Annotated in this window: 108 protein-coding genes and 2 pseudogenes (2 of these 110 running past the window's edge); 54 read left to right on the forward strand and 56 right to left on the reverse strand. The window is 63.8% G+C overall.

Annotated elements, in window-relative coordinates:
• The 3 genes in view from ACK2SD_RS19545 to zwf are tightly spaced (at most 17 nt apart) and all read right to left on the reverse strand, a layout consistent with a single transcriptional unit that may run on beyond the window.
• Window positions 1-74, reverse strand: partial view of a bifunctional 4-hydroxy-2-oxoglutarate aldolase/2-dehydro-3-deoxy-phosphogluconate aldolase gene (locus ACK2SD_RS19545; protein ID WP_412460625.1) — the 5' portion only. 601 nt of this gene lie to the left of the window's left edge; the window shows 74 of its 675 coding nt (coding positions 1-74); it begins with the start codon at window positions 72-74; its stop codon lies beyond the left edge, outside the window.
• Between the two features lie 17 nt (window positions 75-91).
• Window positions 92-805 carry a 6-phosphogluconolactonase gene (pgl, locus tag ACK2SD_RS19550; protein WP_412460626.1) on the reverse strand — a complete coding sequence of 238 codons (714 nt, stop codon included), beginning with the start codon at window positions 803-805 and terminating at the stop codon, window positions 92-94.
• On the reverse strand, window positions 792-2,261 hold the full coding sequence (gene zwf, locus ACK2SD_RS19555; protein ID WP_412460627.1) for a glucose-6-phosphate dehydrogenase: 1,470 nt from the start codon (window positions 2,259-2,261) through the stop codon (window positions 792-794). Before zwf ends, pgl begins: the two co-directional genes overlap by 14 nt.
• Before the next feature lie 210 nt (window positions 2,262-2,471).
• Between zwf and hexR the strand changes: the two genes are divergently transcribed.
• Window positions 2,472-3,335 carry a DNA-binding transcriptional regulator HexR gene (hexR, locus tag ACK2SD_RS19560; protein ID WP_295484247.1) on the forward strand — a complete coding sequence of 288 codons (864 nt, stop codon included), beginning with the start codon at window positions 2,472-2,474 and terminating at the stop codon, window positions 3,333-3,335.
• Here hexR and ACK2SD_RS19565 read toward each other — a convergent pair.
• The 11 genes from ACK2SD_RS19565 to edd all read right to left on the reverse strand — a co-directional run bounded on the left by ACK2SD_RS19565 (window position 3,328) and on the right by edd (window position 16,529).
• The gene (locus tag ACK2SD_RS19565; protein WP_412460628.1) at window positions 3,328-4,182 is read right to left on the reverse strand and encodes a D-hexose-6-phosphate mutarotase; all 855 of its coding nucleotides are present in this window, start codon (window positions 4,180-4,182) and stop codon (window positions 3,328-3,330) included. The genes hexR and ACK2SD_RS19565 overlap by 8 nt on opposite strands.
• Window positions 4,183-4,297: 115 nt before the next feature.
• Complete coding sequence (locus tag ACK2SD_RS19570) at window positions 4,298-5,641, reverse strand: carbohydrate porin (RefSeq protein ID WP_039575705.1); 1,344 nt, start codon at window positions 5,639-5,641, stop codon at window positions 4,298-4,300.
• A 41-nt stretch (window positions 5,642-5,682) separates the two neighbouring features.
• Entirely contained in the window at window positions 5,683-6,837 is a 1,155-nt protein-coding gene (locus tag ACK2SD_RS19575) for an ABC transporter ATP-binding protein (RefSeq protein ID WP_412460629.1), read from the reverse strand.
• A gap of 3 nt (window positions 6,838-6,840) precedes the next feature.
• Window positions 6,841-7,686, reverse strand: coding sequence for a carbohydrate ABC transporter permease (locus ACK2SD_RS19580; protein ID WP_412460630.1), 846 nt, complete (start codon window positions 7,684-7,686; stop codon window positions 6,841-6,843).
• A complete protein-coding gene (locus tag ACK2SD_RS19585; protein ID WP_412460631.1) occupies window positions 7,679-8,587 on the reverse strand; it encodes a carbohydrate ABC transporter permease in 909 nt (302 codons plus the stop codon). The genes ACK2SD_RS19580 and ACK2SD_RS19585 overlap by 8 nt, the downstream gene beginning before the upstream one ends.
• A gap of 73 nt (window positions 8,588-8,660) precedes the next feature.
• Complete coding sequence (locus ACK2SD_RS19590) at window positions 8,661-9,947, reverse strand: ABC transporter substrate-binding protein (protein WP_412460632.1); 1,287 nt, start codon at window positions 9,945-9,947, stop codon at window positions 8,661-8,663.
• Between the two features lie 104 nt (window positions 9,948-10,051).
• Window positions 10,052-11,308, reverse strand: coding sequence for an AGE family epimerase/isomerase (locus ACK2SD_RS19595; RefSeq protein ID WP_412460633.1), 1,257 nt, complete (start codon window positions 11,306-11,308; stop codon window positions 10,052-10,054).
• Window positions 11,309-11,444: 136 nt separating this feature from the next.
• Window positions 11,445-12,863 (reverse strand): ATP-binding protein, encoded by a 1,419-nt coding sequence (locus tag ACK2SD_RS19600; protein ID WP_412462344.1) that lies wholly within the window; start codon window positions 12,861-12,863, stop codon window positions 11,445-11,447.
• A 28-nt stretch (window positions 12,864-12,891) separates the two neighbouring features.
• Window positions 12,892-13,665, reverse strand: a complete 774-nt coding sequence (locus ACK2SD_RS19605) for a response regulator (RefSeq protein ID WP_412460634.1) — start codon at window positions 13,663-13,665, stop codon at window positions 12,892-12,894.
• 84 nt (window positions 13,666-13,749) lie between these two features.
• Window positions 13,750-14,706, reverse strand: coding sequence for a glucokinase (locus ACK2SD_RS19610; RefSeq protein WP_412460635.1), 957 nt, complete (start codon window positions 14,704-14,706; stop codon window positions 13,750-13,752).
• Window positions 14,703-16,529: a phosphogluconate dehydratase gene (edd, locus tag ACK2SD_RS19615; RefSeq protein ID WP_039575691.1), complete on the reverse strand. Its 1,827-nt coding sequence runs from the start codon at window positions 16,527-16,529 to the stop codon at window positions 14,703-14,705. The genes ACK2SD_RS19610 and edd overlap by 4 nt, the downstream gene beginning before the upstream one ends.
• A 266-nt stretch (window positions 16,530-16,795) precedes the next feature.
• Between edd and gap the strand changes: the two genes are divergently transcribed.
• The gene (gene gap / locus ACK2SD_RS19620; RefSeq protein ID WP_412460636.1) at window positions 16,796-17,797 is read left to right on the forward strand and encodes a type I glyceraldehyde-3-phosphate dehydrogenase; all 1,002 of its coding nucleotides are present in this window, start codon (window positions 16,796-16,798) and stop codon (window positions 17,795-17,797) included.
• A gap of 6 nt (window positions 17,798-17,803) precedes the next feature.
• Here the strand turns inward: gap and ACK2SD_RS19625 are convergent.
• The 5 genes and pseudogenes from ACK2SD_RS19625 to ACK2SD_RS19645 all read right to left on the reverse strand — a co-directional run.
• A pseudogene (locus ACK2SD_RS19625) lies at window positions 17,804-18,280 on the reverse strand (type VI immunity family protein); the annotation flags it as partial.
• 328 nt (window positions 18,281-18,608) lie between these two features.
• Window positions 18,609-18,839 (reverse strand): annotated as a pseudogene (locus tag ACK2SD_RS19630) (VRR-NUC domain-containing protein); the annotation flags it as partial.
• Window positions 18,757-19,056: a hypothetical protein gene (locus ACK2SD_RS19635; protein WP_412462377.1), complete on the reverse strand. Its 300-nt coding sequence runs from the start codon at window positions 19,054-19,056 to the stop codon at window positions 18,757-18,759. The pseudogene ACK2SD_RS19630 and the gene ACK2SD_RS19635, both read right to left, overlap by 83 nt.
• The gene (locus ACK2SD_RS19640) at window positions 19,053-19,211 is read right to left on the reverse strand and encodes a hypothetical protein (RefSeq protein ID WP_412460637.1); all 159 of its coding nucleotides are present in this window, start codon (window positions 19,209-19,211) and stop codon (window positions 19,053-19,055) included. The genes ACK2SD_RS19635 and ACK2SD_RS19640 overlap by 4 nt, the downstream gene beginning before the upstream one ends.
• A gap of 8 nt (window positions 19,212-19,219) precedes the next feature.
• Window positions 19,220-19,552, reverse strand: a complete 333-nt coding sequence (locus ACK2SD_RS19645; RefSeq protein ID WP_412460638.1) for a PAAR domain-containing protein — start codon at window positions 19,550-19,552, stop codon at window positions 19,220-19,222.
• Between the two features lie 360 nt (window positions 19,553-19,912).
• Between ACK2SD_RS19645 and ACK2SD_RS19650 the strand changes: the two genes are divergently transcribed.
• From ACK2SD_RS19650 to ACK2SD_RS19675, 6 genes are all read left to right on the forward strand, one after another.
• Window positions 19,913-20,425 carry an RNA polymerase sigma factor gene (locus tag ACK2SD_RS19650; protein WP_029613376.1) on the forward strand — a complete coding sequence of 171 codons (513 nt, stop codon included), beginning with the start codon at window positions 19,913-19,915 and terminating at the stop codon, window positions 20,423-20,425.
• Window positions 20,426-20,487: 62 nt separating this feature from the next.
• A complete protein-coding gene (locus ACK2SD_RS19655) occupies window positions 20,488-21,447 on the forward strand; it encodes a FecR family protein (protein WP_412460639.1) in 960 nt (319 codons plus the stop codon).
• 146 nt (window positions 21,448-21,593) lie between these two features.
• Window positions 21,594-24,182, forward strand: coding sequence for a TonB-dependent receptor (locus tag ACK2SD_RS19660; protein ID WP_412460640.1), 2,589 nt, complete (start codon window positions 21,594-21,596; stop codon window positions 24,180-24,182).
• Between the two features lie 159 nt (window positions 24,183-24,341).
• On the forward strand, window positions 24,342-24,947 hold the full coding sequence (locus tag ACK2SD_RS19665) for a biliverdin-producing heme oxygenase (RefSeq protein ID WP_295484259.1): 606 nt from the start codon (window positions 24,342-24,344) through the stop codon (window positions 24,945-24,947).
• Between the two features lie 52 nt (window positions 24,948-24,999).
• The gene (locus tag ACK2SD_RS19670; protein ID WP_037027852.1) at window positions 25,000-25,416 is read left to right on the forward strand and encodes a YbaN family protein; all 417 of its coding nucleotides are present in this window, start codon (window positions 25,000-25,002) and stop codon (window positions 25,414-25,416) included.
• Between the two features lie 55 nt (window positions 25,417-25,471).
• On the forward strand, window positions 25,472-26,821 hold the full coding sequence (locus ACK2SD_RS19675; protein ID WP_412460641.1) for a CoA transferase: 1,350 nt from the start codon (window positions 25,472-25,474) through the stop codon (window positions 26,819-26,821).
• Window positions 26,822-26,839: 18 nt separating this feature from the next.
• Here ACK2SD_RS19675 and arcD (ACK2SD_RS19680) read toward each other — a convergent pair whose 3' ends face one another.
• Entirely contained in the window at window positions 26,840-28,267 is a 1,428-nt protein-coding gene (arcD, locus tag ACK2SD_RS19680; RefSeq protein WP_304483857.1) for an arginine-ornithine antiporter, read from the reverse strand.
• A gap of 446 nt (window positions 28,268-28,713) precedes the next feature.
• On the opposite strand from arcD (ACK2SD_RS19680), the gene arcD (ACK2SD_RS19685) reads away from it, so the two are divergent.
• From arcD (ACK2SD_RS19685) to ACK2SD_RS19735, 11 genes are all read left to right on the forward strand, one after another.
• Window positions 28,714-30,141, forward strand: a complete 1,428-nt coding sequence (arcD, locus tag ACK2SD_RS19685; RefSeq protein ID WP_412460642.1) for an arginine-ornithine antiporter — start codon at window positions 28,714-28,716, stop codon at window positions 30,139-30,141.
• Between the two features lie 26 nt (window positions 30,142-30,167).
• Window positions 30,168-31,421 carry an arginine deiminase gene (gene arcA / locus ACK2SD_RS19690; RefSeq protein WP_039575671.1) on the forward strand — a complete coding sequence of 418 codons (1,254 nt, stop codon included), beginning with the start codon at window positions 30,168-30,170 and terminating at the stop codon, window positions 31,419-31,421.
• Between the two features lie 51 nt (window positions 31,422-31,472).
• Window positions 31,473-32,483, forward strand: a complete 1,011-nt coding sequence (locus ACK2SD_RS19695; protein ID WP_039575669.1) for an ornithine carbamoyltransferase — start codon at window positions 31,473-31,475, stop codon at window positions 32,481-32,483.
• Window positions 32,484-32,571: 88 nt separating this feature from the next.
• On the forward strand, window positions 32,572-33,501 hold the full coding sequence (gene arcC / locus ACK2SD_RS19700) for a carbamate kinase (RefSeq protein ID WP_039575667.1): 930 nt from the start codon (window positions 32,572-32,574) through the stop codon (window positions 33,499-33,501).
• A gap of 55 nt (window positions 33,502-33,556) precedes the next feature.
• Window positions 33,557-33,925, forward strand: coding sequence for a DUF5064 family protein (locus ACK2SD_RS19705; RefSeq protein WP_029613575.1), 369 nt, complete (start codon window positions 33,557-33,559; stop codon window positions 33,923-33,925).
• An 88-nt stretch (window positions 33,926-34,013) separates the two neighbouring features.
• Window positions 34,014-35,522 carry a sigma-54-dependent transcriptional regulator gene (locus ACK2SD_RS19710; RefSeq protein WP_039575665.1) on the forward strand — a complete coding sequence of 503 codons (1,509 nt, stop codon included), beginning with the start codon at window positions 34,014-34,016 and terminating at the stop codon, window positions 35,520-35,522.
• 280 nt (window positions 35,523-35,802) lie between these two features.
• A complete protein-coding gene (gcvH, locus tag ACK2SD_RS19715; protein WP_412460643.1) occupies window positions 35,803-36,186 on the forward strand; it encodes a glycine cleavage system protein GcvH in 384 nt (127 codons plus the stop codon).
• 11 nt (window positions 36,187-36,197) lie between these two features.
• Window positions 36,198-39,053 carry an aminomethyl-transferring glycine dehydrogenase gene (gene gcvP / locus ACK2SD_RS19720; protein WP_412460644.1) on the forward strand — a complete coding sequence of 952 codons (2,856 nt, stop codon included), beginning with the start codon at window positions 36,198-36,200 and terminating at the stop codon, window positions 39,051-39,053.
• A gap of 91 nt (window positions 39,054-39,144) precedes the next feature.
• Window positions 39,145-40,266 (forward strand): glycine cleavage system aminomethyltransferase GcvT, encoded by a 1,122-nt coding sequence (gcvT, locus tag ACK2SD_RS19725; RefSeq protein WP_412460645.1) that lies wholly within the window; start codon window positions 39,145-39,147, stop codon window positions 40,264-40,266.
• A gap of 344 nt (window positions 40,267-40,610) precedes the next feature.
• The gene (locus tag ACK2SD_RS19730) at window positions 40,611-40,823 is read left to right on the forward strand and encodes a cold-shock protein (protein ID WP_029613578.1); all 213 of its coding nucleotides are present in this window, start codon (window positions 40,611-40,613) and stop codon (window positions 40,821-40,823) included.
• An 89-nt stretch (window positions 40,824-40,912) separates the two neighbouring features.
• Window positions 40,913-41,401, forward strand: a complete 489-nt coding sequence (locus tag ACK2SD_RS19735; protein ID WP_412460646.1) for an RDD family protein — start codon at window positions 40,913-40,915, stop codon at window positions 41,399-41,401.
• Between the two features lie 77 nt (window positions 41,402-41,478).
• Here the strand turns inward: ACK2SD_RS19735 and lptG are convergent, their stop codons facing one another.
• Both lptG and lptF read right to left on the reverse strand, forming a co-directional pair.
• The gene (lptG, locus tag ACK2SD_RS19740) at window positions 41,479-42,540 is read right to left on the reverse strand and encodes an LPS export ABC transporter permease LptG (RefSeq protein WP_029613580.1); all 1,062 of its coding nucleotides are present in this window, start codon (window positions 42,538-42,540) and stop codon (window positions 41,479-41,481) included.
• Window positions 42,533-43,648 carry an LPS export ABC transporter permease LptF gene (gene lptF / locus ACK2SD_RS19745; protein WP_342649599.1) on the reverse strand — a complete coding sequence of 372 codons (1,116 nt, stop codon included), beginning with the start codon at window positions 43,646-43,648 and terminating at the stop codon, window positions 42,533-42,535. Before lptF ends, lptG begins: the two co-directional genes overlap by 8 nt.
• Window positions 43,649-43,982: 334 nt before the next feature.
• On the opposite strand from lptF, the gene ACK2SD_RS19750 reads away from it, so the two are divergent.
• From ACK2SD_RS19750 to rlmF, 5 genes are all read left to right on the forward strand, one after another.
• The gene (locus tag ACK2SD_RS19750) at window positions 43,983-45,476 is read left to right on the forward strand and encodes a leucyl aminopeptidase (RefSeq protein ID WP_412460647.1); all 1,494 of its coding nucleotides are present in this window, start codon (window positions 43,983-43,985) and stop codon (window positions 45,474-45,476) included.
• A gap of 54 nt (window positions 45,477-45,530) precedes the next feature.
• A complete protein-coding gene (locus ACK2SD_RS19755) occupies window positions 45,531-45,959 on the forward strand; it encodes a DNA polymerase III subunit chi (protein WP_412460648.1) in 429 nt (142 codons plus the stop codon).
• A gap of 5 nt (window positions 45,960-45,964) precedes the next feature.
• Complete coding sequence (locus tag ACK2SD_RS19760; RefSeq protein ID WP_412460649.1) at window positions 45,965-46,327, forward strand: DNA polymerase III subunit chi; 363 nt, start codon at window positions 45,965-45,967, stop codon at window positions 46,325-46,327.
• 138 nt (window positions 46,328-46,465) lie between these two features.
• Window positions 46,466-49,312: a valine--tRNA ligase gene (locus ACK2SD_RS19765; RefSeq protein ID WP_412460650.1), complete on the forward strand. Its 2,847-nt coding sequence runs from the start codon at window positions 46,466-46,468 to the stop codon at window positions 49,310-49,312.
• A 129-nt stretch (window positions 49,313-49,441) separates the two neighbouring features.
• Complete coding sequence (gene rlmF, locus ACK2SD_RS19770) at window positions 49,442-50,395, forward strand: 23S rRNA (adenine(1618)-N(6))-methyltransferase RlmF (protein WP_412460651.1); 954 nt, start codon at window positions 49,442-49,444, stop codon at window positions 50,393-50,395.
• A gap of 50 nt (window positions 50,396-50,445) precedes the next feature.
• Here rlmF and ACK2SD_RS19775 read toward each other — a convergent pair whose 3' ends face one another.
• Window positions 50,446-50,727: an HU family DNA-binding protein gene (locus ACK2SD_RS19775; protein WP_029613585.1), complete on the reverse strand. Its 282-nt coding sequence runs from the start codon at window positions 50,725-50,727 to the stop codon at window positions 50,446-50,448.
• A gap of 390 nt (window positions 50,728-51,117) precedes the next feature.
• On the opposite strand from ACK2SD_RS19775, the gene yejK reads away from it, so the two are divergent.
• Window positions 51,118-52,125 (forward strand): nucleoid-associated protein YejK, encoded by a 1,008-nt coding sequence (gene yejK, locus ACK2SD_RS19780; RefSeq protein ID WP_412460652.1) that lies wholly within the window; start codon window positions 51,118-51,120, stop codon window positions 52,123-52,125.
• On the opposite strand, the gene ACK2SD_RS19785 is transcribed toward yejK, so the two are convergent.
• The 13 genes from ACK2SD_RS19785 to ACK2SD_RS19845 form a co-directional block, all read right to left on the reverse strand.
• Window positions 52,106-52,426: a GIY-YIG nuclease family protein gene (locus ACK2SD_RS19785; RefSeq protein WP_039575638.1), complete on the reverse strand. Its 321-nt coding sequence runs from the start codon at window positions 52,424-52,426 to the stop codon at window positions 52,106-52,108. The two genes, yejK and ACK2SD_RS19785, sit on opposite strands and share 20 nt — an antisense overlap.
• Window positions 52,427-52,437: 11 nt before the next feature.
• A complete protein-coding gene (locus ACK2SD_RS19790) occupies window positions 52,438-52,905 on the reverse strand; it encodes a nuclear transport factor 2 family protein (protein WP_412460653.1) in 468 nt (155 codons plus the stop codon).
• 99 nt (window positions 52,906-53,004) lie between these two features.
• Complete coding sequence (locus tag ACK2SD_RS19795; RefSeq protein ID WP_412460654.1) at window positions 53,005-54,285, reverse strand: CynX/NimT family MFS transporter; 1,281 nt, start codon at window positions 54,283-54,285, stop codon at window positions 53,005-53,007.
• Window positions 54,282-55,331 (reverse strand): histidinol-phosphate transaminase, encoded by a 1,050-nt coding sequence (gene hisC, locus ACK2SD_RS19800; protein ID WP_412460655.1) that lies wholly within the window; start codon window positions 55,329-55,331, stop codon window positions 54,282-54,284. The genes ACK2SD_RS19795 and hisC overlap by 4 nt, the downstream gene beginning before the upstream one ends.
• 2 nt (window positions 55,332-55,333) lie before the next feature.
• Entirely contained in the window at window positions 55,334-56,656 is a 1,323-nt protein-coding gene (hisD, locus tag ACK2SD_RS19805; RefSeq protein ID WP_412460656.1) for a histidinol dehydrogenase, read from the reverse strand.
• Window positions 56,657-56,783: 127 nt separating this feature from the next.
• Window positions 56,784-57,419, reverse strand: coding sequence for an ATP phosphoribosyltransferase (gene hisG / locus ACK2SD_RS19810; RefSeq protein WP_029613592.1), 636 nt, complete (start codon window positions 57,417-57,419; stop codon window positions 56,784-56,786).
• Window positions 57,420-57,521: 102 nt separating this feature from the next.
• Window positions 57,522-58,787: a UDP-N-acetylglucosamine 1-carboxyvinyltransferase gene (murA, locus tag ACK2SD_RS19815; protein WP_317870596.1), complete on the reverse strand. Its 1,266-nt coding sequence runs from the start codon at window positions 58,785-58,787 to the stop codon at window positions 57,522-57,524.
• Between the two features lie 25 nt (window positions 58,788-58,812).
• Window positions 58,813-59,052: a BolA family protein gene (locus tag ACK2SD_RS19820; protein ID WP_029613593.1), complete on the reverse strand. Its 240-nt coding sequence runs from the start codon at window positions 59,050-59,052 to the stop codon at window positions 58,813-58,815.
• Between the two features lie 119 nt (window positions 59,053-59,171).
• Entirely contained in the window at window positions 59,172-59,474 is a 303-nt protein-coding gene (locus tag ACK2SD_RS19825; RefSeq protein WP_039575626.1) for a lipid asymmetry maintenance protein MlaB, read from the reverse strand.
• On the reverse strand, window positions 59,471-60,124 hold the full coding sequence (locus ACK2SD_RS19830; protein WP_295484323.1) for a phospholipid-binding protein MlaC: 654 nt from the start codon (window positions 60,122-60,124) through the stop codon (window positions 59,471-59,473). Before ACK2SD_RS19830 ends, ACK2SD_RS19825 begins: the two co-directional genes overlap by 4 nt.
• Window positions 60,125-60,133: 9 nt before the next feature.
• Complete coding sequence (gene mlaD / locus ACK2SD_RS19835; RefSeq protein ID WP_039575620.1) at window positions 60,134-60,619, reverse strand: outer membrane lipid asymmetry maintenance protein MlaD; 486 nt, start codon at window positions 60,617-60,619, stop codon at window positions 60,134-60,136.
• Window positions 60,619-61,416, reverse strand: coding sequence for a lipid asymmetry maintenance ABC transporter permease subunit MlaE (mlaE, locus tag ACK2SD_RS19840; RefSeq protein WP_295484326.1), 798 nt, complete (start codon window positions 61,414-61,416; stop codon window positions 60,619-60,621). The genes mlaD and mlaE overlap by 1 nt, the downstream gene beginning before the upstream one ends.
• Window positions 61,416-62,225 carry an ATP-binding cassette domain-containing protein gene (locus ACK2SD_RS19845; RefSeq protein WP_295484328.1) on the reverse strand — a complete coding sequence of 270 codons (810 nt, stop codon included), beginning with the start codon at window positions 62,223-62,225 and terminating at the stop codon, window positions 61,416-61,418. Before ACK2SD_RS19845 ends, mlaE begins: the two co-directional genes overlap by 1 nt.
• A 245-nt stretch (window positions 62,226-62,470) precedes the next feature.
• Here ACK2SD_RS19845 and ACK2SD_RS19850 point away from each other — a divergent pair, with 245 nt between their 5' ends.
• The 10 genes from ACK2SD_RS19850 to ACK2SD_RS19895 all read left to right on the forward strand — a co-directional run bounded on the left by ACK2SD_RS19850 (window position 62,471) and on the right by ACK2SD_RS19895 (window position 69,473).
• Window positions 62,471-63,445, forward strand: coding sequence for a KpsF/GutQ family sugar-phosphate isomerase (locus tag ACK2SD_RS19850; RefSeq protein ID WP_029613598.1), 975 nt, complete (start codon window positions 62,471-62,473; stop codon window positions 63,443-63,445).
• A gap of 1 nt (window position 63,446) precedes the next feature.
• Window positions 63,447-63,971, forward strand: a complete 525-nt coding sequence (locus ACK2SD_RS19855; RefSeq protein ID WP_116887625.1) for a KdsC family phosphatase — start codon at window positions 63,447-63,449, stop codon at window positions 63,969-63,971.
• Window positions 63,972-63,979: 8 nt separating this feature from the next.
• Complete coding sequence (lptC, locus tag ACK2SD_RS19860; RefSeq protein WP_412460657.1) at window positions 63,980-64,552, forward strand: LPS export ABC transporter periplasmic protein LptC; 573 nt, start codon at window positions 63,980-63,982, stop codon at window positions 64,550-64,552.
• A complete protein-coding gene (gene lptA, locus ACK2SD_RS19865) occupies window positions 64,539-65,063 on the forward strand; it encodes a lipopolysaccharide transport periplasmic protein LptA (RefSeq protein WP_029613600.1) in 525 nt (174 codons plus the stop codon). Before lptC ends, lptA begins: the two co-directional genes overlap by 14 nt.
• A 3-nt stretch (window positions 65,064-65,066) precedes the next feature.
• Window positions 65,067-65,792 (forward strand): LPS export ABC transporter ATP-binding protein, encoded by a 726-nt coding sequence (gene lptB / locus ACK2SD_RS19870; RefSeq protein ID WP_029613601.1) that lies wholly within the window; start codon window positions 65,067-65,069, stop codon window positions 65,790-65,792.
• A gap of 174 nt (window positions 65,793-65,966) precedes the next feature.
• Window positions 65,967-67,460: an RNA polymerase factor sigma-54 gene (locus ACK2SD_RS19875; protein WP_412460658.1), complete on the forward strand. Its 1,494-nt coding sequence runs from the start codon at window positions 65,967-65,969 to the stop codon at window positions 67,458-67,460.
• A 79-nt stretch (window positions 67,461-67,539) separates the two neighbouring features.
• On the forward strand, window positions 67,540-67,848 hold the full coding sequence (gene hpf / locus ACK2SD_RS19880; protein ID WP_029613602.1) for a ribosome hibernation-promoting factor, HPF/YfiA family: 309 nt from the start codon (window positions 67,540-67,542) through the stop codon (window positions 67,846-67,848).
• A 12-nt stretch (window positions 67,849-67,860) separates the two neighbouring features.
• Entirely contained in the window at window positions 67,861-68,325 is a 465-nt protein-coding gene (ptsN, locus tag ACK2SD_RS19885) for a PTS IIA-like nitrogen regulatory protein PtsN (protein WP_039575609.1), read from the forward strand.
• Window positions 68,326-68,327: 2 nt separating this feature from the next.
• Complete coding sequence (rapZ, locus tag ACK2SD_RS19890) at window positions 68,328-69,182, forward strand: RNase adapter RapZ (protein ID WP_412460659.1); 855 nt, start codon at window positions 68,328-68,330, stop codon at window positions 69,180-69,182.
• 18 nt (window positions 69,183-69,200) lie between these two features.
• Window positions 69,201-69,473, forward strand: a complete 273-nt coding sequence (locus tag ACK2SD_RS19895) for an HPr family phosphocarrier protein (protein ID WP_029613605.1) — start codon at window positions 69,201-69,203, stop codon at window positions 69,471-69,473.
• A gap of 24 nt (window positions 69,474-69,497) precedes the next feature.
• Here ACK2SD_RS19895 and ACK2SD_RS19900 read toward each other — a convergent pair whose 3' ends face one another.
• The 6 genes from ACK2SD_RS19900 to pmbA all read right to left on the reverse strand — a co-directional run bounded on the left by ACK2SD_RS19900 (window position 69,498) and on the right by pmbA (window position 74,749).
• Window positions 69,498-70,391 (reverse strand): ZIP family metal transporter, encoded by an 894-nt coding sequence (locus ACK2SD_RS19900; protein WP_295484349.1) that lies wholly within the window; start codon window positions 70,389-70,391, stop codon window positions 69,498-69,500.
• Window positions 70,392-70,402: 11 nt separating this feature from the next.
• A complete protein-coding gene (locus tag ACK2SD_RS19905; RefSeq protein WP_412460660.1) occupies window positions 70,403-71,014 on the reverse strand; it encodes a superoxide dismutase in 612 nt (203 codons plus the stop codon).
• 1 nt (window position 71,015) lies between these two features.
• The gene (locus tag ACK2SD_RS19910) at window positions 71,016-71,477 is read right to left on the reverse strand and encodes a hypothetical protein (protein WP_029613607.1); all 462 of its coding nucleotides are present in this window, start codon (window positions 71,475-71,477) and stop codon (window positions 71,016-71,018) included.
• Between the two features lie 27 nt (window positions 71,478-71,504).
• Window positions 71,505-72,881, reverse strand: coding sequence for a class II fumarate hydratase (locus ACK2SD_RS19915; protein WP_412460661.1), 1,377 nt, complete (start codon window positions 72,879-72,881; stop codon window positions 71,505-71,507).
• Entirely contained in the window at window positions 72,874-73,275 is a 402-nt protein-coding gene (locus ACK2SD_RS19920; protein WP_295484359.1) for a FagA protein, read from the reverse strand. Before ACK2SD_RS19920 ends, ACK2SD_RS19915 begins: the two co-directional genes overlap by 8 nt.
• A 127-nt stretch (window positions 73,276-73,402) precedes the next feature.
• Complete coding sequence (pmbA, locus tag ACK2SD_RS19925; protein WP_412460662.1) at window positions 73,403-74,749, reverse strand: metalloprotease PmbA; 1,347 nt, start codon at window positions 74,747-74,749, stop codon at window positions 73,403-73,405.
• A gap of 109 nt (window positions 74,750-74,858) precedes the next feature.
• On the opposite strand from pmbA, the gene yjgA reads away from it, so the two are divergent.
• Entirely contained in the window at window positions 74,859-75,380 is a 522-nt protein-coding gene (gene yjgA, locus ACK2SD_RS19930) for a ribosome biogenesis factor YjgA (RefSeq protein WP_037027981.1), read from the forward strand.
• Between the two features lie 113 nt (window positions 75,381-75,493).
• On the opposite strand, the gene tldD is transcribed toward yjgA, so the two are convergent.
• The 8 genes from tldD to mreB form a co-directional block, all read right to left on the reverse strand.
• Window positions 75,494-76,933: a metalloprotease TldD gene (gene tldD, locus ACK2SD_RS19935; protein WP_029613611.1), complete on the reverse strand. Its 1,440-nt coding sequence runs from the start codon at window positions 76,931-76,933 to the stop codon at window positions 75,494-75,496.
• Between the two features lie 2 nt (window positions 76,934-76,935).
• Window positions 76,936-77,787: a carbon-nitrogen hydrolase family protein gene (locus tag ACK2SD_RS19940; protein ID WP_304483812.1), complete on the reverse strand. Its 852-nt coding sequence runs from the start codon at window positions 77,785-77,787 to the stop codon at window positions 76,936-76,938.
• 14 nt (window positions 77,788-77,801) lie between these two features.
• Window positions 77,802-81,611, reverse strand: a complete 3,810-nt coding sequence (locus ACK2SD_RS19945; RefSeq protein WP_412460663.1) for a YhdP family protein — start codon at window positions 81,609-81,611, stop codon at window positions 77,802-77,804.
• Window positions 81,612-81,690: 79 nt separating this feature from the next.
• The gene (gene rng, locus ACK2SD_RS19950; RefSeq protein WP_039575586.1) at window positions 81,691-83,148 is read right to left on the reverse strand and encodes a ribonuclease G; all 1,458 of its coding nucleotides are present in this window, start codon (window positions 83,146-83,148) and stop codon (window positions 81,691-81,693) included.
• A gap of 59 nt (window positions 83,149-83,207) precedes the next feature.
• Window positions 83,208-83,798 (reverse strand): Maf family protein, encoded by a 591-nt coding sequence (locus tag ACK2SD_RS19955; protein ID WP_342649622.1) that lies wholly within the window; start codon window positions 83,796-83,798, stop codon window positions 83,208-83,210.
• A 29-nt stretch (window positions 83,799-83,827) separates the two neighbouring features.
• Window positions 83,828-84,316 carry a rod shape-determining protein MreD gene (gene mreD / locus ACK2SD_RS19960; RefSeq protein ID WP_039575581.1) on the reverse strand — a complete coding sequence of 163 codons (489 nt, stop codon included), beginning with the start codon at window positions 84,314-84,316 and terminating at the stop codon, window positions 83,828-83,830.
• Entirely contained in the window at window positions 84,316-85,317 is a 1,002-nt protein-coding gene (mreC, locus tag ACK2SD_RS19965; RefSeq protein ID WP_412460664.1) for a rod shape-determining protein MreC, read from the reverse strand. The genes mreD and mreC overlap by 1 nt, the downstream gene beginning before the upstream one ends.
• A gap of 223 nt (window positions 85,318-85,540) precedes the next feature.
• Window positions 85,541-86,578: a rod shape-determining protein MreB gene (gene mreB / locus ACK2SD_RS19970; RefSeq protein ID WP_039575577.1), complete on the reverse strand. Its 1,038-nt coding sequence runs from the start codon at window positions 86,576-86,578 to the stop codon at window positions 85,541-85,543.
• Between the two features lie 202 nt (window positions 86,579-86,780).
• Here mreB and gatC point away from each other — a divergent pair, with 202 nt between their 5' ends.
• From gatC to ACK2SD_RS19995, 5 genes are all read left to right on the forward strand, one after another.
• Complete coding sequence (gatC, locus tag ACK2SD_RS19975; protein WP_029613616.1) at window positions 86,781-87,068, forward strand: Asp-tRNA(Asn)/Glu-tRNA(Gln) amidotransferase subunit GatC; 288 nt, start codon at window positions 86,781-86,783, stop codon at window positions 87,066-87,068.
• Between the two features lie 15 nt (window positions 87,069-87,083).
• Window positions 87,084-88,535, forward strand: coding sequence for an Asp-tRNA(Asn)/Glu-tRNA(Gln) amidotransferase subunit GatA (gene gatA / locus ACK2SD_RS19980; protein ID WP_039575575.1), 1,452 nt, complete (start codon window positions 87,084-87,086; stop codon window positions 88,533-88,535).
• Window positions 88,536-88,546: 11 nt separating this feature from the next.
• The gene (gatB, locus tag ACK2SD_RS19985) at window positions 88,547-89,992 is read left to right on the forward strand and encodes an Asp-tRNA(Asn)/Glu-tRNA(Gln) amidotransferase subunit GatB (protein WP_039575572.1); all 1,446 of its coding nucleotides are present in this window, start codon (window positions 88,547-88,549) and stop codon (window positions 89,990-89,992) included.
• A 77-nt stretch (window positions 89,993-90,069) separates the two neighbouring features.
• Complete coding sequence (locus tag ACK2SD_RS19990) at window positions 90,070-90,447, forward strand: septal ring lytic transglycosylase RlpA family protein (protein ID WP_039575570.1); 378 nt, start codon at window positions 90,070-90,072, stop codon at window positions 90,445-90,447.
• Window positions 90,448-90,507: 60 nt separating this feature from the next.
• Window positions 90,508-91,551, forward strand: coding sequence for a calcium/sodium antiporter (locus ACK2SD_RS19995; RefSeq protein WP_412460665.1), 1,044 nt, complete (start codon window positions 90,508-90,510; stop codon window positions 91,549-91,551).
• 18 nt (window positions 91,552-91,569) lie between these two features.
• On the opposite strand, the gene ACK2SD_RS20000 is transcribed toward ACK2SD_RS19995, so the two are convergent.
• The 4 genes from ACK2SD_RS20000 to ACK2SD_RS20015 form a co-directional block, all read right to left on the reverse strand.
• Window positions 91,570-92,931: an amino acid permease gene (locus tag ACK2SD_RS20000; RefSeq protein ID WP_412460666.1), complete on the reverse strand. Its 1,362-nt coding sequence runs from the start codon at window positions 92,929-92,931 to the stop codon at window positions 91,570-91,572.
• Between the two features lie 52 nt (window positions 92,932-92,983).
• Entirely contained in the window at window positions 92,984-93,925 is a 942-nt protein-coding gene (locus ACK2SD_RS20005; protein ID WP_039575563.1) for an AEC family transporter, read from the reverse strand.
• Between the two features lie 182 nt (window positions 93,926-94,107).
• Window positions 94,108-94,668, reverse strand: coding sequence for a response regulator transcription factor (locus ACK2SD_RS20010; RefSeq protein WP_029613619.1), 561 nt, complete (start codon window positions 94,666-94,668; stop codon window positions 94,108-94,110).
• Window positions 94,665-95,924, reverse strand: coding sequence for an ATP-binding protein (locus ACK2SD_RS20015; RefSeq protein WP_039575560.1), 1,260 nt, complete (start codon window positions 95,922-95,924; stop codon window positions 94,665-94,667). Before ACK2SD_RS20015 ends, ACK2SD_RS20010 begins: the two co-directional genes overlap by 4 nt.
• A 215-nt stretch (window positions 95,925-96,139) precedes the next feature.
• Here ACK2SD_RS20015 and ACK2SD_RS20020 point away from each other — a divergent pair, with 215 nt between their 5' ends.
• From ACK2SD_RS20020 to ACK2SD_RS20060, 9 genes are all read left to right on the forward strand, one after another.
• A complete protein-coding gene (locus ACK2SD_RS20020) occupies window positions 96,140-96,856 on the forward strand; it encodes an SIMPL domain-containing protein (RefSeq protein ID WP_412460667.1) in 717 nt (238 codons plus the stop codon).
• A 366-nt stretch (window positions 96,857-97,222) separates the two neighbouring features.
• Window positions 97,223-98,851 (forward strand): ABC transporter substrate-binding protein, encoded by a 1,629-nt coding sequence (locus ACK2SD_RS20025; RefSeq protein ID WP_029613620.1) that lies wholly within the window; start codon window positions 97,223-97,225, stop codon window positions 98,849-98,851.
• 200 nt (window positions 98,852-99,051) lie between these two features.
• Window positions 99,052-100,659, forward strand: a complete 1,608-nt coding sequence (locus ACK2SD_RS20030) for an ABC transporter substrate-binding protein (RefSeq protein ID WP_412460668.1) — start codon at window positions 99,052-99,054, stop codon at window positions 100,657-100,659.
• 147 nt (window positions 100,660-100,806) lie between these two features.
• On the forward strand, window positions 100,807-102,189 hold the full coding sequence (locus ACK2SD_RS20035; protein WP_412460669.1) for an OprD family porin: 1,383 nt from the start codon (window positions 100,807-100,809) through the stop codon (window positions 102,187-102,189).
• Between the two features lie 68 nt (window positions 102,190-102,257).
• Window positions 102,258-103,853, forward strand: a complete 1,596-nt coding sequence (locus ACK2SD_RS20040; RefSeq protein WP_412460670.1) for an ABC transporter substrate-binding protein — start codon at window positions 102,258-102,260, stop codon at window positions 103,851-103,853.
• A gap of 73 nt (window positions 103,854-103,926) precedes the next feature.
• Entirely contained in the window at window positions 103,927-104,937 is a 1,011-nt protein-coding gene (locus tag ACK2SD_RS20045) for an ABC transporter permease subunit (RefSeq protein WP_317870626.1), read from the forward strand.
• A 10-nt stretch (window positions 104,938-104,947) separates the two neighbouring features.
• A complete protein-coding gene (locus ACK2SD_RS20050) occupies window positions 104,948-105,874 on the forward strand; it encodes an ABC transporter permease subunit (RefSeq protein ID WP_029613623.1) in 927 nt (308 codons plus the stop codon).
• 10 nt (window positions 105,875-105,884) lie between these two features.
• Window positions 105,885-106,853, forward strand: coding sequence for an ABC transporter ATP-binding protein (locus ACK2SD_RS20055; RefSeq protein ID WP_116887616.1), 969 nt, complete (start codon window positions 105,885-105,887; stop codon window positions 106,851-106,853).
• A complete protein-coding gene (locus ACK2SD_RS20060; protein WP_029613625.1) occupies window positions 106,853-107,821 on the forward strand; it encodes a peptide ABC transporter ATP-binding protein in 969 nt (322 codons plus the stop codon). Before ACK2SD_RS20055 ends, ACK2SD_RS20060 begins: the two co-directional genes overlap by 1 nt.
• Before the next feature lie 246 nt (window positions 107,822-108,067).
• Here the strand turns inward: ACK2SD_RS20060 and ACK2SD_RS20065 are convergent, their stop codons facing one another.
• Window positions 108,068-109,003, reverse strand: coding sequence for a hypothetical protein (locus ACK2SD_RS20065; RefSeq protein ID WP_342649634.1), 936 nt, complete (start codon window positions 109,001-109,003; stop codon window positions 108,068-108,070).
• 228 nt (window positions 109,004-109,231) lie between these two features.
• Here ACK2SD_RS20065 and ACK2SD_RS20070 point away from each other — a divergent pair, with 228 nt between their 5' ends.
• The 4 genes from ACK2SD_RS20070 (at window position 109,232) to ACK2SD_RS20085 (ending at window position 113,040) form a co-directional block, all read left to right on the forward strand.
• Complete coding sequence (locus ACK2SD_RS20070) at window positions 109,232-110,056, forward strand: helix-turn-helix domain-containing protein (protein ID WP_205419304.1); 825 nt, start codon at window positions 109,232-109,234, stop codon at window positions 110,054-110,056.
• Window positions 110,057-110,122: 66 nt separating this feature from the next.
• Window positions 110,123-111,529, forward strand: a complete 1,407-nt coding sequence (locus tag ACK2SD_RS20075) for an NAD(P)/FAD-dependent oxidoreductase (RefSeq protein ID WP_412460671.1) — start codon at window positions 110,123-110,125, stop codon at window positions 111,527-111,529.
• A 33-nt stretch (window positions 111,530-111,562) separates the two neighbouring features.
• Window positions 111,563-111,904, forward strand: a complete 342-nt coding sequence (locus ACK2SD_RS20080; RefSeq protein ID WP_295484425.1) for a cupin domain-containing protein — start codon at window positions 111,563-111,565, stop codon at window positions 111,902-111,904.
• 56 nt (window positions 111,905-111,960) lie between these two features.
• The gene (locus tag ACK2SD_RS20085) at window positions 111,961-113,040 is read left to right on the forward strand and encodes a polyamine ABC transporter substrate-binding protein (RefSeq protein ID WP_304483790.1); all 1,080 of its coding nucleotides are present in this window, start codon (window positions 111,961-111,963) and stop codon (window positions 113,038-113,040) included.
• Window positions 113,041-113,277: 237 nt separating this feature from the next.
• Here ACK2SD_RS20085 and ACK2SD_RS20090 read toward each other — a convergent pair whose 3' ends face one another.
• Window positions 113,278-113,919: the 3' end of a peptide chain release factor 3 gene (locus tag ACK2SD_RS20090; protein WP_039575533.1), read on the reverse strand. The gene runs 942 nt beyond the window's last position; 642 of the gene's 1,584 nt are visible here — the last part of the coding sequence; its start codon lies beyond the right edge, outside the window; it ends in the stop codon at window positions 113,278-113,280.

Consider the following 113,919-nt stretch of genomic DNA (forward strand, 5'->3'; position numbering starts at 1 on the left):
GCGCAGATCTGGTCGATGCGGGCGGCTTTTTCGGCCATCGAGCGCAGCGGTTGGGGGCGTTCAAGGGTGGTCATGACAGTGGATCCTTGGCTCATGGGCACCAGTAGATGTCCAGGGGGTCGTGAAGAAAGGCGCGAATCGGCATCTGCGCGGCATCATTGGCGGCCAATGCAGCGCGTAGGGCGGCGAGCTTACCCGGGCCTTGCACCGACAAGGCAGTGAAGGCGGCGCTGGACAGCAGCGCGCGGGTCATCGACAGGCGCTGGTGCGGCACGCTTGGCGCCAGCATCGGCAGGCAGCGACGGCTGGCGCCAGGGTCCAGGCCCTCGGCCAGGTGCGGACTGTCCGGGAACAGCGAAGCGGTATGGCCATCATCGCCCATGCCCAGGATCAGCACGTCGATGGGCGGCAACTCGGCCAGTGCCTGGTCCGCCGCTTCTGCTGCGGCCTCAAGGTTGTCGCCGCGCTGGTAAAGACCGAGAAAACGAGCCTTGGCCGCCGCGCCCTTGAACAGGTGACGGGCCAGCAGCCCGGCGTTGCTGTCGGCATGCTCGACCGGCACCCAGCGCTCGTCGGCCAGCGATACCGTGACCTTCGACCAATCCAGCGAGGCGCTGGAAAGCTGCTCCAGGAACGCTACGGGGCTGCGCCCACCGGACACCACCAGGCACGCCTGGCCCTTGGCGGCCACGGCCGAAGACAGCCGCTCGGCCACATCGGCGGCCAACGCCGCAGCCAGCCGCTTGCTGTCGGCCAGTTCATGGACCTTCACGTTGCTCGGCAGTCGCAGTTCAGATATCGCCATACCAGGCTCTCCCATCGCGAGTGATCAGTGCAATCGAGCTCATCGGGCCCCAGGACCCTGCCGCATAAGGCTTGGGCGCATCGCCAGCGTTCTTCCAGCCGGCGATCAACTGGTCGCACCAGGTCCAGGCGTACTCGATCTCGTCCTTGCGCACGAACAGGTTCTGGTTGCCGCGCATCACTTCGAGCAACAAACGCTCGTAGGCATCCGGAATCCGCGCGCTGCGCCAGGTGTCGGAAAAATTCAGTTGAAGTGGGCCACTGCGCAGGTGCATGCCCTTGTCCAGCCCCTGCTCCTTGGTCATCACCCGCAGCGAGATGCCTTCGTCCGGTTGCAGGCGGATGATCAGCTTGTTGCCGATCTGCAGACGCTGCTCCGGAGCGAAGATGTAGTGCGGGGTTTCCTTGAAGTGGATGACGATCTGCGACAGTTTCTGCGGCATGCGCTTGCCGGTACGCAGATAGAACGGCACGCCGGACCAGCGCCAGTTGCGGATATCGGCACGCAGGGCGACGAAGGTTTCGGTGTCGCTCTGGGCATTGGCATTGTCTTCTTCCAGGTAACCAGGCACCGGCTTGCCGTCGCTGTAACCGGCAATGTACTGGCCGCGCACCACCCGGGTGCTCAGCCCGTCACCGGTGATCGGTGCCAGCGCCTTGAGCACCTTGACCTTCTCGTCGCGGATGCTGTCGGCCGACAGGTCGCTGGGCGGGTCCATGGCGATCAGGCACAGCAGTTGCAACAGGTGATTCTGAATCATGTCGCGCAACTGGCCAGCCTTGTCGAAGTAGCCCCAGCGACCTTCGATACCGACTTTCTCGGCCACGGTGATCTCCACGTGGGAGATGGAGTTCTGGTTCCACTGGGTTTCGAACAGACTGTTGGCAAAACGCAGGGCGATCAGGTTCTGGACCGTTTCCTTGCCCAGGTAATGGTCGATGCGATAGACCCGGCTCTCGGGGAAGAAGCGCGCCACGGCGTCGTTGACCCGACGCGAGGACTCCAGGTCATGGCCGATGGGTTTTTCCAGCACCACGCGGGTGCGCTCGGCCAAGCCGACCTTGTCGAGGTTTTCGCAGATGGCGCCATACACCGCTGCGGCCGTGGCGAAATAGGCGATCAGCGGCAGGCCCTCGCCGGCCTGCTCGGCCAGCGCGGTATAGCCCTCGGCCTGGACGAAATCCAGGTGCAGGTAACTCAGGCGCGCGATGAAGCGCTGCAAAGTCTGGGGGTCGATATCGGCATCCGGCACGAAGCGCCGCAACTGGGCTTCGATGGTCGCCAGGTGATCGTCGGCGCTGCCCGATTCACGGGCCAAGGCCAACAGGCGCGTGTCGGCGTGCAGCAGGCCGGCGCGGTCGAGCTGATAGAGGGCAGGAAACAGCTTGCGCAACGCCAGGTCGCCGAGGGCGCCGAATAGGGCGAAAGTGCAAGGTTCTACGCTAATGGCCGCCATGATGTTGGTTCTTTTATTAAAGTGGACGTAGGAATACCGTTTTCAGGCGTACTTTTCAAGAAGGATGTAGTAAAAACAACAACATTACCCCTAAGTGGTACAGACGTGTGGTATGACACACCCACCCTCAGTACGATAGACAACCCTGCAACATGCCGGCAGTTCCCGCAGCCGGCCGCGTTTCCGACCCAAGGACAACCCATGGACCGTGTGCGAAACCTCCTGGAGCAGATCCAGGGACGCCTCGACGAGCTGAACAAGGCCGAACGCAAAGTCGCCGAGGTCATCCTCCTCAACCCGCAGCAGGCCACGCGCTTCAGCATCGCCGCCCTGGCCCAAGCGGCCAAGGTCAGCGAACCGACCGTCAACCGCTTCTGCCGCTCCTTCGGCGTCAGCGGCTATCCCGAACTCAAGCTGCAACTGGCACAGAGCCTGGCCAGCGGCGCGGCTTACGTGAGCCGCGCAGTGGAAGCCGACGACGACCCGGCCGCCTACACCCAGAAGATCTTCGCCAGCGCCATCGCCTCGCTCGACAGCGCATGCCAGCAGATCGATCCACAGCAGGTCAGCCGCGCCGTGGACATGATGATCCAGGCGCGCCAGATCCACTTCTTCGGCCTCGGCGCCTCAGCCCCGGTGGCCATGGACGCGCAGCACAAATTCTTCCGCTTCAACCTGGCCGTGTCGGCCCACCCCGATGTGCTGATGCAGCGCATGCTGGCATCGGTCGCGCACACCGGTGACCTGTTCGTGATCATCTCCTACACCGGACGCACCCGCGAACTGGTGGAAGTAGCCCGCCAGGCTCGGGAAAACGGCGCCTCAGTGCTGGGCATCACCGCCGCCGGTTCGCCGCTGGCCAGCGCCTGCAGCCTGAGCCTGCACTTGCCGCTACCGGAAGACACCGACATCTACATGCCCATGACTTCACGCATCATCCAGCTGACCGTGCTCGACGTCCTGGCCACCGGCATGACCCTGCGCCGGGGCTCGGACTTCCAGCCGCACCTGCGCAAGATCAAGGAAAGCCTCAACGCCAGCCGCTACCCCGCCGAGGACAACGAGCTCAATTGAGCCGATGGGCCTGCAGCGTCAACTGTGCGCGCTGCCCGGGCGCCAGTCTCAGCCCCTCAGCGCTGCCGCTGGCGGTCTCGACGCAGACGAAACCCTGGCTCTCGCGACCGCTAACCCCCATCAGCGGCCGATTGCCGGGATGCCAGACCACGGTGTCGTCGCTGTCGCTGGTGTCGATGTACAACTCGCGCTCCCAGGCCGAGTCGTGCAACTGCACCTTCGGCGTGCCCGGATACACCTTCTGGCAGCCCCCGTTGAGGGTCAGCGCGCCTTCTTCGCGGCAGGCCTGGCGGTTGAGCCGGTCATAGCCGTCGATGTCCTCAAGACCCGACAAGGCGATCTGCGACACGTCGCTGATGCGCCAGAACGCCAGCAGGGCATGGCTCAACTGGCACGGCTCGCTGTCCTGGTGCTCGGTGCTCAAGCGCAGTTCCATGCTCGCACCCAGCCGCGCATGCAGGTCCACCTGCCAGTCGCACAAGTCCAGGCGCCAGGTGAGACTCACCCCCTGCTCGTCCTCGCAGCTGTCCAGCAGCTTCCAGTCCAGCAGCCGGCCCCAGCCGTGGGCCGGCCACAAGTCCTCGCTGGGATGACGGCCATACCACGGCCAGCACACCGGTACCCCACCCCGAATCGCACCCACCTGCGGCCACTGCTCGGCGCACCACAACCACGGCTTTTCACCGGTCGGCTGGAAGTGCAACAACTGCGCCCCCTGGCGACTGAACACCGCCTGGCAGCGAGGATGATCGATGATCAGGACATCGCGCTGCTGGTGACGCTCCCACTCGAAAACCGGTCTCGGCCGTTGCGAAGTGAAGAAGCGCTGGAGCGGATGTTCGGACATTTCATGGACACTCTTGTTGTTGAGACAGCGCTATCTCAGCCCTGGAAAAAACATCCACTGCCAGGCAGTGGATGTCGGGGTGAGAGGCGATGGCGTAAATTTACAACAATCGGTCTCAGAATGACGACTGAATCTTCAGGCCGGCGACCAGCGCGTTGTCGACTTCGTCCACGCCGCCCGGACGCTTGATGTACTGCAGGTTCGGGCGCACGGTCAGCCAGTTGGTGACGTGGAAGCCGTAGTACAACTCGGCGTTGTACTCGGTGCGCTGCAGCGGCAGGAAGGCCGGGTTGTCATAGTCGTCGATGCCGTTGAAGGCATTGATCTGCTCGGCGCGCTTCTTCACATCGTCGTTGACATGGATGCGGGCGATGCCGAAGCCGATGTCATCCTTGGGCCGTGCATCGAAGGCGCCTTTGTAGACCATGCCCACTTGCTGGTAGTTGTCGACCACGTTGGTGGCCTTGTCGTGCACGGTGAAGTTGGCGAACAGGTTCAGGCCGCGGCTGGCGTCGCCGTTGTGCGCGGTGACCTGCTGCTGAGCCACCACCCACCAGCCATGCTTGCTGGAATGCGACTTGAAGTCGGTGCCCGAGATGCCCTGCGGGTTGCCATTGATGTCCTTGTACACGTCGGTGGCGTCGGCGGTGCTGTAGTAGTAGCCCAGGCGGTACTCGCCCGGCAGGCCGTTGACCTTCGGCGACCAGACCATCTCCACCGGCAGGATCGCGCCCTTGGTGCCACTGCCGCTGAGCTTGAAGCCGTTGCCGGTCTCCAGGTTCGAAGGGTTCTGCTCGAAGGCGCCGACCTGAACGAAGAACTCCGGGGTGATGTTGTACTTCACGCGCAGCGCCCACTGGCTCACCGGCCAGTTGTACCAGATGCCGCCCACCCAGTTGCCCACCTGCGAGCCGCAGAACGCCAGGTTCTGGAAGTCGCAGGGGAAACTGTTGAAATCTTCGCCCGGACCGTAGCGGCCGAATTTGACGTCCAGCGCGCCATCGAAGTACTTCTGCTTGACCCACATCTGGGTCAGGCGCCAGGTCTGGCCACGGCCCCAGACTTCCTGCACCGAGCTGAACTGCCCGGCGCGTGGATCGCTGATGCGGTCGTTGGACAGGTTGCGCCCGCTGCGCTCGGTGATCGCCAGCTTGAACTCGGCGTCGTGCCAGCCCAGGATCTTCTGCAGGTCCAGGTGCGCGCCGAGGGCGAACTGGTCGCTGTAGCGCGCGGTCTTGTCGTGGTTGTAGCCACCGCGCAGATTGCCGGCCACCTCGCCGACATAGTCCACGCTGAAGTCATAGCCTTTTTCCAGCAACTCGGTGCGCGTGCCGCCCCAGTCGCCGGTCATCCATTTCGAGTCGCTGGAGAACGCCTCGGCGGCGTGCGCGCCGGTGCTGCCGAACAGGGCAAGCAGGGTCAGCGATCCCAGGGCCTTGATACGTTTGCGATGTTCCATCCGTTGGTTCCTCTTTTCTTGTTATCGATGGGGGGTGTACTTCAGCGGCCTTTGAAACGCGCGACGTTGTCCTTGATCGTCGCGTCGGCCGCCGGCAGATCCAGGCGCTCACCGGTGGCTGCGTCGAACAGCAGGACCCGCGCCGGGTCGAACTGCAGGTTGAGGCTGTCACCGACACGGCAGGCGACATCCGGCGCCAGTCGGCAGCAGACCTTGGTCTGGTTGAGGGTGACGAACACCAGCAGGTCCGGGCCGGTGGGCTCCAGTACCTGCACCTCGGCGCGCACGGCCGGCAGGCCATTGCCCTCGGCGGCGCCCAGGGCGATCTGTTCAGGTCGTACGCCGAGAATCACCTCGCGTCCTTCCAGCCCATCGCCGTTCACGCCCAACGGCAGTTCGCAGCGGGCCTGGCCGCTGTCGAGCTGGGCGAACAAGCGACCGTCCTGGCGACTCAGATGCACCGGAATGAAGTTCATCGGCGGCGAACCGATGAAACTGGCGACGAACAGGTTCGCCGGATCGTTGTAGATCTGCTGCGGGGTGCCGAATTGCTGGATGATGCCGTCCTTCATCACCGCCACCTTGTCGCCCAGGGTCATGGCCTCGATCTGGTCGTGGGTCACGTACACCGTGGTGGTCTTCAGGCGCTGGTGCATCAGTTTCATTTCGGTGCGCATCTCGACCCGCAGCTTGGCGTCGAGGTTGGAAAGCGGCTCGTCGAACAGGTAGATCTTCGGTCGCCGCGCCAGCGCCCGGCCCATGGCCACGCGTTGCTGCTGACCACCGGACAACTGGCTCGGCTTGCGCGTGAGCAGGTGCTCAATCTGCAGCAGCTTGGCCACTCGCGCCACCTCTTCGTCGATGGCGGCCTGGGGCATTTTGCGAATCTTCAGGCCGAACTCGATGTTCTCGCGCACGCTCATGGTCGGGTACAGCGCATAGGACTGAAACACCATGGCGATGTCCCGGTCCTTGGGGCTCATGCCACTGACGTCCTCGCCATCGATCAGGATCGCACCGCCGGTGATCTGCTCGAGCCCGGCGATGCAGTTCATCAGCGTCGACTTGCCGCAGCCGGAAGGTCCGACCAGGATCAGGAACTCTCCGTCGCCGATGGCCAACTGGATGTCCTTGAGGGTATCCGGCAGGCCGCTGCCGTAGGTCTTGTTTACATTGCGAAGTTCGAGCGTTGCCATGACTTACCCCTTGACTGCGCCGGCGGTCAGGCCGCGCACGAAATACTTGCCCGCCACCACGTAGACCAACAGCGTCGGCAGCGCGGCGATCATCGCGGCGGCCATGTCGACGTTGTATTCCTTGGCGCCGGTGCTGGTGTTGACCAGGTTGTTCAAGGCCACGGTGATCGGCTGCGAGTCGCCGCTGGAGAACACCACGCCGAACAGGAAATCGTTCCAGATCTGGGTGAACTGCCAGATCAGGCAGACCACGATGATCGGCGTCGACATCGGCAGGATGATGCGCCGGAAGATGGTGAAGAACCCGGCGCCATCCAGGCGCGCCGCCTTGACCAGCGCCTCGGGAATGCTCACGTAGTAGTTGCGGAAGAACAGTGTGGTGAAGGCCAGGCCATAGACCACATGCACCAGCACCAGACCTGACGTGGTGCTGGCCAGGCCCAGCTTGCCGAGGGTGAACGAGGCTGGCAGCAGCACGGTCTGGAACGGCAGGAAGCAGCCGAACAGCAGCAGACCGAAGAACAGCTGCGAGCCGCGAAAGCGCCACATCGACAGCACGTAGCCGTTCAGCGCGCCGATGGTGGTGGAAATCAGCACGGCCGGCACGGTGATCAGGATCGAGTTGAGAAAATAGCCGTTGACCGTGGCCCAGGCCTTGGTCCAGCCGATGGCCGTGAACATCTGCGGCCAGCTCAACAGGTTACCGGTGCTGATGTCTTCCGGGGTCTTGAAGCTGGTCAACAGCATGACCACCAGCGGCACCAGGTACAGCAGCACGGCCACCAGCAGCACCGCGTGGATGGCCACACGCCCCAGGCTCAGGCCGGGTTTGGCGACGACGTCAGTCATGGCGTTTGCTCCGCAGCTCGGAATACAGATAAGGCACGAGGATCGCGAGGATCGCCCCGAGCATCAGGATCGCGCTGGCCGAGCCCATGCCCATCTGCCCACGGCTGAAGGTGAATGAGTACATGAACATCGCCGGCAGGTCGGAGGAGTAGCCCGGACCGCCAGCGGTCATGGCCGCCACCAGGTCGAAACTCTTGATGGCGATGTGCGAGAGGATCATCAGCGAGCTGAAGAACACCGGGCGCAGACTCGGCAGCACCACGGACCAATAGATGCGCGGCAGGCTCGCGCCATCGATCTGCGCGGCGCGGATGATCGAGGGGTCGACGCCGCGCAGGCCGGCGAGAAACATCGCCATGATGAAGCCCGACGCTTGCCACACGGCAGCGATCACCAGGCAGTACACCACCCGGTCAGGGTCGATCAGCCAGTCGAAGCGAAAACCGTCCCAGCCCCAGTCGCGCAGCAGCTTGTCCAGGCCCATGCCTGGGTTGAGCAGCCATTTCCAGGCGGTGCCGGTGACGATCATCGACAGCGCCATGGGATACAGGTAGATGGTGCGGATCATGCCCTCGCGGCGGATGCGCTGGTCGAGAAATACCGCCAGCAGCACACCGATCACCAGGGTGACGCCGATGAACAGGCCACCGAACACCAGCAGGTTCTTGCTCGCCACCCACCAGCGGTCGTTATCGAATAGCCGCATGTACTGGGCCAGGCCCGCCCATTTGTAGGTGGGCAGGAAGGTCGAGGTGGTGAACGAAAGAACGAAGGTCCACAGGATGTAGCCGTAGAAACCCACCAGCACAATGAACATGCTCGGCGCCAGCACCAGCTTGGGTAGCCAGCGCTGCAACGCGTCCAGGGGTGAGGCCCGCAGGCGGGCGGAGGTCGTGGTCATGGAAGGGATACCCCGATGGGAGAAAGCACACACGCTGCAGGCGCGGCGGCTGGCCGCGCCTGCACAGCCTCAGCTATCTGGCAGACTTGATCGCTGCCGCCAGCTTCTTCGCCGCGTCGGCCGGCTCGGCTTTCGGGTCGTTCATGTAGTTGGTGATGACATCGAAGAAGGCGCCCTGCACGGCGAGCGTGGTCGCCATGTTGTGCGCCATGCTCGGCTGCAGTCCACCGGACTTGGCATCGGCCAGGAAGTCCTTGGCAGCGGTCTGCGCGCAGCTGTCGAAGCCGAACGTGTCCATGTGCTCGAGCATGTCGTTACGCACGGGGATCGAGCCCTTGTTGATGCTGAAGGTCTTCTGGAAGTCCTCGCCCAGCACCTTGCGCGCGATGTCTTTCTGGCCCTCGGCGGTGCCTTTGTCCTTCTGCTTGAACACCGCCAGCGAGTCGATGTTGTACAGGAAACCATTGCCAGTACCGGGGAAAGGCACGCACTGGTAGTCCTTGCCCGCGACCTTCTTGGCCAGGGTCCACTCGCTTTTGGCCCAATCGCCCATCATCTGCATGCCGGCCTTGCCGTTGATGACCTTGGCCGCTTCCAGGTTCCAGTCCTGGCCCTTGCCGTCCGGGTCCATGTAGCTGGCGACTTTCTTGAGTTCGGTGAGCGCCTTGATCATCTCAGGGCCGGTGAGGGTCTTCTCGTCGAGGTCGACCATCGCCTTCTTGTAGCCGTCCGCGCCCATCACGGCGAACACGACGGTCTCGAACACGGTGCTGTCCTGCCACGGCTGGCCACCGTGGGCCAGGGGAATGAAGCCTGCGGCCTTGAGCTTGTCGGCGGCGGCGTAGAACTCTTCGAGGGTCTTGGGCGGCTGTTCGATGCCGGCCTTCTTGAACACTTCAGGGTTGATCCACAGCCAGTTGATGCGGTGGATGTTGACCGGAACGGCCACGTAGTCACCGTCGTACTTGACGGTGTCGGCGACCTTCTTGTCGAGCAGGCTGTCCCACTTTTCTTCCTTGGCCACATCCTTGAGCACGTCGGTGTCGAGCAGGCCCGTAGACGCCCATTCCTGGATGTCGGGGCCTTTGATCTGGGCGACGCCGGGCGGATTACCGGCCACGGCGCGGCTCTTGAGCACGGTCATGGCCGTGGCGCCACCGCCACCGGCGACCGCGCCGTCCTTCCAGGTGAAACCGTCCTGCTCGACCTGGGCCTTGAGGACATCGACGGCGGCTTTTTCACCGCCCGACGTCCACCAGTGAACCACCTCCACACTCCCTTTGGAGTCGGCGGCCTGGGCACTGAGCGGCAGAAGCGAGGCGAGGGAAATAGCGGCGGCGAGACAGAGCTTGGAATTCATTGGAGTACCTTTCTTCTTGTTATGCAGTGCAAGACTGGCGCTTGCGTTGCATCGATTCTAGAGAGCGAGGCCGCCCCGTCAGGTAACGAAGCGATGCCTGAATGTCATCGTTTGGTGACATTCGCCTGGGCCAGGGCTGTGGCCAGGCTTGGCGCCAGGGCCAGGCGCGGCAGCAGCACGGCCTGATAGGCATGGTACAGGTCCGGTTTTCCGCCCCAGATGCTTGCGCCAGGGCGGTTCTGCGGATCCAGCTCATGGTGCCAGCTACCGTGGACCAGATCGATGAAATGCATCGCGATGAAATCCCAGAAGCGGCGATACCACTGCTCATAGTCGGTTTGTCCGGTACGGCGCAGCAGCGCGGCGGCGGTGGCGCAGGCTTCGGCGTGCACCCAGTGCAGACGCGCGCGCACCACCGGGCGATTGTGCCAGTCGAGGGTGTAGACCAGCCCTGGCGCACCATCGACGTCCCAGGCGTGGCGGCAGGCCCCGGCGAACAGTGACCGGGCAGCCTCGCACAGCCAGGCCGGCACTTGCAGCCCGGCGCGCTGGCGCGATGCCTCCAGGTGCAGCAGCAGGCGTGCCCATTCGAAGGCATGGCCCGGCGTGCTGCCGAAGGGACGGAAGCCGTCGGCGGGGTTTTCGCGGTTGTAGTCCGGCAGCGGCTGCCAGTGGGCATCGAAGTGCTCGACCACCACGAAGTCGTGGGCCGCGGCGTGATGCTGGATCAGCCGCTCGGCGATGCGCAGGGCGCGATCCAGCCAGCGGGTCTGGCCGGTGACATCGGCCAGGGCGAGAAACGCTTCGGTGGCGTGCATGTTGCTGTTGGCGCCCCGATACGCCTCGGCCTGCGACCAGTCCTCGGCGAAGGATTCGCACAGTGCGCCCTCCTCCTCGCGCCAGAAGTGCGCCTCGATCACCGCGATGGCATCGTCCAACAAGGGCCGGGCACCGGCAGCACCGGCCACCACCGCCGAACTGGCGGCCAAGGCGACGAAGGCGTGCAGGTAGGCGGTCTTGCTGCGCTCGCCCTGCTCCCGCGCATCGATGTACCAGCCGTCATGGCGCGCATCGCGCAGCGGGCCATCGAGCAACTCGGCCACGCCGTGGGCGACCAGCGGCAGGCAACCGGGAATGCCCTGCACGTGGGCCATGGCGAAGCAGTGGATCATGCGGGTGGTGTTCAGGGTATCGGCCATCGCTGCGCCGGGCAGCGCACCGCGGGCATCGAGGCCGGCGAAGCCACCGGGCAGGCGCGAGGCCTTGGCGAAGCTGACCAGACGCTGGCCTTCGCCCAGCAGCCAAGCCTGGTGGGCCGGCGAATCGAGCCAGCGGCCGGTGGGAAAATCGAGGCTGTCCATCAGCGGCGTGGTCCTTGCCAAGGACAGGCCGGGTGCCTGTCGTCAGCGGATTCTAGCCAGCCCTCTGCGCGAGCATGTCACGAAGGCCAGCGCGAATGTCACCAAGTCGTGACATCCGCGCCTGGCCCCTCTCAGCTCACTCCATCAGCCGCGGCAGGCACAGCGTCACCCGCAGCCCGCCTTCGCGCAGGTTCAGCAGGCTCACCTCGCCGCCGTGGCTGTGGGCGATATTGCGGGCGATGCCCAGGCCCAGGCCATAGCCCTGCTGCTGCGCCGCCAGGCGAAAGTGCGGCTCGAATACCTGTTCCAGGCGCTGTTCCGGCACGCCCGGGCCCTGGTCGTCGACCTGCAACACGAAAGCCTCCGGGCCGTCGATGATCCGCAGGTGCGCGCGCTCGCCGTACTTGATGGCGTTATCGATGAGGTTGCCGATGCAGCGGCGCAGCGCCAGTGGCTTGCCCTGATAGGGCGCCAGCACTTTTCCCTCGACGGTGACGCGTCCGTCGCGCAGGTAGGGTTCGGCAAGAATCTCCAGCACCTGGTTGAGGTCGACCGGCTCGATGTTCTCGTGAATGTCGGTGTCCTTGACGCACTGCAGCGCCCCCTTGACCAGCAGCTCCAGCTCGTCGAGGTCACGGCTGAACTTGGCCTGCAACGCCTCGTCCTCGAGCAGCTCGACACGCAGGCGCAGGCGGGTAATTGGCGTACGCAGGTCGTGGGAGATGGCGCTGAACAACTGCGAGCGTTCGGTCAGGTAACGGCTGATGCGCTCGCGCATGGCGTTGAACGCCCGCCCCACTTCCACCACTTCGCTGCCGCCCGCCTCGGCCACCGGCGGCACGTCGGCGCCCAGCGACATCTCCCGGGCGGTACGTGCCAGGCGCTTGAGCGGCAGGCTCTGCCAGTGCACCAGCAAGCCGATGAACAGCAGCAGCAAGGCGGTGGTCAGGACGATGAAACCGATCTGCTGACGCGGCAGGCCCTGGGGTTCGAGCCCCGTGTAGGGCTCGGGCAGCAACGAGGCGATGTACAGCCACTCGCCCTCGTCGAGGCGGATCTGGGTCACCAGCACCGGTGGATTCAGCGGTTCCAGGGTCAAGGCGTAGTGCGCCCAGGAGCGCGGCAGCTCATCGAGCTTCAGACCGCTGTTGAAGATGCGTAGGTCATCGGGGCTGACGAATTCGACGGAGATTTCCATGCCCTGGCCCAGGCGCTCATGCAGCACCTCACTCACCACTTCGATCACCGCCTGCTTGCGCGAGGTGACGGGCAGCACCGACATGTCCAGCGGTTTGTCGTTGAGCGAAACGAAGAAACGCGTGCCGCCCATGCTGCGCAGTTGATCGAGCACCATCGGCCGGTAGGCCACCGGCAAGGAGCGGAAATAGCTGACGCTGGCGCTCATGGAATGGGCCAGGCTGCTGGCGCTGGCGCGCAGCCCCTGTACCTGGCTGGCGCGCAGTTGGGCCAGCCAGATCAGGCTCGACAGGCCTTGGGCGATCAGCACCACCAGCAAGGTGAGCAGCAGCATACGCCCCAGCAACGAGCGCGGCAGCAGGCGCCAGCGGCGCTCGACGCCCTGTTCAGCCGGCACAGCAGACATTCGCCGCGAGCAGGTAGCCACTGCCGCGTACGGTGCGGATCAGCCGTGGCGGTTTGTCGGTGTCGCGCAGCCGTTGGCGCAGGCGGCTCACTGCCATGTCGACGATGCGGTCCAGCGGCATCGGTTCACGGCCACGGGTGGCATTGCCGATGGTGTCGCGGTCGAGGATCTGCTGGGGATGATCGAGAAACAGCTTGAGCAGGGCGAAGTCGGCACCGGAGAGAATCACCTCCTCGCCGTCTCGGTGGAACAGCCGGTGGCTGACTGTGTCCAGGCGCCAGTCGTCGAAGGCCAGCACTGCGCTGGCGGGGCTCGCCGCGGTGAAGTCGCAGCGGCGCAGCAGGGCTTTGATCCGCGCTTGCAGCTCGCGCGGGCTGAACGGCTTGCCCAGGTAGTCGTCGGCGCCGAGCTCCAGGCCGATGATGCGGTCGGCCTCATCGGAACTGGCGGTCAGCATGATAATCGGCACCCGCGACTGGCGTGGATGCTGACGCACCCAGCGGCACAGGCTGAAGCCGTCTTCGTCGGGCAGCATCACGTCGAGGATCAGCAGGTCGTAGTTCCCGGCCTCCAGGGCACGGCGAAAACCCTGTCCGTCGGGTTCGGCCTGCACCTGCAAGCCGCAGCGGCTGAGGTAGGTTTGCAACAGCTCGCGAATATCCTGGTCGTCGTCGACCATGAGGATGGTCTTACCGGCAGTGCTCACAATGGAATCCCTTTGGTGGGGGCAGGTCTTGGTGCCTGCTGGGGGCATTGTATAAGCGCTGAGGCGGGCGCGGGGCAAGTCCGTGCGGTGTTGCGCCGCCAAGGACCGCCCCGCGCGATGGGGTTCACGGCATCAGTGGGCGAGCACCTGCTGCAACGCGACGCCGGCGCCGAGAAGCCCCGAGAACTCGGCTGTCACCAGCCACACCGGTACGCCGGGGAAGTAGCCGCTCATGCAGCCTTTGTCGGCGAAACTGGTGGCGAAGCCGCTGCGCAGGAACAGTTCGACGAAGCGCGGGATCACGCCGCCGACGATGTACACGCCGCCCCGCGCGCCCAGGGTCAGCACATTATTGCCCGCCACCCGGCCGAGGAAGCGCGAAAACTGCTCGATCACCGCCAGCGCACGCGGCTCGCCGCCCAGCGCCGCCTCGGTGATCTGCGCCGGGGTCTTGTGCTGCGCCGCGGCGCCGTCCAGCGCGCAGATCGCCTGGTACAGGCGCACCAGTCCGCCACCGCTGAGCACGGTTTCGGCACTGACGTGACCGATCTGACCCTGGATGTGCTGGTGGATCGCAGCCTCACGGGCGTTGCCCACCGGCAGGTCGACGTGGCCGCCCTCGCCCGGCAACGCCATCCAGTGCTTGTTCAGGTTGAGCAAGGTGCCCACCCCCAGGCCAGTGCCCGGTCCGATGATGAGCGCCGGACGCGCCTGATCGGCCTGACCCGGACACACCTCGACGAACTCGCCCGGCTTGAGCCGGGTCATGCCCAGGGCCATGGCGGAAAAGTCGTTGAGCAGCAGCAGGCGCTGGACCTGCAGGGTGTTGCAGAACGCCGTGCGGTTCAGCCGCCAATGGTTGTTGGTGAAGCGAAAGTCGTCGCCGTCCACCGGCCCAGCCACCGACAGGCAGACATCCGACACGCCGCCACGGGCGACGCCCTGCTCGTGCAGATAGGCCTCGATGGCCTGCTCGGGGCTGGAATAATCCGCCGTGGCCAACACCTGCACGGCGTGCAGGTCGTTGTCGCGCCACAGGGCAAAGCGTGCGTTGGTCCCACCAATGTCGCCGACCAGCAAGGCCTTCATTTGAATCGCTCCAAAGCCGAGGTAAAGGCGCTGGCGCCCTGCTCTGCCGGGCTGAATGCCATGCGCATGAAGCCGAACAGCTCGCGGCCGCAGCCCAGGTCATTGCCCTGGGGTGCTTCAGGCTGATCGCGCCCGGCCAGTTCTTCGGCCGACACCATCAGTTGCAGCGTACCTTCGACACCGTCGACGCGCACGATATCACCGTCGCGCACCTTTGCCAGCGGGCCGCCATCGAAGGCTTCCGGGCACACGTGGATCGCTGCCGGGATCTTGCCAGAGGCGCCGGACATGCGCCCGTCGGTGACCAGCGCGACCTTGTAGCCACGGTCCTGCAACACCCCGAGGAACGGCGTGAGCTTGTGCAGCTCGGGCATGCCGTTGCAGCGCGGGCCCTGGAAGCGCACCACGGCGACGAAATCACGCTCCAGTTCGCCGGCCTTGAAGGCATCGGCCAGCGACTGCTGGTCGTGGAAAATGCGCGCGGGGGCTTCGACCACCTGGTGCTCCGGGGCAACGGCGGAGACTTTCATCACGCCACGGCCAAGGTTGCCCTCCATGACCCGCAACCCGCCCTCGGCCGAGAACGGCCGTGCCACCGGGCGCAGGATACTTTCGTCCAAACTCTGCAACGGACCCTCGCGCCAGACCAGCTTGCCGTCCTCCAGGAACGGCTCTTGGGTGTAGCGACGCAGACCATGTCCGGCCACGGTATTGACGTCCTCGTGCAGCAGCCCGGCATCGAGCAGCTCGCGGATCAGCAAGCTCATGCCGCCGGCCGCCTGGAAGTGGTTGATATCGGCCTTGCCGTTGGGATACACGTGCGACAGGGTCGGCACCACCTCGGACAGGTCGGCCATGTCCTGCCAGGTGAGCTGGATACCCGCGGCCTGGGCGATGGCTGGAATGTGCAGGGTGTGGTTGGTCGACCCCCCGGTGGCATGCAGCGCGACGATGGAGTTGACCAGCGCCTTCTCGTCGACGATTTCGCCCAAGGGCATGAAGTTGCCGCTGGCCTTGGTCATGCGCGTGACCTGCTGCGCCGCCTCGGCGGTGAGGGCATCGCGCAGCGGCGTGTAGGGGTTCACGAACGAGGCGCCCGGCAGGTGCAGGCCCATCACCTCCATGACCAGTTGGTTGGTGTTGGCGGTGCCGTAGAAGGTGCAGGTGCCGGGACTGTGGTAGGACTTCATCTCCGATTCCAGCAGTTCTTCGCGGCTGGCCTTGCCCTCGGCGTAGCGCTGGCGCACGTCGGCCTTTTCCTTGTTGGAAATGCCCGAGGGCATCGGCCCGCCTGGCACGAAGACGGTCGGCAGATGACCGAAGCGCAGCGCGCCCATCATCAGCCCAGGCACGATCTTGTCGCAGATGCCGAGCATCAGCGCGGCATCGAACATGTTGTGGGAAAGGGCGATGGCCGTGGACATGGCGATCACTTCGCGGCTGGCGATCGCCAGCTCCATGCCTGGCTCGCCCTGGGTGACGCCGTCGCACATGGCCGGCACGCCACCGGCGAACTGACCGACCGAGCCGATCTCGCGCAGGGCCTGTTTGATCTGTTCAGGGAAATGCTGGTAGGGCTGGTGCGCCGAGAGCATGTCGTTGTAGGCCGAGACGATGGCGACGTTGGCCGCGTTCATCATCTTCAGACTCTGCTTGTCCTGGCTGCCGCAGCCGGCCACGCCGTGGGCGAAGTTGGCGCATTGCAGGCTGGCGCGCATCGGTCCTTCGCTGGCCGCGCCGCGAATGAGCTGAAGGTAGCGTTCACGGGTGGCACGGCTGCGTTCGGTCAGCCGGGCGGTGACCTCGAGGATGCGCGGATGCATGTACTGAACTCCAGGCTAGGGTAAGGGCGATCTGAACCGATCTCGGCGCTGGCGGCCATTGCCACCTAGGCTCAAGGCAGGGGCGAAAGGCTCGCCGGGACGCCCGGCTCGATCACTCGTTGTAGATTTACAAAAATATTGCCACTAAAAATGCTTGTTTTCTATCAGGGAGTGAATAATCTTGTAATTCCTATAACAAAACCGTTTCAGTGAGGCTGTCGCGTCTTTGTGCCACAAGCTTCACCCGAACTGCCAGAGGTAATGCCATGACCCTTCGCATCGCGATCAACGGATTCGGCCGCATCGGACGCAACGTCCTTCGCGCACTCTATACCCAAGGCTACCGTCAGGACCTGCAGGTCGTCGCCATCAACGACCTGGGCGACAGCGCCATGAACGCCCACCTGCTCAAGTACGACAGCGTTCACGGCACCTTCGACGCCAGTGTCGAGGCCGACCACGAAAGCATTACGGTCAACGGCGACCGCATCAGCGTGAGCGCCATCCGCAACCCTGCCGAACTGCCCTGGAAAGCCGAAGCCATCGACGTCGTGTTCGAATGCACGGGGCTGTTCACCGAACGCGAAAAAGCCGCTGCGCACCTGAGCGCCGGCGCCGGCAAGGTCATCATCTCGGCACCGGCCAAGGGCGTGGATGCCACCGTGGTGTATGGCGTCAACCACGACGTGCTGCGCGCCTCGCACCAGATCATCTCCAACGCGTCGTGCACCACCAACTGCCTGGCGCCGATCGCCCAGGTGCTGCAACGCGAGTTCGGCATCGAACAGGGCTTGATGACCACTATCCACGCCTACACCAACGACCAGGTACTCACCGACGTCTACCACAGCGATCCGTACCGCGCGCGCTCGGCCACCCAATCGATGATTCCGAGCAAGACCGGCGCCGCCGAGGCCGTGGGCCTGGTGCTGCCGGAGCTGGCTGGCAAGCTCACCGGCATGGCCGTGCGGGTGCCGGTGATCAACGTGTCGCTGGTGGACCTGACCGTCAACCTCAGGCGCGAGGTCTCGGCCGACGACGTCAACGCGCTGTTCCTGGAAGCCAGTCGCCATTCGCGGGTGCTGGGTTACAACAACCTGCCGCTGGTGTCGTGCGACTTCAACCACAACCCGCTGTCGTCGATCTTCGACGCCAACCACACTCGCGCCAACGGGCGCATGCTCAAGGTGCTGGCCTGGTACGACAACGAATGGGGCTTCTCCAACCGCATGCTCGACAACTGCCTGGCACTGTTCAACGCGCGCTGAGCCGCATCACGGGCTGGCACTCAGGCTGTTAGACGCGTCCAAGGCTGGCTCGCGGTCGAGCAGCTTGCTGCGCCAAGCTGGAATAGCGGCGTCTTCTACATCCAGGCGTTTCAGCCACTGGTCCGCAGCCCAGCCCACCAGCCGCAATTCACCATCGTGGGAGCCGCCGTGCAGCGGGCCGACGGTTTCACAGCGGATGCTTTTCAACAGGTGGTTGAGCAAGACGTAAGGCGCCGGGCGCGGGTCTTCGGCGTCGCCGGCCAGGTAGGGATAGGCGCCGGATTGGATGATCGATCCGGCACCGTAGTCATAGAAGGCGAAATGACTCGGGGGCAATTGGGCACGAAGCGCCGAGACGCCTCCGGCGCGCTCCAGACGTGCATGGTCGAGCACGGTCAGCCAACTGACGGTTTTGATGCTGACCGGCTCGAACCCTGGGGTCGTCGTCAACAGAGCGGCCGTGCCGGCGTCCAGCCCCGACATACTCCTGACGACCACTCTTCATCAATAGGTTGCCAGGCAGTTGCAGCAAGTGAGCATGCACAGAAAGCGCTTCGGCGAGATTGAATTCCGCGTGCATAAATTTTTCTCTCAATTGATAAGCGCGAGCAAGAGACCGAGGAAAACGGCCACGCGTAAGAATGAACAGTAGGCTGCCAGCGACCGCCGCAGTCCAGCCCAATTCCTGGACAGGGACGTTTGAAAGTTGTTCTGGCCGACCACAATTACATTCATCCAAACTCATTTGAACCACACGCCTTGGACTGCCACTGATTTGCGCATAACTTTGTAGCTGACGCCTATCAACGGGATCAGGCGGAAACTTCATTTCCACCACCTGTTTGATATTGTCCTGCGTCGGTGGGTTTCTAGGGTCTCTGACAATCACCACATCAGGACGCCGAATCATCCCGCTCCCAGGTACAAAGGGCGGATGCTCGGGATCCTCATCCCAGTACTTACGAATCCATCCCGGAATCCAGCCATGGGGAAGTTGCCCCGTCTGGCTGTCGAGAATCGGCTGCGGTGGCTGCTTGGTCATGTCGTAACTGACCTCGGGCTTGTAGGGGCTGCGCCACGCACACTTGCTTGAGATTGCGCCCGTCACGGCTGATGGCGGGCGCCGCCGAGCAATGACAGACCGCCGAACACAGTACGGTTTTGTCGTTCTGATCGAGCTGAGGCGCGTGCAGGCGAACAGGATTGACGCGCTCGCCCACCGCCGTACCGCCCTGGTCGAGACTAGGCCTGTCGCTCATGCCTCGTCGTCTCGCAGCAGAGCGATGTAGAGCGTCTCGGGGCGGCTGTGAACGCGCGAAACCGTACGACCTTCTGCATCGGTGGTGTCGACCAGGTTCCACCCATCGTCCGACCACAGCCTGACCCTGCGCCCGGCAATGGGCTTACCCGTCATCTGGTCTATCAGTTGAAAGTGCCCGCGATAGCAGTCGGCGAGTCGTCAGAAGCCGCAGGTACGGCTTTTGCCGCTCCGCCGATATTGACGTTCCCGGATCCGCCAATCACTACGCCACCATGACCGCCGCCACTGCCCTGTAACGCAGCAGGTTTGCCATTGATGAACACGGAGGTGGAAAAGCCGGTGCTCAGGGTGTCGCCACAAGCGCACTCATCGTCTTGGCGAGCGGCGGGACGACCGTTGATCAAGACGTTGGGGGAACCGGAAAGAAGCGTGCTGTCGCCATGCACCGGGCACCGGATCGAGTCGCCCTCGCGGGCGGCTGGCTTGCCAGTCATGACAGTTCTCCTCGCTCAGCGCTCGGTCCCAAACGCTCGATGAGTACCGCAAATTCGGCGAAGTGAATGGGCGAAATGCTCCGAGCCGCCTGATAGGCCATGGTGTCTCCCGATCGTCATCGCGTGAGGTTGGAGCCACAAAACTAGGCAGCTCGTTCCTTCAAGACAACGCTTGATCGAGAAACCAGAAAATACCTACTTATAGAAACAATTAGAAACTCAATAGCTGATTATCAACGCAGATTTCTCATATTGAAATCATCCTAGGCTCCAAGGAGGATGGCGCCATGACATTTCCCAGCTTGACCTTTAGCGCGAATGATACGCATCATCAAAAATCCCACTTGGTCAGGTTTTCTCGTGAGTCAGTCCCGCTTCACTGCCCTGTTTCTCAACCAGCGCCTGAGCCTGCTGCGCACGCTCCAGCGCATGGTCGGCAACCCGAGCACGGCTGAAGACCTGGTGCAGGAAACCTACCTGCGGGTCACTCGCGCATTGGGCGAGCGTCCCGTGGAACACCTCGAACCTTTCGTCTTCCAGACCGCGCGCAACCTGGCGCTCGACCACCTGCGCGCACGTCGCGTCCAGGCGCGCACGCTGGTGGACGACGTCTGCGAGCAGGTCCTGCACAATGTCGCCGCGCCGCTGAGCAGCCGCGAAGATGCCCTGCACGCCGAACAACTGCTGGAGCGTCTGAGCCTGAGCCTCGGCCAGCTCAGCGAGCGGCAACAACGCATCTTCATCCTCAGCCGCTTGCAGGGCGCCAGCTACCAGGAAATCGCCGAGCAATTGCAGGTCTCGGCCAGCACGGTGCAGAAGGAACTGAAACTGATCATGGCGATCTGCGTAAGCGTGGCCGAGCGCCTCGCCTGAGCGCTTGCCAGCCCTGGCGCCAGCACCGATCATCTGCAGCAGCCATCGCCCAAGGACATGCCGTGACCGACTCCGCCTCTCGCCCATCGCTCGCCGCGCCAGACGCCCGCGCCCGTGCCCTGGACGAGGCCCAGGACTGGCTGATCCGTCTGCAATGCCCTTGCGCCGAAGACACCGAACACTTCCAGGCCTGGCTGAGCGCCAACGACCATAACGCCCACGCCTACGTGGAGGCCGAAGCGCTATGGAACGGCGCGCAGGTGCGCCGACTCGCCGGCGATCTGCACCAGCGCCGTCGCGCGTCCCTGCGCGGTCGCCTCCGTCGCCACTGGAAACCGCTGGCCACGGCTGCGTTGCTGTTGGTGGGGCTGTTCACCTTCGGCAATCTGCCGGTGCGCCTGCAAGCCGACCACCTGACCCAGGTCGGCGAACGCCAGCGCTTGCAACTGGACGGTGGCGCCCACGTGCTGCTGAACACCGATTCGGCATTCGCCAGTCACGCGCGCGACGGCCAGCAAGTCGCACGCCTGCTACAAGGCGAGGCCTACTTCGAAGTGCCCGGCGGCGACCAGCCGGCGCTGGAGGTCCAGGCTGGTCCGCTGCGTGCGCAGGCACGCGATACCCATTTCGCCGTGCGCTACCTCGACGGCCAGGCGCAGGTGCGGGTACAGCGCGGTGATGTCGACCTGCAGGCCGCCAGCGACCAGCGCATTCGTCTGCGTGCCGGCGACAGCATCGCGGTCGGCCCCGAAGGCTTCGGCCAGCGCCAGCGCGTCGATCCGCAGAAGGACCTGGCCTGGGTCGAGGGTCGTCTGATCTTCGAGAATTGCCCCATGAGCCAGGTGCTCGACGAGTTGCGCCGCTACTACCCCGGCTGGATCATCAATCGCAACCCGCGCCTGGAAACCGTAGCGGTGACTGGCAACTACCGCCTGGACCAGCCGCTGGAGGCGCTGCGGGCGCTGGCGCACATCACTTCAGCGCAGGTGCATGAGTACCCGAACGTGGTGATTCTCAACTGATCGCCACGCTCCCGCGCAGTCCATCCCACTATTTTTTACGCAATCGCGATCCTGGCACGTCTCGTTATAGCCAATGCAACTGATTCTTGTTCAAAAACAAGAACTGCACTCACTCATAACGGTTCGCGCGACAGGGAGCGCTTTCGATGTCCTCAGGTCCAACCCGTCTTCATTCCTCCCCCCAACGCCGGGGGCAGTTGTCCCTATTGACCTTGGCCTTGATCGCCAGTGGCGTCGGCTGCCTGCCTGCGCTGGCCGCCGCGCCCGCCCAGGTCAGCAGCCCACGTAGCGGCGAATACCGCTTCGCCATCGCCCAGCAGCCACTGGTCTCAGCCATCAATGCCTTCAGCCAGACCACCGGCTGGCAGGTCGGCTTTTCCGCCGAACTGGCCCAGGATGTGGCCTCCCCCGGTGCCCAAGGCGCGCTGTCGCCTGAGGCCGCGTTGCGCCAGTTGCTCGCCAATACCGGTCTGGACTTTCGCATCCTCGGCCCCGGCAACGTGGTGCTCGAACGTCAGCGCGCCGGCACGGTGATCGCCTTGCAGCAGATGACCGTCAGCGCCACCCGCAGCGCCCAGGATGCCAGCCAGGTGCCCAGCAGCGTCAGCGTACACACACGCGAACAACTGGACCGGCAGAACGTCGGCGACATCAAGCAACTGGTGCGCTACGAGCCCGGCGTATCGGTGGGCGGCACCGGCCAACGCAGCGGCCTGAACGGTTTCAACATCCGCGGCATCGACGGCGAGCGCATCCTCACCCAGATCGATGGTGTGTCGATCCCCGACAGCTTCTTCTACGGCCCCTACGCCCAGACCCAGCGCAACTACGTCGACCCTGAAATCGTCAAGCGCGTGGAAATCCTGCGTGGCCCGGCCTCGGTGCTCTACGGCAGCAATGCCATCGGCGGCGCGGTGAGCTACTACACCCTGGACGCGGACGACATCATCAAGCCCGGCAAGGACATCGGCGCGCGCCTGAAGACGGGCTACAGCTCCGCCGACGAGAGCTGGCTGACCTCCGCCACCGTCGCCGGCCGCCAGGGCGACGTCGACGGCTTGCTGCACCTGAGCCAGCGCAACGGCCACGAGACCGAGTCCTACGGCAGCCACGGCGGTACGGGCCTGGCCCGGACCGAGGCCAACCCCGAAGACGTGCGCACCACCAACGTGCTGGCCAAGCTGGGCTGGAACTACGCCGACGACGCGCGCCTGGGCCTGACCTACGAGCACTACAAGGACGACCGCGATCAGGACATCCGTAGCGCCGTGGGTGGGCCGTTCATCCCAGGCTTCGGCGCCATGAACAGCTACCGCCTGCGCCAAGGCAACGACACCGTCACCCGCGAACGCGTGGGCATCAACCATGAATTCGGCCTCGACAGCCTGCTGGCAGATCACGTCAAGTGGAGCCTGAACTACCAGATCGCCAAGACCGACCAGCGCACCGACGAGCTGTATTTCGCGTCAGGGCGCCAAGTGGCGCGCGATCGCCAGACCACCTACAAGGACCGCCAGTGGGTGCTCGACGCGCAATTGGACAAGGCCTTCAGCCTCGGCGAGACCGAGCACCTGCTGACCTACGGCACCACCTTCAAGCATGAGAAAGTCACCGGCTCACGCAGCGGTAGCGGCGTCTGCCTGAATATCGGCGGCACCTGCCGCGCCATCGGCCAGGTCAGCACGAACGACGGTCAGGCACGGGTCAGCGACTTCCCCGACCCCACCGTCGACACCTACAGCCTGTTCGCCCAGGATGAGATCCGCTGGAACGACTGGACCTTCCTGCCCGGCGCCCGCTACGACTACACCCGCCTGTCGCCGAAGATGACCGACGAATTCCTGCGCGGCATCCAGGGCAACGGCGCGGCGGCCGCCGGTATCGACGACAGCGACAAAAAGTGGCATCGGGTCTCGCCCAAGTTCGGCATCACCTATGCCTTCGACGATCACTACACCTGGTACGGCCAGTACGCCGAGGGCTTCCGCACACCGACCGCCAAGGCCATGTACGGCCGCTTCGACAACCCGACATTGGGCTATCGGGTCGAGCCCAACCCGAACCTGGAACCGGAAAAGAGCAAGAGCTACGAGACGGGCCTGCGCGGCCAGTTCGAGGCCGGCCAGTTCGATGTCGCGGTGTTCTACAACAAGTACCGCGACTTCATCAACGAAGACGCTGTGCAGTCGGCCAACCTCGGCTCGACCTTCCAGGCCAACAACATCCGTCACGCCACCATCAAGGGTGCCGAACTCAAGGGCCGTCTGAACCTGGACAGCTTCGGCGCCAGCCAGGGCCTCTACACCCAGGGTTCGCTGGCCTATGCCCATGGCCGCAATGACGACAATGGCCAGCCGCTGAACAGCGTCAACCCGCTCACCGCCGTACTGGGCCTGGGCTACGAGCAGCCGCAGTACGGTGGCCTGCTGAGCTGGACGCTGGTCAAGCGCAAGACCCGGGTCGACGACAGCACCTTCTTCGCCCCGGACGGTACCAGCTCGCAGTTCCGCACCCCAGGCTACGGCGTGCTCGACTTGACCGGCTTCTACAAGGTCACCGACGACGTGACCGTCAACGCAGGCCTGTACAACCTCACCGACAAGAAATACTGGCAGTGGGATGACGTGCGCGGCTACGACGGCCTGGGCGAAGCGGCCGTGACCCAGCCGGCCAACCTCGACCGCCTGACGATGCCCGGTCGCAACTTCGCCATCAATGTGGTGTGGGATATCTGATTCGGGGCTGTTCCTCGTGAGCCCTGCGCGCGCAGTGGCTCACCCGCCCATTTGACCCTCAATGCGAATACGTCCTGACCGCAGGTGAGGTTTTTTTACTGCCCTGCGTCTTCTCTTTCGTCTTTTACCTAGACAGCCTCATTTCCCAAGGATGCCTCCATGACCCAAGCCCCTTCCGAGCGCCCTGCCCTGCGCTCGCAGCGCCTGAACCAGGTGACCCACGCCCCGCATACCGAGCTCGATGCCTTGGTCAAGTCGCATGCGCCGTTCGACAGCCGCGACAGCTTCGCCCGCTTCGTCGTCGCCCAGTACCTGTTCCAGTCCGAACTGCAGGCGCTGTACAACGACCCGGCGCTGATCTCGCTCTTCCCGGACCTCGCCGCCCGCTGCCGGGCCGAACAGGCACGGCTGGATCTGGCAGACTTGAATACCGCTGTGCCGTCACCCGTTCCCGGCGCCGTGACCGCGCCGACGCTGGGCCAGGCGCTGGGCTGGATCTTCGTCTCCGAAGGCTCCAAACTGGGCGCCGCGTTCCTGATCAAGCGCGCGCAGGCGTTGGGCCTGTCCGACAGCTTCGGTGCCCGCCATCTGGGCGAACCTGAAGGTGGCCGGGCCGAGGGCTGGAAACAGTTCACCCGCACGCTGGACGGCTTGCAGTTGTCGCCAGAACAGGACGCCGCCGCCGAGCACGCCGCCGTGGCAGCCTTCGAGCGCTTTACCGAGCTGCTCAGGCACGCCTATGCCACCGATGCCGCGCTGGCTTGAAATGCCTTTGCCGGCCACCCTTCCGGTGGCCGTATCGCCTTGCAGTGAGACCATGACGACCCGACTTGCCCGCTCCCGAGTGTCACGCCTGCTGTATGCGCTTCTGGCCTATGTCAGCCTCGGGATAGGCCTGGTCGCCATCGTGATACCCGGCCTGCCCACCACCGAGTTCATCCTCCTCGCCGCCTGGGCCGCGACCCGCAGCTCGCCCCGCTTGGCAGCGTGGCTGGACAACCATCGGCTGTTCGGACCGATCCTGTGGAACTGGCGCAATGGCAAGGTCATCCAGCGCCGCGCCAAGATCAGCGCCACCCTCAGCATGCTGTTGTGCGCCAGCCTGATGCTGATCGTGCTCGAGCACCGCTGGCCGGTGTTCCTGGCCATCGCCGGCATGACCCTGGGCAACCTGTGGATCTGGTCGCGTCCAGAGCATCCCACTGCGCCACTTCCCGCCGAACTGCAACGCTGACATTGCATCGACGCGCCGGATGTACTGCAATGACTCCCAGCACGGAGGATCCTGCATGCATCAGATGCTCGACACCATCGCCCAAGCACTCGACCTGGACAGCAGCGCCCTGCGTTGGCACGGCATCGGCGCGCTGCCCTCGACCTTCGCCGTCACCGACCTGGCCGCCGCCAGTGTGGCAGCCGCTGGCTTGGCCCTGGCCAGGCTGCTGCAACAACAGACCGACCAATGCCCGTTGGTCAGCGTCGACCGGCGCCTGGCTTCGTTCTGGTTCGCCACCAGCCTGCGTCCCCACGGCTGGCAGACACCGCCGTTGTGGGACGCCATCGCGGGCGACTACCCCACCCGTGACGGCTGGATTCGCCTGCACACCAACGCCGCCCATCACCGTCAGGCGGCACTGGCTGTGCTGGGCACCCCCGCCGAACGCCAGGCCGTCGCCGCCGAGGTCGCGCGCTGGGATGCCGAAGCGCTGGAAAGCGCCGTGGTCCAGGCCGGCGGCTGCGCGGCGAAGATGCGCAGTTGGGCGCAGTGGTGCGCGCATCCCCAGGGCCTGGCCGTCAACCAGGAGCCGCTGGTGCTGCGCGAAGGCTTCGAAGCCGGCCCGATCCTGACCTGGCAGGGCACACCGACGCGTCCGTTGGCAGGGCTCAAGGTACTCGACCTGACCCGCATCATCGCCGGCCCCACGGCCAGCCGCCTGCTGGCCGGCTTCGGCGCCCAGGTCCTGCGTATCGACCCGCCAGCCTGGGAAGAGCCCTCGCTGGTCGCTGAGGTCACCCTCGGCAAGCGCTGCGCGCGTCTGGACTTGCACGCCCCCGCAGACCGCGAGACGTTCGCTGCCCTGCTTGCCGACGCCGACGTCCTGCTGCATGGCTATCGCGCCGATGCTCTGGAGCGTCTGGGCTTCGGCGCGCGGTATCGGCGCCGGCTCAACCCCGGCCTGATCGACGTCAGCCTCAATGCCTACGGCTGGAGCGGGCCGTGGCAGGATCGTCGGGGTTTCGACAGCCTGGTGCAGATGAGTAGCGGTATCGCCCGTGAAGGCATGCGCTGGCAGCAGGCGGAAAAACCCATACCGCTGCCAGTGCAGGCGCTCGACCACGCCACCGGTTACCTGATGGCCGCCGAAGCGATTCGGGGCCTGCAACAGCGCCTGCACAGCGGCGCCGGGTGCCGCGCGCGCCTGTCGTTGGCGCGCACCGCCGCCTTGCTGGTCGAGCACGGCACGGTCGGCGAAGACCTGCCGCTGGCCGAAGAAAGCGCCGACGATCTCGATCCCCACCTGGAGCAAACGCCCTGGGGCGTGGCGCAGCGGCTCAAGGGTCCGTTGAGAGTGGGCTGCGCGCAGTTGGAGTGGGCACTGGGCGCCAGCGAGCTGGGTTCGGCCCGCCCGGCCTGGTGACCGTCACAGGGCGGGACGCTAAAGACTCAGCAGCCCCACGGAAAGCGCCCAGGCCGCCACCCCGGCGCCCAGCAGCACCACGGCGAAGATCAGCGTCTCCCATCGGCTGAACAGCGCCCGGCCCTGCTCTCGGCGAGCCCGTGCGAACAGGATTGCCCCAGGGGCATACAGCAGCGCCGAGAGCAGCAGGTACTTGGCGCCACCGGCGTACAGCAACCACAGCGCATACACCAGGGCCAGCAGACTAATCATCAGGTCCTTGCGCCGCGCGGCCGACTGCCCGGCATAACCCTCGCCGCACCAGGCCAACTTCACGGCATAGGCGGCCGACCAGAAGTACGGCATCAGGATCATCGACGAGGCGAGGTAGATCAGGCTGGTGTAGGTGCCAGCAGAAAACAGCGTGATCAATAGGAAACCCTGGATCATGCCATTGGTCAGCCACAGCGCATTGGCCGGCACCTGGTTGGCGTTCTCCTTGGCGAGAAAACGCGGCATCGTGCCGTCACGGGCCGTGGCAAACAGGATCTCGGCACAGAGCAACGCCCACGACAGCAAGGCGCCGAGCAGCGACACCGCCAGGCCGACGCTGATCAGCAGCGCGCCCCAGGGGCCTACCAGGTGTTCCAGTACCGAAGCCAACGACGGGTTCGGCAATCCTGCCAACTGGCCACGACTCATCACCCCCAGCGACAGCACATTGACTAGCACCAACAGCGCCAACACGCCGAGAAAACCGATCAACGTCGCCCTGCCGACATCCGAGCGACGCCGCGCGCGCCCGGAATAGACGCTGGCGCCCTCGATGCCGATGAACACGAACACCGTCACCAGCATCATGCTGCGCACCTGCTCCAGCACGCTGCCCAACTGCGGCGTATCCAGGCCCCAGACATCGCGGGTGAAGACATCGGCGCGAAAAGCGCAAGCGGCGATGACGATGAAGATCAGCAGCGGCACGACCTTCGCCACGGTCGTGACCAGGTTGATGAACGCCGCCTCCTTGATGCCGCGCAGCACCAAGAGGTGCACGCTCCAGAGCAACAGTGAGGCACAGCCGATGGCCAGGGGCGTATTGCCTTCGCCGAACAACGGAACGTAGAACCCCAGCGTGCTGAACAGCAGGACGAAATAGCCGACATTGCCCATCCAGGCACTGATCCAATAGCCCCAAGCCGAGCAGAAACCCAGATAGTCGCCGAACCCGGCCTTGGCGTAGGCATACACGCCCGAGTCGAGTGTCGGCTTGCGATTGGCCAGGGTCTGGAACACGAACGCGAGCGCCAGCATGCCCACGGCGGTGATCGACCAACCGATCAGCACCGCGCCCACTTCGGCACGGGCGGCCATGTTCTGCGGCAGCGAAAAGATACCGCCGCCGATCATCGACCCCACGACCAAGGCGACGAGCGCGCCCAGGCCCAGTTTGTGTCCTTGCTCGCCCATCAAGGAGCACCCTCACCGTGCGCACGGCAGTTGAACGGTCGAATTGAAGCGTGAGATTTCATGACAGTCATATCAACTAAAACCATTAAATTTAAATGACTCATAACGGATCTGTCTATCGGTGAGCGCTTATCCAGAAGCCGAGTGCCAAACGTTTCACATCCTGAGCACTTATCGCCTTTGAAGACGAGAAAAATGGGCGAAGCCCCAGGAAACGACTAGGTTGAAAGTTCGCTTGGCAAACGCGGTGTTTTTCTGGCGGCCGACCTCAAAGCCTTGTGGCACATGGCCTTCATGCAGAGGGATGGATCGCTTTCGTCTTCAATTTCGAACTAGCGAGCGGGAAGTTTCTGACGACGAATCCTCAACGACTGATCCAAATCAGCGAATGTCGAACGCGTCGGATTTATTCTTTCAGCAACTTCCTCCTGACGTGGAGTCGTTAAATGTCTGATGCTCCCGGAAAACTCAAACTTGGTGCATTAGTTGCCCTCGTAGTGGGTTCGATGATCGGCGGCGGTATCTTCTCGCTGCCGCAGAACATGGCCGCCAGCGCCGGGGTCGGCGCGGTGCTGATCGGCTGGGCAATCACCGCCGTGGGCATGCTCACCCTCGCCTTCGTGTTCCAGACCCTGGCCAACCGCAAGCCCGACCTGGACGGCGGCGTCTACGCCTACGCCAAGGCCGGGTTCGGCAACTACATGGGCTTCTCTTCGGCCTGGGGCTACTGGATCAGCGCCTGGCTAGGCAATGTCGGCTATTTCGTCCTGCTGTTCAGCACCTTGGGCTATTTCTTCCCGATCTTCGGCCAGGGCAACACGCCAGCGGCCATCGTCGGCGCCTCGCTGTTGTTGTGGGGCGTGCACTTTCTGGTGCTGCGCGGCATCAGGGAGGCGGCGTTCATCAACTTGGTCACCACGGTGGCCAAGGTGGTGCCGTTGCTGCTGTTCGCCTTGATCTGTCTGTTCGCCTTCAAGCTCGACGTGTTCACCGCCGACATCTGGGGACTGGGCTCACCCGACCTGGGCGGGGTGATGAGCCAGGTGCGCAACATGATGCTGGTGACCGTATGGGTGTTCATCGGCATCGAAGGCGCGAGCATCTTTTCCTCACGGGCGCAAAAACGCGCCGACGTGGGCAAGGCCACGGTCATCGGCTTCGTCACCGTGCTGCTGTTCCTGGTGCTGGTGAACGTGCTGTCGATGGGCGTGATGACCCAACCGGAACTGGCCAGATTGCAAAACCCATCGATGGCCGCCGTGCTCGAACACGTCGTCGGTCACTGGGGGGCGCTGTTGATCAGTGTCGGCCTGATCATTTCGCTGCTGGGGGCGCTGCTGTCGTGGGTGCTGCTGTGTGCGGAAATCATGTTCGCGGCCGCCAAGGACCACACCATGCCGGCGTTCCTGCGCCGTGAGAACGCCAACCATGTGCCGGCCAATGCCCTGTGGCTGACCAACGCCATGGTGCAGATCTTCCTGGTCATCACCCTGTTTTCCAACAGCACCTACCTGTCGCTGATCTACCTCGCCACCTCGATGATCCTGGTGCCCTACCTGTGGTCGGCGGCCTATGCGGTACTGCTGGCGGTGCGCGGGGAAACCTACGCGCAGGCCCTCGCCGAACGACGCAAGGACCTGGCCATCGGCACCATCGCCCTGCTTTACGCCATCTGGCTGCTGTACGCCGGCGGCGTGAAGTACCTGCTGCTGTCGGCATTGCTCTACGCACCGGGCGCGATCCTGTTCGCCAAGGCCCGGCACGAAGTGGGCCAACCCATTTTCAGCCGCCTGGAAAAACTGATCTTCGCCGCCGTGGTCCTGGGCGCCCTGCTGGCAGCCTACGGCCTGTACGACGGCTTCCTGCCCCTGTGAATCACCTCTTGCTGGAGGAACACCTCATGTCCGCGGACAAAGCGAAATACGGCGTCCATTCAGAAGCCGGCAAACTGCGCAAAGTGATGGTCTGTGCACCGGGGCTGGCGCACAAGCGGCTGACCCCAAGCAACTGCGACGAACTGCTGTTCGACGATGTGATCTGGGTCGACCAGGCCAAGCGCGACCATTTCGACTTCGTCACCAAGATGCGCGAGCGCGGCGTCGAGGTGCTGGAGATGCACAACCTGCTGACCGACATCGTGCAGGACAAGGCGGCGCTGGCCTGGATCCTCGACCGCAAGATTTCGCCGGACACCGTCGGCGTCGGCCTCACCAACGAAGTGCGCAGTTGGCTGGAGGGCCTGGAGCCGCGCCACCTGGCCGAATTCCTGATCGGCGGCGTGGCCGGCCAGGACCTGCCGCAGAGCGAAGGCGCGGCAGTGGTGAAGATGTACAACGACTACCTGGGCCATTCCAGCTTCATCCTGCCGCCGCTGCCCAACACCCAGTTCACCCGCGACACCACCTGCTGGATCTACGGCGGCGTCACGCTCAACCCCATGTACTGGCCGGCGCGCCGCCAGGAGACCCTGCTGGCCACGGCCATCTACCGCTTCCACCCACAGTTCACCCAGGCCGACTTCCAGGTCTGGTACGGCGACCCTGACAAGGAGCATGGCCAGTCCACCCTCGAGGGCGGCGACGTGATGCCGATCGGCAACGGCGTCGTGCTGATCGGCATGGGCGAGCGCACTTCGCGCCAGGCCATCGGCCAGTTGGCGCAGAGCTTGTTCGCCAAGGGCGCGGTGGAAAAAGTCATCGTCGCCGGCCTGCCCAAGTCGCGCGCAGCGATGCACCTGGACACGGTGTTCAGCTTCTGCGACCGCGACCTGGTCACGGTCTTCCCGGAGGTGGTCAGCGAAATCGTGCCGTTCATCATTCGCCCCGACGAGAGCAAGCCCTACGGCATGGACGTACGCCGGGAACATAAATCGTTCATCGACGTGGTCGGCGAACACCTGGGGGTGAAACTGCGAGTCGTGGAAACCGGTGGCAACAGCTTCGCCGCCGAGCGCGAGCAGTGGGACGACGGCAACAACGTGGTGGCCCTGGAGCCCGGCGTGGTCATCGGCTACGACCGCAACACCTACACCAACACCTTGCTGCGCAAGGCCGGCGTGGAAGTGATCACCATCAGCGCCGGCGAACTGGGCCGGGGTCGCGGCGGCGGCCACTGCATGACCTGCCCGATCGTGCGCGACCCGATCGACTACTGAGAGCCGTCATTCCCGGCCACACGAGCCTACCGAACCCAAGGAGACACCGTCATGGCGTTCAACATGCGTAACCGCAACCTGCTCAGCCTCGAACACCACAGCACCCGCGAACTCAAGTACCTGCTGGACCTGTCGCGCGACCTCAAGCGTGCCAAGTACACCGGCACCGAGCAGCAGCACCTGAAGGGCCGCAACATCGCGCTGATCTTCGAGAAGACCTCCACCCGCACCCGCTGCGCCTTCGAGGTCGCCGCCTATGACCAAGGCGCCAACGTCACCTACATCGATCCCAACTCCTCGCAGATCGGCCACAAGGAAAGCATGAAGGACACCGCCCGCGTGCTCGGGCGCATGTACCACGCCATCGAGTACCGCGGCTTCAAGCAGGAGATCGTCGAGGAGCTGGCCACATTCGCCGGCGTTCCGGTGTTCAACGGCCTGACCGACGAATACCACCCCACGCAGATGATCGCCGACGTGCTGACCATGCGCGAGCACAGCGACAAGCCGCTGCACGACATCAGCTATGCCTACCTGGGCGATGCGCGCAACAACATGGGTAACTCGCTGCTGCTGATCGGCGCCAAGCTCGGCATGGATGTGCGCATCGCCGCGCCCAAGGACCTCTGGCCCCACGACGATCTGGTGCAACGCTGCAAGCAGTACGCCGAAGAAAGCGGCGCACGCCTCACCCTGACCGAAGATCCGCGCGCGGCCGTCAAGGGCGTGGACTTCATCCACACCGACGTGTGGGTGTCGATGGGCGAGCCGATCGAAGCCTGGGGCGAGCGCATCACGCTGCTCAAGCCTTATCAGGTCAACGCTGCGCTGATGCAGGCCAGCGGCAACCCGCGGACCAAATTCATGCACTGCCTGCCCGCCTTCCATAACTGCGAGACCAAGGTCGGCAAGCAGATCGCCGCGCAGTACCCGGAGTTGACCAACGGCATCGAGGTGACCGACGACGTGTTCGAGTCCCCGGCCTGCATCGCCTTCGAACAGGCCGAGAACCGCATGCACACGATCAAAGCGATCCTGGTCTCGACCCTCGCCGATCTTTGAGCGTCAAGCTGCGAGCCTCAGCCCGACCGCGCGTCTACTGGCCGCTCGACGCTCACCGCTCGCAGTGGTATCCCAAAGGAGATTCCCCATGCGTATCGTGGTTGCACTGGGCGGCAACGCCCTGCTTCGCCGCGGCGAACCGATGACCGCTGACAATCAGCGCGCCAACATTCGTACCGCTGCCGAGCGTATCGCCCGCATCCATCCGGGCAACGAGCTGGTCATCGCCCACGGCAACGGCCCGCAGGTTGGCCTGCTGTCGCTCCAGGGCCAGGCCTACAAGCCTGACGAGGCCTATCCGCTGGACGTGCTGGGCGCTGAGACCGAAGGCATGATCGGCTACATGATCGAGCAGGAATTGGGCAACCTGCTCGACTTCGAGGTGCCCTTCGCCACCCTGCTCACCCAGGTCGAAGTCGATGCCGACGACCCGGCCTTCAAGGACCCGACCAAGTTCATCGGACCGGTCTACGAGCGGCAGGAAGCCGAGCGCCTGGCGCAGGAAAAGGGCTGGGTGGTCAAGGCCGATGGCGACAAGTACCGCCGCGTGGTCGCCAGCCCCAAACCCAAGCGTATCTTCGAAATCCGCCCGATCAAATGGCTGCTGGAAAAGCGCACACTGGTGATCTGTGCCGGGGGTGGCGGCATTCCGACGATGTACGATGCCCATGGACGACTCAAGGGCATCGAGGCGGTGATCGACAAGGACCTGTGTTCCGCGCTGCTGGCCGAGCAGCTCGACGCCGACCTGTTGATCATCGCCACCGACGTCGATGCCGCTTATGTGGACTTCGGCAAGCCGACGCAAACCGCCATCGCCCAGGCGCACCCGGACGCGCTGGACACGCTCGGTTTCGCCGCCGGCTCCATGGGCCCCAAGGTCCAAGCCGCCTGCGAGTTCGCCCGCAATACCGGCAAGGTCGCAGTCATCAGCTCGCTGGAGAACATCGAGGACATCGTCAAAGGCACCGCCGGTACACGCATATCGACCGGCCTGCCCGGGATCAGCTACCGTTGAACGCAGTTGGCCGGTGCGCCCCACCGGCCGTTTTCGATTTACAGGAGGACGCCCCATGGCCCAGTTCCATCCTGGTCACGTGCACATCGAGCGCGTCGCGCTCAACAGCCACGACCACAGCTACGACCTCGCCATCGAGTACGAGGCCACCCAGGACCCCAAGGAAGGGCACGGCATCCAGTTCCACATGCATGGCAGCATCGAAGGCAAACCGGTGGACGAACGCTTCTTCCTGGCCAAGGACCAGGTCCTGCCGAGCTTTCTCATGCAACTCACGCGCAGGGCGCAGGCACACCTTCCGGCGCCGAAGAAGTTCGAGAGCCTGAACTCGCCGCACAAACTCTACGACCACATGTTCGAAGACATCCGCCAGACGCTGGCGGTGAAGTCCGGCGATCCGATCAAGCCTGAACATTTGCAGTGACCCCAGCGCCCACCATGCACCGTTCGTGTGGGCGCGCCAGGCATCTCGAGGCATACTGCTGCGTCTCGTCCCAAGACCGCTCGCCCCCATGCGCATCCACGTCAGCTTCATCGACCGCGTCGGTATCACCCAGGAAGTCCTGGCCCTGCTCGGTGCCCGTCACCTCAACCTCGATGCGGTGGAGATGGTTCCGCCCAACGTCTACATCGACGCACCGACCCTGAGCCCTGCCGTGCTCGAAGAGCTGCACGATGCGCTGTTCGAGGTGCACGGCGTGCAGGCGGTGGAGGTAGTGGACATCTTGCCCGGCCAGCGCCGTCACCTGCAGCTCGATGCCCTGCTGGCGGCCATGAGTGATCCGGTGCTGGCCGTGGACAGCGCCGGTAAGGTGCTGCTGGCCAACCCGGCACTGATCGCCCTGTGCGGGCGCGAATCGGCCGGCCGCTCGGTGGGCGAGCTGTTCGGCGACGACAACCTGCTCCAGGCCCTGCTGGACAACAACTTCCACCTGCCCATGCGCGAAATGCAGCTCAATGGCCAGAGCCTGCTGCTCGACGCCACACCGATCACCCAGGCCGGTGGCCTGCTCACGCTGTATCCGCCGAACCGCATGGGTGAGCGCCTGTCGGCGCTGCGGCACGACCGCGCCGAAGGCTTCGATGCACTGCTCGGCGAGTCGCCGGTCATCCGCACCCTCAAAGCCCGCGGCCTGCGCGTGGCGACCTTGGATGCGCCGCTGCTGGTGCATGGCGAAACCGGCACCGGCAAGGAACTGGTGGCCCGCGCCTGCCATGCGTTGAGCAGCCGCCAGGCCGCGCCATTCCTGGCACTCAACTGCGCCGCGCTGCCCGAGAGTCTGGCCGAGAGCGAGCTGTTCGGCTATGCCCCCGGCGCCTTCACCGGCGCCCAGCGCGGCGGCAAGCCCGGTCTGATGGAGCTGGCCAACAAAGGCACGGTGTTCCTCGACGAGATCGGCGAAATGTCGCCGTACCTGCAAGCCAAGCTGCTGCGTTTTCTCAGTGACGGCAGCTTCCGCCGGGTTGGCGGCGACCGTGAGGTCAAGGTCGACGTGCGCATCATCAGCGCCACCCACCGCGACCTGGAGCGCATGGTCGCTGAAGGCAGCTTCCGCGAAGACCTGTTCTATCGGCTGAACGTGCTCAACCTGCAAGTGCCGCCCTTGCGCGACCGCGGGCAGGACATCCTGATGCTGGCCCACTACTTCATGCAGCAGGCTTGCACCCAGATCCAGCGCCCGCCCTGCCGCCTGGCGCCCGCCACCCACCAGGCGCTGCTGGCCAACCCCTGGCCGGGCAACGTGCGCCAGTTGCAGAACGTGATTTTCCGCGCCGCCGCCATTTGCGAAAGCCACTTGGTGGACATTGGCGATCTGGACATTGCTGGCACGTCGGTCGCGCGCGGGCAGGATGGCGAAGTGGCTAGCCTGGAACAGGCCGTCGGCGATTTCGAGCGCAGTTTGCTGCAACGGCTCTATGCCAGCTACCCCTCGACGCGCCAACTCGCCGCGCGGCTGCATACCTCGCATACCGCCATTGCGCAGCGCTTGCGCAAGTACGGCATCTCTGGAAAGTCCTGAGGCCGACCACAGCCGTACTGATTTCAATACACCGTAATGAAATCAGTACAAACCCTGTTGCGCTTGTCTTTGCAAAGGTTTGATTGGTCGATCTTTTGTTCCCACTTTTGCGCCGTAGCGTTTTCATTCCATCTCCACGCTCCCCCGCACCCACAAAAAGCCCCCAACCCATTGAATTGAAGGGCTTCCATTCGAGTGGCCGCATTATTGCTAGGTGAAATCCCATCTCAAGAGCGCGGAACCACCGCGCCCATCGACCCCTGCGTTACGAGGATTTCCCATGAGCGAGTTGCGTTTCACCGAAGATCACGAATGGCTGCGCGTCGAAGCGGACGGCAGCGTCACCGTCGGCATTACCGCCTACGCCCAGAACGCCCTGGGCGATGTGGTCTTCGTGCAACTGCCGGAGCTGCAGCACTACGACAAAGGTGCCGAAGCCGCCACCGTCGAATCGGTCAAAGCCGCCAGCGGTGTGTACATGCCGCTCACTGGCGCAGTGGTCGCCGTCAACGAAGACCTCAACGACAGCCCGGAACAGGTCAACGAAGACCCACTGGGCCAAGGCTGGTTCTTCCGCTTCGTGCCCGCCGACATGGCTGAAGTGGCCACCCTGCTCGACCAGGACGCCTACGACCGCCTGCTCAACGCCAACGCCGACGCCTGAGGATCACCACCATGACCAGCAACCTCGGCACCGCCAACGAATTCATCGCCCGCCACATCGGCCCGAATAGCGCCGACGAACAGGGCATGCTGCACACCCTGGGCTTCGATTCGCTCGAAGCCATGACCGCTGCGGTCATTCCCGAAAGCATCAAGGGCACCAGCGTGCTCGGTCATGCCGATGGCCAAAGCGAAGCCGACGCGCTCGCGGCCCTCAAGACCATCGCTGCACGCAATGTGCTGTTCAAGAGCTTCATCGGCCAGGGCTACTACGGCACCCACACGCCGGCGCCGATCCTGCGCAACTTGCTGGAAAACCCGGCCTGGTACACCGCCTACACCCCCTATCAGCCGGAAATTTCCCAGGGTCGCCTGGAGGCGCTGCTGAACTTCCAGACGCTGATCAGCGACCTGACCGGTTTGCCGATCGCCAACGCCTCGCTGCTCGACGAAGCCACCGCTGCGGCCGAGGCCATGACCTTCTGCAAGCGGCTGTCGAAGAACAAGGCCAGCAATGCCTTCTTCGCCTCCGTGCATTGCCATCCGCAGACCCTCGATGTGCTGCGCACCCGCGCAGAGCCGCTGGGCATCGAAGTGGTGGTGGGCGATGAGTTCGCGCTGCAGGACACCAGCGCCTACTTCGGTGCGCTGCTGCAGTACCCGGCCAGCCATGGTGCAGTGTTCGACTACCGCGAAGTGGTCCAACGCCTGCACGACGGCAACGCGTTGGTGGCGGTAGCCGCCGACCTGCTGGCCCTGACCCTGCTCACCCCGCCGGGCGACTTCGGTGCCGACGTGGCCATCGGCAGCGCCCAGCGCTTCGGCGTGCCGCTGGGCTTTGGCGGTCCACACGCGGCGTACTTCGCCACTCGCGACGCGTTCAAGCGCGACATGCCGGGCCGCCTGGTCGGCGTGTCGATCGACCGCTTCGGCAAAACCGCCCTGCGCCTGGCCATGCAGACCCGCGAGCAGCACATCCGTCGCGAGAAGGCCACCAGCAACATCTGCACCGCCCAGGTGCTGTTGGCCAACATCGCCAGCATGTACGCCGTCTATCACGGCCCCGCCGGCCTCAAGCGCATCGCCGAACGCACGCATACGCTGACTGTCGTGCTCGCTGCCGGCCTCGACAGCCTCGGCGTCTCGGTGCTCAACAGCACCTGCTTCGACACCCTGACCCTGAACACCGGCGCGGCCACCGCCGCGCTACACGAAAAAGCCCGGGCACAGCGCTTCAACCTGCGCCAGATCGACGCCACGCACGTGGGCCTGTCGTTGGACGAAACCAGCACCCAAGCCGATGTCGAAGCGCTGTGGGGGCTGTTCGCCGAAGGCCGTCGCCTGCCCGACTTCAACGCCCTGGCCGCAGCCCCCGTCTCTCGCCTGCCGCAGGCCCTGCTGCGCCGCTCGGGCTACCTCGAACACCCGGTATTCAACCGCTACCACAGCGAAACCGAGTTGATGCGCTACCTGCGCCGCCTGGCCGACAAGGACCTGGCCCTGGACCGCAGCATGATCCCGCTGGGCTCGTGCACCATGAAACTCAACGCGGCCAGCGAAATGATGCCGGTGACCTGGGCCGAATTCGGCAACCTGCACCCGTTCGCCCCGGCCAGCCAGAGCCAGGGTTACCAGCAACTGACCGATGAATTGCAGGCCATGCTCTGCGCTGCCACCGGCTACGACGCGGTATCGCTACAGCCCAATGCCGGCTCGCAGGGCGAGTATGCCGGCCTGCTGGCAATTCGCGCCTATCACCGAAGCCGCGGCGACAGCCACCGCGACATCTGCCTGATCCCCTCCTCGGCCCACGGCACCAACCCGGCCACGGCCCACATGGCCGGCATGCGCGTGGTGGTGACTGCCTGTGACGCGCGCGGCAACGTCGATGTCGACGATCTGCGGGCCAAGGCCAGCCAGCACCGCGAGCACCTCGCCGCACTGATGATCACCTACCCGTCGACCCACGGCGTGTTCGAAGAAGCCATCGGTGAGATCTGCGCGCTGATCCACGACAACGGTGGCCAGGTGTACATCGATGGCGCCAACATGAATGCCATGGTCGGGCTGTGCGCCCCAGGCAAGTTCGGCGGCGATGTCTCGCACCTGAACCTGCACAAGACCTTCTGCATCCCCCACGGCGGTGGCGGGCCGGGCGTCGGGCCGATCGGCGTCAAATCCCACCTGGCACCGTTCCTGCCCGGCCATGCGGCGCTGGAGAACACTACTGGGGCGGTCTGCGCTGCGCCGTTCGGCAGCGCCAGCATCCTGCCCATTACCTGGATGTACATCCGCATGATGGGCGGGGCGGGGCTCAAGCGCGCTTCGCAGATGGCCATTCTCAACGCCAACTACATCGCCCGCCGTCTGGAAGAGCACTATCCGGTGCTGTACAGCGGCAGCAATGGCCTGGTGGCCCACGAATGCATCCTCGACCTGCGCCCGCTCAAGGACTCCAGCGGCATCAGCGTCGATGATGTGGCCAAGCGCCTGATCGACTTCGGTTTCCATGCCCCGACCATGTCCTTCCCGGTGGCCGGCACGCTGATGATCGAGCCGACCGAGAGCGAGTCGCGCCAGGAACTGGACCGCTTCTGCGAAGCGATGATCCAGATCCGCGAAGAGATTCGCGCGGTAGAGAACGGCAGCCTGGACAGGGACGACAACCCGCTGAAGAACGCCCCGCACACCGCAGCCGAGTTGGTCGGGGACTGGGCACACGGCTACAGCCGCGAGCAAGCGGTGTATCCGGTACCCAGCCTGATGGACAACAAGTACTGGCCGCCGGTGGGTCGCGTCGACAACGTCTACGGCGACCGCAACCTGGTCTGCGCCTGCCCGTCGATCGAAAGCTATCAGGACGTCTGAGGCCGCCAACGTCGCAGCCTTAGCAAGGCCTGCGCGCGAATGCCACTTGCCGCTCGCGCGCAGGGCTGGACCACATTCCAAGGAGTCATCGATGTCCGCCACACTGCTCAAGACCCCGCTGCACGCCCTTCACCTGGAACTGGGCGCACGCATGGTGCCGTTCGCCGGCTACGACATGCCCGTGCAGTACCCGCTGGGCGTACTCAAGGAACACCTGCACACCCGCAGCCAGGCGGGATTGTTCGACGTCTCGCACATGGGCCAGATCCTGCTGCACGGGCCTGAGGCGGCGACCGCTTTGGAAAGCCTGGTGCCGGTGGATATCGTCGACCTGCCGGTAGGCACCCAGCGCTATGCGCTGTTCACCGACGAACAGGGCGGCATCCTCGATGACCTGATGGTCGCCAATCTCGGCGACGACACGCTCTTTCTGGTGGTCAACGCCGCCTGCAAGGAGCAGGACCTGGCCCATCTGCGCGAGCATCTGGGCGCCCGCTGCGAGGTGCAACCGCTGTTCGAGACGCGCGCCCTGCTGGCACTGCAAGGCCCGGCAGCGGCCTCGGTGCTGCAGCGCCTGGCACCTGAAGTGGCGCAGATGACCTTCATGCAGGTGCGGCGCGTGACGCTGCTCGAGGCGGATTGCCTGATCAGTCGCTCTGGCTACACCGGCGAAGACGGCTACGAGATCTCGGTACCCACGGCGCACGCCGAAGCCTTGGCGCGGCGCCTGCTGGCCGAACCGGAGGTACAACCCATCGGCCTCGGCGCCCGCGACTCGCTGCGCCTGGAAGCCGGGCTGTGCCTGTATGGACACGACATGGACCCTGACACCACCGCAGTGCAAGCCAGCTTGTGGTGGGCCGTGTCCAAGGCCCGTCGCGCCGACGGCGCGCGTGCGGGCGGTTTCCCAGGCGCTGAGCGGGTGTTCGAGCAGCAGCGTGAGGGCGTGGCCCGCAAGCGCGTCGGCCTGCTGCCACAGGAGCGCACCCCGGTTCGAGAAGGTGCCGACATCGTCGATGGCACCGGCAAGACGGTCGGAAGGGTGTCCAGTGGTGGCTTCGGACCGACATTGAATGCGCCTGTGGCGATGGGGTATGTCGATAGCGAACACAGTGCATTGGAAACGCCGCTGTTCGCCGTGGTGCGGGGCAAACAAGTTGCCTTGAAGGTCAGCAAAATGCCTTTCGTTGTACCGCGTTACTACCGAGGTTGAAGGTAATTCATTAAGCGCTCGCTTATTCGATTGCGAACCCATTTAATAACTTTCGAACATGGCGCCAGCCCAGGCGCCATGCTGTTTGCGACCATTGTGTCGGTAATCGGCAAAAGCCTGATCTGGAGGCGATTCGGGGCTTGTTTTTGTCGCGAGAGTTGGCGTAGAGTCGGCTCACTGTGTTTGCATGGGTCGCAACAGTTCGTGACCTGGGCCAGTAGCCGAATTTTGCTACAACCCGTCTGACGTCTCTTACTTTCCTGCAACCCAGCCCAGTACTCTTTCGTCCTTCCAAAACGAAAGAAACTGAAATCACTATCTAAAGATTCATAGGAAGCAAGAAAATGGCTGAGCGTCAGAACGGTACCGTCAAGTGGTTCAATGACGAGAAAGGTTACGGCTTCATTACCCCCGAAAGCGGTGCGGATCTGTTCGTTCACTTCCGCGCGATCGAAGGCAATGGCTTCAAGAGCCTGAAAGAAGGCCAGAAGGTCACCTTCGAAGCCGTGCAAGGCCAGAAGGGCATGCAAGCTGACAAGGTTCAGGTTGCAGAGTAAGCCGATCCGGCTTCGAAAAAGCCCCTGCCAAGTGCAGGGGCTTTTTTTTAACCGTAGAATGGCGGCTTCGTCTTTCGGAGCCACCGTGCATGACCAAGCCCTTGCTCACTCCACAGGGTGAATTCCCGCCTGTCGGCCTTGGCCGACGCCTGGCAGCGATGTTCTACGACTTCCTGCTCTGCACGGCCCTGCTGATCGTGACGGCGGGCGCCTACAAGCTGATCCAGATGTCGATCATCGGCGAGGCTCGCATGCGAGCGCTCACCGAGGCGGGCGCGCTGGATGGCGACCCGCTGCTGTCCACGGTACTGCTGTTCGCCCTGTTCGGCTTCTTCGCCAAGTTCTGGACCCACGGCGGCCAGACGCTGGGCATGCAAGTCTGGGGAGTGCGCGTGCAGAATGCCGACGGTAGCGCCATCACGTTGTGGCAGGCTTTACTGCGCTTCGTGGTCTCGATCGCGTCCTGGCTGTGCCTGGGCCTGGGGTTCATCTGGTCGTTGATCGACAAGCACAAACGTAGTTGGCATGACATCTACTCCGAAACCCGGCTGGTACGCGTGCCAAAGTCGAAGAAATGACGGCGGCTAGGCTCTGCGCAGCGGCCAACAAAAAGCCGACCCTAAGGTCGGCTTTGTCGTTTACGCCAAGGCTAGGCTCATCCCGCCCTTCGTAGCAGCCATACCCCTGCAAGGGCGCAGACCCCTGCCGGTATCACCACCGCCAGCAACGGCGGGAAGCCGAACACCTGGCTCGAGGGGCCGAGCAAATCCTGGGCGATGCGGAACACGAAGCCCACCAGCACCCCGGTGAACACGCGCTGACCCAAGGTCACCGAGCGCAGCGGACCGAAGATGAAGGAGATCGCCATCAGCACCAATGCGGCGGTCACCACCGGCTGCAGAATCTTGCTCCAGAACGCCAGCCAGTAGCGGGCATTGTTCAGACCCTGATCGGCCAGGTAATGGATGTACTCCCACAGCCCAGTCATCGACAGCGATTCGGGCGGCAGCACCACGGTATTGAGCAGTTCCGGCGTCACCGAAACATCCCAGAGTTCTTCCGGCACCTGCACCACTTCGGTGTGATCGCCCTTGAAGAACGTGGTGTTGACGTCATGCAGCACCCAGCGCTCGTCCTTGTACAGGGCACGGCGGGCGAAGCTGGAACTGAGAATCTTGCGCTCGTCGTCGAAACGGTAGCGAGTCACGCCCAGCAGCAGGCCGTTGGGCTGCACCGAGTTGATGTGCACGAACTCGTCGCCCTGGCGGTGCCACATGCCTCGCTTGGAGCTCTGCGCCTCGCCACCGCCCTGGGCCAACGAACGCTCGGCCTGGGCCTTGTTCTCGGTGACCGGGGCGACGTATTCGCCGATCAGCAGGCCGACCAGCATCAGCACCAGCATCGGCTTCATCACCGCCCAGACGATGCGGCCGATGGACACGCCAGCGGCACGCATGATGGTCAATTCGCTGCTGCTGGCCAGGCTGCCCAGGCCAATCAGGCAACCGATCAGTGCGGCCATCGGCAGCATGTCGTAGAGGCGGCGCGGCGCGGTGAGCAGCACATAGCTGCTGGCATCGAGCAGGCTGTAGGTGTCGCTCAGGTCACCCATCTCGTCGATGAAGGCGAACAGCGAGGCCAGGCCGAGGATGATCCCCAGCACGGCGAGAATGGCCAGCAGTACGCTCTTGCCAATGTAACGGTCGAGTTTAACCACGGCTCACCCCCGCACGGCGCGAGGCCATCTTCAAGCGCAGCGGCTCCCAGTACATCAGCGCAAGACCGATGAGCAGGAACAGCGTGTGTACCCACCAGAAGCCAAGGGAAATCGGCAGCTTGCCTTTCTCCAGGGCACCGCGAACGGAAATCAGCATCGTCAGGTAGGCCATGTACAGAAGAATCGCCGGCAGCAGCTTGAGGAAGCGACCCTGGCGTGGATTGACCCTGGCCAGCGGCACCGCCAGCAGCGTCACGATGAAGACCAGCAGCGGCAGCGACAGCCGCCATTGCAGCTCGGCGCGCTCGCGCAGACCGTCGTGCCCGATCAGGTCGGAGGTCGGGATGGCTTCGCGCTCGGTGACCTCCTGGCTGACTTCCGGCTTGGGCAATTGCACACCGTAGGTCTCGTACTTGATCGCACGATAACCGGCCTCGCCTGGGTTGCCATCGTAGCGATAGCCGTTTTCCAGGATCAGGTAGCGGTTGCCGTCGGCCTGGACTTCCTGATGGCCCTTTTCGGCGACCAGTACCGAAGGCGCACGGTCCTTGGTCTTGTCTTGGTTGAAGCGCTTCTCGGAGATGAACACGCCACCGAGATTGACCCGATCGTCGGACATCGTTTCGGCATAGGTGACACGGGTGCCGTCACGCAGGCTCTGGAAGCGACCGGGCACCAGGGTATCGAACTCGGTCAAGGCATCTTGCTGGGCCACGATCTTCTGCACCTGGGCAACGCCCAACGGCGCCAGGCTCAGACTCAGCCACGCCACCAACAGCGCGACCAGCGCAGCCGGCGCCATGGTCAGCGTCAGCAGGCGCTGCTGGCTCATGCCGGTGGCCGAGAGCACGGTCATCTCGCTTTCCAGGTAGAGCCGGCCGTAGGCCAGAAGGATGCCGAGGAACAACCCCAGCGGCAGGATCAGCTGCAGAAACCCCGGCAGGCGGAAGCCCATGATCAGGAACAGCACACCCGGATCGAGTGCACCCTGGGCCGCCTGGGCCAGGTACTTGATGAAGCGCCCGCTCATGATGATCACCAACAGCACGGCGCTGACGGCGCTCAAGGTGACCAGGACCTCGCGGGACAGATAACGAAAGACGATCAAACCAGACACTCCTGGGTTGTCAGGGGCGGATTGCCAGGACACTGACTGAAAGGACAATCAGGACCCGCGCCGGTTCGCCAGCAGCGAACCTCCATTCAAAAGTGCGCGCATTATCCTGTGATTGGGGGCGCCTGTCACTTGGCGGCGCATCACAGCGAATGTCCTGACTGGCGAAAGCCGGACGCCCCCCTGCAAAAGCGGGCTCCGGGGTTGTCAGCGAGGCGCCGGCAGGCTCAAACTGGCAGCTTTTCCACTGGCACGCGACAGCGCCGCCAGGCCGGGCGCGTCGCTTGCGCGGCCGTCGCCACTCTACAGATCATTCGGGGACCCTCACATGCAACTGGTTGTAAAGACCGTAGCCGCAGCATCCGTGAAAACCGCCACTCTGGTCGTTCCGGTCGGTGAAGGCCGTCAGCTTGGCGCCGTCGCCAAGGCCATCGACCTGGCGACAGAAGGCGCCCTGGCAGCCATCCTCAAGCGCGGCGATCTGGTCGGCAAGCCGGGTCAGACCCTGTTGCTGCACAACCTGCCGGGCCTCAAGGCAGAGCGCGTACTGCTGGTCGGCTGCGGCAAGGAAGAGGCTTTGGGCGACCGCACATGGCGCAAGCTGGTCGCCAGCGTCGCCGGGGCTCTGCGCAACCTGGCCGGCACCGACGCCGTGCTGGCCTTGGACGACATCGCCGTGACCAATCGTGACGGTCATTACGGCAAATACCGCCTGCTGGCAGAAACCCTGCTCGACGGCACCTACGTGTTCGACCGTTTCAAGAGCCAGAAAGCCGAGCCGCGCGCCCTGAAGAAGGTCACCCTGCTGGCCGACAAGGCCGGCCTGTCCGAGGTCGAGCGCGCGGTCAAGCACGCCACCGCCATCACCAGCGGCATGGCGCTGACCCGCGACCTGGGCAACCTGCCACCGAACATCTGCCACCCCAGCTTCCTCGCCGAGCAGGCCAAGGATCTGGGCAAGGCGCACAAGGGCCTGAAGGTCGAAGTGCTCGACGAGAAGAAGATCAAGGACCTGGGCATGGGCGCGTTCTACGCCGTCGGCCAGGGCAGCGATCAGCCACCACGACTGATCGTCATGCAGTACCAGGGCGGCAAGAAGACCGACAGGCCGTTCGTGCTGGTCGGCAAGGGCATCACCTTCGACACCGGCGGCATCAGCCTCAAGCCGGGCGCCGGCATGGATGAAATGAAATACGACATGGGTGGTGCGGCCAGCGTGTTCGGCACCCTGCGCGCGGTGCTCGAACTGCAACTGCCGATCAACCTGGTGTGCCTGCTGGCCTGCGCCGAGAACATGCCCAGTGGCGGCGCGACCCGACCTGGCGACATCGTCACCACCATGAGCGGGCAGACCGTGGAAATCCTCAATACCGACGCCGAGGGCCGTCTGGTGCTGTGCGATACCCTGACCTACGCCGAGCGCTTCAAGCCGCAGGCCGTGATCGATATCGCCACCCTCACCGGTGCCTGCATCGTCGCCCTGGGCAGCCACACCTCCGGCCTGATGGGTAACAACGACGATCTGGTCGGTCAACTGCTCGACGCCGGCAAGCGCGCCGACGACCGCGCCTGGCAACTGCCGCTGTTCGAGGAGTACCAGGAACAACTGGACAGCCCGTTCGCCGACATCGCCAACATCGGCGGCCCGAAGGCGGGCAGCATCACCGCCGGCTGCTTCCTGTCGCGCTTCGCCAAGAACTACAGCTGGGCGCACCTGGACATCGCCGGCACCGCCTGGACCAGCGGCGGCAAGGACAAAGGCGCCACTGGGCGTCCGGTGCCCCTGCTGACCCAGTACTTGCTGGACCGCGCAGGCGTTTGATGGCAGCGAGGCGATGGCGCTGCCGTCGCCTCGTCGCTGACGACCTGACCGACCATGAGCAAAGTCGACTTCTACATTCTGCCCACCGACTCGCTGTCGGCGCGCCTGGACTTCGCCTGCAAGCTGTGCGAGAAGGCTTGGCGCCTGGGCCATCGGGTCTACCTGCATTGCCAGGACGAGGCGCAGCGCGTGGATCTGGACGAACGCCTGTGGCGCTTCAAGGGCGAGGCGTTCGTCCCCCACGACCTGGCCGAGCAGCACCCTGAAGCCCAGGTGGCCTTGGGCATCGATGCCAGTGCGGGCGAACATCACGACCTGTTGATCAACCTCGGCGCCAGTGTGCCGGCCTTCGTCGGCCAGTTCGAGCGGGTGGCGGAAATCGTCGTCGAGGACGCAGCCATCCGCCAGTCGGCCCGAGACCGATTCCGTTTCTACCGTGAACAGGGCTATGCTCTGCAAGATCACCGCTTACAGCGACTTTGACGACGATGGACAAACCCACTTCCCAGAACCCATCCGCCCACCTGCTCGACGACCTCGAGTCGATTCGCCAGCTGTTGGGCGACGCCGACCTGCAGCCGCCGCTGCTCACCGAAACCGTCGAGCAGATGCCCCTGCAGTTGGACGCATCTTCGCCAATCGCTGCGCCAAGCGCCGAACCGGCACCGGCGCCAGCCGAAGACTCGCAAACCCGGCGCCAGGACACCCTGTTGCACCTGGACGCCGAGTTGCGCGCCGCCGCGCAATCGATCATGCAAGACGTGATCAACGACTACACCCCGCACATCGAAGCCGAAATCAAGCGTCGCCTCGAGGCGCGCATGGAACGCCTTATCAAGCGTTCGGAGTAAGCCGCCGCGCGCTGCCCGTTGCGCTCATCGTGGTCCAGCTTCGATGAGCCTGACGCGCGCCCTCCTTGTCGCTTGCAGCTCGCAGCTTGGTTATACTTCCCGGCTTTCCCGAATTAATGCCTAAGGGTCCCGCCGCGCATGGATAAGACCTACCAGCCGCACGCCATCGAAACTTCCTGGTACAACACCTGGGAGTCGGAAAACTATTTCGCTCCGCAAGGTGCAGGCGAGTCCTACACCATCATGATCCCGCCGCCGAACGTCACCGGCAGCCTGCACATGGGCCACGGCTTCAACAATGCGATCATGGACGCCCTGATTCGCTTCCGCCGCATGCAGGGCCGCGACACGCTGTGGCAGCCGGGCACCGACCATGCCGGCATCGCGACGCAGATGCTCGTCGAACGCCAGCTCGAAGCCAAAGGCCAGAATCGTCACGACTTGGGCCGCGAGCAGTTCCTGGAAAAAGTCTGGGAGTGGAAAGACCAGTCCGGCGGCAACATCAGCCGTCAGATTCGTCGCCTGGGTTCGTCGGTCGATTGGAGCCGTGAGCGCTTCACCATGGACGACGGCCTGTCCGAAGCAGTGAAAGAAGCGTTCGTGCGCCTGCATGAAGACGGTCTGATCTACCGCGGCAAGCGCCTGGTCAACTGGGACACCAAGCTGCACACCGCCATTTCCGACCTCGAAGTGGAAAGCCACGACGAAAAGGGCCATCTGTGGAACCTGCGCTACCCGCTGGCCGATGGCGCTACCACGGCCGAAGGCAAGGACCACCTGGTGGTGGCCACCACCCGTCCGGAAACCTTGCTGGGCGACGTCGCCGTTGCGGTCAACCCGCACGATGAGCGCTACCAGGCCCTGATCGGCCAATTCGTCGAGCTGCCGCTGGTCGGTCGCCGCATCCCGATCATCGCTGACGATTACTGCGACCCTGAATTCGGCACCGGCTGCGTGAAGATCACCCCAGCCCACGATTTCAACGACTACGAAGTCGGCAAGCGCCACGACCTGCCGCTGCTGAACATCTTCGACAAGAACGCCAGCGTGCTCGCCGCCGTGCAGGCCTTCAACCTCGATGGCAGCGTCAACGAGCGCGTCGATACGTCCCTGCCGGCCCAGTACGCCGGGCTCGACCGTTTCGTCGCGCGCAAGCAGATGGTGGCTGATCTGGATGCCCAGGGCCTGCTGGTGAGTGTCGACGACCACGCCTTGAAAGTGCCCAAGGGCGACCGCTCCGGCACCATCATCGAACCTTGGCTGACCGACCAGTGGTACGTCTCCACCAAGCCCCTGGCCGAGCCTGCCATCGCTGCCGTGGAAGATGGCCGGATCCAGTTCGTGCCCAAGCAGTACGAGAACATGTACTTCTCCTGGATGCGCGACATCCAGGACTGGTGCATCAGCCGTCAGCTGTGGTGGGGCCACCGCATCCCAGCCTGGTATGACGAGGCTGGCCAGGTATATGTCGGGCGCAACGAACAGGAAGTGCGCAGCAAGCACAACCTGGGTGCCGACGTGACCCTGCGCCAGGACGACGATGTCCTGGACACCTGGTTCAGCTCGGGGCTGTGGACCTTCTCCACCCTGGGCTGGCCGGAACAGACCGAGTTCCTGAAGAAATTCCACTCCACCGACGTGCTGGTCACAGGCTTCGACATCATCTTCTTCTGGGTCGCCCGGATGATCATGCTGACCATGCACCTGATCAAGAACGAAGACGGCACCCCGCAGGTGCCGTTCAAGACCGTGTACGTGCACGGCTTGGTGCGTGACGGTCAGGGACAGAAAATGTCCAAGTCCAAGGGCAACGTGCTCGACCCGCTGGACATCGTCGACGGCATCACCCTCGAGGCGCTGCTGGAGAAACGCACCAGCGGCATGATGCAGCCCAAGCTGGCCGAGAAGATCGCCAAGCAGACCAAGGCCGAATTCCCCGAGGGCATCGCCAGCTACGGCACCGACGCCCTGCGCTTCACCTTCTGCTCGCTGGCCTCCACCGGTCGCGACATCAAGTTCGACATGGGCCGTGTCGAAGGCTATCGCAACTTCTGCAACAAGATCTGGAACGCCGCCCGCTACGTGCTGGACAAGGGCGAAGATTGCGGCCAGAACGGTGAAGCCTGTGAGCTGTCGCTGGCCGATCGCTGGATCATCTCGCAGTTGCAGCGCACCGAAGCCGAGGTGACCCGCCAGCTGGAGCAGTTCCGTTTCGACCTGGCCAGCCAGGCGCTCTACGAGTTCGTCTGGAACCAGTACTGCGACTGGTACCTGGAGCTGTCCAAGCCGGTGCTGTGGGACGAGAACGCGCCAATCGAGCGTGCTCGCGGCACGCGTCGCACGCTGGTGCGCGTGCTGGAAGTGGTGCTGCGCCTGGCCCATCCGTTCATGCCCTTCATCACAGAAGAAATCTGGCAGCGCATCGCGCCGCTGGCCGGTGTTCAGGGCAAGACCATCATGCTGCAGTCGTGGCCGGTGGCCAACGAAAGCCGCATCGATACGGCCGCAGAGGGCGATATCGAGTGGCTCAAAGAATTAATGGTGGGCCTGCGCAACATTCGCGCCGAAATGAACATTGGCCCAGGCAAGCCGCTGCCGCTGTTCCTGAAGAACGCCAACGCCGACGACCAGCGTCGCCTGCAGGACAACGAAGCCCTGCTCAAGAAGCTGGCCAAGGTCGAGTCCTTCACCGTGCTCACCGAGCAGGACGAAGCGCCGCTGTCGGCCACTGCCCTGGTAGGCGATCTGCAGGTGCTGGTGCCCATGGCTGGCCTGATCGACAAGGATGCCGAGCTGGCCCGCCTGAACAAGGAAATCCAGCGCCTGCAGGGCGAAGTCCAGCGGGTCGGCGGCAAGCTGTCCAACGCCGCCTTCGTCGACAAGGCACCGCCGGCGGTGATCGAGAAGGAGCGCGCCAAGCTGGCTGAGTCCGAACAGGCACTGGCCAACTTCACCGAGCAACACGCGCGGATCGCTGCGCTGTAATCAACACACCGTTGGGGCCGCTTGGCGGCCCTGTCGCGGCACGAGGCCGCTCCTGCACGCCACTAGGCGCTTGCCGGAGCGGCCTCGCCGCGACAGGGCCGCGAAAGGTTCGCAACACCGGATGCGAGCATGATCGACAAACCTACCCTGCACCCACGCAACCGCCATCAGGGCCGCTACGACTTTCCCCGGCTGATCGAGGCACACCCCGATCTGGCCCGCTTCACCCTCACCAATCCCCATGGCAAACCCAGCATCGACTTCGCCAATCCCGAAGCCGTGCGCGTGTTCAACCGCGCGTTACTCAAGGCCCAATACGGCATCCAGCACTGGGACATTCCCGCCGATTACCTCTGCCCGCCCATCCCAGGCCGCGCCGATTACATTCATGTGCTGGCCGATCTGCTCGCCGAAGACAGCAGCGGACAGATTCCACGCGGCCCGAAAGTGCACGCACTGGACATCGGCGTCGGCGCCAACTGCATCTACCCACTGATCGGGCACAGTGACTACCGCTGGTCATTCCTGGGCTCGGACATCGATCAGGTGGCACTGGCCTCGGCCAAGACCATCGTCCAGGCCAATGGCCTGAGCAAGGCCATCACGCTGCGCCAGCAACCGGAGCGCACCCGTATCCTCAGCGGCCTGCTGCAGGCCAGCGAACGCTTCGACCTGACCCTGTGCAATCCGCCCTTCCACGCCTCGCGCGAAGAAGCCACGCGCGGCAGCCAGCGCAAATGGAAGAACCTCGGCAGGCAGGACCCCAAGCGCCGGTTGCCGGTGCTCAACTTCGGTGGGCAGAACAATGAGCTGTGGTGCGAAGGGGGCGAGATTCGCTTCGTCAGCCAGTTGATCAGCGAAAGCGTGCAGTACGCCAGCCAAGTGCTGTGGTTCACCAGTCTGGTGTCCAAAGTCGGCAACCTGCCCGGGATCGAAGCAGCACTGAAGCAAGCAGGCGTCAGTGGCCAACGCGTGGTCGCGATGGGCCAAGGGCAGAAGCAAAGCCGCATGGTCGCCTGGAGCTTCCACGACGACAGCGCCCGGGCTGCCTGGTCCAGCGCTCGAGACAAAACGCAGGCATGAAAAAACCGCGCCCGGACAAGCCGGGCGCGGTTTCAACGAAGCATCGACAATTACTTGTTGACGGCGTCGGTCAGCACTTTTGCAGGTACGAACTTGACGACTTTCTTGGCCGCGATTTCGATGGCAGCGCCAGTCGAAGGGTTACGGCCGGTACGGGCAGGACGCTCGGAGACTTTCAGCTTGCCGATGCCCGGCAGAGTGATTTCAGCGCCGTTTTCCAGTTGGTCGGCAACGATCTGGCCCAGTTGCTCCAGGGCGTTGCGCGCGGTGGTCTTCGGCGCATCGATGGCTTCGGCGATGTCGGCAATCAGTTGGTCTTTGGTCAATGCCATGGTGGTGTTCCTTCCCTATCAAATCAGAGGTATGCAGCGTGCTTCATCGTTATCGGGCCTGCACGGAAGTCCCGGCTAGCCTCGCCAATCGCGAATGTAGATGCGCAAATCGACGTTTGGTTCGACACGAGGCAAGCGAGCTGCCAGCAATGCGCCACCCCAAGGGGCGCAAGACGGCGCAAAACTAACACAGGCCTGCAGAAATATCCGCTGCCGACACTGTTTTTATTCAGGTTTTTCGGGGGTTTTGCCGAAAAAACCGACTTTTGATCAAAAAACATACAACACCGTGTATCTGCCACGATCTGACCACTGCATCGCCCCCGCCCTGCGGTAAACTGCGAGACTTTGCAGCGCGGCGTTCCACCGCCCCTTTTTTCAGAGAATTCCATGCCAATCCGTCATTGCATCGTTCACCTGATCGACAAGAAGCCCGATGGCAGCCCCGCCGTGCTCCATGCACGAGACACCGAACTGGCTGCATCGGATGCCATCGAAAATCTTCTGGCTGACCTCAACGACAGCTACAACGCCAAACAGGGCAAAGCCTGGGGCTTCTTCCATGGCGAGTCCGGCGCCTATCCGCTCAGCGGCTGGCTCAAGCAGTACCAGGAGCAGGAAAAAGACTTCGCCACCTTCAGCCGCGTGGCGGTCGAGCACCTGCAGAAGCTGATGGAGGAGTCCAACCTGTCCACGGGTGGTCATGTGCTGTTCGCCCATTACCAGCAAGGCATGACCGAGTACCTGGTCATCGCCTTGCTGCACCATAGCGAAGGCGTGGCAGTGAACGCCGAACTGGACGTCACGCCATCGCGTCACCTGGACCTGGGGCAACTGCATCTGGCGGCGCGTATAAATCTGTCCGAATGGAACAACAACGCGCACTCACGCCAGTACATTTCCTTCATCAAGGGCAAGAACGGCAAGAAGGTTTCGGACTACTTCCGTGATTTCATCGGCTGCCAGGAAGGCGTCGACGGCCCTGGCGAAACCCGTACCTTGCTCAAAGCCTTCAGCGACTTCGTCGAGAGCGAGGATCTGCCTGAAGAAGCGGCGCGGGAAAAGACCCAGACCCTGGTCGACTACGCCACCAGTCAAAGCAAGCAGGGCGAGCCGATCACCCTGGAAGAACTGTCGAGCCTGATCGACGAAGACCGCCCCAAGGCGTTCTTCGACCATATCCGCAACAAGGACTACGGCCTATCGCCGGAAATTCCAGCGGATAAGCGCACCCTCAACCAGTTCCGTCGCTTCACCGGCCGGGCCGAGGGCTTGTCGATCAGCTTCGAAGCGCACCTGCTGGGCTCGAAGATCGAGTATGACGAAGCGGCCGGCACGCTGGTGATCAAGGGCCTGCCCACGCAGTTGGTCGATCAGCTCAAACGTCGCAAGGACTGAGTTCGGTTGCGACCTGCTCACTGACATAGGAGGCCACCAGGGCCTCCTTGGCGCACTTGCGCAGCTTCTTCACCAGCCGCTCCTGTTGCAGCGCCTGGCGCCTGTCGGGCCACTGCTCCACATACACCAGCGCCTGCGCAGGGCTGGTCTTGAAATAGCGCGCACCCTGCCCGCTGCGGTGCTTGAGAAAGCGCCGCTGGGGATCGTCGCTGATACCGCAGTACAGCGAGCCATTGGCCGCCCGGACCAGATAGACGAACCAAGGCTTGCCTGGCGCCTCGGCTATCGACTCACCTTCCACGACGCTGCGCCTCAGCGCGCCTGGAACGCGCGCAGGCCATTCAACGCCTGCTGACGCACCTTGTTACGCAGCATCGGACTCCAGCCCAACAGCAGGCCTGGCGTACCCAGAGCCTGACGCGACCAGCGCCACACATCGAAGCTGTCGTCATGCTGGCAGATCAAGCCGTCGCGAATCACGAAGCAGGCCTGGATATCGTTGACCACCGTGCGGCCGGTCTGGCCAAACACGTAGGTGGCGACCCAATGCGCGCTGCCGCCGCGCGTGTCGGCGCGCACATGGTCGAAGGTCAGGGAGAAATCCTTGGCGCGGCTGATCAACATTCGCCACATATCGCCTGTATCCTTGCCCCTCAGGGTACCGAAGGCCGGATCGCTGAAGACGATGTCGTCGCTGTAGCAGGCCACCATGGCCTCGGCGTCCAGGCGCTGGAAGGCCTGGTAGAAACGGGTGATCAAGGCGCTGTTGGCGTCGCTCATGGGGCAGATCCGTGAAAGGGATTGAAGGCTGCACGATAATCCGCGCAACCTGCGGGCGCCATGCCCATCATTGCGGTGAACAAGCCAATGAGCGGGCGTTCAGCGTTGCACACGCTCGCTGACTACCTGCACATGCAGGGCCCGTCCGGCGCCAAGCCCGAAGACGATGGCGCCCAGGCCCAGCGCGCCGAAGATCCAGCCCACCGCAGCCCAGCCGCCGGTCAAGTCGTGCACCAGGCCAACGGCGAACGGCCCCATCGATGCCAGGGTATAGCCCACGCCTTGAGCCATGCTCGACAGGTTGGCGGCGACGTGGGCGTCCTTCGAACGCAATACGATCAGGGTCAAGGCCAAGGCAAAGGTGCCGCCCTGCCCCAGCCCCAACAACACCGCCCAGCCCCAGAGCCCGGAAACCGGGGCGTACAGACAGCCGAACAACCCGCACAGGGTAATCAGCATGACCAGCACGATCGCCAGCCGCTGATCCTTGCCTCGGGTGGCCAGCCACGGGGCGCTGAGCGAGCTGATCAGTTGCACCAGCACCGATCCGGACAGCACCAGCCCTGCTTCGGTCGGGCTCAGGCCACGGCCGATGAGGATGGAGGGCAACCAGCCGAACACGATGTAGGCCAGCGACGACTGCAGGCCCATGTACAAGGTCACCTGCCAGGCCAGCGGATCGCGCCAGAGGCCCCGTACCCGGTAGGCGACCTTATGGGCGCCGTGCCCCTGGCGAGCCTGCGGCATCCACACCAGCATCGCCAGCAGCGCAGGCACGGCCCAGAAGCCCAGGCCCAGCGCCCAACGATCGTCGAAGACATGACTGAGCGGCACGGTACTGCCCGCCGCCATGGCCGCGCCCAGGCACAAGGCCATGGTGTAGACCCCAGTCAGCGTGCCGGCATGGGCGGGGAAATCCCGTTTGACGATGCCTGGCAGCAACACGCCGATGATGCCGATACTGGCACCGGCGATCAGGCTGCCGATGAAGACTCCAGCGACACCCAACGCACTGCGCACCACGATACCCAGGGCCAGCATCAGCAGAATGCCGAGAATCACCCGTTCGCTGCCCAGCCGCCGCGCCAGCACGGGTGCCAACGGCGCGAAAAGCCCCAGGCACAACACGGGCAGGGTGGTCAGCAGACCTGCCGCCGAAGCGCTCAAGCCCAGGCCATCGGACACCTGCCCCAGCACCGGCGCCATGCTCGACAGCGCCGGGCGCAGGTTCAGAGCGACCAGCACCAGGCCCAGCAACAGCAGCCAGGGGCGCTGAAGCGTCACCGGCTGCTGCTGGACCTGCTCGTCATCGGCCTCGGCATCGATCAACCACTCGTCGGCTTCGTGCTGTTCGGGCTCGGCCCCGTTAACCCGCTTCAAGCGGGCAACGCGTCGAGCAGCGCCTGGTTCATCTCCGGCGTGCCGATGGTGATGCGCAGGAACTGGTCGATACGGGTCTGCTTGAAGTGACGCACGATCACCCCGTGTTCACGTAGACGCGCCGCCAGTTGTGCAGCGTCCTGTTGCCGATGGCGAGCAAAGATGAAGTTGGCCGCCGAGGGCAGCACCTCGAAGCCGCGCGCGGTCAGTTGCTCGACCAGTGCCTCGCGGCTGTCGATGACCTTTTGGCAAGTCTGTGCGAAATAGGCCTCGTCCTCGAACGCTGCGGCCGCGCCGGCAATGGCCACGCGGTCCAGCGGGTAGGAGTTGAAGCTGTTCTTGATCCGCTCCAGGGCCTCGATCAGGTCTGGGTGTCCGACAGCAAGACCGACCCGCAGCCCAGCCAGCGAACGCGACTTGGACAAGGTCTGGGTCACCAGCAGGTTGTCGTAGCGCGCGACCAGGCTGATCGCCGTCTCGCCGCCGAAGTCGATATAGGCTTCGTCCACCACCACCACCGAGTCACGATTGGCCTGCAGCAGTTGCTCGATGGCCTGCAATGGCAGCAGACAACCCGTCGGCGCGTTGGGATTGGGGAAGATGATGCCGGCATTGGGACGCTGATAGTCCTCGATGCGGATCTGGAACGCCTCATCCAGCGCCACGGCTTGGTACGCAATGCCGTACAGACCGCAGTACACCGGATAGAAGCTGTAGCTGATGTCCGGGAACAGCAGCGGCCCCGGGTGCTGGAACAGTCCGTGGAAGATGTGTGCCAGCACCTCGTCCGAGCCATTGCCGACGAACACCTGCTGCGCGCTGACGCCATAGTACTCAGCGACTGCCTGCTTGAGCCGATCACCGTTGGGGTCCGGGTACAGGCGCAGGTCATCGTTCAACTGCTCGCGCATGGCCTGCAAGGCCTTGGGCGATGGGCCGTAGGGGTTTTCGTTGGTGTTGAGCTTCACCAACCGCGCGAGCTTGGGTTGCTCGCCTGGGACATAGGGCACCAGATCCTTGACGAAGGGGCTCCAGAATCGACTCATGTTCAGTTCCCCTTGTTGTCGAGAATACGGAATTCGGCGCTGCGCGCGTGGGCGGTCAACGACTCGCCACGGGCCAGTACGGATGCGGTATGCCCCAACTGCGAGGCACCCTGCTCGGAGCAGAAAATGATCGAGGAGCGCTTCTGGAAGTCGTAGACGCCCAGCGGTGAGGAGAATCGCGCCGTGCCGGAGGTAGGCAACACGTGATTGGGGCCAGCGCAGTAGTCGCCCAGCGCTTCGCTGGTGTGACGTCCCATGAAGATCGCTCCGGCATGGCGGATCTGCCCCAGCCAGGCCTGCGGGTCGGCCACCGACAGCTCCAGGTGTTCGGGCGCGATGCGATTGGCCACCTCGATGGCCTGCTGCATGTCGCGCACCTGGATCAGCGCACCCCGACCATTGATCGATTTCTCGATGATGTCAGCGCGCTCCATGGTCGGCAGCAGTTTTTCGATGCTGGCGGCGACGCGGTCGAGGAAATCGGCATCCGGGCTGACCAGGATCGCCTGGGCATCTTCGTCGTGCTCGGCCTGGGAGAACAGGTCCATGGCGATCCAGTCCGGATCGGTGTGACCATCGCAGACCACGAGGATCTCCGAAGGGCCGGCGATCATGTCGATGCCGACCTGACCGAACACATGGCGCTTGGCAGTGGCCACGTAGATGTTGCCCGGGCCGACGATCTTGTCCACCTGCGGGACGCTTTCGGTGCCGTAGGCCAACGCTGCGACTGCCTGTGCACCGCCAACGGTGAACACCCGATCGACCCCGGCGATGCAGGCCGCGGCCAGCACCAGCTCGTTCAACTCGCCCCGTGGCGTCGGCACCACCATGACCACTTCGCCAACCCCGGCAACCTTGGCGGGAATGGCGTTCATCAGTACCGACGAAGGGTAGGACGCCTTGCCGCCCGGCACGTACAGCCCGGCGCGGTCCAGCGGAGTGACTTTCTGGCCCAGCACCGTGCCATCGGCCTCGGTGTACTGCCAGGAGTCCTGTTTCTGCCGCTCGTGGTAGCTACGTACCCGATTGGCAGCGGTTTCCAACGCCTGGCGCTGCGCTGGAGTGATGCGCGTGAGCGCCAGTTCCAGGCGCTCGCGGTCGAGGATCAGGTCATCGATGCTGCTGGCCTGAACGCCATCGAAGCGCTGGGTGAACTCCACCAGCGCGGCGTCGCCTCGCTCGCGCACGGCCTTGATGATGTCGAGCACCCGCTGATTGACCGCGTCGTCGGACACGCTCTCCCAGCTCAGCAGATGATCCAGATGGCGTGCGAAATCCGGATCGGCAGCGTTGAGACGGGCGATTGCAGTGGACAGCGTCATGACGAGGGCCTCGTTTTAGTGGCGAATGCTCAGGCGCCCTAGGCTACCAGTCGATCCGCGCGGGCACCCGAGAAAAGTGGCAATGACGCGGATCGACGGGCGCGACAGCGAAGGTCGCGCGCAGAGGTCAACCGCGGTGTCGCGACTCGACAGCCTTGCGCAAGGTGTCGATGAGGGTCTGGATGCGGGCGTGCTGCATCTTCATGGAGGCCTTGTTCACCACCAGTCGCGAGCTGATCGTGGCGATCAGTTCCTGGGGTTCGAGACCGTTGGCGCGCAAGGTGTTGCCGGTGTCCACCACGTCGATGATCTTGTCGGCGAGGTTGATCAGCGGTGCCAGTTCCATGGAGCCGTACAGCTTGATGATGTCGACCTGACGGCCCTGCTCGGCGTAGTAACGCTTGGCGACATTGACGAACTTGGTGGCTACGCGCAGACGCCCCTTGGGCTCCGGCGCACCCACCACACCGGCGGTCATCAGCTTGCATTGGGCGATCTGCAGGTCCAGCGGCTCGTAGAGCCCCTGGCCGCCGTATTCCATCAGCACGTCCTTGCCAGCCACGCCCAGGTCGGCAGCGCCGTGCTCGACATAGGTCGGCACATCGGTGGCGCGCACGATCAGCAGGCGCACGTCGTCCTGCGTGGTGGGGATGATCAGCTTGCGGCTCTTGTCCGGATTCTCGGTCGGCACGATACCGGCCTCGGCCAGCAACGGCAGGGTATCGTCGAGAATACGGCCCTTGGAAAGCGCGATGGTCAACATTGCAACGTCGGTCCTTAAGCAGCTACGGCCGGCCGGGTCCTGGACCCGACCGCGTTCGATTCGGCTGGCACGTCCTTGTGCCGATCACAGGCAGAGGCCGGATTAACCCGGTACGCGACGGATCTTCGCGCCCAGCATCTGCAGTTTTTCTTCGATGCACTCGTAGCCACGGTCGATGTGGTAGATGCGATCGATCAAGGTATCGCCCTCAGCCACCAGCGCAGACAGCACCAGGCTGGCCGAGGCGCGCAGGTCGGTGGCCATGACCGGAGCACCCTTGAGCGCAGTGACGCCGGTGACGATGGCGGTGTTACCTTCGACCTGAATCTGCGCGCCCATGCGGTGCATCTCGTACACGTGCATGAAGCGGTTTTCGAAGATGGTCTCGATCACGGCACCGGTGCCTTCGGCGATGGCGTTCAGGGAAATGAACTGCGCCTGCATGTCGGTGGGGAACGCCGGGTACGGGGCGGTACGCAGGTTGACGGCCTTGGGCCGCTTGCCGTGCATGTCCAGCTCGATCCAGTCTTCGCCGGTGGTGATCTCGGCGCCGGCTTCCTTGAGTTTCTCCAGGACCGCTTCGAGGATGGTCGGATCGGTGTCCTTGACCTTGACCCGACCACCGGTGACGGCGGCGGCGACCAGGTAGGTGCCGGTCTCGATACGGTCGGGCATCACCCGGTACGTGGCCGAGTGCAGGCGCTCGACGCCATCGATGGTGATGGTGTCGGTGCCCGCGCCCTGGATCTTGGCGCCCATGGCGATCAGGAAGTTGGCCAGGTCGACCACCTCAGGCTCGCGCGCGGCGTTCTGCAGCACGCTGCGACCCTTGGCCAGCGCTGCGGCCATCATGATGTTCTCGGTACCGGTCACACTGACGGTATCGAAGAAGAAGTGCGCACCGCGCAGGCCGCCTTCAGGCGCCTTGGCTTTGATGTAGCCGCCTTCGACCTCGATCTTCGCGCCCATGGCTTCCAGGCCTCGGATGTGCAGGTCGACCGGACGCGAACCAATGGCGCAACCGCCTGGCAGGGCCACTTCAGCCTCACCGAAGCGAGCGACCATCGGGCCGAGCACCAGGATCGAGGCGCGCATGGTCTTGACCAGCTCATACGGCGCGACCAGGGTCTTGATGGTGCGCGGGTCGATTTCCACGGCCAGCTTTTCGTCGATCACAGGCTCGATGCCCATGCGCCCGAACAGCTCGATCATGGTGGTGATGTCGTGCAGGTGCGGCAGGTTGCCGACGGTAACCGGGCCATCGGCCAGCAGTGTCGCCGAAAGAATCGGCAGCGCCGCGTTCTTGGCCCCGGAAATGCGGATTTCGCCGTCGAGACGTGCGCCACCCGTGATAATCAGTTTGTCCATTTCAATCTCGCCGCCAACTGTTGGCTCAGGTGCGCTCAGCCCAGGCTGCGCTGCTGAAAAATTTCATGGTTACCGCATGGATGCTGCCGTCGGCGATCCACGGATTCAGGTGAGCATAGATCGCCTGCTGGCGCTTGACCGGGCTCTGGCCGGCCAGCTCGTCGCTGATCACGTTCAACTGGAAGTTGCAGCCTTCGCCCTCAACTTCGACCCGGGTTCCCGGCAGTTTTTCTTCAAGGAAGCTCTTAACTTCTACGGCCTGCATGCTCAACCTCAATCGGCGCCCAGTGCGCGCGGGTCGGCCATCATACAAAAAAGCCCCTCGCCTGCGAAGCCCAATAGCTGGACGCGCTGACCGAGGGGCGTTTTCAGCAAGACGGGCTATCAGCCCGCCAATACCTCGTCGAGACCATAGACCTCGGCGATTTCCCGCATATCAGCGGGCATGTTCCGGACTTCGCACGCCTTGCCGAGGCCTTGCCCATCACGGATGAACGCCAACAGCAAAGACAGCCCCACGCTACTGGATTTGCTCACCGCCGCGCAATCGAGCACCAGCCGCGGCTCACGGCTGGCGGCGATCAGCGCCTTGCCCTGTTTGCGCAAGACGGGCCCGCTGCGATAGTCCAGCACGCCGGCCAGGCTCAGCACGCCCGGCTCGGCCATGCTTACTCCGGACTCGCTCATTTGACCGCCTTCTCGGGCGAGTTGTCGGCAGTTTCCTTGGCCTTGGCCACTTCGCCAGCCCAGCCGTCGATGGTCTTGTCCAAGTCGTTGCGGTTGCGATTCATGGCATCGGCGAACTGGTCGCGGAACAGTTTGCCGATATTGATACCGTTGACGATGACGTTACGCACCTTCCACTCGCCACCCAGGTTTTCCAAGGTGTAGGACACCGGATAGATAGCGCCGTTGTTGCCGGAAACCTTCATGCCGACCGTTGCGCGATTATCTTTAACGGAACTGCCCGGATCGACGGTAATGCCCTGATTGTCGTAATCGAGCAGCGCATTGCCGTAGAACTGGAACAGGCTGCGACGGAAGTTATCCTGGAAGCGCTGCATTTGCTCAGGCGATGCCCTGCGTGAGTACTTGACCGTCATGATGCTTCTGGAGATGCCGTCGGCATCAACCACAGGGCCAAGGATGCGGTTGAGCGCCTCGTAGAAAGCCGTGGGGTTGGAGCGGTACTGTGCTTTGTTGGCCTTAAGGTCGGACAGCAGCTCATTCGTGGTGCTTTGCACCACGTCGCGCGGGGACTGCCCGGGAGCCGCCAAGGCCATCAAAGGGAGAGTCGCCAGCAACACCAGCAGACCACGTCGCAGGATCGAAATCATGGGAATTCCTCAATTAGCTGGTTGGGCTTCTTTAGGTTCCTTGCCAACGGAGTTGAGCAGGAACTTGCCAATCAGATCTTCCAGCACCAGGGCCGACTGGGTGTCGTGAATCGTGCTGCCCTCTTTGAGCACAGCTTCCTCGCCGCCCACGCTGATACCGATGTACTTCTCGCCGAGCAACCCAGCGGTCAGGATCGACGCCGTGGAATCGGTCGGCAGGTTATTGACCGACTTGTCCAACTGCAGCGTGACCCGACCGGTGAAGGAGTCGCGATCCAGATCGATGGCAGTGACCTTGCCAATGGTCACACCGGCCATGGTCACCTTCGCTCTGACAGTCAAACCGGCGATATTGTCGAAGTAGGCATAAACTTTATAGGTGTCGGTGCTCGGGCTGGCCGACAGCCCGCTGACGCGCAGGGCCAGCAGCAACAGCGCCAGGATCCCGGCCAGGAGGAACAGGCCGACACCGATTTCCAGGGTGCGGTTTTGCATCAGAAATCTCCAAACATCAAGGCGGTCAGAATAAAGTCCAGACCCAGGACGGCCAGCGAGGCATAGACCACGGTCCTGGTGGTGGCACGGCTGATCCCTTCTGAGGTGGGTTCGCAGTCATACCCTTGGAATACGGCAATCCAGGTGACGACGAAGGCGAACACCAGGCTCTTGATCAGCCCGTTGATCACGTCGTCGCTGAACGACACGCTGTTCTGCATGTTGGCCCAGAACGAGCCTTCGTAGACGCCCAGCCAGTCGACGGCCACCCAGGAGCCACCCCAGATACCGACCACACTGAAGATCAGGGCCAGCAGCGGCAACGAGATGAAGCCGGCCCACAGACGCGGCGCCACGATGTACTTGAGCGGATCGACGCCGATCATCTCCAGGCTGGAGAGCTGCTCGGTCGACTTCATGTTGCCGATTTCGGCAGTAAGCGCGGAGCCTGCACGGCCGGCGAACAGCAACGCGGTGACGACCGGACCCAGTTCACGCAGCAGCGTAAGCGCGACCATCTGGCCCACGGCCTGTTCCGAGCCGTACTTGGTGAGAATGCTGTAGCCCTGCAGAGCCAGCACCATGCCGATGAACATGCCGGAAACGACGATGATCGCCAACGACAGCACACCGACCGAGTACAACTGCCGGGTGAGCAGTTGAAAGCCGCCGCCGATACCGCCACGCCCGGCCAGGGCGTGGAAGAGGAACAGGCAGGAACGCCCGAGCACGGCCAGCACGTCGATAGCCGCGCGACCGAACAGGCGAATGCGTTCGAGTATGGATTTTCTGCGCATCAACGCGCTCCCAGCAGGTCGGCGCGGTAGTCTGGCGCGGAGAAATGAAAGGGTACCGGCCCGTCCGGATCGCCCTTCATGAATTGACGAATGCGCGGGTTGTCCGAGCCCATCAGTTCGTCGGGCGTGCCCTGCCCCAGCACCTGACCGTCACCCACGACATAGAGATAGTCGGCGATGCTCGCCGTCTCGGCCAAGTCGTGGGACACCACGATACTGGTGATACCCAAGGCATCGTTGAGCAGGCGGATCAGTCGTACCAGAACGCCCATGGCGATGGGGTCCTGACCGACGAAAGGTTCGTCGTACATCAGTATCTGCGGATCGAGCGCGATGGCACGGGCCAGCGCGACGCGGCGCTTCATGCCGCCGGAAAGCTCGTCGGGCATCAGGTCGATGGCGCCGCGCAGGCCCACGGCCTGCAGCTTCATCAGCACGATGTCGCGGATCATCTCGTCGGGCAGTTCGGTGTGTACCCGCAGGGGGAATGCCACGTTCTCGAAGACGTCCAGATCGGTGAACAACGCACCGCTCTGGAACAATACGCCCATCTGCTTGCGGGCATCGAACAGATCGCTGCGCGACAGCGCAGGCAGGTTCTGACCGGCGACCCAGACCTCGCCGCTGGAAGGACGCAACTGCGCGCCCATCAGGCGCAGCAGCGTGGTCTTGCCGCACCCGGAAGGCCCCATGATGCCGGTGACCTTGCCATGGGGGATACGGATGTCGACGTTGTTGAAAATGCTGCGCGAACCGCGTTTGAAGGTCACACCCTTCAACTCGACCGCGTAGGCGCTATCCGAACTCATCTAGACTCCTTGCTAGGTGGCCTCGTCAACATGGACGCCGCTCCTCATGAGGAAGACACGTGCGTCCCGGCGGGCCAAACAGCGGCGAACTATAGCACTGCGTACAAGGCTCCCCAAGGTACTTTCCCAGGGTCGTTCAGGCGCCATACAGCAACCGGCGCGTGTCTCTACGACAACTCGAAGGTGAGGGTTTCTCACATTGTCGCTATAATCGGCGCCTTTTCATCAGGCATTGCTTTTTCGACATGAGCCAATCCAGCGAGCTGATCCACTCCGCCCAGCGTACCCTGAGCCTGGAACTCGAGGCCGTACAAGGCCTGCGGGCGCGTATCGACGACAACTTCGTCAAGGCTTGCGAGCTGATTCTGGGCAGCAAGGGGCGCGTCGTGGTGGTCGGCATGGGCAAGTCCGGCCATATCGGCAACAAGATCGCCGCCACGCTGGCCAGTACCGGGACCCCCTCGTTCTTCGTGCACCCGGCTGAGGCGAGCCACGGCGACATGGGCATGATCACCCGCGACGACATCATCCTGGCCCTGTCCAATTCCGGCAGTACTGCCGAAATCGTGACCTTGCTGCCGTTGATCAAGCGTCTGGGCATCTGCCTGATCAGCCTGACTGGCAAGGTAGACTCGCCGCTGGCCCAGGCGGCCGAAGTGAATCTGGACGCCAGCGTCGCCCAGGAAGCCTGCCCGTTGAACCTGGCTCCGACGTCGTCAACCACCGCGGCCCTGGTGCTGGGCGACGCGCTGGCCATTGCCTTGCTCGAGGCCCGCGGCTTCACCGCCGAGGACTTCGCCTTCTCCCATCCGGGGGGGGCACTGGGACGTCGCTTGCTGCTCAAGGTCGAGCACGTCATGCATGCCGGTGACGAATTGCCGCAGGTACAACGGGGCACCCTGCTCAAGGACGCGCTGCTGGAAATGTCGCGCAAGGGCCTGGGCATGACGGTGGTCATGGAGCCCGACGGCCGGCTGGCCGGCGTCTTCACTGACGGTGACCTGCGCCGCAGCCTGGATCGCAACATCGACGTGCATCGCACGCTGATCGACGAAGTGATGACTGTCCATGGCAAGACCGCCCGCGCCGAAATGCTCGCCGCCGAGGCCCTCAAGATCATGGAAGACCACAAGATCAGCGCGCTGGTGGTGGTCGACGAGCAGGATCGCCCGACCGGCGCGCTGAACATGCACGACCTGCTGCGTGCTGGAGTGATGTGAAATGAACCAAGACCTGATGCAACGGGCCAAAGCCGTCAAACTGGCCGTTTTCGATGTCGATGGCGTGCTGACCGACGGCCGCCTGTATTTCCTGGAAGACGGTAGCGAGTTCAAGACCTTCAACACCCTGGATGGCCACGGCATCAAGATGCTCATGGCTTCTGGCGTCACCACCGCTATCATCAGTGGACGCAAAACTCCAGTGGTCGAGCGTCGCGCCCGCAATCTCGGCATACCGCACCTGTTCCAGGGGCGCGAGGACAAACTGGTGGTGCTCGATGGCCTGCTCGCCGAACTGGGCTTGCGCCACGACCAAGTGGCGTACCTGGGCGACGACCTTCCCGACCTGCCGGTGATTCGCCGGGTGGGCCTGGGGATCGCCGTGGCCAACGCCGCAGCCTTCGTGCGCGAACATGCCCACGGCGTCACCCAGGCCCGCGGCGGCGAAGGCGCCGCCCGCGAGTTCTGTGAACTGATCATGCAGGCCCAGGGCACCCTGGACGCTGCCAACGCCCATTACCTGTAGGCCACGCCATGTTCAGCAAGAAAATTCGCAATGCCCTGCTGTTGACGGCCATCGCCGCCGTCCTGGTCGCAGTCGGCTACTGGAACATCAGTCCGGAGAGCTTCCTCGACGAGCCTGCGGCCCAGGTCGACGAGAACGCCATCGACTACTATGCGATCAACGCACACAGCGTTCAGTTCTTGCCCGATGGCAAGCTGCAGTACGAAATGACCGCCGACAAGGTCGAACACCTCAAAGCCAGCGAAATCACGCTGGTGACCACGCCAGACATGCATATTTTCCGCGGCACCGCTTACCCCTGGCATGTCCAGAGCGTGCGCGCCGAGGTCAATCCGGACGGCAGCGAAGTCGAACTGATCGACAACGTACGTATTGCCCGCACCGACGAGAAGCAGCGTGACACCCTGATTACCAGCAGCCGCATGACGGTGTTCCCGCAGAAGCAATATGCGCAGACCGATCAAGCCGTTAGAATCGACGGCGCCGGTGGCACGACCACGGGCGTAGGAATGAAAGCGTACTTGGAAGACGGCAGGATGGACCTGCTGTCCAACGTAAGAGGACAGTATGAGGCTCGTTAAAACCCTCCCCCTTTTGCTCAGCCTGAGCGCAGCACTGGGAAGCGCGAGCGCCTTGGCCCTGCCGAACGACCGTGATCAGCCGATCCGCATCCAGGCTGACAACGCGCACCTGGACGACAAGCAGGGCGTGGCCACCTACACCGGCGATGTCATCATCACCCAGGGCTCGATGGTGATCAAAGGCAACACCGTGACCATGACCCGTGCGCCCTCCGGCGATATCGACGTGGTGACTTCGGTGGGTAACCTGGCCTACTTCGAGCAACAGCAATCGGCCGCCAAGCCCGACAAGATGAAAGGCTGGGCAGTGACCATCCAGTACCAGGCGCAGAAGGACATGGTCATCCTCACCGACCGCGCCAAGGTCGAGAACGAAGGCAACACCACCGAAGGCGAGAAAATCGTCTACAACACCAAGACCCAGGTGGCAACCGCCGGTCGTGGTGGCAAGGTGACCCAACCTCGTCAGCGCATCGACATGGTCATCCAACCGAAGAAAAAGGCCGAATAACAGATGGCAACCCTCAAAGCTCAGCACCTGGCCAAGAGCTACAAGGGCCGCCAGGTCGTACGCGATGTCAGCCTGTCCATCGACAGTGGCCAGATCGTCGGCCTGCTCGGCCCCAACGGCGCCGGCAAGACCACCTGCTTCTACATGATCGTGGGCCTGGTGCAGGCCGACCAGGGCCGCGTGCTCATCGACAGCCTTGATGTCAGCCACCAGCCCATGCATGGTCGTGCGCAGGCAGGCATCGGCTACCTGCCGCAGGAAGCCTCGATCTTCCGCAAGCTGTCGGTGGCCGACAACATCATGGCCATCCTCGAGACCCGCAAGGACATCGACCGCGACGGTCGTCGCAAGGAGCTGGAAAGCCTGCTGCAGGAATTCCACATCAGCCACATTCGCGACAACCTGGGCATGAGCCTGTCCGGCGGCGAACGACGCCGGGTCGAGATTGCCCGCGCCCTGGCCACTTCGCCGAAGTTCATCCTGCTGGACGAACCCTTCGCCGGCGTCGACCCGATTTCAGTGGGTGACATCAAGCAGATCATTCACCACCTCAAGGCCAAAGGCATTGGCGTCCTGATCACCGATCACAACGTGCGTGAAACGCTCGACATCTGCGAGACCGCCTACATCGTCAACGACGGTCAACTGATCGCTGAGGGCGACGCCGAGACCATCCTGGCCAACCAGTTGGTCAAGGAAGTTTACCTGGGTCATGAGTTCCGCCTCTGACAGCCAGGCAACGGCCTGGAGCGCTGTTAAAACCTGTTGAAACGGGCTTAAGTGTTACAGCGCTCTAGGCAAACGCTACAATTTCAGGCATATAACTTGCTTAAGATTTGGCGCTCCGGCGCCCTGTAGTGGATGGCGCATGCGCGCCGGCGAACAAGGTATTAAGCCCCAGCCATGAAACCATCGCTCGTCCTAAAAATGGGCCAGCAACTGACGATGACCCCTCAGTTGCAACAGGCCATTCGTCTGCTCCAGCTTTCCACCCTGGACCTCCAGCAGGAAATCCAGGAAGCGCTGGAATCCAATCCGATGCTCGAACGCCAGGAAGAAGGCGACGACTTCGACAACAGCGACCCGATGGCAGAAAACGGCGAGAGCAAACCGGTCGCCGAAGCCCAGGACAGCAGTTTTCAGGAAAGCAGTGGCAATGCCGAGTCCACCGAAGAAGGCGAGTGGAGTGAACGCATTCCCAACGAACTGCCAGTAGACACGGCCTGGGAAGACATCTACCAGACCAGCGCCAGCAGCCTGCCGAGCAACGATGACGACGAATGGGACTTCACGACCCGCACGTCCGTAGGCGAGAGTCTGCAAAGCCACCTGCTGTGGCAACTCAACCTGGCCCCGATGTCGGACACCGACCGACTGATCGCCGTCACCCTGATCGACAGCATCAACGCCCAGGGCTATCTCGAAGACAGCCTTGAGGAGATTTGCGCCGGTTTCGATCCTGAGCTCGACATCGAGCTGGATGAGGTCGAAGCGGTTCTGCATCGCATCCAGCAGTTCGAACCTGCCGGCATCGGTGCCCGCACACTCGGCGAATGCTTGCTGCTGCAACTGCGGCAGCTACCCGCCAGCACGCCGTGGATGGCCGAAGCGCAGCGCTTGGTCAGCGACTACATCGACCTGCTCGGCAGCCGCGACTACAGCCAACTGATGCGCCGCATGAAGCTCAAGGAAGACGAGCTGCGCCAGGTCATCGAGCTGGTACAGAGCCTCAATCCACGTCCAGGCTCGCAGATCGAGTCCAGCGAGCCGGAGTATGTCGTTCCCGACGTCATCGTGCGCAAGGACAGCGATCGCTGGCTGGTCGAGCTGAATCAGGAAGCGGTGCCGCGGTTGCGGGTGAACCCGCAGTACGCCGGCTTCGTGCGCCGTGCGGATACCAGTGCCGACAACACCTTCATGCGCAACCAGTTACAAGAGGCTCGGTGGTTCATCAAGAGCCTGCAGAGTCGCAACGAGACGCTGATGAAGGTGGCCACGCAGATCGTCGAGCACCAGCGCGGTTTCCTCGACTATGGCGACGAGGCCATGAAGCCGCTGGTACTGCACGATATCGCCGAAGCGGTCGGTATGCATGAGTCGACCATTTCGCGGGTCACTACGCAGAAGTACATGCATACGCCGCGCGGCATCTATGAGTTGAAATACTTTTTCTCCAGCCACGTCAGCACTGCCGAAGGCGGCGAATGCTCGTCCACGGCAATCCGCGCGATCATCAAGAAACTGGTTGCTGCGGAAAATCAGAAAAAGCCATTGAGTGACAGCAAGATCGCTGGTTTACTGGAGGCACAAGGCATCCAGGTAGCCCGCCGCACGGTCGCCAAGTACCGCGAGTCGCTCGGCATTGCACCTTCCAGCGAACGCAAGCGACTGATGTAAAGCCCGGATGTGCCACGGCGTTTCAGTGGCAGGTGCAACACCTGCCTCTTACATGCACGGCAACAAAAGGAGAAGCTGTATGCAAGTCAACATCAGTGGACACCATGTAGAAGTCACCGAGCCCCTGCGCGACTATGTACTCGATAAACTTGCCCGGGTGGAGGGTCACTTCGACAAGATCACCAACGTGCAGGTCATCCTGAAAGTCGAGAAGCTGCAGCAAAAGGTCGAAGCCACCCTGCAGATTCCGGGCGGTGAAGTGGTTGCCAACGCAGAACACGAAGACATGTATGCAGCCATCGACGCCCTGGCCGACAAGCTCGACCGCCAATTGAAAAAACACAAGGAAAAACAGCAAAGCCTGCTGCAAGGTGCAGCCGCACGCTGATACCCCTCATCCATGACCCGACTTGAATCCATCCTGACCCCCGGCCGTTCCTTGGTGAACGTGCCGGGCGGCAGTAAGAAGAGCGCCCTGGAAAAGGTCGCCAACCTGATTGCCCAGCAAGTACCCGAGCTGAAGATGCAGGACGTCTTCGAGAAGCTTCTTGCCCGCGAGAAGCTGGGTTCCACTGGGTTCGGCAACGGCATTGCCATCCCCCACTGCCGCCTGAAAGGTTGCAGCGCTCCCGTAAGCGCATTGCTGCATTTGGATGCGCCCATCGACTATGACGCGATCGACGGAGCGCCGGTCGACCTGCTCTTCGTGCTACTGGTCCCAGAAGCCGCCACTGACGCGCATCTCGAATTGCTGCGCCAGATCGCCAGCATGCTCGACCGCAAAGATGTTCGTGACCGTCTGCGTGCCGCCGACAGCAACGAAGCGCTTTATCAGGTCGTCTTGAACGTCCAGAACGAGCTCTGAACATGCGCCTGATCATCGTCAGCGGCCGATCCGGCTCCGGCAAGAGCACCGCGCTCGATGTGTTGGAAGACAACGGTTACTACTGCATCGACAACCTGCCCGCCGGGTTGCTGCCACAACTGGCCGAAAGCGCACTGATCAACACCGAGCTGTCGCAGCCCAAAGTCGCCGTCTCTATCGACGCGCGAAACCTGCCCAGCCATCTGTCCCGTTTCCCCGAGTTACTCGAGGATGCCCGCGCGCGACACATCCAGTGCGACGTGGTCTACCTCGATGCCGACGAAGATACGCTGCTCAAGCGCTTCTCGGAGACCCGCCGGCGCCACCCCCTGACCAACGCCAACCGTTCACTCGCCGAAGCGATTCGCGTCGAGACCGAACTGCTCGGGCCGATCGCCGACCTCGCCGACCTCAAGATCGACACTACCAGTCTGAACCTTTATCAACTGCGTGATTCGATCAAGCTTCGCCTACTCAACCAGCCCGAACCCGGCACCGCATTCCTCGTCGAATCCTTCGGTTTCAAACGTGGCATGCCAGTGGACGCGGACCTGGTGTTCGACGTACGCTGCCTGCCCAATCCGTATTGGAAGCCCGAGTTGCGTGAGCATTCAGGGCTCGAGCAGCCGGTCATCGATTACCTGGCGGCCCAGCCAGACGTCGAGGAGATGTACCAAGACATCTCCAGCTACCTGCTCAAATGGCTACCGCGTTTTGCGGCCAGCAACCGCGCCTACGTGACCATCGCCATCGGCTGCACAGGCGGACATCATCGTTCGGTGTATATCACCGAGCGGCTGGGGCAATTGCTACAGCACACCCTGAAAAACGTCCAGGTTCGCCATCGCGACCTCTAACACAGGATCCACCCGATAATGCCGGCCCGCGAAATCACCATCATCAACAAGCTGGGCCTGCATGCACGCGCGGCGGCCAAGTTCGTCGGCGTGGCCGGGAAATTTCCCTGTCAGGTACGTGTCGGGCGTGCCCCAGACAAACTGGTGGACGGAAAAAGCATCATGGCAGTGATGATGCTGGCAGCCGGCAAGGGCACCCCGGTGCACCTGCATACCGAGGGGGAGCAGGACGAAGAAGCCCTGCAAGCCTTGGTGGCGCTGATCAACAACTATTTCGACGAGGGCGAATGAACCCAAGCCTGGCGCAAACCAGGCTCAGGACATCGCCGTATCCATCACCATCATCAGGCAGAAGCCGATACACAGGCCCAGGCTGGCCAATCGGTGATGACCATTGCTGCGCGACTCCGGAATGATTTCCTGAGTCACGACCAGTAACATCGCCCCTGCCGCACAGGCCAGCCCAAGCGGCAGCAGCAACTGTGCGACATTGACTAGCCAGGCGCAGATCAGCGCCGCCACCGGCTCCACCAGCCCTGACGCCGCACCGATCAAGAATGCCTTGAACCGGTGCATGCCAGCCCCCGCCAAGACCAGCGCAATGACCAGTCCCTCCGGCACATCCTGCAAAGCGATGCCCATCGCCAGGCTGTCGGCATCGGGCATGCCTCCGCCAGCGGAGACGCCAATCGCCATGCCTTCAGGAATGTTGTGGGCGACGATGGCGGCCACGAACAACCAGACCCGCGCCGCGATCACTGGCTGGTGCCCCTGCCCTGCCAGGGACTCGGGCGAAACCCGAGCGATCCGCAGGTCGATCAGGAACAGGCACAGGGCCCCGGCAAGCAAGCCGGCACTGACCAGCGCCCCGGCGCCCCAGGGATCGAAACCGATGGCCCGCGCGGCTTCCAGGCCAGGCATGATCAGCGAAAACGCCGTCGCAGCCAGCATCACCCCGGCACCGAAACCCAGCAACGTATCAGCGATGGCCACCGGCATCTTGCGGATCACCAGGACCGGCACCGCGCCCAATGCCGTGCCCAAGGCGCACAAGGCACCGCCCTGTAGCGCACGCAACATCCGTGGTTCCAGTTCCAACCAGGCGATGCCTCGTGCCACCAGCAGCGCAGTGCCGGCCAAGAGCAGCAAGGTCCCAAGCGCCATGCGGAACAGGCGCACACTCCCGACAGACATCACGTCAGTGCGCATCGCGGATCGACTCACTTGAGGGCTTCGAGATAACGACGTTCCACGTCCGCCCAGTCGATGACGTTATAGAAGGCGCCAATGTACTCCGGTCGACGGTTCTGGTACTTCAGGTAATAGGCATGCTCCCACACATCCAGCCCCAGGATTGGCGTATTGCCGTGCATCAGCGGGCTGTCCTGATTGCCGCTGCTTTCCACCACCAGACGCTTGTCCGGCGTGACGCTGAGCCAGGCCCAGCCACTGCCGAAGCGCGTCAACGCGGCCTTGGTGAACGCCTCCTTGAAGGCATCGAAACCACCCAGTTCGCGCTCGATGGCCTGCGCCACCTGCCCTGATGGCTGACCGCCGCCCTGCGGCGACATCACGGTCCAGAACAGGCTGTGGTTGGCATGCCCCCCGCCCTGGTTGATCACCGCGCCTTGCAGCTTCTCGGGCAGTTGCTTGGCCGCCCCGACCAAACGCTCCACCGGCCAGTCGGCCCACTCGGTGCCTTCAAGAGCAACATTGAGATTGTTGATGTAGGTCTGGTGGTGCTTGCTGTGGTGGACCTCCATGGTCTGGGCGTCGATGTGCGGCTCCAGGGCATCGTAGGCGTAGGGCAAGGCAGGCAAGGTGTGGGGCATATCAGTGGATTCCGTAGGCAGATGGACGGGAGAAGGTGTCTGGTCGAGCCGTCAGCTCGCTCGCTTCGGCAGCTTGGCGGTGGAGCAGGCGCTCGGTGCGGGGGTATTGGCCGTATTCGCCGATGAAATTCAGCAGCTCGGTGTAAGTGCGCCCACTGTGCCGCAGCGCGGCCTCTCGCAGCGCTGCGGGCAGACGCTGCTCCTGACTGGCCTGGAGCAAGCGCTGATGCGCCGCACACAGGTAGTCGGCGCTTTCATGGGGTTGATTCAGACGTACGTGCAGGTCGGCCAGGTTGTGATGAGCGATGACGAATGCCGCCACCGCCTGATCGACGTCATGCCAGCGCTCGAACAGCACCTGCGCCAGGGCCAGCGCTTGCAGGTAGTGCTCTCGGGCGTCTATCAGCTCGCCCTGTGCGAACAGCCGATTGGCGATGTCCGTGGTGCGTTTCCAGTGTTGCATGACGTGTCTCCTGATGAAGAACGCGAGTCAGATACCGCCCGCAGTGAGCTTCTCCGGATCCAGCAAGGCCTCCAGTTGATCGCGTGACAGATCGGTGTACTCCAGGGCCACATCGACGATCGGTCGTCCCTGCTTGTAGGCAGTCTTGGCGATGTCGGCCGCCTTCAGATAGCCGATGATCGGGTTCAAGGCGGTGACCAGGATCGGGTTGCGCGACAGGGCCTCCTTGAGCTTGGGCTCGTTGACCTTGAAGCTGGCGATGGCTTTGTCCGCCAGCAATCGACTGACGTTGGCCATCAGTTCGATGCTCTCGAGCAAGTTGCGGGCGATCACCGGCAGCATCACGTTGAGCTCGAAGTTGCCCGACTGACCCGCGATGGCGATGGTGGCGTCATTGCCTATCACCTGCGCGGCGACCATGGCGGTGGCCTCGGGAATCACCGGATTGACCTTACCGGGCATGATCGAGGAGCCCGGTTGCAGGCCTTCCAGTTCGATCTCGCCAAGCCCGGCCAGAGGGCCAGAGTTCATCCAGCGCAGATCGTTGGCGATCTTCATCAGCGCCACGGCGGTGGTCTTGAGCTGCCCGGACAGCGCAACGGCCGTGTCCTGAGAGCCGATCAGCGCGAACAGGTTTTCGCCTGGCGTGAACGGGATGCCGGTCAACGCGCTCAATTCACGGGCAAAACCGGCTGCGAACTGTGGATGGGCGTTGATTCCGGTGCCGACGGCGGTGCCGCCCTGAGCCAGCGCTTGCAGCGCGGGCAGGCTGGCGTGCAGGTGCGCCTGTGCGCCCTTGATCTGCGCGGCCCAGCCGTCGAGCACCTGACTCATGCGCACCGGCATGGCGTCCATCAGGTGAGTGCGGCCCGTCTTGACGAAGCGATGCACCTCCAGCGATTTTTTCTCGATCACTTGCACCAGATGCGTCAACGCCGGCAGCAGTTGCTCATGCAGGGCCAAGGCCGCACTGACATGGATCGTGGTGGGGATGATGTCATTGCTGCTCTGCCCGCAGTTGACATGGTCGTTTGCATTGACCTGATCGCCCAGCACGCGACTGGCGAGCGTAGCGATCACCTCGTTGGCATTCATGTTGGAACTGGTGCCGGACCCGGTCTGGAAAACGTCGACCGGGAAGTGCTGGATGAAGTCTTCACCCAACAGTTGCTCCACCGCGCGGACGATCGCCCCGCCCTGCTGCGCGCTCAATTGGCCCAGTTCGATGTTGGCCTTCGCAGCCGCCGCCTTGGCCAGCAGCAAGGCGCGGATGAACTGCAGCGGCATGCGCTGGCCGCTGACCGGAAAGTTATCGACCGCACGCTGGGTCTGCGCGCCATACAGGGCCTGGGTCGGGACCTGCAACTCGCCCATGCTGTCACGCTCGATACGGGTATCACTCATCATCGAATCCTTGCATCAGTTCATCGGGAGAAATCGAAGGCAGCAGCACACAATTGGCCAACTGCAGGGCATAGGGCTGCCAACGCTGGTTGCCGTCGCGGCGATCGAGATTGCGCAGGTCGAGCAACGGACGCCACGCCTGGTCCAGGCAGTGGCAGCGCCAGTGCCACGGCAGCATGCGGTCGCAAGCGGTATCGAGCAGAAGGCGCAGGGAAGTCAGGGCCACGGTCCAGGCCGAGGTGTCGGTGCAGCACACCAGGTAGCGCCCCTCGGCGAGGTAGTGTTCGACCAGACGCGGCTCGTCGGGATCGAGCGCGCAACGAATACGCCGGCTCAGCCAGCGCCAGTTTTCCAGGTAGGGCAGTTCGTGGAGAACGGTTTTCATGAACATCATCGCCGGAGTTGCCGTGTAATGATATTCATTATTAATTGATAAATAGAATCACTTCAAGCTCGAAAGCGGACATAAAAAACCCGGCGCTTCGTCCGGGTTTTGTACATCATCGCTTCACTTCAGACAGTCAACTGCCCGCGACGGTCATGCGCTCGATCAGCACGGAACCAGTGTGAATGTTGCTTCTGGTCTCAAGATCGCTACCGATGGCAACAATTTGCTGGAACATGTCCTTCATGTTTCCGGCGATGGTCACCTCCTGCACAGGGAACTGGATTTCGCCGTTCTCCACCCAGTAACCCGCCGCGCCGCGGGAATAGTCGCCGGTGACCATGTTCAGCCCGTGCCCCATCAGTTCGGTCACCAGCAGACCACGGCCCATGCGTCGGATCAACGCAGCCTGGTCTTCCGAACCATGGGTCACGAACAGGTTGTGCACGCCCCCGGCATTGGCGGTGCTCGGCAGTTTCAGCTTGCGACCGGAGTAGGTGCCGAGGATGTACGACACCAGCTCACCTTTATCGACGAACGGTTTGGCATAGGTCGCCAGTCCGTCGCCATCGAACGCGGCGCTGCCCAGCGCCCGTGGAATATGCGGGCGCTCGTCCAGCGTCAGCCAGGCGGGGAACAATTGCTGACCGAGCGTGCCCTCGAGGAAGGACGACTTCCGATACAAACTGCCGCCGGAGATAGCCGAAAGAAAGCTGCCGAACAGTCCACCGGCCAGCTCTGCGGCGAACAGCACGGGCACTTCGCAGGTAGGCACCGGACGCGCGCCCAGTCGGCTGGCGGCCCGCTGTGCCGCACGCCGACCAATGTTTCGTGGATCGTCGAGCAGTGGGCCTTGGCGGCTGACGTCGTACCAGTAATCACGCTGCATCTGCCCTTCGCCCTCGGCGATCATCACGCAACTCAGGCTGTGCCGGGTCGAGGCGTAACCACCTACGAAGCCATGGCTATTGCCGTACACGCGCACACCCTGGTGGGTATTGAGGGTGGTGCCATCGGCGTTGAGGATACGCGGGTCGGCATCGAAGGCCGCCGCCTCGCACTCCAGGGCCATCTCGATGGCCCGTTCCGGCTCGATATTCCAATCGTGGTAGAGGTCCAGATCAGGTAGCTCACGTGCCATCAAGGCCGCATCGGCAAGGCCCGAGCACTCGTCTTCGGACGTGTGCTTGGCGATCGCCAGGGCAGCGGCCACGGTCTCGCGGATGGCCTCGGCGCCGCTGGCCGAGGTACTCGCCGAGCCCTTGCGCTGACCGACATAGAGGGTAATGCCGAAGCCCTGGTCGCGGTTGAATTCGACCGTTTCCACTTCGCGCTGGCGCACACTGGTCGACAGACCCTGCTCCAGCGAAACCGCCACCTCGCAGGCGCTGGCGCCCTGGCGTCGTGCTTCGGCGACGATCGCTTCGACCTGCTCCTGCAACGCCGGCAGGTCCTTGGGGCCTATGCTCTGGACTGCACTCATGGTGTTCTCCACTCAAATTCTGCGTTCGGCGAGGGTCGTTGTGCGACCGGGCCGGACAAAGCGGCCCCCGACTGGTTATCATGGCGGCGATTTCCTGCGGACTGCCACCATGGTTGATTCATACGACGACGCCTTCGACGGCGAAAAAAGCAAGACCCAGATCAAGCGCGAGCTGCATGCACTGGTCGAACTCGGCGAGCGCCTCACCACGCTCAAGCCGGACACCCTCGCGCGCCTGCCGCTCACCGACGAGCTGCGCAAGGCCCTGGAGGAAGCCTCCCGGCACACCGCCCATGGCGCTCGCAAACGCCACATGTCGTTCGTCGGCAAGCTGATGCGCGTGCAGGATGTGGACGCCATCCAGGCGCTGCTGGAACAGATCGACAGCTCCACACGCCAGTACAACGAACGCTTCCATGGCCTGGAACGCTGGCGCGACCGGCTGATCGACGGCAACGACGAAGACCTTGAGCGCTTCGTCAGCGAATTCCCCGAAACCGATCGCCAGCACCTGCGCTCGCTGATTCGCCATGCTCAGCACGAAAAAGCACGGAACAAGCCGCCGGCCGCAGCGCGCAAGGTCTTCAAGTACATTCGCGACCTCGACGAACTGCAACGCGGCCTGCGCTAAGCGCACGCGCAGGAGCGGGCTGGCCCCGCGAACGCGGGCGAAACCGATGCCGGCCGGCAGCGCATCGCCCAGGTCGCGACACGGCGCCGCGCCTGCACCGCGCCCAGAATACGTCAAGCCCCGGTCCCACCTACGGTAATCGCATCGAGCTTGAGGGTCGGTTGGCCTACGCCCACCGGCACCGACTGCCCGTCCTTGCCGCAGGTGCCCACGCCACTGTCCAGCGCCAGGTCGTTGCCGACCATCGACACCCGGCTCATCGCCTCCGGACCATTGCCGATCAGCGTCGCGCCCTTGACCGGTGCGGTGATCTTGCCGTCTTCGATCAGGTAGGCCTCGCTGGTGGAAAACACGAACTTGCCACTGGTGATGTCCACCTGTCCGCCACCCAGGTTGGCGCAGTAGATGCCCTTCTTGACCGAGGCGATGATCTCCTGCGGATCGCTCTGGCCAGCGCGCATGTAGGTATTGGTCATGCGCGGCATGGGCAGGTGCGCATAGGATTCACGTCGGCCGTTGCCGGTCACCGCCATACCCATGAGGCGAGCGTTGAGCTTGTCCTGCATGTAGCCTTTGAGGATGCCGTTCTCGATCAGCGTGGTGCACTCGGTGGGCGTGCCTTCGTCGTCGACGCTCAGCGAGCCGCGACGATCCTTGAGCGTGCCATCGTCGACGATGGTGCACAACTTCGACGCCACGGCTTCGCCGATGCGACCGCTGTAGGCCGAACTGCCCTTGCGGTTGAAGTCGCCCTCAAGACCATGGCCAACCGCCTCGTGCAGCAGCACACCTGACCAGCCCGGACCGAGCACCACCGGCAGTGAGCCAGCCGGCGCCGGTCGGGCATCGAGATTGACCAGCGCCTGACGCAACGCCTCGCGCGCATAGTCCATCACGCGCGCCTCGGTGAAGTAGCGGTAGTCGGTGCGCCCGCCCCCGCCGTGACCACCGCGCTCGCGGCGACCGTTGTGCTCGACGATGACGCTGACGTTGAAGCGCACCAAGGGCCGCACATCCGCCGCCAGACTGCCATCGGCCGCCGCCACCAAAATACGCTCCCAGACGCCCGCCATGCTGACGCTGACCTGCTGGATACGCGGATCGAGGGCACGGGTGGCGGCATCGACGCGCTTGAGCAACTCGACTTTGTCGGCGCGGCTCAGCACATCAAGTGGGTTGTCCGGTGCATACAACGCGGCCACGTCCTGGCTGCGGAACGCCTGAACCTTGCCGTTCTGCCCGGCGCGCGAGATCGACCGGGCGGCACGGGCGGCCGAGGTCAGCGCTTCAAGGTTGATCGCATTGCTATAGGCGAAGCCTGTCTTCTCGCCGGACAGCGCACGCACACCTACGCCTTGGTCGAGGTTGAAACTGCCTTCCTTGACGATGCCGTCTTCCAGCGCCCAGGTTTCCGAGATCTGTCCCTGGAAATACAGGTCGGCCGCGTCGATGCCGGGCCCGGCCAACTCACCCAACACAGCTTGCAGGCTGTCGAGGGTCAGTCCGCCCGGTGCCAGGAGCTGATCGCTGACGGTCGATAACATCTGGCTCATAGTCACTCCACGGTGAACGCAGGCCGCAAGGCGTCCTGCGAGAAAAAGCGCCGGTGCGAAGTCACCGGCATGCGCGCCCGAATGGACGCTTGTTCGTCGATATCGCGCGCAGCGAGCAGCACACCTTCGCCGCGCGCCTGTTCGGCCACGATCCGCCCCCAGGGGTCGACGATCGCCGCTTGACCATGGGTCTGACGCCCTCCGGGATGAGTCCCGCCCTGGGCGGCTGCCAGCACGTAGCACTGGGTTTCGATGGCCCGTGCACGGATCAGCACTTCCCAGTGCGCCGCACCGGTCACGGCGGTAAACGCCGCAGGTGCGCTGATCAGCTCCGCTCCTGCCTCGCGCAGGGCGCTGTAGAGCTCGGGAAAGCGCAGGTCGTAACACACCGACAGGCCCAGTTTGCCGACCGGGGTATCGGCCACCACCACGCGCGCACCCGGCGCATAGTCGTCTGACTCCCGGTAGCGTCCGCGATTGTCAGCCACATCCACATCGAACAGATGCAGCTTGTCGTAGCGGGCAACGATTTCACCCTGCTCGTCGACCAGCAACGAACAGGCGTGGGCCTTGGCCTCGGGCGAAGCGACCGGCGGCAGCGGCAACGTGCCCGCCACTACCCATAACTTGAGGTCGCGGGCGGCACGTTTCAACCAGGGCAGTATCGGCCCCTGGCCCAGGGCCTCGGCACGGCCGATGGCGGCGGCATCGTGCCGCCCCATGGCCGCGAAGTTTTCCGGCAACACAGCCAAGCGAGCGCCGTCGGCGGCAGCCTGCTCCAGCAGCGCGTGCGCCCGCTGCAGGTTGGCCAGGACATCATCCTGACTGACCATCTGGATCACCGCTGACTTCATGACCGCTCCCGAAGCTATTTGTCGAAGGGTTTCACAAATGTGATCTTAGGCTCTTTGACCGGACCTTGAACCCGATAATGCACGCTGGCGAAGCGCGCAACGCGGTCGCCGATCAGACGATCGACCAGGAACAATGCCCCACCCACCGCCGGAGCACCGACGATCAACGCGGCCAGTGGCAGGTTGTTGGTAACCGGCAGGGTCACCTGCAGATTGGCGTCGATGCGGTCACGGACCAGATCGAGCGTACCGTCGAGTTCGAAATTGCTCGAAGGTCCGGTCACCGCGATCGGCTTGCGGGTCACATAGACGCCTTCGCTGGCCACCAGCAAGCCCTTGACCCGATCATAGGCCAGGCCCTGACCGAACAGATCGGTGAAGTCCAGGCGCAGACGGCGACCGATCGAGTTGAAATTCAACAGGCCGAATACGCGAAGGGCTTGGGCACCGCCCTCGACCTCGACGAACTGCCCGGTGCGCAGTGCAGCATCGAGGCTTCCCGAGAAGCGCTTGAGACTGACCCAGGCTGGCGAGCCTGGCCAGCGACCGTCGACGTCCATGCGGAAGCTGCGGCTGGTGACGGTCGGCGCAAAGCCCCAGGCCTTGAGCACATCACCGAGATTCGCGCCCTGCACGCGGCCTTTGTACCAGCTGGCGCTGCTGTCGGGCGTGCCCTCCCAGCCAGCGCTGCCATCGACACGCAGGCCCTTCAGATCGAGGTTGATGTCATTCACCGAAACGCCGCGTGCCGTTGGGCGTAGCTTGACCGCCGCGCTGCCGAACAGATCGTCGCCGCGGTAGAGCTTGTCGATGCTCAGGTCGAGCATGGGCGCCTTGCGTGGATCGAAGGAGGCCAGCGGGTCCGGCGCATCGTCGGCCGCTTCCTGCTGCGGATCGGCCGGGGGCAGACGCAGGGTCTGCAGTGTAACCACCATCGGCGCTGCCTTGGCGTCGGGCAGGCGGGCGTTGCCCATCACTTCGCGGCTGTCCAGCCGCAGGTCCCAGGCGCTGGCCACCCGCGCCAGGCGCACCACGGCCTGATTGAGTTCGGTGCCGAAAGCGCTCAGCCGGCCGATGCTCAAGTCGACGCTCTGCAAGGTCTGGCGCGCGCTGCCGCCAGGGTCCTGCCCAGCATACTTGCTCATCTGCTGCTGCCAGGGCTCCAGGTCCAGCGTCTCCAGCCGGCCCCGCACTCGCAGGCCTTGAGCACCGGGTACGTTGGCCGAACCACCGCCGAGCACCAATTCGCCGCGGCCCTGATCGGGCTTGTCCAAAGTGGCGGCATAGGCCAACTGCGCCAGGTCGGCATACCGCGCATCGAAGCGCCGCTCGGCGCCTTGCAGGGTCATGCCGAAGCTGCTGTCGCGCACCGTGGTCATGGCCTTGCCGAACGGCGGCGGCAAGTCGATGATCAGCCCCTTGAGCGACGAGTTGATGTCCAGACGGTTGTCACGACTGCCAAGGCTGAGTTGCAGTTGGTAGGGCAGATCGCCCGAAGCCGGCAATGGCTGCTTGAACTGCAGCCACTCGGTCAACGCCTTGAGTGCCACCTGACCGCTGGCCTGGATACGGGTCTGGATCTGGCCGCCCTGCCCTTCGGCGAAAATCTGCGCCGAGACCGGTTTACCGAAGGCCTGCAGGCTGATGTCCTTACCGCTCAAACCCTTGTCCAGATCGAAGTTGAAGTCGCCCTTGAGGCGGCTCAACTCAAGCGCAGGCGGCTCCACTTTCAGTCGCGCATCATGGGTGGCGAAATCGACGTTCACCTTTGGCTGCATGCCGTGCTCCAAGGGAATGTCCAGCTTGACCTTGCCCCGCAGCGGACCTTCGCCCTCCCAGCCGGCGAAGATCTCGCCAGTGCCGATGGGCGCCTGCTTGAGGATCTTCAGACCGTCGCCCAGGCTGCCGTCGAACTTGCCGTCCAGATACAGGTGGCTGTGCTGGTCGCCCTCGACGTGAGGAATATCGACGCGCACATCGCTGACCTTGGTATCGAGCAACAGCCCCTGGTTGGCCTGAATATGCACGCCGCTGTCCTGAATGCGCACCTTGCCGTCCACCTGCCGCACCTGCGGCCAGCCAGGCTGGAAATCGAGGGTGGCGTCGTGGACGTCGAAGAACAGGCTGATGCTGCGCGAATGATCCGGCGCATCGTGGTTCAACGAACCCTGGTACTGGAAATAACCCTCGTCGACCGCGCCCTTGACGATGGCGCTGCGCAACCACTGGTCCAGCGCCGGGCTGAGCACCTGCGGCAGGTACTTGGCCGTGTAGCGCCCGTCGCCGTCGGTCAGACCGACGCGCAGGTCCATGTAGTCGGCCTGTTGCTCGTGGAAACGGAAGCGAATGAGGAAGTCGGCGGCGATCTTGCCTTCATCGCCGAGCACTTTGATGTAGGGCGCGATCAGGGTGAAACCGTCGTCGTCCAGCGCCCAGGTCAGGCGAGCATTGGCTTTCTGGTAGTGCCAGGGCTTGGCGAAGATCGGGTAGAGGTGAAGCATGAAGGCATCGCTGTCCAGGCGCAGCTCGCCCTGGCCCAGATCGCCGCTGATGCTGCCGCTGACATTGCCGGCCGCCGGGGCGCCGTGGTAGGCGTCGAAGCCGACGTTGTCGAGGTTGGCGGCGAACGCCAGGCGTTGGTCGCCTTCGGCCTGGGGGCGGATGTCGAGTCGCACGTTGCGCAGGGCACCGGTAACCTTCAGCGCATCGACTACGGTCATCAGTTTGTCGGGCAGTGGCGCCAGTGCGTCGATCAACGGGGTGATCGGCGTCAGGTCGAGGCGGTCGGCCTGAACGTGCCAAGTGTCGCCTGAGTCATCCGTAGCGGGTGCTTGCTGCGCCTGCAGGTGGCTTTCCCAGCGAGCGTCGCCGATGTTCGCCGCCAGCGAATCGACCACCGCCTCGTACCCTTCTCGCCCTTGGCGAACCCAGGCCGACAGGGCCAGATTGTCCAGGGTGATCATCTTGCGGTCCGCGTAGGCACCTCGCAATGTCGGTGCGTTGAGCCGAACGACGCCGCGCTGCAAGCGCCCTTCGCGCCAGTCGACCCAGAACTCGCCGCCTGCACGCAGGGTCTTGGCCCGCCATTGGCCCAGCACACTGGGCGGCAGCCAGCGCGCCCAGTCGCTGTGCGGCAGGCTCAGATAGGCTTGGTAGTCGCCTTCGCGCCAGGCCTCGGGTTTGGCGCGACTGCGCAGGTTGAGCGCCAGAGGCTGGCCGTCCGGTAAGGTTGCCTGCAGTTCCAGGGACTGCCGCGCGGGACTGGCCTGCAGACCGAGGCTGACATAGGTCAGGGTGAGAGGGTCGCGTCCAAACGGCTGGAGGGTAACCTGACTGTCGAACACATCGACCCGCCCCAATTGACGCAGGCGCTGCAGCACCTGGGCGGCATCGAACGGCTCGTCATCCTTTTTCGGCAGCCCTTCCAAGCGCCACTCGCCCTGTGGATTCTCGCGCAGGATCACTTGCAGGCCGCCAAGCTGAATGTGCGCCAGACGCACTTCGCGGGCCTTGAGGCTGGCCCACAAGTCGGGTACCAGCTTGACCTCGTCCAGGCGCAGCGCCGACGCCCCCTCACCCAATTGCAGATCGCTGACCCTCAGCACCGGTGCCAGGCCGCTCCAGCGTCCCTCCAGGACGCCGATATGCACGGGCATGCCCAGCGCCTGCTGGGCCTTGTCCTGCAGCTCGTTACGGTATTCGGCCACCAGCGGCGTCAATTGTCGGCCGAGACTCACATACAGCGCGAGTAACACGACCAGCAGTGCGCAGAGGCCAAGGCCCCACCGGGTCATCGCGCCCAGGACGCGGTTCAGACGTCCCATGGCCAAGGCCCTCCGAGTCGTCCATCAACTATGGCCGCACCCGCAGATTTCGCCACAGCACGGAGGTATTCAGCGCGAGTCAGAGCAGCACCACATCATATTGTTCCTGGGAATACATGGACTCGACCTGGAAGCGAATGGTTCGCCCGATGAACGCTTCCAGTTCGGCGACGTTACCCGACTCCTCATCCAGCAGCCGATCGACCACCTTCTGATTGGCCAGCACCCGATAGCCCTCGGCCTGGTAGGCGCGGGCCTCGCGCAGAATCTCGCGAAAGATCTCGTAGCAAATGGTTTCCGGGGTTTTCAGCTTGCCGCGCCCCTGGCACGCCTGGCAGGGCTCGCAGAGCACCTGCTCGAGGCTCTCGCGGGTGCGCTTGCGGGTCATCTGCACCAGGCCCAGCTCGGTGATGCCGATGATGTTGGTCTTGGCGTGATCGCGCTCGAGTTGCTTCTCCAGCGTGCGCAGCACCTGGCGGCGGTGCTCCTCATCTTCCATGTCGATGAAGTCGATGATGATGATGCCGCCGATATTGCGCAGGCGCAGTTGTCGGGCAATGGCCGTGGCCGCTTCCAGATTGGTCTTGAAAATCGTCTCTTCGAGGTTGCGATGGCCGACGAAGGCGCCTGTGTTGACGTCGATGGTGGTCATGGCCTCGGCCGGGTCGACCACCAGATAACCACCGGACTTCAGCGGCACCTTGCGCTCCAGCGCGCGCTGGATCTCGTCTTCGACACCGTAGAGGTCGAAAATTGGCCGCTCGCCCGGATAGTGCTCGAGGCGGTCGGCGATCTCGGGCATCAGCTCGCCGACGAACTGCGTGGTTTTCTGGAAGGTTTCCCGGGAATCGATACGGATCTTCTCGATCTTCGGGTGGACCAGGTCTCGCAAGGTGCGCAGTGCCAGGCCCAGGTCTTCGTAGATGACGGTGGGCGCGCCGCAGGTCTGGATCTGGCTGGCGATCTGCTCCCAGAGGCGGCGCAGATAGCGGATGTCCTGCAGGATATCCTCGGCCCGCGCACCTTCCGCGGCGGTGCGCAGGATGAAACCGCCGGCGTCCTTGAGGTTTTCCTGGGTCATGGAGTCGCTGACCACCTGTTTGAGGCGGTCACGCTCGGCTTCGTCTTCGATCTTCAGCGAGATGCCGACATGGCTGCTGCGCGGCATGTACACCAGGTAACGCGAGGGAATCGACAACTGGGTGGTCAGGCGCGCGCCCTTGGTGCCGATCGGATCCTTGGTCACCTGCACCACCAGGGCCTGGCCCTCGTGCACCAAGGCGGTGATGGTCTCGACCGCCGAGCCTTCGCGTTGGGAGATTTCCGAAGCATGGATGAAGGCTGCGCGTTCCAGACCGATGTCGACGAAAGCCGCCTGCATACCCGGCAACACCCGCACCACCTTGCCCTTGTAGATGTTGCCGACGATACCGCGGCGCTGGGTGCGCTCGACATGCACTTCCTGCAACACGCCGTTTTCCACCACTGCCACGCGTGATTCCATCGGGGTGATGTTGATCAGGATCTCTTCGCTCATGGCAGCTCTCGTCAAAGGTCTTCGGTAATCATGGATGGCGGGCGCACGTCTGGCCAGCGTTAAGCGGTTTCCTCATGCTGCCAGCAGGGAATGGCGAACTGCTCGAGCAGCTCGGCGGTTTCGCTCAGGGGCAGGCCGACCACGGCCGAGTAGCTGCCGGCGATGGCGCTGACGAATACCGCGCCAAGGCCTTGGATGGCGTAACCACCGGCCTTGTCCACAGGCTCGCCGCTGGCCCAGTAGCGCCAGGCTTCGTCGAAGGAGATGGCGCGAAAACGCACCTGAGTGGCCACGCACAGGCTCAGCGAGCGTTGGCCGTCGGTGAGCGCCACGGCGGTGAGCACCTGGTGCTCACGTCCGGACAGATCGCCGAGCATGGCCAGCGCATGCTCGCGATCGTCCGGCTTGCCGAGGATCACGCCGTCGAGCACCACGGCAGTGTCGGCCCCGAGCACCACGCCGGGCGCCGACAGCGTGGCGAAACCGGCTGCGGCCTTGGCCCGTGCCAGACGCTCGACATAGGCCTGTGGCGCTTCGGCGGGCAACGGCGTTTCATCGATGGGGGCGTGGACCCGAGTGAACGGCACGCCGATCTGGGCCAGCAGCTCGCGCCGACGCGGCGAGCCGGAGGCCAGGTACAGTTGGGTCATGTGGACATCTCCCTGTCAGTGACGACGCGTCAGTGGATGTGCAGGCGTCGGCGCAGGCCACGCAGGGCGAAGCTGATCCAGGGCCAGAGCAAGGCACTGATCACCGCCGACCAGACCAGCGCCAGGGTCGGCAGGCGGTTACCGGTCAGGGCGCTGAGCCACAGCTGGATCAACTGGGCGATGCCGAACACCACCAGGATCACCAGGCTTTGCTGCCACATGGGGAACATGCGCAGGCGCTGCTGCAAGGACAGCACCAGGAACGTGATCAACGTGAGAATCAGCGCGTTCTGCCCCAACAGGGTGCCATACAGCACGTCTTCGGCCAGCCCCAGGACGAACGCGGTGGTCATGCCGACCTTGCTCGGCACCGCCAGTGTCCAGAACGCCAGCAACAAAGCGAGCCACATGGGGCGAAACACTTCCATGAATTGCGGCATCGGCGTCACGCTGAGCAACAAGCCGATGACGAAGGTCAGCCAGATCGCCCAGCCATTTCTGCTACGGGTACTGACCATCATTCACTCCGCGGCTGGGCCGGCGCTGCTGGCGTGGCGGCCGGATGAGAGGTGGACGAGCCGTGCGCCGGCGCCGAGGAACCCGACGCGGCTGGAGCATGGCCCTGCGCGTTGCCGGTCGAGGCCGGCGCTTGGCCGGTCGCCGCGCCCGGATGAGCGTCCTTGGCACCCTGGCGATCGGCCTCCTCCTGCGCGATGGCCGCATCGGTGGCGCGTTGCTCAGGCGTGCGTCGGTCGCTGAACACCAGCAGCATGTAGCGACTGCGGTTGAGCGCGGCGGTGGGGATGGCACGAACGATGGCGAAGGGCTGCCCGGAGTCGTGGATCACTTCGTTGACCGTGGCCACCGGATAACCGGCCGGGAAACGTTGCCCCATGCCGGAGCTCACCAGCAGATCGCCTTCCTTGATGTCGGCGGTGTCAGCCACATGGCGCAGCTCCAGACGTTCCGGATTACCCGTGCCACTGGCGATGGCGCGCAGGCCATTGCGATTGACCTGGACAGGGATGCTGTGGGTGGTGTCGGTGAGCAGCAGCACCCGCGAGGTGTAGGGCATCAGCTCGACCACCTGGCCCATCAGGCCGCGCGCATCGAGCACCGGCTGACCGAGAAACACGCCGTCGCGCTCGCCCTTGTTGATCAGGATGCGATGGGTAAACGGATTGGGGTCGACGCCGATCAACTCCGCCACCTCGACCTTCTCGTTGACCAGCGCGGAAGAATTGAGCAGTTCGCGCAGGCGCACGTTCTGCTCGGTCAGCGCGGCCAATTTCTGCAAACGCCCCTGCAACAGCAGCGCTTCGGTCTTGAGTTTTTCGTTCTCGGCGATCAGTTCGGTGCGGCTGCCGAACTGCCCGGCCACGCCTTGCCACAAACGCTGCGGCAAATCGGTGACCCAATAGGACTCCATCAGCACCAGCCCCATCTGGCTGCGCACCGGTTTAAGCACGTCGAAGCGCGAGTCGACCACCATCAGCGCGACCGACATCACCACCAGCACGAGCAGACGAACGCCCAGCGAAGGGCCCTTGGAGAAAAGCGGTTTAATGGGCCGTTCCTCGTGGACGACGATTCAGGCGGTCATTGCACAGGGTCAATGCAACCACCTGCCTGCGGGTTGACGGAAACGACGCCCAGTGGACGCCAGCCCAGCGCATACAGGTAGCACTGTGTGTGCCACCTGTAAACCGGGGGATTTCAGCGAACAGCGAACGGCACGCGACTCACTCGCTGGAGAGCAGGTCCATGGCGTGCTTGTCCATCATCTCCAGCGCACGACCACCGCCGCGCGCGACGCAGGTCAGCGGGTCTTCGGCGACGATCACCGGCAGACCGGTTTCCTGGGCCAGCAGCTTGTCGAGGTCGCGCAGCAGGGCACCACCACCGGTCAGCACCAGACCGCGCTCGGCGATGTCCGAGGCCAGTTCCGGCGGCGACTGTTCCAAGGCGCTCTTGACCGCCTGGACGATGGTCGCCAGGGACTCCTGCAGCGCTTCGAGCACTTCGTTGGAGTTCAGGGTGAAGGCACGCGGCACGCCTTCGGCCAGGTTACGGCCGCGCACATCGACTTCGCGGATTTCGCCACCTGGGTAGGCGGTGCCGATTTCCTGCTTGATACGCTCGGCGGTGGACTCGCCGATCAGGCTGCCGTAGTTGCGGCGTACGTAGGTGACGATGGCTTCGTCGAAGCGGTCGCCGCCGACGCGAACGGACTCGGCATAGACCACACCGTTGAGCGAGATCAACGCGATCTCGGTGGTACCACCGCCGATATCCACGACCATCGAGCCGCGCGCTTCCTCGACCGGCAAGCCGGCACCGATGGCGGCGGCCATGGGTTCTTCGATCAGGAACACTTCGCGGGCACCGGCGCCCAGCGCCGACTCACGGATGGCGCGGCGTTCGACCTGGGTCGATTTGCACGGGACGCAGATCAGCACACGAGGGCTGGGCTGCAGGAAGCTGTTTTCGTGAACCTTGTTGATGAAGTACTGCAGCATCTTTTCGCAGACGCTGAAGTCGGCGATCACGCCGTCCTTCATCGGACGAATGGCGGCAATGTTGCCAGGTGTACGGCCGAGCATGCGCTTGGCTTCGGTGCCGACGGCCACGACGCTTTTCTGGTTGCCGTGGGTACGGATGGCAACGACCGAGGGCTCATTCAGGACAATACCGCGCTCACGCACGTAAATAAGGGTGTTGGCAGTACCCAGGTCGATGGACAGATCGCTGGAAAACATGCCACGCAGTTTCTTGAACATGGGAAAGTGACCCTGGGGAAAGCGTGGGTAAAAAAGTGCGGCAAACTCTAACAATGGCAGGGATTTTGGGCAAGGAGCCAATATGGTAAATTGGCAGTTTTTCCGAGCACGCCAGCCGATGATCGCGGCCGTATGACCGCCAGAATCCCGGCATGTTCCTCAATACGGAAGCATTCTGTTTCTGTTTTTCCTGGAGATCCCCATGGCGCTTGAACGCTGTGACGTGGAAAAGATCGCCCATCTGGCCCGCCTGGGTCTCAATGAAGGCGAACTGCCACGCATTACCGATGCCCTGAACAGTATTCTCGGGCTGGTCGACCAGATGCAAGCCGTCGACACCACCGGCATCGAGCCGCTGGCCCACCCGCTCGAAGCCACCCAGCGCCTGCGTCCCGACCAGGTGACCGAAAGCAACCAGCGTGATCGCTACCAAGCGGTGGCACCCTCGACCGAGAACGGTCTGTACCTGGTTCCGAAAGTCATCGAGTAAGGGATAGAACCTGCCATGCATCAACTCACTCTGGCCGAGATCGCCCGCGCCCTCGCCGACAAGTCGTTTTCCTCCGAAGAGCTGACCCGCACGCTGCTGGCGCGCATCCAGCAGCTCGACCCCCAGCTCAACAGCTTCATCAGCATCACCGAAGAACAAGCCCTGCAACAGGCCCGCGCCGCCGACCAACGGCGCGCCCAGGGCGAGACCGGTGCGCTGCTGGGCGCGCCCATCGCCCACAAGGACCTGTTCTGCACCCAGGGCGTGCGCACCAGCTGTGGCTCGAAGATGCTCGACAGCTTCACCGCACCCTATGACGCCACCGTGGTCGCACGCCTGGCCCAGGCCGGCATGGTCAGCCTCGGCAAGACCAACATGGACGAATTCGCCATGGGCTCGGCCAACGAGTCCAGCCACTATGGCGCAGTGAAAAACCCGTGGAATCTCGAACACGTGCCTGGCGGTTCTTCCGGTGGTTCGGCCGCCGCGGTGGCCGCACGCCTGCTGCCCGCTGCCACCGGCACCGACACCGGCGGTTCGATCCGCCAACCGGCGGCCCTGACCAGTCTCACCGGTCTCAAGCCTACCTATGGCCGGGTTTCGCGCTGGGGCATGATCGCCTACGCCTCGAGCCTCGACCAGGGCGGCCCGATGGCCCGCACCGCCGAAGACTGCGCGCTGTTGCTGCAAGCCATGGCCGGCTTCGACCCGAACGACTCCACCAGCGTCGACGAGCCGGTACCCGACTACAGCGCCAACCTGAACGCCCCGCTCGAGGGCCTGCGCATCGGCCTGCCGAAGGAGTACTTCGGTGCCGGCCTCGATCCGCGCATCGGCGAATTGGTGCACAACAGCGTCAAGGCGCTGGAAAAGCTCGGCGCGGTGGTCAAGGAAATCAGCCTGCCGAACATGCAGCATGCCATCCCGGCCTACTACGTGATCGCCCCGGCCGAAGCCTCCTCCAACCTGTCACGCTTCGACGGCGTGCGCTTCGGCCACCGCTGCGAAAACCCCAAAGACCTCACGGACCTGTACAAGCGCTCGCGCGGCGAGGGTTTCGGCCCTGAAGTGCAGCGCCGGATCATGGTCGGCACCTACGCCCTGTCGGCTGGCTACTACGATGCCTACTACGTCAAGGCCCAGCAAATCCGCCGCCTGATCAAGAACGACTTCATGACGGCCTTCGAGCAGGTCGACGTGATCCTCGGCCCGACCACGCCGAACCTGGCCTGGAAACTCGGGGCCAAGAGCAGCGATCCGGTCGCCGCTTACCTCGAGGACGTCTACACCATCACCGCCAACCTGGCGGGCCTGCCGGGCCTGTCGATGCCGGCCGGCTTCGTCGATGGCCTGCCGGTGGGCGTGCAACTGCTGGCCCCGTATTTCCAGGAAGGCCGCCTGCTCAACGTCGCGCACCGCTACCAGCAAGTCACCGACTGGCACACCCGCGCCCCCAACGGCTTCTGAGGAATTCACACATGCAATGGGAAGTTGTGATCGGGCTGGAGATTCATACCCAGCTCGCCACCCAGTCGAAGATTTTCTCCGGCAGCGCCACCACCTTCGGCTCCGAGCCGAACACCCAGGCCAGCCTGGTCGACCTCGGCATGCCGGGTGTGTTGCCGGTGCTGAACCAGGAGGCAGTGCGCATGGCGTGCATGTTCGGCCTGGCCATCGATGCCCAGATCGGACCGCGCAACGTGTTCGCGCGCAAGAACTACTTCTACCCCGACCTGCCCAAGGGCTACCAGATCAGCCAGATGGAGCTGCCGATCGTCGGTAAGGGCCACCTGGACATCGCCCTGGAAGACGGCACGCTCAAGCGCATTGGCGTCACCCGCGCTCACCTTGAAGAGGATGCGGGCAAGAGCTTGCACGAAGACTTCAACGGCGCCACCGGCATCGACCTCAACCGCGCCGGCACGCCGCTGCTGGAGATCGTCTCCGAGCCGGACATGCGCAGCGCCAAGGAGGCGGTGGCCTACGTCAAGGCCATCCATGCGCTGGTGCGCTACCTGGGCATCTGCGACGGCAACATGGCCGAAGGTTCGCTGCGCTGCGACTGCAACGTGTCGATTCGCCCGAAAGGCCAGGCCGAGTTCGGCACTCGCTGCGAGATCAAGAACGTCAACTCCTTCCGCTTCATCGAACGGGCGATCAACAGCGAGATCCAGCGCCAGATCGACCTGATCGAGGACGGCGGCAAGGTAGTCCAGGAAACCCGCCTGTACGACCCGAACAAGGACGAGACGCGCTCCATGCGCAGCAAGGAGGAAGCCAACGACTACCGTTACTTCCCCGATCCGGACCTGCTGCCAGTGGTCATCGAGCCGAGCTTCCTCGACACCGTTCGCGCCTCGCTACCGGAGCTGCCGACGCAAAAGGTCGAGCGCTTCCAGAACCAGTACGGCCTGTCGCCGTACGACGCCAATGTGCTGGCCAGCAGCCGCGAACAGGCCGACTACTTCGAGCAGGTGGCCAAGATCGGCGGTGACGCCAAGCTGGCGGCCAACTGGGTGATGGTCGAGCTGGGCAGCCTGCTGAACAAGCTGGGCGTCGAGATCGACCAGTCGCCGGTCAGCGCCGAACAGCTCGGCGGCATGCTGCTGCGCATTCGCGACAACACCATCAGCGGCAAGATCGCCAAGACCGTGTTCGAGGCCATGGCTGCAGGTGAAGGCGATGCCGACGGCATCATCGAAAGCAAAGGCCTGAAACAGGTCACCGATACCGGTGCCATCGACAAGATGCTCGAAGACGTGCTGGCCGCCAACGCCGAACAGGTCGAGCAGTACCGCGCCGCCGATGAGGCCAAGCGCGGCAAGATGTTCGGCTTCTTCGTCGGCCAGGCCATGAAGGCCTCCAAGGGCAAGGCCAACCCGGGGCAGGTGAACCAACTGCTCAAGGCCAAGCTCGAAGGGTGACCTTCGCAGGAGCGGCCTCGCGCCGCTCCTGCAGGTTCTGCGCCTGACCTGCCAGCACCGGAGCACCCGATCTACCCATGCGTTCCTTCATCCGTTTTCTGCCCCTCGCTGTGCTCGCCGTCCTCGGCGGCTGCGCCAACCACGCCATCGATCCGCGCGGCTACGACGAAACCGGCACGGCCTCGTACTACGGTGCACGCCACCACGGCAACCGCACCGCCAGCGGCGAACCCTTCAACCAGCATGGCCTGACCGCCGCCCATCGCTCCCTGGCGTTCGGCAGCCGGGTGCTGGTGACCAACCTGTCCAACCAACGCAGCGTCGTGGTGCGTATCAACGATCGCGGTCCGCACACCCGCGGCCGGCTCATCGACCTATCCCGGGCTGCCGCTGAAAAAATCGGCATGCTGCGTAGCGGAACGGCGCGCGTGCGGGTACAAGGATTGAGCGACTGACCTGACGGGAGCTGTACCATTTTCGACCTAGCCACCCTTCCCACCTTCAGCCTCCTGCAATTGGGCCTGGGCCTCGTGCTGCTGGTGCTCGGCGCCGAGCTGCTGGTACGCGCCGCCTTGCGCCTGGCGGTGCGCCTGCACGTCAGGCCACTGATCATCGGCCTGAGCCTGGTCGCCTTCGGCAGCACCGCGCCACAACTGACCGTCAGCCTGCAAGCCGCCTACCAGGGCGCGCCTGACGTGGCAATCGGCAGCGTGATCGGCAGCAACATCTTCAATGTCCTGGTGATCCTCGGCCTGGCCGCACTGATCATCCCGCTGCGCGTTTCGCGGCAACTGGTGCGCCTGGACATTCCGCTGATGATCGCCGCCAGTGCGCTGGTCTACCTGCTGGCCGCCAACGCAGAGCTGGGCCGTTTCGAAGGCCTGTTGCTGCTGTTGGGATTGCTCGGCTACCTGGGCATGCTGTGGCATCAGTCACGTCACTACGCGCGCACCTATCCGGCCCCGGACACAGGCCATCGCAGCGCCGCACGCTTCTGGAGCTTAGTGTTACTGCAGGTGATCGGTGGGCTGGTATTGCTGAGCCTGGGCGGGCATCTGTTGTTGCAGGCCGCAGTCGAGGTCGCCACCGACCTGGGACTGTCAGAGCGCGTCATCGGCTTGACCGTGGTCGCGGTCTGCACCTCATTGCCGGAACTGGCGGCGGCGTTGATCGCCGCCTTGCGCGGGGAGCGCGAGATCGCGGTGGGCACCGTGATCGGCAGCAATCTGTTCAACCTGCTGGGCGTGTTGGGCCTGACGGCGCTGATCACGCCCGAGCCGCTGTCGATCTCGCCCAATGCCCTGGACTTCGACTTGCCAGTCATGCTCGGCGTCGCGGCGCTGAGCCTGCCGGTGTTCTATTCCGGTTATCGCATCACCCGCGCCGAGGGCCTGGTGTTCCTGGCGCTGTACCTGGCCTACGGCCTGCACGTGGTGGCCTTCACCACAGGCCTGCCGCTGGCCGAACGCCTGGAACGACTGATGCTGCTGTATGTGCTGCCGGTGCTCGGTGCCGTGCTGCTCTACACCACCGTTCGCGCCTGGCGCCGACAGCACTGAGCAGCCCGCTCGGCAGGATCAGGCGCCGCTCTGACGGCGCTTCTTCAAGCGAAACGCTACCCACAGTGCGGCAATCCACAAGGGAATCAGCAGCACCGAAATGCGCACCGGCGGCGTCAGGTACATCACCACCAGGATCAACACGATGAAGGCCAGGCACAGGTAGTTGGTCAGCGGGTGTCCCAAGCTGCGGTAGAACGGCACGATGCCCGCCGCCTGCTTGGCCTTGCGGAACTTCAGGTGGGTGATGCTGATGCTCGCCCAGTTGATCACCAGCGCCGACACCGCCAGGGCCATCAGCAAGCCGAACGCTTCGCCCGGCATCACATAGTTGATGACCACGCACAGGCCAGTGGCCAGCGCCGAAACGCCCAGCGCCACCAGCGGCACGCCGCGTCGATTGACGGTGAGCAGTTGACGCGGCGCGTCGCCTTGGCTGGCCAGGCCGAACAGCATGCGGCTGTTGGCGTAGACGCAACTGTTGTACACCGACAGCGCCGCGGTGAGCACCACGACGTTGAGCACGGTCGCCACCACATCGCTGTCCAGCGCGTGGAAGATCATCACGAACGGGCTACCGCCCTGCACCACCTTCTGCCACGGGTACAGCGCCAGCAGCACGGCCAGGGCACCGATGTAGAAGATCAGGATGCGGTACACCACCTGATTGGTCGCCTTGGGAATGCTGCGCCGCGGGTCGTCCGCTTCGGCAGCGGTGATGCCGACCAGCTCCAGGCCGCCGAAGGAAAACATGATCACCGCCAGCGCCATCACCAATCCGGTGATGCCGTTGGGAAAGAACCCGCCGTAGTGCCACAGGTTGGCCACGCTGGCATCCGGGCCGCCATGCCCGGTACTCAGCAACCAGGCACCGAAGCCGATCATGCTGACGATGGCCACGACTTTGACCAGCGCGAACCAGAACTCCATCTCGCCATAGACCTTCACCTGGGTCAGGTTGATGGCGTTGATCACCACGAAGAAGATCGCCGCCGTGGCCCAGGTCGGAAACGTGGGCCACCAGTACTGCACGTAGATGCCCACCGCCGTCAGTTCGGCCATGCCGACCAGCACGTAGACCACCCAGTAGTTCCATCCGGAGACGAAACCTGCGAACTCGCTCCAGTAGCGATGGGCGAAGTGGCTGAAGCTACCGGCCACCGGTTCCTCGACCACCATCTCGCCGAGCTGGCGCATGATCAGGAAGGCCATCAGCCCGGCGATCGCATAACCCAGCAGCACCGAAGGGCCAGCCAACTGGATGGTCTGGGCGATACCCAAGAACAGGCCGGTACCGATGGCACCGCCCAACGCGATCAGCTGGATATGGCGGTTCTTCAGCCCGCGTTGCAACCCCTCGGGCGTGCTCTGGTCTTGCATGAAGTGTCCTTTGATGGCGAAGTTCTTGTGATTGAGGCTAGGGTGCCGACGGCTAGATCCATCCGCCCCACTGCAGGATGAAGATGCCGATATTGGTGGTGATCGCCGCCATCAACGTGGTGATGACGATGATCGAGGCGGCCAGCTCATGGTTGCCGCCGGCCGCACGGGCCATGACGTAGCTGGCCGCAGCGGTCGGGCTGCCAATGTAGAGGAACAGGATGCCCAACTCGGCCCCGCGGAATCCACAGAGCCAGGCACCGAGCGTACCGAACAGCGGCAGCCAGACCATCTTCACCAGGCTGGCATCCACCGCCAGCTTGCCGCTGTCGCGCAGCGCCGCCAGCGACAAGGTGCCGCCGATGCAGATCAGCGCCAGTGGCAGGGTCATCTGCGCCAGGTAATCGCCGGAGGTGAGCAGCCAGTTCGGCAGCGGCACCTGAGCATAGGCCATGGGCGTGGCCAGCAGCACGCTGAGGATCAACGGGTTGCTGAAGATGCTTTTGCACAGGCTCCACGGATCGGACTTGAGGCTCGGGCTGTACACCGCCAGCACCACGGTCGACAGCGAGTTGTACATCAGGATCACCAGCCCGGCCAGCACCGCGCCGAGGGAGATACCGTAGTCGCCATACAGGCTGGCGGCCAGCGCCAGGCCGATTACCCCGTTGTTACCGCGAAAGGCGCCCTGGGTATAGATGCCGCGATCCGCAGGCGGGCTGCGCCAGATCGCCAGTCCCCAGGACAGGCCGAAGCCGAGCAAGGTGGCGACGATGAAGTAAAGGATGACGCCGGGCTTGACCGCCGAAGACAGGTCGGCGTGATAGATGCCCAGGAACAACAGCGCCGGCATGCAGGCATTGAACACCAGCGATGAGGCGACTTTGATGAAGTTGTCGTCGATCAGGTGAATGCGTCTGAGCAGCACGCCCAGGAACAGCATGGCGAAGACCGGTGCCGTGATGTTCAGCGTCTGGATGAGAAGGGCGAGCATTGCCACGATCCTGGAAGGGGTTTGCCGTTTAGGGCGCTGATGATACGCCAACGGCCGGTATTTGCGGGGATCGCGGGGCTCTAGGAGAGAAACTTCTGTCAGATTGGCAGATCTGACCTGCGCAGAATGGGCCCGGTTGGCGCAGTCCTGGCGGGCTGCACCCATCGGGCCAGAAGGCAGCCTCAGCGGCGCACAGGGCGCTTCTGCAACTTGCGCTGCAAGGTGCGTCGGTGCATGCCCAGCGCCCGCGCCGTCGCCGAGATGTTGCCCTCGTGCTCGGCCAGCACGCGCTGGATGTGCTCCCACTGCAGGCGATCAACCGACATCGGGTTTTCCGGCACCAAGGTGTCCAGGTCGGCATGCTCGGACAGCAGCGCCGCCAACACGTCGTCGGCGTCGGCCGGCTTGCACAGGTAATTGCAGGCACCGCGCTTGATCGCTTCCACCGCCGTGGCGATGCTGGAATAACCAGTCAGGATCAGCACACGCATTTCCGGGTCCAGCTCCAGCAACTTGGGCAGCAGCACCAGGCCCGAATCGCCGTCCATTTTCAGGTCCAGCGTGGCGTAGTCGGGCAGGTCCTGCAGGGCCAATTCCAACCCGGCCTCGGCACTGGACGCTGTGCTCACGCGAAAGCCGCGGCGGCTCATGGCGCGCGCCATGACGCGGGTGAAAGTGGCGTCGTCATCCACCAGCAGCAGGTGCGGCAGCTCTTCGCTTTCGATCTGGTTCTCGTCGCTCATCGTTCATCTCCTCGCGTGCCATGGGGCAGGCGCAGCTCGGTCAGGGTGCCGCCCTCTTCATGACTGTAGAGTTTCACCGAGCCCCCCGCGCGGGTCACGCTGGCCTTGCTCAGGAACAGGCCCAGGCCGAAGCCTTTGCCCTTGGTGGTAAAGAAGGGTTTGCCAATCGCCTCGGCAATGGCCACCGGCACGCCGGGGCCATGGTCGCGAATGCTGATCAGGATGTCCTGGGCGTCCCAGTCCAGGCGCACTTCCAGATCGTCCGGGCAGGCATCGGCGGCGTTGTTCAACAGGTTGAGCAGCGCCTGGGTCAAGTCCGGAGGCGGCGTCAGCGAAGGCACCTGACCGTCGCGCAGGCGCTGGAAGCGGTAGCTGGCCTCAGGACGCATCAGGTGCCAGCGGTTGAGCGCCTCGTCGAGCCAGGCCGTGACCTCCTGCTCGGGCACGTTCATGCGCCGATTGGCTTCAGCGGCGCGCACCAATTGCTGCAGGGTCTGCTTGCACAGCTTGACCTGGTCCTGGAGCACCGCGAGGTCTTCCTGCAACTGCGCATCGCTGTGGTCCTGGCGCATCTCGTTGATCAGCACGCTCATGGTCGCCAACGGCGTACCCAGCTCATGGGCCGCGCCGGCCGCCTGGGTGGCCACGGCCAGCAACTGCTCGTCGCGCAAGCTGTCTTCGCGGCGCTCGGCACGCAATTGCTCCTGTCGACGCAACTCCTCGGCCATGCGTGCGGCAAAGAAGGTGATCACCGCAGCCGCCAGAGCAATGCTCAGCCACATGCCGTAGACCTGCATGGTGTCGCGCGCCAGCGGCAGCGTTTCCAGTGGATAGAACTGCACCAGCAGCAGGCTGTAGGCGACCAGCGCGATGCCCGACAGCAGCAGCGAATAGATCCACGGCAGGGTCACCGCCGCGATCGCCAACGGCACCAGGTAATAGGACACGAAGGGGTTGGTCGAGCCACCGGAGTAGTACAGCAGGGCGCTGTGGATGAGCAGGTCGCAGGCCAATTGCAGGGCATACTCGAGCTCGGTCACCGGTAAGGTCAGGCGCAGGCGCAGGGCGGTGAAGGCACACAGCAGGGACGACAAGGCCAGGGTGGCGGCCAGTGAGAACCACGGCAGCGGCAGCAGCTCGGTCCAGTAGGCGACGCCCACGGAGCCTGCCTGGGCAGCCAGAACCAGAATGCGGATGATGGTCAGGCGCCAGAGGTTCTGACGCGTGGCGGACATCGGATGTGCGGGGGCGAGCATGAGCTCTCCTGATGAGTGCTCCAGGACAATCGGCTGGAGTATACCGAAGCCAGGCACTGGCCTGCAGCCATGCGGCAAACCGCCACAGGTTTCGCGCGTGCCATACTCTGTCACAAAGTCGTGATGGCATCGTTGAACCCACTGCCCGCTTTTCCAGTCTGAACGGCCATGCGGGACGCGACTGTTCCCCGCGCCTTCCATCCAAGGAGTGATACATGCAGATTTCCCGTTGCAGCGCCGCGTTCGCCCTGTCCTGTGGCCTGTTCGCCAGCCTGCCGGCCTTCGCCGCCGACGAGCCGCGTTACAACCAGGTCTCGCTGCGCGCCGAAGTCAGCAAGGAAGTGGCCCGCGACCTGATGGTCGTCACCCTCTACAGCGAAGCGCAGGACAACGATCCGGGCAAGCTCGCCAAGCAGATCACCGAAACCATGAACAAGGCCGTGCAGCAGGCGCGCGAAGTCAAAGAGGTGAAGATCAGCCAGGGCAGCCGCAACAGCTACCCGATCTACGACAACAAAGGTCAGAAGATCACCGGCTGGCGCGAACGCGCCGAGTTGCGCCTGGAAAGCGCGGACTTCCCGGCCCTGTCCAAGCTCACCGGCGATCTGCTGCAAACCCTGAAAATGGGTGGCATGGACTTCTCCATCGCCCCGGCCACGCGCAAGGCCAGCGAAGACGACCTGCTCAAGGAGGCGGTCAACGCCTTCAAGGCCCGCGCCCAATTGGCCACCGAAGCGCTCGGCGGCAGCGGCTACAAGGTGGTCAACCTCAACCTCAACAGCAGTGGCTACCCGCGCCCCTACCTGCGCAGCGCGCCGATGGCAATGAAGGCCATGGCCGCCGACGAGGCCGCCCCTTCGCCTGACGTCGAGGCGGGCACCAGCGAAGTCAGCATGAATGCCGATGGCCTGATCGAAGTGCAAATGCCCTGACTTGGGCGTGCACTCAACGCAACCTCGGGGCCGCATTGCGGCCCCGATCGTTTGACGCCCACAGTCAGCATCAACCTGCTCTTACCCCGCCCCATCACTACCCATCCGAATGCCCCTACGCACTTAGAGCGCGCATCCTACATCCCCATTCCCGCCGAAACATGTCGCAAAATGCCGGTTTTTTTGTTGCGCAAACGTTCAACCACGGCAAAAGTTACAACAATGCGACATCCATGTACGCCCGTGCCACCTTTCCGGGACCGGCCATCCTGTTGAGTGTTGCAATGGGTATAGCCCCTGCATAAGTATCCGCAGGTCGGCTCACGAGGCCGCCTCAACTCAAAAAATGACAACAATGAGGCCACCATGCTCAAACACGCAGTCATTCCGTTTCTGGTAGGCGCAGGCCTGCTGGCTGGTGCAGCGCCCACCGCGCTCGCCGCATCCAACCTGGTGTTCTGCTCCGAAGGCAGTCCCGCCGGTTTCGACCCCGGCCAGTACACCACCGGAACCGACTTCGACGCTTCGGCCGAACCGCTGTTCAACCGCCTGACCCAGTTCGAGCGTGGCGGCACCGCCGTCATCCCAGGCCTGGCCACCACTTGGGACGTTTCCGAAGACGGCAAGACCTACACCTTCCACCTGCGCGAAGGGGTCAAGTTCCACACCACCGACTACTTCAAGCCCAGCCGTGAATTCAACGCCGACGACGTGCTGTTCACCTTCAACCGCATGCTCGACAAGGACATGCCGTTCCGCAAGGCGTACCCCACCGAGTTTCCGTACTTCACCGACATGGGCATGGACAAGAACATCGCCAAGCTGGAGAAGCTCGACGACCATACCGTGCGCTTCACCCTGAACACAGTGGACGCCGCCTTCATCCAGAACCTGGCCATGAGCTTCGCCTCGATCCAGTCCGCCGAATACGCCGAGCAGTTGCTCAAGCAAGGCAAAGCGCCCGACATCAACCAGAAGCCAATCGGCACCGGGCCGTTCGTGTTCAGCAAGTACCAGAAAGACGCGCAGATCCGCTACAAGGGCAACAAGGACTACTGGAAGCCCGAGGACGTGAAGGTCGACAACCTGATCTTCGCCATCACCACCGACGCCTCGGTGCGCATGCAGAAGCTCAAGAAGAACGAGTGCCAGGTCACCCTGTTCCCGCGCCCAGCCGACATCCAGCCGCTCAAGGCCGACAAGAACCTGAAGATGCCAGAGCAGGCCGGCTTCAACCTCGGTTACATCGCCTACAACGTGATGGACAAGATCAAGGGCAGCAACGAGCCCAATCCCATGGCCCAGCTCAAGGTTCGCCAGGCACTGGACATGGCGGTGAACAAGGCGCAGATCATCGAGTCGGTGTATCAGGGCGCCGGGCAGCTGGCGGTCAATGCCATGCCGCCGACGCAATGGTCCTACGACACCACCATCAAGGACGCCCCCTACGACCCGGAAAAGGCTCGGCAACTGCTCAAGGAAGCCGGCGTCAAGGAAGGCACCGAAATCACGCTCTGGGCCATGCCGGTGCAACGCCCCTACAACCCCAATGCCAAGCTGATGGCCGAGATGCTGCAATCGGACTGGGCCAAGATCGGCATCAAGGCCAAGATCGTCACCTACGAGTGGGGCGAGTACATCAAGCGCTCCAAGGGCGGCGAAAACGGCGCCATGCTGATCGGCTGGAGCGGCGACAACGGTGACCCGGACAACTGGCTCGGCACCCTGTTCGGCTGCGACGCCCTGGAAGGCAACAACTTCTCCAAGTGGTGCTACAAGCCCTACGACGACCTCATCAAGCAAGCCAAGGCCACCTCCGACCAGGCCAAGCGCACCGAGCTGTACAAGCAGGCGCAGCACATCCTCAAGGAACAGGTGCCCTACACGCCCATCGCCCACTCCACCGTCTATCAACCCATGAGCATCAAGGTGCAGGACTTCAAGATCAGTCCATTTGCCCTGAACGCGTTCTATGGGGTGAGCGTGGAGAAGTAAGGCAGCGCCAGCCCTCTGTGCGCAGAGGGCTGGCGTATTCCAGGCAGTGCGACGGCCACGCCCGGCCATCTGCCTGAAGCCACACCGCACCGTCAGCGATACCACACCCGTGATTCGTTTTCCTGCCACCGCGAAGGCCAGGAACGGAATTCTGTTGCCGCACGTCCGGCGCACGGCAACGCACTGATGAGGATGTACCGATGAGCAAAAGGATTGCCCTACGCCGTACCACACTGCTGGGCGCCGCACTGGGCCTGGGCCTGATGAGCCAGGTCAGCGCCGCCGCCAGCAACTTGGTGTTCTGCTCCGAAGGCAGTCCGGCGGGCTTCGACACCGCGCAGTTCACCTCGGCCACCGACAACGATGCCGCCGAGCCGATCTACAACCGCCTGGTGGAGTTCGAGCGCGGAGGCACCGCCGTGCAGCCGGGCCTGGCCACTGACTGGCAGGTGTCCGACGACGGCCTGACCTACACCTTCCACCTGCGCCCCGGGGTCAAGTTCCACAGCAACAAGGCGTTCACACCGACCCGCGACTTCAACGCCGATGACGTGCTGTTCACCTTCCAGCGCATGCTCGACCGCGATCATCCGTTCCGTAAGGCCTACCCCACCGAGTTCCCCTACTTCGTCAGCATGGGCCTGGACAAGAACATCGCCAAGGTCGAGAAGCGCGACCCGATGACCGTGGTGTTCACCCTGAACACGGTCGATGCGGCGTTCATCCAGAACATCGCCATGGCTTTCGCCTCGATCCTGTCCGCCGAATACGCCGACCACCTGCTGGCCAGCGGCAAGGCCAGCGACATCAACCAGCAACCCATCGGCACCGGCCCGTTCGTGTTCCAGCGCTACCAGAAGGATGCGCAGATTCGCTACAAGGGCAACAAGGACTACTGGGCGCCGGACCGGGTCAAGCTGGACAACCTGGTGTTCTCGATCAACATCGACCCTTCCGTGCGCATCCAGAAACTGCGCCGCGGCGAATGCCAGATCACCCTGCACCCCCGCCCGGCCGACCTGCCGGCGCTCAAGCAGGACGCCAAGCTGCAAGTGCTCTCGCAACCGGGCTTCAACCTCGGCTACATCGCCTACAACATCAAGCACCCACCCTTCGACCGACTGGAAGTCCGCCAGGCACTGGACATGGCGGTGAACAAGGCGGCGATCATCGATGCGGTGTACCAGGACGCTGGCCAAGCGGCCGTCAACGCCATGCCGCCCACCCAGTGGTCCTACGACAGCAGCATCAAGGACGCCCCCTTCGATCCGGCCAAGGCCAAGCAACTGCTGGAGCAGGCCGGGGTCAAGCCGGGGACCGAAATCACCCTGTGGGCCATGCCGGTACAACGTCCCTACAACCCCAACGCCAAGCTCATGGCGCAGATGCTCCAGGCCGACTGGGGCGCGCTCGGTTTCAAGGTCCGCATCGTCAGCTACGAATGGGGCGAGTACCTCAAGCGCATGAAGAATGGCGAACACGACATCGCCCTGATCGGCTGGACCGGCGACAACGGCGATCCGGACAACTGGCTCGGCACCCTGTTCAGTTGCGACGCCATCGGCAGCAACAACTATTCGCAGTGGTGCGACCAGCCCTACGACGCGCTGATCAAGAAAGCCAAGCAGGTCACCGACCGCGCCCAGCGCACCGAGCTGTACCAGCAGGCCCAGCGCCGCCTCAAGGCCCAGGTGCCGATCACGCCCGTGGCGCACTCCACGGTCAACCAGCCGCTGAGCCTGCGCGTCAAGGACTTCAAGGTCAGCCCCTTCGGCCGCAACGTCTTCTCCGACGTCGGCATCGATTGACGCCATCACGGATCCGGGCGTGCCACGCACGTCCGCGAACCCGTGCAGCCCGAATTTGCCCGGCGACCCCAGGCAGATACCCGCAACACCGTGACAACACTGGCCCCTGAGGCCGGCTGATAACTAGAAAAGAGAAAGGGAGCTTTCATGTCGATACGAACCAGAACCACTGCACTGGCCTTGTCCGTCGGCGCCTTCTGCGCCTTCGCCCAGGCCGAACCCGCCAGCCAGGACTACATGCCCATCACGCTCAAGTCCGCCAGCGACCAGGCGCAGGCCACCGGCTTCTTCGAAGGCCAGAGCCTGAGCGGCAGCACGCGCAACTGGTACGCACGCGAACACGCCGCGCGCGGCCCGCTGTGGCGCTACTACAAGAGCGACGGCGCCCGCCACGACACCCACAGCCGCGAGAACTGGGTGCAGGGCACCATCCTCAACTACAGCTCCGGCTTCACCCAGGGCACCATCGGCTTCGCCACCGAAGTGGCGGCCTACAACGCCGTCGCCCTGCTGCGCGACCGCGAATCCATCGCCGGGCCGAACAACCGCACCCTGACCCACAGCGACGGCGATCCGGTCGACCAGTGGAGCAAGGCGGGCCTGGCCAACGTCAAGGCGCGCATCTCCAACACCACCCTGACCGTTGGCCGCCAGTCGCTGGACACGCCGATGATCGCCTACATCGGCAACCGCGCCCTACCCTCCAGCTTCCAGGGCGTGGCCCTGCACAGCGCCGAGTTCGACAACCTGACCTTCGACCTGGGCACCTTCGACCGCGTCTCGCCGCGTACCGAACAGAGCCTGAGCAAGTTCCGCAGCGAATACGGCGCCCTGGGCGTGGAAACCGACCGCGCCAGCACCGCGGGCCTGAGCTACCAGCCGTTCAAGAGCCTGACCACCAGCCTGTACGCCACGCGCGTGGACGACTTCTGGAACCAGTACTACTTCGGCGCCAGCCACGTGCTGGGCGACAGTTCGGTGCTGAGCCTGAACACCGGCCTGAACTACTACAAGACGGTGGACACCGGCAGCAAGAAAATGGGCGAGATCGACAACGACACCTACAGCCTGTCGCTCGGCCTCACCCACCAGGCCCACACCCTGACCGCGTCCTGGCAGCAGGTCAACGGCAACGAGTACTTCGACTACCTGCACGAAACCAACGGCATCTACCTGGCCAACTCGCTGCTGTCGGACTTCAACGGCCCGAACGAGAAATCGCTGCAGATCGCCTATGTGCTGAACATGGCGCAATACGGCGTGCCGGGCTTGAAATTCAACCTGTACAACGCGCGCGGCTGGGGCATCGACGGCACCCACTACCGTGGCACCGCCTATGACGTGCGCGGCATGGACGGCGAAACCCACTACGAGTGGGGCTTCGGTACCAGCTACGCGGTGCAGAGCGGCCCGCTGAAGGACACCAGCATCCGCGCCACCTACACCGCGCATCGGGCGAGCCAAGCCCAGGCCGACGGCAGCCTGGACGAGTTCCGCGTGGTGACCACCATTCCATTCAACATTCTCTGACCCGCACCCCATGCCCCGGACCCGCGGGGCCATGGGGTCTACGCTGAAGACATACGCAGGGAGGTTCCATGCATTCGCTACCGCTACGCGCTGCCCTGGCAGCGATCATTCTCGGCGCCGCCGGTCAGCTCGCGGCCAAGCCACTGGTGGTGTGCACCGAGGCGAGCCCGGAAGGGTTCGACATCGTCCAGTACACCACGGCGGTCACCGCCGACGCCTCGGCCGAGACGGTGTTCAACCGCCTGGTCGATTTCAAGCCCGGCACCACCGACATCGAACCGGCCCTGGCCGAACGCTGGGAGATCAGCGACGACGGCCTGACCTACACCTTCCACCTACGCCAGGGCGTGAAGTTCCACACCACCGACTACTTCACCCCTACCCGCGCATTCAACGCCGACGACGTGCTCTGGAGCCTGAACCGCCAGCTCGATCCCGTGCACCCGTGGCACGACAAGACCAGCGTCGGCTACCCCTATTTCGAGAGCATGGCCTTCAAGGACCTGCTCAAGTCGGTGACCAAGACCGACGACCACACCGTGGTCATCACCCTCACCCGTCCCGAAGCGCCATTCCTGCGCGACATGGCCATGGCCTTCACCTCGATCTACTCGGCCGAGTACGGCGACCAATTGCTCAAGGCCGGCAAGACCGGCGAGCTCAACAGCAAGCCGATCGGCACCGGCCCATTCGTCTTCCAGCGCTACAACAAGGACGCCCAGGTCCGCTACAAGGCCAACCCGGACTACTTCCGCGGCAAACCGCCGAGCGAAACCTTGGTGTTCGCCATCGCCACCGACAACAACGTGCGCCTGCAAAAACTGCGCGCCAACGAGTGTCAGATCGCCCTGTACCCCAAACCTGACGACGTACCCGGCATCAAGACCGATGCCAGGCTGAAAGTGGCCGAGATCGAAGCCCTGGTGACCGGCTACATCGCCCTCAATACCGAACACAAGTACCTGAGCGACGTACGCGTGCGCCAGGCGATCAACATCGCCTTCGACCGCCAGACCCATGTCGATCAACTGTTCGGCAAGGGCAATGCGCTGGTGGCGGTCAATCCTTACCCGCCGACCCTGATCGGCTACAACACCGACAACCGCAATCCGCCCCGCGACCTGGACAAGGCCCGCGCCTTGCTCAAGGAGGCCGGCGTACCCGAAGGCACCACCTTCACCCTGTTCACCCGCAACGGCGGCGGGCCGACCAACCCCAATCCGCGCCTGTCGGCGGAAATGCTCCAGGCGGACCTGGCCAGCATCGGCCTGAAGCTCGACATCCGCGTGATGGAGTGGGCCGAGATGCTGCGCCGCGCGAAAAAAGGCGAAGCGGACCTGGTGTCCGCCGGCTGGGCCGGCGACAACGGCGACCCGGACAACTTCCTCGGCCCCATGCTCAGTTGCGAGGCGGCCAAGAGCGGAGAGAACTATGCGCGCTGGTGCAACCCTAAGTTCCAGGAACTGATCACCCAAGCCCGTCTGATCATCGACAATGAGCAGCGTGCAGCGCTCTATCGCCAAGCCCTGGCGGTGTACGATGCCGACCTGCCGTGGATCGCCATGGCCCACCCGAAGATGTTCACGGCCCTGCGCCAGAACGTGGAGGGCTATGTCATCAGTCCCCTGACCAACAACAACTTCGCCACCACCCAGGTGAAGTAGAAGAAACGACCGCCGCCGACCTGCTCGCGCAGCCGGCGGCCGCCTTGACCGGCCCGATGAGGTACCTCCGACGATGTTGAGTTTTATTGCCCGGCGCCTGGGTCTGCTGATTCCGACCTTTTTCGGTATCACCTTGCTGACCTTCGCGCTCATACGCCTGATCCCCGGCGACCCGGTGGAAGTGATGATGGGTGAGCGCAGGGTCGACCCCGAGATGCACGCCCAGGCCATGGAGCGCCTGGGCCTGAACAAGCCGCTGCCTGCCCAGTACCTGGACTACATCGGCAAGCTCGCCCAGGGTGACCTGGGCGAATCGCTGCGCACCCGCGAGAGCGTGTGGAATGAGTTCACCACGCTGTTCCCCGCCACGCTCGAACTGGCCTTGTGCGCCCTGCTGTTCGCCGGTGTGTTCGGCCTGCTCGCCGGGGTGATCGCCGCGCTCAAGCGCGGCTCGCTGTTCGACCATGGGGTGATGGGCATTTCCCTGGCCGGCTACTCCATGCCGATCTTCTGGTGGGGCCTGATCCTGATCATGTTCTTCTCCGTGAGCCTGGGCTGGACCCCGGTATCCGGCCGCATCGACCTGCTCTACGACATCGAGCCGAAGACCGGCTTCATGCTCATCGACACCCTGCTCAGCGACGAAGAAGGCGCGTTCAAGGACGCGCTGATGCACCTGATCCTGCCGTCCATCGTGCTCGGCACCATCCCGCTGGCGGTGATCGCGCGCATGACCCGCTCTTCGATGCTCGAAGTGCTGCGCGAGGACTACATCCGCACCGCCCGCGCCAAGGGCCTGTCGCCGGCCCGCGTGGTGTTCATCCACGGCCTGCGCAACGCGCTGATCCCGGTGCTGACCGTGTTCGGCCTGCAGGTCGGCACCTTGCTGGCTGGAGCGGTGCTCACCGAGACCATCTTCTCCTGGCCGGGCATCGGCAAATGGCTGATCGAAGCCATCGGCGCCCGCGACTACCCCGTGGTGCAGAACGGTATCCTGCTCATCGCCTGCCTGGTGATCCTGGTCAACTTCGTGGTGGACATCCTCTACGGCTTGGCCAACCCCCGTATCCGTCATCAGCGCTGAGGACCTCGTCATGTCTCATCCGATTTCCGACGCTGCGACGCCGGCTACCGCCGCCGACCACAGCGCACTCTACCCCTCCCCCTACAAGGAGTTCTGGCAGGCCTTCTCGCGCAACAAAGGCGCAGTGGCAGGCCTGGCCTTCATGTGCCTGATCGTGTTCTGCGCGCTGTTCGCCCCCTGGGTCGCGCCGCACAATCCCAGCGAGCAGTACCGCGACTTCCTGCTGACGCCGCCGGTGTGGCTCGAAGGCGGCACCTGGCAGTTCGTGCTGGGCACCGACGAGTTGGGACGCGACCTGCTCTCGCGACTGATCCAGGGCGCCAGGCTGTCGCTGCTGATCGGCCTGTCGTCGGTGGTGATGTCGCTGATTCCAGGCATCCTGCTGGGCCTGTTCGCCGGCTTCTTCCCGCGTCTTCTTGGGCCTTCGATCATGCGCCTGATGGACGTGATGCTGGCGCTGCCATCGCTGCTGCTGGCCGTGGCGATCGTCGCCATCCTCGGCCCTGGCCTGATCAACACCGTGATCGCCATCGCCGTGGTCTCGCTGCCGTCCTACGTGCGCCTGACCCGCGCCGCCGTGATGGGTGAGCTGAACCGCGACTACGTCACCGCCGCGCGCCTGGCCGGCGCCAGCCTGCCGCGCCTGATGTTCGTCACCGTGCTGCCCAACTGCATGGCGCCGCTGATCGTGCAGGCGACCCTGAGCTTCTCCTCGGCGATCCTCGACGCGGCGGCCCTGGGCTTCCTCGGCCTGGGCGTACAACCGCCAACGCCGGAATGGGGGACCATGCTGGCGTCGGCGCGCGACTACATCGAGCGCGCCTGGTGGGTGGTGAGCCTGCCCGGCCTGACGATCCTGCTCAGCGTCTTGGCAATCAACCTGATGGGCGACGGCCTGCGCGATGCGCTGGACCCGAAACTCAAGAACGCCGCCTGAGGAGAACGCCATGTCACTGTTGCAGATCAACAACCTCAACGTGCGCTTCGGCGACGCCGATGCCGTCCCCGTGGTCGACGGCCTGGACCTGGTGGTGGATGCCGGCGAGATTCTCGCCATCGTCGGCGAGTCCGGCTCGGGCAAGTCGGTGACCATGATGGCCCTGATGGGGCTGATCGAAGCGCCCGGCCGCATCACCGCCGACTCGCTCACCTTCGACGGCACCGACATGCTCAGGCTCAGCGCCCGCCAGCGGCGCAAGGTGGTGGGCAAGGACATTGCCATGGTCTTCCAGGACCCGATGACCGCACTGAACCCCAGCTACACCGTGGGCTACCAGATCGAAGAAGTGCTGCGCCAGCACCTGGGCCTGAAAGGCAAAGCGGCCCGCCAGCGCGCCCTGGAGCTGTTGCAGAAGGTCGAGATTCCGGCGCCCGAAAGCCGCCTGGACGCTTACCCGCACCAACTCTCCGGCGGCATGAGTCAGCGCGTGGCGATCGCCATGGCGATTGCCGGCGAGCCCAAGCTGCTGATCGCCGACGAACCGACCACCGCGCTGGATGTGACCATCCAGGCGCAGATCATGGAACTGCTGGTCAACCTGCAGCGCGAGCGCAACATGGCGCTGATTCTGATCACCCACGACCTGGCGGTGGTCGCCGAGACCGCCAAGCGCGTCTGCGTGATGTACGCCGGCCAAGCGGTGGAGGTGGGCCAGGTGCCGGAACTGTTCGACCTGCCCGCCCACCCCTACAGCGAAGCGCTGCTGGCGGCGATTCCCGAGCACAGTCTGGGCGCCGAGCGCCTGGCGACGCTGCCGGGCATCGTGCCCGGTCGCTACGACCGGCCGCAGGGCTGCCTGCTGTCGCCGCGCTGCCCTTACGTGCGTGACAATTGCCGGGCCCAGCGTCCGGCCCTCGATCCCCAGGCCCACAGCCTGGCACGTTGCTTCTATCCGCTGAACCAGGAGGTGGCGTGATGAGCGTCGTGCTGTCTGCCCGTGAACTGACCCGTCATTACGAAGTGTCCCGTGGCCTGTTCAAAGGCCATGCCCTGGTGCGTGCGCTCAATGGCGTATCGTTCGAGTTGGAGGCTGGCAAGACGCTGGCCGTAGTCGGCGAGTCCGGGTGCGGCAAGTCCACCCTGGCGCGCGCCCTGACCCTGATCGAAGAGCCGTCCTCCGGCTCGCTGCAGATCGCCGGCACCGAAGTCGCCGGCGCCAACAAGGCCCAGCGTCGGCAATTGCGCCGGGACGTGCAAATGGTCTTCCAGAGCCCCTATGCCTCGCTCAACCCTCGGCAGAAGATCGGCGACCAGTTGGCCGAGCCGCTGTTGATCAACACCTCGCTCAGCCGCGCCGAGCGCCGCGAGCGGGTGCAGCAGATGATGCAGCAGGTGGGACTGCGCCCCGAGCATTATCAACGCTACCCGCACATGTTCTCTGGCGGCCAGCGCCAGCGCATCGCCCTGGCCCGGGCGATGATGCTGCAACCCAAGGTGCTGGTGGCGGACGAGCCCACGTCGGCGCTGGACGTGTCGATCCAGGCGCAGGTGCTGAACCTGTTCATGGACCTGCAGCAGGAGTTCAACACCGCCTATGTGTTCATTTCGCACAACTTGGCGGTGGTGCGGCACGTGGCCGATCAGGTGCTGGTGATGTACTTGGGGCGACCGGCGGAGATGGGGCCGAAGGCCGATATCTACGACAAACCCCTGCATCCCTATACCCAGGCACTGCTGTCGGCGACACCAGCGATTCATCCCGACCCGCTCAAACCGAAGATTCGCATCGCAGGCGAGCTGCCCAATCCGCTGAATCCGCCGGATGGCTGCGCGTTTCACAAACGCTGTCCGTATGCGACGGAGCGGTGTGCCAAGGAGATACCGGCGTTCCGGCAGGTGGGAAGTCGGCAAGTGGCGTGTCATTACGCGGAGCAGTTCTTGTAAGGAAGGCTATCGCTGGGGGCGTCAGCGCCCCTAGCGCGACACAAGGCCGCCCTCATCGGTCATGCGCACTGCTTCAACTGTGCGCAAACCGGTGAGGGCGGCCTTGTGTCGTCATGGGGCTGGGCAGCAGCCCCAGAAGTGGGATCAGTGCATGAAGATCGCGATCAGGATGATCACTGGAATTGGGACGCCGAGCATCCAGAGCAGAATCGAGCGCATGATGAGTTCTCCAGTAGTGAATGCGGATTAGCGCACGACGGTGGTCGAGGCGTGAACGTGGCGGTCTTCTTCGATCCAGCGTGCGCGGTCACGCAGACGACCGCCGAACAACGCGGCGAAGCTGGCGAAGAAGGCGCCGCACAGCAGGGAGATGAAGGTCCAGATGGCGGTCCAGGCGGCTACTTTGGCCGCAGTGTCAGCGGCTTGCTGGGCGGCCTGCTTGGCCTGGGCGGCATCCTGACGCGCTTCCTCATAGACCTGCTCGACGCGCGATTGCGCTTCGGCCTGGGTCAGACGAGTGCGCTGGGCAACCATCTGCGCCAGGTAGGTACGATCTTCGGCGGACATGCCATTGTCGGCAGCCAGGCCACGCAACAGGATGCGGCTGGCGACGCCGTTGGCAGCATCTTCGCTCACACCCACCGGACCTTCGCTGCGGAACAACCGATCGACGTAGTAGCCCATCGGGTCGGCGGCGCCGGACGGCTTGCTCTTGTCATCGCTCATCGACACGCTGGCCACGGCGCCCGAAGCAGCGGCGGCACCGGCCGACGCGCCCGCACTGGCCAGACCGCCTGCCGAGGACACCACCAGCACGGCAGTGACCAGGGTCGCGACAGCCCAGGACAGGAACCCATGCGCCGTGTCGCGGAAATACACTTCGTCACCGTGCAAGTTGGCCCACTTCACGCGTAGACGACCGGCCATGTAGCCACCCAGGCCAGAGGCCAGGATCTGCGTGATCAGCAGCCAGACGATGGTGGAAATGCCCAATGCCTTGGCGCTGGCCCCCTCGTTCGCCCACGGCGAGGAGGCCGCGAAGCCCAGGCCTGCGCCCAGAATGATGAGGATCAGTGACAAGGCAGCCGCAGCAGCGGCACCGGCGAAGATGGCGGCCCAGGAAACGCCCGAGCGATTCGGGGCCTCGGAGACAGCGGTTGGCAGATCGGCAGTGGTTATCATGATTCGGCGCCTTATGAAGGTGAGCAAAACTTCCGTTGGTTTGCACGAGGGTCGGTGCACTGCCCGTGCCAGATGTGTCAAAAAATAACCTCGCTATAAATCAACGACTTGCAGAATCGACGAATCTTAGGATCGTGCGAAACGCCCGAAGTCCGATAAAACAGGTGGGCGTTATGCAGTGACATGCGCCCAAGCCCGGCCACCGGGCTTGCCCGTCGAACAGCGACGATGCACTATCGCGCCATGACCGCGCCCATGCTGATAGACGGCCCCGAACAGACTCCGCTGACTGCGCAGATCGTCTTGCGCTACCACCTGTGCTGGAAGCATCGCGACCTGGACGGAGTGATGGCGCTCTACCACCCGCAGGTGCGTTACCACGACTTCTTCCAGAACCGCGTGCTCGGCTACGCCGAACTGCGCGAGTACGTGGCCGCCTGCCTGCCCCACCAGCAGGGCGAAGATATCGTTCACAGCGACCGCATTCGCGTCGATGGCTGCACGGCGTTCATTCAATACCAGGTGACGGTCCAGGGCGGTGAGGGGCTGGTGGCCTTTCAGTCCAGCGAAGCGATCACCGTGCGCGACGGGCTGATCTGGCAGGTCAACGAATATGCCACGCTGGTGCGCCAGGACGGACGCGTGGGCAACGGTGGGCGGACGCGTCCGGCCACTAGCCGGCTCGGTTTGTCGCCGCGTCAGTTGAGCACCATGGCGCAGGATCTGGAGCACTACTTCCAGCAGCGCCGGCCGTATCTGGATCCGCAGCTCAACCTGCAACAGGTCGCACAGCACAGTGGCTACAGCCGTAACCAGATCTCCTACCTGTTCAATCAGGTGCTGGGACAGAGCTTCTATCGCTACGTCAATCAGGCGCGGCTCCAGCACCTGCTGGCTCAGCTCAGCGATACCGACATCCAGACGCCGGTCGACGAACTGGCGTTCAGTGCCGGCTTCAACTCGCTCTCGGCCTTCTACAAATGCTTTCGCGAACAGACCGGCCTGTCTCCCAAGGCGTACGTGAAGCAGATTTCTCTGCGTGCACGCACGTAAGACAGTGGAGCGCACCTGCCACTAGCATCGAGCACAACCCAACCTTTTTTCCGGGAGCCGTACTCGATGCAAGCCTGGCGCACGATCAGCCTGTGGATGGACCAGCTCGACGAGCCGCTGGACGCGCGACCGTCCCTCGCGCAAGACATCGATGTCGACGTGTGCATCATCGGCGCCGGCTACACCGGGCTGTGGACAGCCTATTACCTCAAGCGCCAGGCCCCGCACCTGCGCATCGCCATCCTTGAAGCCCACACGGCCGGTTTCGGTGCATCCGGTCGTAACGGCGGTTGGCTGATGGGCAACCTGCTGGGTGAAGATCGTCTGCTCGCCACACTGTCGCCGCTACAGCGCCGCGACAGCATCGACCTGCTGCACGACATTCCCGACGAAGTGCAGCGTGTGTTGCAGCGCGAAGGCATCGACTGCGATTACCGCAAGGGTGGGGTCATCTACTGCGCGGCCCGTTACCCGGAGCAGGAGCGTAGCCTGCGTGCCTACCTGGACGACCTGTACCGCCAAGGCATGAACGAGGACGACTACCGCTGGCTCACGCCCGAGGCGCTGGCCGGACAACTGCGGGTCAGCAATGCCTATGGCGCAATCTTCAGCCCGCATGTGGCGACCATTCAGCCGGCCAAGCTGGTGCGGGGCCTGGCACGGGTGGTGGAGGGTCTGGGCGTGGCGATCTACGAAAACACCCCGGCCCTCGATTGGCAGAGTGGCGAGGTGCGTTGCGCCCAGGCCAAGGTGCGCTGCCAGTGGGTAGTGCCTGCGGTGGAAGGCTACGCGGCCAGCTTGCCACCGCTGGGGCGGCATCAACTGCCCGTGCAGAGTCTGCTGGTGGCCACTGAGCCGCTGCCCGACTCCGCCTGGGAGCAGATCGGCCTCAGCCAGGGCCAGGCCTTCAGCGAAGGCAGCCGTCAGGTCACCTACGGCCAGCGCACCCTCGACAACCGCCTGGTATTCGGCGCCCGCGGCGGCTACCGCTTCGGCGGTCGCCTGCGCGAAGACTTCACTCTCACCGACGCCGAAATCGAGCTGCGCCGCTACCTGTTCGGCGAACTGTTCCCGCACCTGAAGCACGTGCGCATCACCCACTCCTGGGGCGGCAACCTGGGCATGGCGCGGCGTTTCCGCCCGCATATGCTGTGTGACCGTCAACGCGGCCTGGCGCTATCGGGCGGCTATGGCGGCGAAGGCGTCGGCGCCACCAATCTCGGCGGACGCACGCTGGCGGCCTTGATCCTCGGCCAGCAGAACGTGCTGACCGCCCAGCCCTGGGTGCACGACAACCGGCCGCTGTCGAGCCTGGCCAGTTGGCCGCCCGAGCCCTGCCGCTGGCTGGGCTACAACGCCATCATTCGCAGTTTCGTTCATGAAGATCGCGTCCTCGCTGACCCGGCCAGCCCGGCCTGGCGACGCAACCTGGCCAGTGGCCTGGCCGACTTCATGGAAGGTTTCATGCACTGAGTTTCACCCACTCCCACACGAGAATCCGCCGTCATGAGCATCACCCAGTTCAAAGACACAGAACGCGCCGTCCTGGAGACTTCCAACCCGGTCGCCGTGCCCCTTGGCGAACCCGTTGCCGTGACCTCGGTGACCTGCGTCGAGCGCAGCGATGGCGTCGAAACCGGCATCTGGGAATGCACCCCAGGCCGCTGGCGCCGGCAGATCGTGCAACAGGAGTTCTGCCACTTCATCAAGGGTCGCTGCACCTTCACGCCAGACGGTGGCGAGCCGCTGGTCATCGAAGCCGGAGACGCCCTGATGCTACCGGCCAACAGCACCGGTACCTGGGACATCCAGGAAACCGTGCGCAAGACCTATGTGTTGATTTTCTGATCCGCTGATCGCCTGCCGCTCCTCGACAACAACAAACTCAGCAAGGTAAACCGGACATGCGCACACTTCTCATCGCTCCCCTGATACTGGCGGCCGGCGTGGCCAGCGCCGCCGACTCGGTGAAGATCTACAACTGGTCGAGCTACGTCGCGCCTGACACGCTGAAGAATTTCCAGAAGGCCACCGGCATCGCCCCCACCTACGACGTCTACGACAGCAACGAGACCCTCGATGGCAAGCTGATGACCGGCAACTCCGGTTACGACGTGGTGTTTCCCTCCAACCACTTCATGGCGCGGCAGATCCAGGGCAAGGCGCTGAAGAAGCTCGACAAAAGCCAGTTGCCGAACTGGCAGAACCTCGACCCGCGACTGCTCAAGGTGCTCGAGGTGAACGATCCGGGTAACCAGTATGGTTTCCCCTACCTGTGGGGCAGCACCGGCATCGGTTACAACATCGACAAGGTCAAGGCCGCGCTGGGCGCCGACGCGCCGGTGGATTCCTGGGACCTGATCTTCAAGCCCGAGTACCTGAGCAAGCTCAAGAGCTGCGGCGTGGCGGTGCTGGACAATGGTCCGGAGCTGCTGCCCATCGCCCTGAACTACCTGGGACTGCCGCACCACAGCCAGAAACCCGAGGATTACGAGAAAGCCAAGGCGCTGCTGATGAAGGCTCGTCCGTACATCAGCTACTTCCATTCGTCCAAGTACACAGGCGACTTGGCCAATGGCGATGTGTGCGTGGTGGTGGGTTTCTCGGGCGATGTATTGCAGGCCAAGAACCGCGCCGAGGAAGCGAAGAATGGGGTCAAGGTGGGCTATTCGATCCCGAAGGAAGGTGCGCCGCTGTGGTTCGACATGGTCGCCATGCCCGCCGACGCCCCGGACGAGAAGGCCGGCTACGCCTACATGAACTATCTGCTCGAGCCTGAGGTGATGGCCAACATCAGTAACTACGTGCAGTACGCCAACGGCAATGCCAAGGCCGACGCCTTGGTCGATCCGGCGCTCAAGCACAACACCATGATCTACCCCAGCGACGATGTGATGAACAAACTGTTCGCCCTGGAAGCGATGCCCGCCAAGATCGATCGCCTGCGCACCCGTATCTGGACCAGCGTAAAGGCAGGCAACTAGCGGCTTGCCGCTAGTTGCAAGCGGCAAGCGGCAAGCGGCAAGCGGCAAGCGGCAAGCGACAAGCGACAAGCGACAAGCGACAAGCAAGAGCAAGAGCAAGAGCAAGAGCAAGAGCAAGAGCCCTACGCGATCTGCTTTTCTCTTGCCGCTTGGAGCTTGGAGCTTGCAGCTTGCAGCTTGCAGCTTTTTGTTTGCCGCTTGTTGCTCTGAGTCGCCGGGGCCTACGGCCCCGGCGACTCAGTGGTGCTCACGCGTAGCGCGGAACTGGATGTCTGGCCAGCGCTCTTCCATCAGCGCCAGGTTGACTCGGGTGGGCGCCAGGTAGGTCAGGTGGCCGCCACCGTCGATGGCCAGGTTTTCCACGGCCTTGTTCTGGAATTCCTCGAGCTTCTTCTTGTCGTCGCAGGCGATCCAGCGGGCCGACCACACGGTGATCGGCTCGTAGGCGCACTCCACCTTGTATTCCTCCTTCAGGCGGCTGGCGACCACATCGAACTGCAGCACACCCACGGCGCCCAGAATGATGTCGTTGCTGCGCTCGGGGAAGAACACCTGGGTCGCACCCTCTTCGGCCAACTGCTGCAGGCCCTGACGCAGTTGCTTGGACTTCAGCGGATCTTTCAGGCGCACACGACGGAACAGTTCCGGCGCGAAGTGCGGAATGCCGGTGAAACCGAGCACCTCGCCCTCACTGAAGGTGTCGCCGATCTGGATGGTGCCGTGGTTGTGCAGACCGATGATGTCGCCGGCGTACGCTTCTTCCAGTTGCTCGCGCTCGGAGGAGAAGAAGGTCAGCGCATCGCCGATGCGCAAATCCTTGCCCAGGCGCACATGACGCATCTTCATGCCCTTCTCGTACTTGCCCGAGCAAATGCGCAT

The organism is Pseudomonas sp. SC11, assembly GCF_047039205.1.
In the GTDB taxonomy this organism is placed as follows: Bacteria; Pseudomonadota; Gammaproteobacteria; order Pseudomonadales; family Pseudomonadaceae; genus Aquipseudomonas; species Aquipseudomonas boreofloridensis.

Bases quoted from the DNA above. Each gene is read 5' to 3' on its own strand.
- mlaE (WP_295484326.1), bottom strand. From the start codon at position 61,416: ATGCGCAGAAAATCCATACTCGAACGCATTCGCCTGTTCGGTCGCGCG.
- ACK2SD_RS20065 (WP_342649634.1), bottom strand. From the start codon at position 109,003: ATGATAACCACTGCCGATCTGCCAACCGCTGTCTCCGAGGCCCCGAAT.
- ACK2SD_RS19895 (WP_029613605.1), top strand. From the start codon at position 69,201: ATGCCGGCCCGCGAAATCACCATCATCAACAAGCTGGGCCTGCATGCA.
- ACK2SD_RS20045 (WP_317870626.1), top strand. From the start codon at position 103,927: ATGTTGAGTTTTATTGCCCGGCGCCTGGGTCTGCTGATTCCGACCTTT.
- ACK2SD_RS19590 (WP_412460632.1), bottom strand. From the start codon at position 9,947: ATGAATTCCAAGCTCTGTCTCGCCGCCGCTATTTCCCTCGCCTCGCTT.
- ACK2SD_RS20055 (WP_116887616.1), top strand. From the start codon at position 105,885: ATGTCACTGTTGCAGATCAACAACCTCAACGTGCGCTTCGGCGACGCC.
- ACK2SD_RS20020 (WP_412460667.1), top strand. From the start codon at position 96,140: ATGCAGATTTCCCGTTGCAGCGCCGCGTTCGCCCTGTCCTGTGGCCTG.
- lptB (WP_029613601.1), top strand. From the start codon at position 65,067: ATGGCAACCCTCAAAGCTCAGCACCTGGCCAAGAGCTACAAGGGCCGC.
- ACK2SD_RS19665 (WP_295484259.1), top strand. From the start codon at position 24,342: ATGACCCAAGCCCCTTCCGAGCGCCCTGCCCTGCGCTCGCAGCGCCTG.
- ACK2SD_RS19915 (WP_412460661.1), bottom strand. From the start codon at position 72,881: ATGAGTGATACCCGTATCGAGCGTGACAGCATGGGCGAGTTGCAGGTC.
- ACK2SD_RS19710 (WP_039575665.1), top strand. From the start codon at position 34,014: ATGCGCATCCACGTCAGCTTCATCGACCGCGTCGGTATCACCCAGGAA.
- ACK2SD_RS19755 (WP_412460648.1), top strand. From the start codon at position 45,531: ATGAGCAAAGTCGACTTCTACATTCTGCCCACCGACTCGCTGTCGGCG.
- edd (WP_039575691.1), bottom strand. From the start codon at position 16,529: ATGCATCCGCGCATCCTCGAGGTCACCGCCCGGCTGACCGAACGCAGC.
- zwf (WP_412460627.1), bottom strand. From the start codon at position 2,261: ATGGCGGCCATTAGCGTAGAACCTTGCACTTTCGCCCTATTCGGCGCC.
- ACK2SD_RS20015 (WP_039575560.1), bottom strand. From the start codon at position 95,924: ATGCTCGCCCCCGCACATCCGATGTCCGCCACGCGTCAGAACCTCTGG.
- ACK2SD_RS20080 (WP_295484425.1), top strand. From the start codon at position 111,563: ATGAGCATCACCCAGTTCAAAGACACAGAACGCGCCGTCCTGGAGACT.
- ACK2SD_RS19640 (WP_412460637.1), bottom strand. From the start codon at position 19,211: ATGACGGGTAAGCCCATTGCCGGGCGCAGGGTCAGGCTGTGGTCGGAC.
- ACK2SD_RS19790 (WP_412460653.1), bottom strand. From the start codon at position 52,905: ATGAGCGACGCCAACAGCGCCTTGATCACCCGTTTCTACCAGGCCTTC.
- ACK2SD_RS20030 (WP_412460668.1), top strand. From the start codon at position 99,052: ATGAGCAAAAGGATTGCCCTACGCCGTACCACACTGCTGGGCGCCGCA.
- ptsN (WP_039575609.1), top strand. From the start codon at position 67,861: ATGACCCGACTTGAATCCATCCTGACCCCCGGCCGTTCCTTGGTGAAC.
- ACK2SD_RS19940 (WP_304483812.1), bottom strand. From the start codon at position 77,787: ATGAAGTCAGCGGTGATCCAGATGGTCAGTCAGGATGATGTCCTGGCC.
- ACK2SD_RS19570 (WP_039575705.1), bottom strand. From the start codon at position 5,641: ATGGAACATCGCAAACGTATCAAGGCCCTGGGATCGCTGACCCTGCTT.
- rng (WP_039575586.1), bottom strand. From the start codon at position 83,148: ATGAGCGAAGAGATCCTGATCAACATCACCCCGATGGAATCACGCGTG.
- lptA (WP_029613600.1), top strand. From the start codon at position 64,539: ATGAGGCTCGTTAAAACCCTCCCCCTTTTGCTCAGCCTGAGCGCAGCA.
- ACK2SD_RS19945 (WP_412460663.1), bottom strand. From the start codon at position 81,611: ATGGGACGTCTGAACCGCGTCCTGGGCGCGATGACCCGGTGGGGCCTT.
- ACK2SD_RS19580 (WP_412460630.1), bottom strand. From the start codon at position 7,686: ATGACTGACGTCGTCGCCAAACCCGGCCTGAGCCTGGGGCGTGTGGCC.
- ACK2SD_RS19675 (WP_412460641.1), top strand. From the start codon at position 25,472: ATGCATCAGATGCTCGACACCATCGCCCAAGCACTCGACCTGGACAGC.
- ACK2SD_RS19705 (WP_029613575.1), top strand. From the start codon at position 33,557: ATGGCCCAGTTCCATCCTGGTCACGTGCACATCGAGCGCGTCGCGCTC.
- gap (WP_412460636.1), top strand. From the start codon at position 16,796: ATGACCCTTCGCATCGCGATCAACGGATTCGGCCGCATCGGACGCAAC.
- ACK2SD_RS19660 (WP_412460640.1), top strand. From the start codon at position 21,594: ATGTCCTCAGGTCCAACCCGTCTTCATTCCTCCCCCCAACGCCGGGGG.
- hisD (WP_412460656.1), bottom strand. From the start codon at position 56,656: ATGACGCTGTCCACTGCAATCGCCCGTCTCAACGCTGCCGATCCGGAT.
- ACK2SD_RS19990 (WP_039575570.1), top strand. From the start codon at position 90,070: ATGCGTTCCTTCATCCGTTTTCTGCCCCTCGCTGTGCTCGCCGTCCTC.
- ACK2SD_RS20000 (WP_412460666.1), bottom strand. From the start codon at position 92,931: ATGCAAGACCAGAGCACGCCCGAGGGGTTGCAACGCGGGCTGAAGAAC.
- mreD (WP_039575581.1), bottom strand. From the start codon at position 84,316: ATGGTCAGTACCCGTAGCAGAAATGGCTGGGCGATCTGGCTGACCTTC.
- ACK2SD_RS19610 (WP_412460635.1), bottom strand. From the start codon at position 14,706: ATGAAGGCCTTGCTGGTCGGCGACATTGGTGGGACCAACGCACGCTTT.
- ACK2SD_RS19830 (WP_295484323.1), bottom strand. From the start codon at position 60,124: ATGATTTCGATCCTGCGACGTGGTCTGCTGGTGTTGCTGGCGACTCTC.
- hpf (WP_029613602.1), top strand. From the start codon at position 67,540: ATGCAAGTCAACATCAGTGGACACCATGTAGAAGTCACCGAGCCCCTG.
- ACK2SD_RS19735 (WP_412460646.1), top strand. From the start codon at position 40,913: ATGACCAAGCCCTTGCTCACTCCACAGGGTGAATTCCCGCCTGTCGGC.
- hisG (WP_029613592.1), bottom strand. From the start codon at position 57,419: ATGTTGACCATCGCGCTTTCCAAGGGCCGTATTCTCGACGATACCCTG.
- ACK2SD_RS19695 (WP_039575669.1), top strand. From the start codon at position 31,473: ATGGCGTTCAACATGCGTAACCGCAACCTGCTCAGCCTCGAACACCAC.
- ACK2SD_RS19645 (WP_412460638.1), bottom strand. From the start codon at position 19,552: ATGACTGGCAAGCCAGCCGCCCGCGAGGGCGACTCGATCCGGTGCCCG.
- ACK2SD_RS20025 (WP_029613620.1), top strand. From the start codon at position 97,223: ATGCTCAAACACGCAGTCATTCCGTTTCTGGTAGGCGCAGGCCTGCTG.
- gatC (WP_029613616.1), top strand. From the start codon at position 86,781: ATGGCGCTTGAACGCTGTGACGTGGAAAAGATCGCCCATCTGGCCCGC.
- ACK2SD_RS20010 (WP_029613619.1), bottom strand. From the start codon at position 94,668: ATGAGCGACGAGAACCAGATCGAAAGCGAAGAGCTGCCGCACCTGCTG.
- ACK2SD_RS20085 (WP_304483790.1), top strand. From the start codon at position 111,961: ATGCGCACACTTCTCATCGCTCCCCTGATACTGGCGGCCGGCGTGGCC.
- gcvH (WP_412460643.1), top strand. From the start codon at position 35,803: ATGAGCGAGTTGCGTTTCACCGAAGATCACGAATGGCTGCGCGTCGAA.
- ACK2SD_RS20070 (WP_205419304.1), top strand. From the start codon at position 109,232: ATGCACTATCGCGCCATGACCGCGCCCATGCTGATAGACGGCCCCGAA.
- mreB (WP_039575577.1), bottom strand. From the start codon at position 86,578: ATGTTCAAGAAACTGCGTGGCATGTTTTCCAGCGATCTGTCCATCGAC.
- arcC (WP_039575667.1), top strand. From the start codon at position 32,572: ATGCGTATCGTGGTTGCACTGGGCGGCAACGCCCTGCTTCGCCGCGGC.
- lptC (WP_412460657.1), top strand. From the start codon at position 63,980: ATGTTCAGCAAGAAAATTCGCAATGCCCTGCTGTTGACGGCCATCGCC.
- ACK2SD_RS20035 (WP_412460669.1), top strand. From the start codon at position 100,807: ATGTCGATACGAACCAGAACCACTGCACTGGCCTTGTCCGTCGGCGCC.
- ACK2SD_RS20075 (WP_412460671.1), top strand. From the start codon at position 110,123: ATGCAAGCCTGGCGCACGATCAGCCTGTGGATGGACCAGCTCGACGAG.
- ACK2SD_RS19605 (WP_412460634.1), bottom strand. From the start codon at position 13,665: ATGCCCCCAGCAGGCACCAAGACCTGCCCCCACCAAAGGGATTCCATT.
- ACK2SD_RS19820 (WP_029613593.1), bottom strand. From the start codon at position 59,052: ATGCAGGCCGTAGAAGTTAAGAGCTTCCTTGAAGAAAAACTGCCGGGA.
- ACK2SD_RS20050 (WP_029613623.1), top strand. From the start codon at position 104,948: ATGTCTCATCCGATTTCCGACGCTGCGACGCCGGCTACCGCCGCCGAC.
- ACK2SD_RS19760 (WP_412460649.1), top strand. From the start codon at position 45,965: ATGGACAAACCCACTTCCCAGAACCCATCCGCCCACCTGCTCGACGAC.
- gcvP (WP_412460644.1), top strand. From the start codon at position 36,198: ATGACCAGCAACCTCGGCACCGCCAACGAATTCATCGCCCGCCACATC.
- ACK2SD_RS19775 (WP_029613585.1), bottom strand. From the start codon at position 50,727: ATGGCATTGACCAAAGACCAACTGATTGCCGACATCGCCGAAGCCATC.
- ACK2SD_RS19750 (WP_412460647.1), top strand. From the start codon at position 43,983: ATGCAACTGGTTGTAAAGACCGTAGCCGCAGCATCCGTGAAAACCGCC.
- rlmF (WP_412460651.1), top strand. From the start codon at position 49,442: ATGATCGACAAACCTACCCTGCACCCACGCAACCGCCATCAGGGCCGC.
- mlaD (WP_039575620.1), bottom strand. From the start codon at position 60,619: ATGCAAAACCGCACCCTGGAAATCGGTGTCGGCCTGTTCCTCCTGGCC.
- ACK2SD_RS19850 (WP_029613598.1), top strand. From the start codon at position 62,471: ATGAGCCAATCCAGCGAGCTGATCCACTCCGCCCAGCGTACCCTGAGC.
- ACK2SD_RS19900 (WP_295484349.1), bottom strand. From the start codon at position 70,391: ATGCGCACTGACGTGATGTCTGTCGGGAGTGTGCGCCTGTTCCGCATG.
- ACK2SD_RS20040 (WP_412460670.1), top strand. From the start codon at position 102,258: ATGCATTCGCTACCGCTACGCGCTGCCCTGGCAGCGATCATTCTCGGC.
- gatB (WP_039575572.1), top strand. From the start codon at position 88,547: ATGCAATGGGAAGTTGTGATCGGGCTGGAGATTCATACCCAGCTCGCC.
- ACK2SD_RS19765 (WP_412460650.1), top strand. From the start codon at position 46,466: ATGGATAAGACCTACCAGCCGCACGCCATCGAAACTTCCTGGTACAAC.
- yejK (WP_412460652.1), top strand. From the start codon at position 51,118: ATGCCAATCCGTCATTGCATCGTTCACCTGATCGACAAGAAGCCCGAT.
- pmbA (WP_412460662.1), bottom strand. From the start codon at position 74,749: ATGAGTGCAGTCCAGAGCATAGGCCCCAAGGACCTGCCGGCGTTGCAG.
- ACK2SD_RS19670 (WP_037027852.1), top strand. From the start codon at position 25,000: ATGACGACCCGACTTGCCCGCTCCCGAGTGTCACGCCTGCTGTATGCG.
- ACK2SD_RS19875 (WP_412460658.1), top strand. From the start codon at position 65,967: ATGAAACCATCGCTCGTCCTAAAAATGGGCCAGCAACTGACGATGACC.
- ACK2SD_RS19825 (WP_039575626.1), bottom strand. From the start codon at position 59,474: ATGAGCGAGTCCGGAGTAAGCATGGCCGAGCCGGGCGTGCTGAGCCTG.
- arcA (WP_039575671.1), top strand. From the start codon at position 30,168: ATGTCCGCGGACAAAGCGAAATACGGCGTCCATTCAGAAGCCGGCAAA.
- murA (WP_317870596.1), bottom strand. From the start codon at position 58,787: ATGGACAAACTGATTATCACGGGTGGCGCACGTCTCGACGGCGAAATC.
- ACK2SD_RS19905 (WP_412460660.1), bottom strand. From the start codon at position 71,014: ATGCCCCACACCTTGCCTGCCTTGCCCTACGCCTACGATGCCCTGGAG.
- tldD (WP_029613611.1), bottom strand. From the start codon at position 76,933: ATGAGCCAGATGTTATCGACCGTCAGCGATCAGCTCCTGGCACCGGGC.
- ACK2SD_RS19575 (WP_412460629.1), bottom strand. From the start codon at position 6,837: ATGGCAACGCTCGAACTTCGCAATGTAAACAAGACCTACGGCAGCGGC.
- ACK2SD_RS19920 (WP_295484359.1), bottom strand. From the start codon at position 73,275: ATGATGTTCATGAAAACCGTTCTCCACGAACTGCCCTACCTGGAAAAC.
- ACK2SD_RS19565 (WP_412460628.1), bottom strand. From the start codon at position 4,182: ATGTCCGAACATCCGCTCCAGCGCTTCTTCACTTCGCAACGGCCGAGA.
- ACK2SD_RS19730 (WP_029613578.1), top strand. From the start codon at position 40,611: ATGGCTGAGCGTCAGAACGGTACCGTCAAGTGGTTCAATGACGAGAAA.
- ACK2SD_RS19585 (WP_412460631.1), bottom strand. From the start codon at position 8,587: ATGACCACGACCTCCGCCCGCCTGCGGGCCTCACCCCTGGACGCGTTG.
- ACK2SD_RS19855 (WP_116887625.1), top strand. From the start codon at position 63,447: ATGAACCAAGACCTGATGCAACGGGCCAAAGCCGTCAAACTGGCCGTT.
- ACK2SD_RS19845 (WP_295484328.1), bottom strand. From the start codon at position 62,225: ATGAGTTCGGATAGCGCCTACGCGGTCGAGTTGAAGGGTGTGACCTTC.
- ACK2SD_RS20005 (WP_039575563.1), bottom strand. From the start codon at position 93,925: ATGCTCGCCCTTCTCATCCAGACGCTGAACATCACGGCACCGGTCTTC.
- ACK2SD_RS19595 (WP_412460633.1), bottom strand. From the start codon at position 11,308: ATGGACAGCCTCGATTTTCCCACCGGCCGCTGGCTCGATTCGCCGGCC.
- hisC (WP_412460655.1), bottom strand. From the start codon at position 55,331: ATGAGTCGATTCTGGAGCCCCTTCGTCAAGGATCTGGTGCCCTATGTC.
- ACK2SD_RS20060 (WP_029613625.1), top strand. From the start codon at position 106,853: ATGAGCGTCGTGCTGTCTGCCCGTGAACTGACCCGTCATTACGAAGTG.
- gatA (WP_039575575.1), top strand. From the start codon at position 87,084: ATGCATCAACTCACTCTGGCCGAGATCGCCCGCGCCCTCGCCGACAAG.
- arcD (WP_304483857.1), bottom strand. From the start codon at position 28,267: ATGGGCGAGCAAGGACACAAACTGGGCCTGGGCGCGCTCGTCGCCTTG.
- arcD (WP_412460642.1), top strand. From the start codon at position 28,714: ATGTCTGATGCTCCCGGAAAACTCAAACTTGGTGCATTAGTTGCCCTC.
- ACK2SD_RS19910 (WP_029613607.1), bottom strand. From the start codon at position 71,477: ATGCAACACTGGAAACGCACCACGGACATCGCCAATCGGCTGTTCGCA.
- ACK2SD_RS19955 (WP_342649622.1), bottom strand. From the start codon at position 83,798: ATGACCCAACTGTACCTGGCCTCCGGCTCGCCGCGTCGGCGCGAGCTG.
- rapZ (WP_412460659.1), top strand. From the start codon at position 68,328: ATGCGCCTGATCATCGTCAGCGGCCGATCCGGCTCCGGCAAGAGCACC.
- ACK2SD_RS19635 (WP_412462377.1), bottom strand. From the start codon at position 19,056: ATGAGCGACAGGCCTAGTCTCGACCAGGGCGGTACGGCGGTGGGCGAG.
- gcvT (WP_412460645.1), top strand. From the start codon at position 39,145: ATGTCCGCCACACTGCTCAAGACCCCGCTGCACGCCCTTCACCTGGAA.
- pgl (WP_412460626.1), bottom strand. From the start codon at position 805: ATGGCGATATCTGAACTGCGACTGCCGAGCAACGTGAAGGTCCATGAA.
- yjgA (WP_037027981.1), top strand. From the start codon at position 74,859: ATGGTTGATTCATACGACGACGCCTTCGACGGCGAAAAAAGCAAGACC.